114 protein-coding genes, 6 pseudogenes and 4 CRISPR repeat arrays (2 of these 124 only partly in view) are annotated in these 110,011 nt (G+C 55.1%); of the genes and pseudogenes, 70 read left to right on the top strand and 50 right to left on the bottom strand.

The window, feature by feature from the left end; genetic code table 11:
- On the bottom strand, positions 1 to 448 hold the 5' portion of the coding sequence (gene cobB, locus E3E27_RS01790; protein WP_167773236.1) for an NAD-dependent protein deacetylase. Its footprint begins 308 nt before the window's first position; the window shows 448 of its 756 coding nt (coding positions 1–448); its start codon is at positions 446 to 448; its stop codon lies beyond the left edge, outside the window.
- A gap of 146 nt (positions 449 to 594) precedes the next feature.
- On the opposite strand from cobB, the gene E3E27_RS01785 reads away from it, so the two are divergent.
- From E3E27_RS01785 to E3E27_RS01740, 10 genes are all read left to right on the top strand, one after another.
- Entirely contained in the window at positions 595 to 1,791 is a 1,197-nt protein-coding gene (locus E3E27_RS01785) for an aromatic amino acid transport family protein (protein ID WP_167773235.1), read from the top strand.
- Between the two features lie 129 nt (positions 1,792 to 1,920).
- A complete protein-coding gene (gene glyA, locus E3E27_RS01780) occupies positions 1,921 to 3,210 on the top strand; it encodes a serine hydroxymethyltransferase (RefSeq protein ID WP_167773234.1) in 1,290 nt (429 codons plus the stop codon).
- Positions 3,211 to 3,294: 84 nt separating this feature from the next.
- The gene (locus E3E27_RS01775; protein ID WP_167773233.1) at positions 3,295 to 3,732 is read left to right on the top strand and encodes an immunoglobulin-like domain-containing protein; all 438 of its coding nucleotides are present in this window, start codon (positions 3,295 to 3,297) and stop codon (positions 3,730 to 3,732) included.
- A gap of 61 nt (positions 3,733 to 3,793) precedes the next feature.
- Positions 3,794 to 4,126, top strand: a complete 333-nt coding sequence (locus tag E3E27_RS01770; protein ID WP_014789693.1) for a transcription factor S — start codon at positions 3,794 to 3,796, stop codon at positions 4,124 to 4,126.
- Positions 4,123 to 4,293 (top strand): hypothetical protein, encoded by a 171-nt coding sequence (locus E3E27_RS01765; RefSeq protein ID WP_014789692.1) that lies wholly within the window; start codon positions 4,123 to 4,125, stop codon positions 4,291 to 4,293. Before E3E27_RS01770 ends, E3E27_RS01765 begins: the two co-directional genes overlap by 4 nt.
- 2 nt (positions 4,294 to 4,295) lie before the next feature.
- Complete coding sequence (locus E3E27_RS01760; RefSeq protein WP_167773232.1) at positions 4,296 to 5,045, top strand: DNA polymerase sliding clamp; 750 nt, start codon at positions 4,296 to 4,298, stop codon at positions 5,043 to 5,045.
- Between the two features lie 29 nt (positions 5,046 to 5,074).
- On the top strand, positions 5,075 to 5,644 hold the full coding sequence (locus E3E27_RS01755) for a hypothetical protein (protein WP_167773231.1): 570 nt from the start codon (positions 5,075 to 5,077) through the stop codon (positions 5,642 to 5,644).
- Positions 5,645 to 5,649: 5 nt separating this feature from the next.
- Positions 5,650 to 7,560 (top strand): molybdopterin-dependent oxidoreductase, encoded by a 1,911-nt coding sequence (locus E3E27_RS01750; protein ID WP_167773693.1) that lies wholly within the window; start codon positions 5,650 to 5,652, stop codon positions 7,558 to 7,560.
- 224 nt (positions 7,561 to 7,784) lie between these two features.
- A complete protein-coding gene (locus E3E27_RS01745; RefSeq protein WP_014789688.1) occupies positions 7,785 to 8,432 on the top strand; it encodes a peroxiredoxin in 648 nt (215 codons plus the stop codon).
- Between the two features lie 169 nt (positions 8,433 to 8,601).
- The gene (locus tag E3E27_RS01740) at positions 8,602 to 10,194 is read left to right on the top strand and encodes a hypothetical protein (protein WP_240910639.1); all 1,593 of its coding nucleotides are present in this window, start codon (positions 8,602 to 8,604) and stop codon (positions 10,192 to 10,194) included.
- A 710-nt stretch (positions 10,195 to 10,904) separates the two neighbouring features.
- Here E3E27_RS01740 and E3E27_RS10685 read toward each other — a convergent pair.
- The 3 genes and pseudogenes from E3E27_RS10685 to E3E27_RS01725 all read right to left on the bottom strand — a co-directional run.
- A pseudogene (locus E3E27_RS10685) lies at positions 10,905 to 11,080 on the bottom strand (ABC transporter permease); the annotation flags it as partial.
- Between the two features lie 20 nt (positions 11,081 to 11,100).
- Positions 11,101 to 11,313, bottom strand: a pseudogene (locus E3E27_RS01730) (ATP-binding cassette domain-containing protein); the annotation flags it as partial.
- 103 nt (positions 11,314 to 11,416) lie between these two features.
- On the bottom strand, positions 11,417 to 13,885 hold the full coding sequence (locus E3E27_RS01725; protein WP_240910638.1) for a hypothetical protein: 2,469 nt from the start codon (positions 13,883 to 13,885) through the stop codon (positions 11,417 to 11,419).
- A 142-nt stretch (positions 13,886 to 14,027) separates the two neighbouring features.
- Between E3E27_RS01725 and E3E27_RS01720 the strand changes: the two genes are divergently transcribed.
- Positions 14,028 to 14,618: a SagB/ThcOx family dehydrogenase gene (locus tag E3E27_RS01720; RefSeq protein WP_167773690.1), complete on the top strand. Its 591-nt coding sequence runs from the start codon at positions 14,028 to 14,030 to the stop codon at positions 14,616 to 14,618.
- Here E3E27_RS01720 and E3E27_RS01715 read toward each other — a convergent pair whose 3' ends face one another.
- Both E3E27_RS01715 and E3E27_RS01710 read right to left on the bottom strand, forming a co-directional pair.
- Positions 14,619 to 14,924, bottom strand: coding sequence for a thioredoxin family protein (locus E3E27_RS01715; RefSeq protein WP_167773230.1), 306 nt, complete (start codon positions 14,922 to 14,924; stop codon positions 14,619 to 14,621).
- A gap of 30 nt (positions 14,925 to 14,954) precedes the next feature.
- Positions 14,955 to 17,354, bottom strand: a complete 2,400-nt coding sequence (locus E3E27_RS01710) for a heavy metal translocating P-type ATPase (protein ID WP_167773229.1) — start codon at positions 17,352 to 17,354, stop codon at positions 14,955 to 14,957.
- Between the two features lie 118 nt (positions 17,355 to 17,472).
- Here E3E27_RS01710 and E3E27_RS01705 point away from each other — a divergent pair, with 118 nt between their 5' ends.
- Positions 17,473 to 18,090, top strand: coding sequence for a TRASH domain-containing protein (locus E3E27_RS01705; protein ID WP_167773228.1), 618 nt, complete (start codon positions 17,473 to 17,475; stop codon positions 18,088 to 18,090).
- Here E3E27_RS01705 and E3E27_RS01700 read toward each other — a convergent pair.
- From E3E27_RS01700 to E3E27_RS01685, 4 genes are read right to left on the bottom strand one after another with little or no spacing between them, the layout of a single operon-like run.
- The gene (locus tag E3E27_RS01700) at positions 18,031 to 18,411 is read right to left on the bottom strand and encodes a hypothetical protein (protein ID WP_167773227.1); all 381 of its coding nucleotides are present in this window, start codon (positions 18,409 to 18,411) and stop codon (positions 18,031 to 18,033) included. The genes E3E27_RS01705 and E3E27_RS01700 overlap by 60 nt on opposite strands.
- 22 nt (positions 18,412 to 18,433) lie before the next feature.
- Complete coding sequence (locus E3E27_RS01695) at positions 18,434 to 18,766, bottom strand: hypothetical protein (protein ID WP_167773226.1); 333 nt, start codon at positions 18,764 to 18,766, stop codon at positions 18,434 to 18,436.
- 9 nt (positions 18,767 to 18,775) lie between these two features.
- Positions 18,776 to 19,135 carry a hypothetical protein gene (locus E3E27_RS01690; protein WP_167773225.1) on the bottom strand — a complete coding sequence of 120 codons (360 nt, stop codon included), beginning with the start codon at positions 19,133 to 19,135 and terminating at the stop codon, positions 18,776 to 18,778.
- Positions 19,136 to 19,191: 56 nt separating this feature from the next.
- Positions 19,192 to 19,548, bottom strand: coding sequence for a hypothetical protein (locus tag E3E27_RS01685; protein ID WP_167773224.1), 357 nt, complete (start codon positions 19,546 to 19,548; stop codon positions 19,192 to 19,194).
- A 147-nt stretch (positions 19,549 to 19,695) separates the two neighbouring features.
- On the opposite strand from E3E27_RS01685, the pseudogene E3E27_RS01680 reads away from it, so the two are divergent.
- A pseudogene (locus E3E27_RS01680) lies at positions 19,696 to 19,911 on the top strand (methyltransferase type 11); the annotation flags it as partial.
- Here E3E27_RS01680 and E3E27_RS10680 read toward each other — a convergent pair.
- The 4 genes and pseudogenes from E3E27_RS10680 to E3E27_RS01660 all read right to left on the bottom strand — a co-directional run bounded on the left by E3E27_RS10680 (position 19,883) and on the right by E3E27_RS01660 (position 23,562).
- Positions 19,883 to 20,068, bottom strand: a complete 186-nt coding sequence (locus E3E27_RS10680; RefSeq protein WP_371731554.1) for a class I SAM-dependent methyltransferase — start codon at positions 20,066 to 20,068, stop codon at positions 19,883 to 19,885. The pseudogene E3E27_RS01680 and the gene E3E27_RS10680 sit on opposite strands and share 29 nt — an antisense overlap.
- A 143-nt stretch (positions 20,069 to 20,211) precedes the next feature.
- Positions 20,212 to 20,418, bottom strand: a pseudogene (locus E3E27_RS10805) (methyltransferase type 11); the annotation flags it as partial.
- Positions 20,419 to 21,232: 814 nt separating this feature from the next.
- On the bottom strand, positions 21,233 to 21,466 hold the full coding sequence (locus E3E27_RS01665; protein WP_167773223.1) for an SHOCT domain-containing protein: 234 nt from the start codon (positions 21,464 to 21,466) through the stop codon (positions 21,233 to 21,235).
- 173 nt (positions 21,467 to 21,639) lie between these two features.
- Positions 21,640 to 23,562, bottom strand: a complete 1,923-nt coding sequence (locus tag E3E27_RS01660) for a heavy metal translocating P-type ATPase (protein ID WP_371731553.1) — start codon at positions 23,560 to 23,562, stop codon at positions 21,640 to 21,642.
- A 298-nt stretch (positions 23,563 to 23,860) separates the two neighbouring features.
- On the opposite strand from E3E27_RS01660, the gene E3E27_RS01655 reads away from it, so the two are divergent.
- Both E3E27_RS01655 and E3E27_RS01650 read left to right on the top strand, forming a co-directional pair.
- Entirely contained in the window at positions 23,861 to 24,478 is a 618-nt protein-coding gene (locus E3E27_RS01655; RefSeq protein ID WP_167773688.1) for an N-acetyltransferase, read from the top strand.
- Positions 24,479 to 24,621: 143 nt separating this feature from the next.
- Positions 24,622 to 26,010 (top strand): hypothetical protein, encoded by a 1,389-nt coding sequence (locus tag E3E27_RS01650; protein WP_240910635.1) that lies wholly within the window; start codon positions 24,622 to 24,624, stop codon positions 26,008 to 26,010.
- A gap of 59 nt (positions 26,011 to 26,069) precedes the next feature.
- Here the strand turns inward: E3E27_RS01650 and E3E27_RS01645 are convergent, their stop codons facing one another.
- From E3E27_RS01645 to E3E27_RS01600, 9 genes and pseudogenes are all read right to left on the bottom strand, one after another.
- A complete protein-coding gene (locus tag E3E27_RS01645; protein WP_167773222.1) occupies positions 26,070 to 28,157 on the bottom strand; it encodes a heavy metal translocating P-type ATPase in 2,088 nt (695 codons plus the stop codon).
- A complete protein-coding gene (locus E3E27_RS01640) occupies positions 28,157 to 28,513 on the bottom strand; it encodes a helix-turn-helix transcriptional regulator (protein WP_167773221.1) in 357 nt (118 codons plus the stop codon). The genes E3E27_RS01645 and E3E27_RS01640 overlap by 1 nt, the downstream gene beginning before the upstream one ends.
- A 75-nt stretch (positions 28,514 to 28,588) precedes the next feature.
- A complete protein-coding gene (locus E3E27_RS01635) occupies positions 28,589 to 29,725 on the bottom strand; it encodes an SLC13 family permease (RefSeq protein ID WP_240910634.1) in 1,137 nt (378 codons plus the stop codon).
- Positions 29,664 to 30,143 carry a hypothetical protein gene (locus E3E27_RS01630; RefSeq protein ID WP_167773220.1) on the bottom strand — a complete coding sequence of 160 codons (480 nt, stop codon included), beginning with the start codon at positions 30,141 to 30,143 and terminating at the stop codon, positions 29,664 to 29,666. Before E3E27_RS01630 ends, E3E27_RS01635 begins: the two co-directional genes overlap by 62 nt.
- Positions 30,144 to 30,214: 71 nt before the next feature.
- The gene (locus E3E27_RS01625; protein WP_167773219.1) at positions 30,215 to 31,195 is read right to left on the bottom strand and encodes a PHB depolymerase family esterase; all 981 of its coding nucleotides are present in this window, start codon (positions 31,193 to 31,195) and stop codon (positions 30,215 to 30,217) included.
- 57 nt (positions 31,196 to 31,252) lie between these two features.
- The gene (locus E3E27_RS01620; RefSeq protein WP_167773218.1) at positions 31,253 to 32,155 is read right to left on the bottom strand and encodes a DMT family transporter; all 903 of its coding nucleotides are present in this window, start codon (positions 32,153 to 32,155) and stop codon (positions 31,253 to 31,255) included.
- A gap of 437 nt (positions 32,156 to 32,592) precedes the next feature.
- A complete protein-coding gene (locus E3E27_RS01610) occupies positions 32,593 to 32,976 on the bottom strand; it encodes a DUF302 domain-containing protein (RefSeq protein WP_167773217.1) in 384 nt (127 codons plus the stop codon).
- 64 nt (positions 32,977 to 33,040) lie between these two features.
- A pseudogene (locus E3E27_RS01605) lies at positions 33,041 to 33,900 on the bottom strand (FTR1 family protein).
- A 263-nt stretch (positions 33,901 to 34,163) separates the two neighbouring features.
- A complete protein-coding gene (locus tag E3E27_RS01600) occupies positions 34,164 to 34,733 on the bottom strand; it encodes a peroxiredoxin (protein ID WP_167773216.1) in 570 nt (189 codons plus the stop codon).
- 140 nt (positions 34,734 to 34,873) lie between these two features.
- Between E3E27_RS01600 and E3E27_RS01595 the strand changes: the two genes are divergently transcribed.
- Positions 34,874 to 35,437 carry an NADPH-dependent FMN reductase gene (locus E3E27_RS01595; protein ID WP_167773215.1) on the top strand — a complete coding sequence of 188 codons (564 nt, stop codon included), beginning with the start codon at positions 34,874 to 34,876 and terminating at the stop codon, positions 35,435 to 35,437.
- Positions 35,438 to 35,509: 72 nt separating this feature from the next.
- Here the strand turns inward: E3E27_RS01595 and E3E27_RS01590 are convergent, their stop codons facing one another.
- From E3E27_RS01590 to E3E27_RS01560, 7 genes are all read right to left on the bottom strand, one after another.
- Positions 35,510 to 37,492: a hypothetical protein gene (locus tag E3E27_RS01590; protein ID WP_167773214.1), complete on the bottom strand. Its 1,983-nt coding sequence runs from the start codon at positions 37,490 to 37,492 to the stop codon at positions 35,510 to 35,512.
- A gap of 115 nt (positions 37,493 to 37,607) precedes the next feature.
- Positions 37,608 to 38,156, bottom strand: coding sequence for a DUF998 domain-containing protein (locus E3E27_RS01585; RefSeq protein WP_206204764.1), 549 nt, complete (start codon positions 38,154 to 38,156; stop codon positions 37,608 to 37,610).
- A gap of 59 nt (positions 38,157 to 38,215) precedes the next feature.
- The gene (locus E3E27_RS01580; protein ID WP_167773213.1) at positions 38,216 to 39,334 is read right to left on the bottom strand and encodes a SufD family Fe-S cluster assembly protein; all 1,119 of its coding nucleotides are present in this window, start codon (positions 39,332 to 39,334) and stop codon (positions 38,216 to 38,218) included.
- Positions 39,334 to 40,761 (bottom strand): Fe-S cluster assembly protein SufB, encoded by a 1,428-nt coding sequence (gene sufB, locus E3E27_RS01575; RefSeq protein WP_167773212.1) that lies wholly within the window; start codon positions 40,759 to 40,761, stop codon positions 39,334 to 39,336. Before sufB ends, E3E27_RS01580 begins: the two co-directional genes overlap by 1 nt.
- A complete protein-coding gene (gene sufC / locus E3E27_RS01570; protein ID WP_167773684.1) occupies positions 40,739 to 41,482 on the bottom strand; it encodes a Fe-S cluster assembly ATPase SufC in 744 nt (247 codons plus the stop codon). Before sufC ends, sufB begins: the two co-directional genes overlap by 23 nt.
- An 87-nt stretch (positions 41,483 to 41,569) precedes the next feature.
- A complete protein-coding gene (thiI, locus tag E3E27_RS01565) occupies positions 41,570 to 42,670 on the bottom strand; it encodes a tRNA uracil 4-sulfurtransferase ThiI (RefSeq protein ID WP_167773683.1) in 1,101 nt (366 codons plus the stop codon).
- A gap of 1 nt (position 42,671) precedes the next feature.
- Positions 42,672 to 43,643 carry a ThiF family adenylyltransferase gene (locus E3E27_RS01560; RefSeq protein ID WP_167773211.1) on the bottom strand — a complete coding sequence of 324 codons (972 nt, stop codon included), beginning with the start codon at positions 43,641 to 43,643 and terminating at the stop codon, positions 42,672 to 42,674.
- 134 nt (positions 43,644 to 43,777) lie between these two features.
- On the opposite strand from E3E27_RS01560, the gene E3E27_RS01555 reads away from it, so the two are divergent.
- From E3E27_RS01555 to E3E27_RS01525, 7 genes are all read left to right on the top strand, one after another.
- Complete coding sequence (locus tag E3E27_RS01555) at positions 43,778 to 44,314, top strand: nitroreductase family protein (RefSeq protein WP_167773210.1); 537 nt, start codon at positions 43,778 to 43,780, stop codon at positions 44,312 to 44,314.
- Positions 44,315 to 44,398: 84 nt separating this feature from the next.
- Positions 44,399 to 44,659 (top strand): hypothetical protein, encoded by a 261-nt coding sequence (locus tag E3E27_RS01550; protein WP_167773018.1) that lies wholly within the window; start codon positions 44,399 to 44,401, stop codon positions 44,657 to 44,659.
- Between the two features lie 18 nt (positions 44,660 to 44,677).
- The gene (locus E3E27_RS01545; RefSeq protein WP_240910633.1) at positions 44,678 to 45,007 is read left to right on the top strand and encodes a hypothetical protein; all 330 of its coding nucleotides are present in this window, start codon (positions 44,678 to 44,680) and stop codon (positions 45,005 to 45,007) included.
- 5 nt (positions 45,008 to 45,012) lie between these two features.
- A complete protein-coding gene (locus E3E27_RS01540; RefSeq protein ID WP_167773682.1) occupies positions 45,013 to 46,320 on the top strand; it encodes a cytochrome c biogenesis protein in 1,308 nt (435 codons plus the stop codon).
- 12 nt (positions 46,321 to 46,332) lie between these two features.
- Positions 46,333 to 46,686 carry a DUF302 domain-containing protein gene (locus E3E27_RS01535; protein ID WP_167773209.1) on the top strand — a complete coding sequence of 118 codons (354 nt, stop codon included), beginning with the start codon at positions 46,333 to 46,335 and terminating at the stop codon, positions 46,684 to 46,686.
- Between the two features lie 334 nt (positions 46,687 to 47,020).
- Positions 47,021 to 48,733, top strand: coding sequence for a 2-oxoacid:acceptor oxidoreductase subunit alpha (locus E3E27_RS01530; protein ID WP_167773208.1), 1,713 nt, complete (start codon positions 47,021 to 47,023; stop codon positions 48,731 to 48,733).
- Positions 48,730 to 49,617 carry a thiamine pyrophosphate-dependent enzyme gene (locus E3E27_RS01525; protein ID WP_167773207.1) on the top strand — a complete coding sequence of 296 codons (888 nt, stop codon included), beginning with the start codon at positions 48,730 to 48,732 and terminating at the stop codon, positions 49,615 to 49,617. The genes E3E27_RS01530 and E3E27_RS01525 overlap by 4 nt, the downstream gene beginning before the upstream one ends.
- A gap of 31 nt (positions 49,618 to 49,648) precedes the next feature.
- Here E3E27_RS01525 and E3E27_RS01520 read toward each other — a convergent pair whose 3' ends face one another.
- Positions 49,649 to 50,173: a ferritin gene (locus tag E3E27_RS01520; protein ID WP_167773681.1), complete on the bottom strand. Its 525-nt coding sequence runs from the start codon at positions 50,171 to 50,173 to the stop codon at positions 49,649 to 49,651.
- 158 nt (positions 50,174 to 50,331) lie between these two features.
- On the opposite strand from E3E27_RS01520, the gene E3E27_RS01515 reads away from it, so the two are divergent.
- From E3E27_RS01515 to E3E27_RS01470, 10 genes are all read left to right on the top strand, one after another.
- Positions 50,332 to 51,561, top strand: coding sequence for an FprA family A-type flavoprotein (locus E3E27_RS01515; protein WP_167773680.1), 1,230 nt, complete (start codon positions 50,332 to 50,334; stop codon positions 51,559 to 51,561).
- Entirely contained in the window at positions 51,558 to 52,169 is a 612-nt protein-coding gene (locus E3E27_RS01510) for a ferritin family protein (RefSeq protein ID WP_371731542.1), read from the top strand. The genes E3E27_RS01515 and E3E27_RS01510 overlap by 4 nt, the downstream gene beginning before the upstream one ends.
- Positions 52,170 to 52,178: 9 nt before the next feature.
- Positions 52,179 to 53,264, top strand: coding sequence for an FAD-dependent oxidoreductase (locus E3E27_RS01505; protein WP_167773206.1), 1,086 nt, complete (start codon positions 52,179 to 52,181; stop codon positions 53,262 to 53,264).
- Positions 53,265 to 53,357: 93 nt separating this feature from the next.
- Positions 53,358 to 53,873, top strand: coding sequence for a rubrerythrin family protein (locus E3E27_RS01500; RefSeq protein WP_167773205.1), 516 nt, complete (start codon positions 53,358 to 53,360; stop codon positions 53,871 to 53,873).
- A gap of 81 nt (positions 53,874 to 53,954) precedes the next feature.
- Positions 53,955 to 54,116 (top strand): rubredoxin, encoded by a 162-nt coding sequence (rd, locus tag E3E27_RS01495; RefSeq protein ID WP_167773204.1) that lies wholly within the window; start codon positions 53,955 to 53,957, stop codon positions 54,114 to 54,116.
- Positions 54,117 to 54,126: 10 nt separating this feature from the next.
- The gene (locus tag E3E27_RS01490; protein WP_014789667.1) at positions 54,127 to 54,474 is read left to right on the top strand and encodes a class II SORL domain-containing protein; all 348 of its coding nucleotides are present in this window, start codon (positions 54,127 to 54,129) and stop codon (positions 54,472 to 54,474) included.
- Between the two features lie 299 nt (positions 54,475 to 54,773).
- A complete protein-coding gene (locus tag E3E27_RS01485; RefSeq protein WP_167773203.1) occupies positions 54,774 to 55,223 on the top strand; it encodes a hypothetical protein in 450 nt (149 codons plus the stop codon).
- Between the two features lie 31 nt (positions 55,224 to 55,254).
- On the top strand, positions 55,255 to 55,614 hold the full coding sequence (locus E3E27_RS01480; protein ID WP_167773678.1) for an iron-sulfur cluster assembly protein: 360 nt from the start codon (positions 55,255 to 55,257) through the stop codon (positions 55,612 to 55,614).
- 3 nt (positions 55,615 to 55,617) lie between these two features.
- Positions 55,618 to 55,965: an iron-sulfur cluster assembly protein gene (locus E3E27_RS01475; protein WP_167773202.1), complete on the top strand. Its 348-nt coding sequence runs from the start codon at positions 55,618 to 55,620 to the stop codon at positions 55,963 to 55,965.
- A 3-nt stretch (positions 55,966 to 55,968) separates the two neighbouring features.
- A complete protein-coding gene (locus E3E27_RS01470) occupies positions 55,969 to 56,490 on the top strand; it encodes a ferritin family protein (RefSeq protein ID WP_167773201.1) in 522 nt (173 codons plus the stop codon).
- A gap of 35 nt (positions 56,491 to 56,525) precedes the next feature.
- On the opposite strand, the gene E3E27_RS01465 is transcribed toward E3E27_RS01470, so the two are convergent.
- The 3 genes from E3E27_RS01465 to E3E27_RS01455 all read right to left on the bottom strand — a co-directional run bounded on the left by E3E27_RS01465 (position 56,526) and on the right by E3E27_RS01455 (position 57,939).
- Positions 56,526 to 56,975, bottom strand: coding sequence for a ferritin family protein (locus tag E3E27_RS01465; protein WP_240910657.1), 450 nt, complete (start codon positions 56,973 to 56,975; stop codon positions 56,526 to 56,528).
- Positions 56,976 to 57,095: 120 nt separating this feature from the next.
- A complete protein-coding gene (locus tag E3E27_RS01460) occupies positions 57,096 to 57,398 on the bottom strand; it encodes a ferritin family protein (protein WP_167773200.1) in 303 nt (100 codons plus the stop codon).
- A 61-nt stretch (positions 57,399 to 57,459) separates the two neighbouring features.
- Entirely contained in the window at positions 57,460 to 57,939 is a 480-nt protein-coding gene (locus E3E27_RS01455; protein ID WP_167773199.1) for a ferritin family protein, read from the bottom strand.
- A gap of 54 nt (positions 57,940 to 57,993) precedes the next feature.
- On the opposite strand from E3E27_RS01455, the gene E3E27_RS01450 reads away from it, so the two are divergent.
- A complete protein-coding gene (locus E3E27_RS01450; protein WP_167773198.1) occupies positions 57,994 to 58,521 on the top strand; it encodes a GNAT family N-acetyltransferase in 528 nt (175 codons plus the stop codon).
- A gap of 8 nt (positions 58,522 to 58,529) precedes the next feature.
- Here the strand turns inward: E3E27_RS01450 and E3E27_RS01445 are convergent, their stop codons facing one another.
- From E3E27_RS01445 to E3E27_RS01425, 5 genes are all read right to left on the bottom strand, one after another.
- The gene (locus E3E27_RS01445) at positions 58,530 to 59,222 is read right to left on the bottom strand and encodes an ABC transporter ATP-binding protein (protein WP_206204762.1); all 693 of its coding nucleotides are present in this window, start codon (positions 59,220 to 59,222) and stop codon (positions 58,530 to 58,532) included.
- Positions 59,219 to 59,656 (bottom strand): hypothetical protein, encoded by a 438-nt coding sequence (locus tag E3E27_RS01440; RefSeq protein WP_167773197.1) that lies wholly within the window; start codon positions 59,654 to 59,656, stop codon positions 59,219 to 59,221. Before E3E27_RS01440 ends, E3E27_RS01445 begins: the two co-directional genes overlap by 4 nt.
- On the bottom strand, positions 59,653 to 60,396 hold the full coding sequence (locus E3E27_RS01435) for an ABC transporter permease (protein ID WP_167773196.1): 744 nt from the start codon (positions 60,394 to 60,396) through the stop codon (positions 59,653 to 59,655). The genes E3E27_RS01440 and E3E27_RS01435 overlap by 4 nt, the downstream gene beginning before the upstream one ends.
- Positions 60,393 to 61,430, bottom strand: coding sequence for a hypothetical protein (locus tag E3E27_RS01430; protein ID WP_167773195.1), 1,038 nt, complete (start codon positions 61,428 to 61,430; stop codon positions 60,393 to 60,395). The genes E3E27_RS01435 and E3E27_RS01430 overlap by 4 nt, the downstream gene beginning before the upstream one ends.
- Positions 61,431 to 61,622: 192 nt before the next feature.
- The gene (locus E3E27_RS01425; protein WP_167773194.1) at positions 61,623 to 62,147 is read right to left on the bottom strand and encodes a ferritin family protein; all 525 of its coding nucleotides are present in this window, start codon (positions 62,145 to 62,147) and stop codon (positions 61,623 to 61,625) included.
- A gap of 382 nt (positions 62,148 to 62,529) precedes the next feature.
- Between E3E27_RS01425 and E3E27_RS01420 the strand changes: the two genes are divergently transcribed.
- The 19 genes from E3E27_RS01420 (at position 62,530) to cas3 (ending at position 81,484) form a co-directional block, all read left to right on the top strand.
- On the top strand, positions 62,530 to 63,420 hold the full coding sequence (locus tag E3E27_RS01420; protein ID WP_167773193.1) for an ATP phosphoribosyltransferase regulatory subunit: 891 nt from the start codon (positions 62,530 to 62,532) through the stop codon (positions 63,418 to 63,420).
- Positions 63,421 to 63,444: 24 nt separating this feature from the next.
- On the top strand, positions 63,445 to 64,062 hold the full coding sequence (gene hisG, locus E3E27_RS01415; RefSeq protein ID WP_167773675.1) for an ATP phosphoribosyltransferase: 618 nt from the start codon (positions 63,445 to 63,447) through the stop codon (positions 64,060 to 64,062).
- The gene (hisD, locus tag E3E27_RS01410; RefSeq protein ID WP_167773192.1) at positions 64,052 to 65,185 is read left to right on the top strand and encodes a histidinol dehydrogenase; all 1,134 of its coding nucleotides are present in this window, start codon (positions 64,052 to 64,054) and stop codon (positions 65,183 to 65,185) included. The genes hisG and hisD overlap by 11 nt, the downstream gene beginning before the upstream one ends.
- A complete protein-coding gene (gene hisB / locus E3E27_RS01405) occupies positions 65,182 to 65,724 on the top strand; it encodes an imidazoleglycerol-phosphate dehydratase HisB (RefSeq protein ID WP_167773191.1) in 543 nt (180 codons plus the stop codon). The genes hisD and hisB overlap by 4 nt, the downstream gene beginning before the upstream one ends.
- Entirely contained in the window at positions 65,721 to 66,296 is a 576-nt protein-coding gene (gene hisH, locus E3E27_RS01400) for an imidazole glycerol phosphate synthase subunit HisH (protein ID WP_167773190.1), read from the top strand. Before hisB ends, hisH begins: the two co-directional genes overlap by 4 nt.
- Position 66,297: 1 nt before the next feature.
- Positions 66,298 to 66,996 (top strand): 1-(5-phosphoribosyl)-5-((5-phosphoribosylamino)methylideneamino)imidazole-4-carboxamide isomerase, encoded by a 699-nt coding sequence (hisA, locus tag E3E27_RS01395; RefSeq protein ID WP_167773189.1) that lies wholly within the window; start codon positions 66,298 to 66,300, stop codon positions 66,994 to 66,996.
- On the top strand, positions 66,978 to 67,736 hold the full coding sequence (hisF, locus tag E3E27_RS01390) for an imidazole glycerol phosphate synthase subunit HisF (protein WP_167773188.1): 759 nt from the start codon (positions 66,978 to 66,980) through the stop codon (positions 67,734 to 67,736). Before hisA ends, hisF begins: the two co-directional genes overlap by 19 nt.
- Before the next feature lie 9 nt (positions 67,737 to 67,745).
- Positions 67,746 to 68,369 (top strand): bifunctional phosphoribosyl-AMP cyclohydrolase/phosphoribosyl-ATP diphosphatase HisIE, encoded by a 624-nt coding sequence (gene hisIE / locus E3E27_RS01385; RefSeq protein ID WP_167773187.1) that lies wholly within the window; start codon positions 67,746 to 67,748, stop codon positions 68,367 to 68,369.
- Positions 68,366 to 69,385 carry a histidinol-phosphate transaminase gene (gene hisC / locus E3E27_RS01380; RefSeq protein ID WP_167773186.1) on the top strand — a complete coding sequence of 340 codons (1,020 nt, stop codon included), beginning with the start codon at positions 68,366 to 68,368 and terminating at the stop codon, positions 69,383 to 69,385. Before hisIE ends, hisC begins: the two co-directional genes overlap by 4 nt.
- Positions 69,376 to 70,107 carry an HAD family hydrolase gene (locus E3E27_RS01375; protein ID WP_167773185.1) on the top strand — a complete coding sequence of 244 codons (732 nt, stop codon included), beginning with the start codon at positions 69,376 to 69,378 and terminating at the stop codon, positions 70,105 to 70,107. The genes hisC and E3E27_RS01375 overlap by 10 nt, the downstream gene beginning before the upstream one ends.
- Before the next feature lie 24 nt (positions 70,108 to 70,131).
- Positions 70,132 to 71,127: a TIGR01177 family methyltransferase gene (locus tag E3E27_RS01370; RefSeq protein ID WP_167773184.1), complete on the top strand. Its 996-nt coding sequence runs from the start codon at positions 70,132 to 70,134 to the stop codon at positions 71,125 to 71,127.
- Positions 71,128 to 71,730: 603 nt separating this feature from the next.
- Positions 71,731 to 72,025: direct repeats of the CRISPR family, unit length 29 nt; unit sequence GTTTCCGTAGAACAGTGTTGTGTGGAAAG.
- A 224-nt stretch (positions 72,026 to 72,249) separates the two neighbouring features.
- A complete protein-coding gene (gene cas6, locus E3E27_RS01365; protein ID WP_167773183.1) occupies positions 72,250 to 72,963 on the top strand; it encodes a CRISPR-associated endoribonuclease Cas6 in 714 nt (237 codons plus the stop codon).
- 4 nt (positions 72,964 to 72,967) lie between these two features.
- Complete coding sequence (locus E3E27_RS01360; protein ID WP_167773182.1) at positions 72,968 to 74,344, top strand: hypothetical protein; 1,377 nt, start codon at positions 72,968 to 72,970, stop codon at positions 74,342 to 74,344.
- The gene (cas7i, locus tag E3E27_RS01355; RefSeq protein WP_167773181.1) at positions 74,341 to 75,324 is read left to right on the top strand and encodes a type I-B CRISPR-associated protein Cas7/Cst2/DevR; all 984 of its coding nucleotides are present in this window, start codon (positions 74,341 to 74,343) and stop codon (positions 75,322 to 75,324) included. Before E3E27_RS01360 ends, cas7i begins: the two co-directional genes overlap by 4 nt.
- Position 75,325: 1 nt before the next feature.
- Positions 75,326 to 76,009 (top strand): CRISPR-associated protein Cas5, encoded by a 684-nt coding sequence (gene cas5 / locus E3E27_RS01350; RefSeq protein ID WP_167773180.1) that lies wholly within the window; start codon positions 75,326 to 75,328, stop codon positions 76,007 to 76,009.
- A gap of 501 nt (positions 76,010 to 76,510) precedes the next feature.
- Positions 76,511 to 77,603: a CRISPR direct-repeat array (repeat unit 29 nt; unit sequence GTTTCCGTAGGACAGAATTGTGTGGAAAG).
- Between the two features lie 64 nt (positions 77,604 to 77,667).
- A complete protein-coding gene (cas1b, locus tag E3E27_RS01345) occupies positions 77,668 to 78,621 on the top strand; it encodes a type I-B CRISPR-associated endonuclease Cas1b (RefSeq protein WP_167773179.1) in 954 nt (317 codons plus the stop codon).
- Positions 78,621 to 78,878 carry a CRISPR-associated endonuclease Cas2 gene (gene cas2, locus E3E27_RS01340; protein ID WP_167773178.1) on the top strand — a complete coding sequence of 86 codons (258 nt, stop codon included), beginning with the start codon at positions 78,621 to 78,623 and terminating at the stop codon, positions 78,876 to 78,878. Before cas1b ends, cas2 begins: the two co-directional genes overlap by 1 nt.
- Positions 78,875 to 79,363 carry a CRISPR-associated protein Cas4 gene (cas4, locus tag E3E27_RS01335; RefSeq protein ID WP_167773177.1) on the top strand — a complete coding sequence of 163 codons (489 nt, stop codon included), beginning with the start codon at positions 78,875 to 78,877 and terminating at the stop codon, positions 79,361 to 79,363. Before cas2 ends, cas4 begins: the two co-directional genes overlap by 4 nt.
- A gap of 3 nt (positions 79,364 to 79,366) precedes the next feature.
- The gene (gene cas3 / locus E3E27_RS01330) at positions 79,367 to 81,484 is read left to right on the top strand and encodes a CRISPR-associated helicase Cas3' (RefSeq protein WP_167773176.1); all 2,118 of its coding nucleotides are present in this window, start codon (positions 79,367 to 79,369) and stop codon (positions 81,482 to 81,484) included.
- Positions 81,485 to 81,665: 181 nt separating this feature from the next.
- Here the strand turns inward: cas3 and E3E27_RS01325 are convergent, their stop codons facing one another.
- The 4 genes from E3E27_RS01325 to E3E27_RS01310 form a co-directional block, all read right to left on the bottom strand.
- Positions 81,666 to 82,307, bottom strand: coding sequence for an alanyl-tRNA editing protein (locus E3E27_RS01325; protein ID WP_167773674.1), 642 nt, complete (start codon positions 82,305 to 82,307; stop codon positions 81,666 to 81,668).
- Between the two features lie 77 nt (positions 82,308 to 82,384).
- Positions 82,385 to 83,851, bottom strand: coding sequence for an exodeoxyribonuclease VII small subunit (locus E3E27_RS01320; protein WP_167773175.1), 1,467 nt, complete (start codon positions 83,849 to 83,851; stop codon positions 82,385 to 82,387).
- Between the two features lie 120 nt (positions 83,852 to 83,971).
- Positions 83,972 to 85,246, bottom strand: a complete 1,275-nt coding sequence (locus tag E3E27_RS01315; protein ID WP_167773174.1) for a dicarboxylate/amino acid:cation symporter — start codon at positions 85,244 to 85,246, stop codon at positions 83,972 to 83,974.
- 103 nt (positions 85,247 to 85,349) lie between these two features.
- A complete protein-coding gene (locus E3E27_RS01310; protein WP_167773673.1) occupies positions 85,350 to 86,063 on the bottom strand; it encodes a biotin--[acetyl-CoA-carboxylase] ligase in 714 nt (237 codons plus the stop codon).
- A 93-nt stretch (positions 86,064 to 86,156) separates the two neighbouring features.
- On the opposite strand from E3E27_RS01310, the gene fba reads away from it, so the two are divergent.
- From fba to E3E27_RS01265, 9 genes are all read left to right on the top strand, one after another.
- Positions 86,157 to 87,002 carry a class I fructose-bisphosphate aldolase gene (gene fba / locus E3E27_RS01305; RefSeq protein WP_167773672.1) on the top strand — a complete coding sequence of 282 codons (846 nt, stop codon included), beginning with the start codon at positions 86,157 to 86,159 and terminating at the stop codon, positions 87,000 to 87,002.
- A 106-nt stretch (positions 87,003 to 87,108) separates the two neighbouring features.
- Positions 87,109 to 88,890 carry a pyruvate/oxaloacetate carboxyltransferase gene (locus tag E3E27_RS01300; protein WP_167773173.1) on the top strand — a complete coding sequence of 594 codons (1,782 nt, stop codon included), beginning with the start codon at positions 87,109 to 87,111 and terminating at the stop codon, positions 88,888 to 88,890.
- 174 nt (positions 88,891 to 89,064) lie between these two features.
- A complete protein-coding gene (locus E3E27_RS01295) occupies positions 89,065 to 90,822 on the top strand; it encodes a carbon starvation protein A (protein ID WP_167773172.1) in 1,758 nt (585 codons plus the stop codon).
- A 36-nt stretch (positions 90,823 to 90,858) separates the two neighbouring features.
- Entirely contained in the window at positions 90,859 to 91,149 is a 291-nt protein-coding gene (locus E3E27_RS01290) for a hypothetical protein (RefSeq protein WP_167773171.1), read from the top strand.
- A 9-nt stretch (positions 91,150 to 91,158) separates the two neighbouring features.
- Positions 91,159 to 92,151 carry an ArsA family ATPase gene (locus E3E27_RS01285; protein ID WP_167773170.1) on the top strand — a complete coding sequence of 331 codons (993 nt, stop codon included), beginning with the start codon at positions 91,159 to 91,161 and terminating at the stop codon, positions 92,149 to 92,151.
- Positions 92,141 to 92,428 (top strand): iron-sulfur cluster assembly protein, encoded by a 288-nt coding sequence (locus E3E27_RS01280; RefSeq protein ID WP_167773169.1) that lies wholly within the window; start codon positions 92,141 to 92,143, stop codon positions 92,426 to 92,428. Before E3E27_RS01285 ends, E3E27_RS01280 begins: the two co-directional genes overlap by 11 nt.
- A 1-nt stretch (position 92,429) precedes the next feature.
- On the top strand, positions 92,430 to 93,083 hold the full coding sequence (locus E3E27_RS01275) for a hypothetical protein (protein WP_167773168.1): 654 nt from the start codon (positions 92,430 to 92,432) through the stop codon (positions 93,081 to 93,083).
- Positions 93,084 to 93,681: 598 nt separating this feature from the next.
- Positions 93,682 to 94,377: direct repeats of the CRISPR family, unit length 29 nt; unit sequence GTTTCCGTAGGACAGAATTGTGTGGAAAG.
- An 83-nt stretch (positions 94,378 to 94,460) separates the two neighbouring features.
- Entirely contained in the window at positions 94,461 to 95,249 is a 789-nt protein-coding gene (locus E3E27_RS01270) for an alpha/beta hydrolase (RefSeq protein WP_167773167.1), read from the top strand.
- A 60-nt stretch (positions 95,250 to 95,309) separates the two neighbouring features.
- Positions 95,310 to 97,370 carry a hypothetical protein gene (locus tag E3E27_RS01265; protein ID WP_167773166.1) on the top strand — a complete coding sequence of 687 codons (2,061 nt, stop codon included), beginning with the start codon at positions 95,310 to 95,312 and terminating at the stop codon, positions 97,368 to 97,370.
- Here E3E27_RS01265 and E3E27_RS01260 read toward each other — a convergent pair.
- Positions 97,363 to 98,382 (bottom strand): adenylosuccinate synthetase, encoded by a 1,020-nt coding sequence (locus tag E3E27_RS01260; protein ID WP_167773165.1) that lies wholly within the window; start codon positions 98,380 to 98,382, stop codon positions 97,363 to 97,365. The genes E3E27_RS01265 and E3E27_RS01260 overlap by 8 nt on opposite strands.
- Positions 98,383 to 98,514: 132 nt before the next feature.
- Here E3E27_RS01260 and E3E27_RS01255 point away from each other — a divergent pair, with 132 nt between their 5' ends.
- A complete protein-coding gene (locus tag E3E27_RS01255) occupies positions 98,515 to 99,447 on the top strand; it encodes an SDR family oxidoreductase (protein ID WP_167773164.1) in 933 nt (310 codons plus the stop codon).
- On the opposite strand, the gene E3E27_RS01250 is transcribed toward E3E27_RS01255, so the two are convergent.
- Positions 99,422 to 101,161, bottom strand: coding sequence for a DUF2341 domain-containing protein (locus E3E27_RS01250; RefSeq protein WP_167773163.1), 1,740 nt, complete (start codon positions 101,159 to 101,161; stop codon positions 99,422 to 99,424). The two genes, E3E27_RS01255 and E3E27_RS01250, sit on opposite strands and share 26 nt — an antisense overlap.
- 150 nt (positions 101,162 to 101,311) lie before the next feature.
- Positions 101,312 to 101,752 carry a prefoldin subunit alpha gene (gene pfdA / locus E3E27_RS01245; protein WP_167773162.1) on the bottom strand — a complete coding sequence of 147 codons (441 nt, stop codon included), beginning with the start codon at positions 101,750 to 101,752 and terminating at the stop codon, positions 101,312 to 101,314.
- 109 nt (positions 101,753 to 101,861) lie between these two features.
- Here pfdA and E3E27_RS01240 point away from each other — a divergent pair, with 109 nt between their 5' ends.
- On the top strand, positions 101,862 to 102,746 hold the full coding sequence (locus tag E3E27_RS01240; RefSeq protein WP_167773161.1) for a hypothetical protein: 885 nt from the start codon (positions 101,862 to 101,864) through the stop codon (positions 102,744 to 102,746).
- Here E3E27_RS01240 and E3E27_RS01235 read toward each other — a convergent pair.
- Both E3E27_RS01235 and E3E27_RS01230 read right to left on the bottom strand, forming a co-directional pair.
- Positions 102,724 to 103,611: a P-loop NTPase gene (locus E3E27_RS01235; RefSeq protein WP_167773160.1), complete on the bottom strand. Its 888-nt coding sequence runs from the start codon at positions 103,609 to 103,611 to the stop codon at positions 102,724 to 102,726. The two genes, E3E27_RS01240 and E3E27_RS01235, sit on opposite strands and share 23 nt — an antisense overlap.
- The gene (locus E3E27_RS01230) at positions 103,611 to 104,480 is read right to left on the bottom strand and encodes a P-loop NTPase (protein ID WP_167773159.1); all 870 of its coding nucleotides are present in this window, start codon (positions 104,478 to 104,480) and stop codon (positions 103,611 to 103,613) included. Before E3E27_RS01230 ends, E3E27_RS01235 begins: the two co-directional genes overlap by 1 nt.
- A 72-nt stretch (positions 104,481 to 104,552) precedes the next feature.
- Here E3E27_RS01230 and E3E27_RS01225 point away from each other — a divergent pair.
- From E3E27_RS01225 to E3E27_RS01215, 3 genes and pseudogenes are all read left to right on the top strand, one after another.
- Positions 104,553 to 104,962: pseudogene (locus E3E27_RS01225) on the top strand (NifB/NifX family molybdenum-iron cluster-binding protein).
- Positions 104,963 to 104,965: 3 nt separating this feature from the next.
- Complete coding sequence (locus E3E27_RS01220; RefSeq protein ID WP_167773158.1) at positions 104,966 to 105,397, top strand: isoprenylcysteine carboxylmethyltransferase family protein; 432 nt, start codon at positions 104,966 to 104,968, stop codon at positions 105,395 to 105,397.
- A 4-nt stretch (positions 105,398 to 105,401) separates the two neighbouring features.
- Entirely contained in the window at positions 105,402 to 105,878 is a 477-nt protein-coding gene (locus E3E27_RS01215; protein ID WP_371731541.1) for a DUF2250 domain-containing protein, read from the top strand.
- 754 nt (positions 105,879 to 106,632) lie between these two features.
- Positions 106,633 to 107,341: direct repeats of the CRISPR family, unit length 28 nt; unit sequence GTTTCAGAACCACATAATGTTTGGAAAC.
- A gap of 112 nt (positions 107,342 to 107,453) precedes the next feature.
- Here the strand turns inward: E3E27_RS01215 and E3E27_RS01210 are convergent.
- Positions 107,454 to 108,194 carry a Rossmann-like domain-containing protein gene (locus E3E27_RS01210; RefSeq protein WP_167773156.1) on the bottom strand — a complete coding sequence of 247 codons (741 nt, stop codon included), beginning with the start codon at positions 108,192 to 108,194 and terminating at the stop codon, positions 107,454 to 107,456.
- A 113-nt stretch (positions 108,195 to 108,307) separates the two neighbouring features.
- On the opposite strand from E3E27_RS01210, the gene E3E27_RS01205 reads away from it, so the two are divergent.
- The 3 genes from E3E27_RS01205 to E3E27_RS01195 are packed head-to-tail and all read left to right on the top strand — an operon-like array spanning position 108,308 to position 109,691.
- Positions 108,308 to 108,931: a NifB/NifX family molybdenum-iron cluster-binding protein gene (locus E3E27_RS01205; protein WP_167773671.1), complete on the top strand. Its 624-nt coding sequence runs from the start codon at positions 108,308 to 108,310 to the stop codon at positions 108,929 to 108,931.
- Between the two features lie 31 nt (positions 108,932 to 108,962).
- Positions 108,963 to 109,184, top strand: coding sequence for a hypothetical protein (locus E3E27_RS01200; RefSeq protein WP_167773155.1), 222 nt, complete (start codon positions 108,963 to 108,965; stop codon positions 109,182 to 109,184).
- 57 nt (positions 109,185 to 109,241) lie between these two features.
- Positions 109,242 to 109,691 carry a NifB/NifX family molybdenum-iron cluster-binding protein gene (locus E3E27_RS01195; protein WP_167773154.1) on the top strand — a complete coding sequence of 150 codons (450 nt, stop codon included), beginning with the start codon at positions 109,242 to 109,244 and terminating at the stop codon, positions 109,689 to 109,691.
- Between the two features lie 214 nt (positions 109,692 to 109,905).
- On the opposite strand, the gene E3E27_RS01190 is transcribed toward E3E27_RS01195, so the two are convergent.
- A protein-coding gene (locus E3E27_RS01190; RefSeq protein WP_088864825.1) for a PPC domain-containing DNA-binding protein crosses the window boundary here: on the bottom strand, positions 109,906 to 110,011 show its 3' portion. It continues 317 nt past the right edge of the window; 106 of the gene's 423 nt are visible here — the last part of the coding sequence; the start codon falls outside the window, past its right edge; the stop codon is at positions 109,906 to 109,908.

Raw genomic sequence — 110,011 nt, 5'->3', positions numbered from 1 at the left:
TCGGGAGTTCCTTCTCGGCCAGGAACTCCTCCAGTCTCCCACTCTCCTTCAGGTTCTCGCGGTAGGAGCAGGAGGTGCACCTAACGCGGAATATGTTGCCGTGGAGCTCGATGAGGTTTTTGGTTCCGGCCTCCCTGTGGAGGTCATCGACGTTCTGGGTGATGACGGCCTTCAGAATCCCTATCTCCTCAAGCTCCGCTAAGGCGTGGTGGGCGCTGTTCGGTCTGGCTTTCCTTATCAGGTTCATTCTCCACCTGTAGAACTCCCAGACGAGGTGAGGGTCCTTCTCAAAGGCCTCTGGCGTTGCCAGCTCCTCCGGGCGATGCTTTTTCCATAGCCCGTTGAAGCCTCTGAAGGTCGGCACCCCGCTTTCCGCGCTTATTCCGGCCCCGGTGAAGGCTATGGCGAACCTCGAACGGGCGAGAAGTTTTGCCGCCTCCTCTATCATGGTTGAATCTACTCGGCGCTCCTTAAAAATCCTGCCCAGGGCTTTGGTGCCTTGCGTTGCCGGCCGAATAATCTTTGAAATTACCTTCACATTTTCGTGCGAGGGTTTAAATTGTATTCATCGGAACATTGAGCGGTGAGGAAAAAATGCCCGTGAGCGATGGGGTTCCGCGTAAAAAGGTCACCACATCACACGGCCGCTACTACGCCGAGAGGCAGGCCCTGGCGAGGAGGAAAAAGCTCCGCAGAAAGGCCGCGCTCATACAGCTCATGAGGAAGAGGAAGTGCGCGGTCGCGCTGAGAACGACAACGATAAGGGTCGAGAAGGCCAGAATCTCAAAGAACGAAGCCCTGGCAATACTGGTCGGGACGCAGATAGGTGCCGGCGTTCTTGGCCTCCCCTACGCCGCCAGCAAGGTCGGCCTCGTCCCGGCCCTCGGCGTGCTGACCGGCGTTATGCTCCTCATGCTAGCGACGGCTTTCATAGTGTTAAGGTTCAGTGCCGAGATGAACGGGGCCCAGATGAGCACGATAGCCCAGAGAACCCTTGGAAAGGCCGGCGGTTGGCTAATGTACTTGAGCATCTTCATAATGAGCTTCGGGGCGATTTTAGCTTACATAGCGGGAATGGGGAGTGTCTTCGCGAGCCTCTTTGGAGTCAGCGACACCATCGGCGCGGCGGTGTTCTGGGTCCTCGCTTCCTTCGTTGTCTACCGCGGCCTCGAGGCGAGCGGAAGGACGGAGCTGATAATGAGCTACATCATGCTCGCCCTCTTCATAGGGGTCACCCTGATGCTCGTTCCCCACGCCGAGCTTGAGAACGGCCTCTACACAGACCTCGGGGGACTGCTCAGCATAACGGGCGTCGCCATCTTCGCCCTCGGCTGCCACACGATAATTCCGGACGTCTACAAGGAGCTGGGGAGCTACGAGGAAACGAAGAAGGTGCTCGTGCTGGCCTTCCTGATTCCAACCGCAATATACGCGGTCTTCATGGCGGCGTTCCTGCTGGTCTTCGGGAGGGAAACCCCAGAGATAGCGACCCAGGGGCTTGAGCTGCTCTACGGTCACCTCGGGAGGGTGATCGGAAACCTCATACCGCTCCTCGCGATAACCACGAGCTACATAGGCATAGCCCTCGCACAGCAGAGCAACACCGAGGAGTTCGTGAAGCTGAACAGAAAAGCCGCGTGGGCTTTGACGGTGATTCCCCCTGCCGCAGTGTACCTCGCAGGTGTCAGGAACTTCGCCGACGTTTTAGCTTTTGCAGGGGACACCGGCGACATGCTGGCGTTCATAGTGCTGCCGATACTGATGTGGCTCGCGGCGAAGCTCCGCCGCTGAGCCCTCTCCTTTTTCAAAAGGGTCCACCACCGTTCCCTCTCCGTCACTGTGCTGCCCATTTCTGTACACGTGAACAAATGCGGTAAGATTTATATTTCCAGCGCTCAAATCCCCATCGAGGTGTTTCCCATGGCTGAAGGATACAGAGCATACCGCGACAGGGTTTTGAACTTTATTGAGGAGCACGAGAACTGGAGGAGCCACACGATAAACCTCATCGCGAGCGAGAACGTAACTTCTCCGACCGTCACCAGGGCGGTCGCGAGCGGCTTCATGCACAAGTACGCCGAGGGCTGGCCGAAGGCCCGCTACTACCAGGGGTGCAAGTACATTGACGAGGTCGAGCTGATTGGTGTTGAGCTCTTCACCAAGCTCTTCGGAAGCGACTTCGCCGATCTCAGGCCGATTTCCGGAACCAACGCCAACCAGGCGGTCTTCTTCGGCCTCACCCAGCCGGGAGACAAGGCAATAGTTCTTCACACCAGCCATGGAGGCCATATAAGCCACATGCCCTTCGGTGCCGCCGGAATGCGCGGCCTTGAGGTCCACACCTGGCCCTTCGACAACGAGGAGTTCAACATCGACGTTGACAAGGCCGAGAAGCTCATACGCGAGCTCGAGCCCAAGATAGTCGTCTTCGGCGGCTCGCTCTTCCCGTTCCCGCACCCGGTCAAGGAGCTCGCGCCGGTTGCGAAGGAGGTTGGAGCCTACGTCATGTACGACGGTGCCCACGTTCTTGGCCTCATAGCCGGCAAGCAGTTCCAGGACCCGCTCCGCGAGGGCGCTGACATAATCACCGCCTCCACCCACAAGACCTTCCCGGGACCGCAGGGCGGTGTCATCATCTACAGGCGCTTTGGAGAGACCGAGGAGATAGCCAAGCTCCAGTGGGCCATCTTCCCGGGAGTGCTCAGCAACCACCACCTCCACCACATGGCCGGAAAGACCCTCACCGCGGCCGAGATGCTAGAGTACGGTGAGAAGTACGCGGCCCAGGTCGTCAAGAACGCCAAGGCCCTGGCCGAGGCCCTGGCTGAGGAGGGCTTCAAGGTCATCGGTGAGGACAAGGGCTACACCGAGAGCCACCAGGTCATCGTTGACGTCAGCGACCTCCACGAGGCCGCTGGGGGCTGGGCGGCGCCACTCCTTGAGGAGGCCGGCATAATCCTCAACAAGAACCTCCTGCCCTGGGACCCGCTTGAGAAGGTCGAGAAGCCGAGCGGCCTGCGCATAGGTGTCCAGGAGATGACGAGGGTCGGAATGATGGAGGACGACATGAAGGAGATAGCGCACTTCATCAAGCGCGTCCTCATCGACAGGGAAGATCCGAAGAAGGTCGAGCGCGACGTCTTCTACTTCAGGCAGAACTTCCAGAAGGTCTACTACTCCTTCGACTACGGGCTCCCGCTCAGGGAGTGATCTTTTCTTTTCTCACTTCAACTCCGCTTGAAGCGTTGGCAACCGTTAAAAGCTCCTCAGCGTACCTTTTCCAGGTGATGCCGTGTGAGGAAGGTTCTCCCGGTCCTGCTGGTAGTCCTGCTGATTCCCCTCGGGTACTACATAGCCTCGAGCGGTGAAAGCGGGAGTGATGGAGCGCAAAACCTCCCGAACGGTGAAGGAATCGTTCTGAAGCTCGACAAGAGCAGCTACACCCCCAGCGACGTGATGACCCTCACGGTCATCAACAACGCCAACACTAACGCCACCACGAGCTACCACTTCAGCCTCTACCGCCTGGAGAACGACGAGTGGAAGGAAGTCCCGGTCGATTTGATGTTCATCGAAGTGGCTGTCGTGATAAAGCCCGGAGAGAAGTGGGAGCAGCGGGTCAAGCTCTCGGACCTGGGCCTCGAACCGGGTCATTACAGGGTAGTCAAGACGGTCATATTGGAAAACGTGACCGTCAAGGCCGGGGCTGAGTTCGACGTCGTCTCCGGCTGACCTGGCAAAACTTTTTATTCTCCTCCCACATACCCAACCCCCGGCTAAAGGGGGGAGAAAGATGAAGTTCTGTCCGAAGTGCGGCAACTTAATGCTCCCTGACAGGAAGAGGAAGGTCTGGGTCTGCCGCTCGTGTGGCCACGAGGAACCCTTTGACGAGCAGAAGGACCGGGAGAAGACCAGAATAACCCAGAAGGTCGAGCACAAACCCGACGAGGGAATCATAGTGGTCGAGCAGGACGTCAAGACCCTGCCGACGACCAAGGTCACCTGCCCGAAGTGCGGCAACGACACGGCCTACTGGTGGGAGATGCAGACGAGGGCCGGGGACGAGCCGAGCACGATATTCTACAAGTGCACCAAGTGCGGCCACGTCTGGAGGGCCTACGAGTGAGCGGGAAGGAGCTTGAGCGTGAGACCCTCAGGAAGCTCGCGGAAAAGGCCCTGAAGGAACTTGAGGAGGCCTACAGAAGGATACCCGACACCGACAACGGAAAAGCTTATTTATTCCGCGGAAAAGAGAGGGTTAGGCTGATGCTCAACATATTAAAGGAGGGGTAAAGATGCCGTTCGAGATAGTTTTTGACGGTGCCAAGGACTTTGCCGATCTTATAGCCACCGCGAGCAACCTTATCGACGAGGCGGCTTTCAAGATAACCGAGGAAGGTATAAGCATGCGCGCGATGGACCCGAGCAGGGTCGTTCTCATCGACCTAAATCTCCCGGAGAGCATCTTCTCCAAGTACGAGGTGGAGGAAGAGGAAACTATAGGAATCAACATGGACCACTTCAAGAAGATACTCAAGCGTGGCAAGAACAAGGACACGCTCATTCTCAGGAAGGGCGACGAGAACTTCCTTGAGATTACCTTCGAGGGAACGGCAAAGAGAACCTTCAAGCTCCCGCTTATCGAGGTTGAGGAGCTCGAGCTCGACCTTCCGGAGCTTCCCTTCACCGCCAAGGTCGTCGTCCTCGGAGAGGTTCTCAAGGAGGCCGTCAAGGACGCTTCCCTCGTCAGCGATGCCATAAAGTTCATAGCCACCGAGAACGAGTTCGTTATGAAGGCCGAGGGCGAAACCAACGAGGTCGAGATTAAGCTCACCCTTGAGGACGAAGGCTTGCTCGACCTTGAGGTTGAGGAGGAAACCAAGAGCGCCTACGGAATCAGCTACCTTGCGGACATGATAAAGGGCATCGGCAAAGCCGATGAGGTTATAATCCGCTTCGGCAACGAGATGCCCCTCCAGATGGAGTACCCGATAAGGGACGAGGGCAGGCTGATATTCCTCCTCGCTCCGCGCGTCGAGGACTGATTTCTTTTCCTTTTCTCTGAGGTGGTGGCATGGACATCGTCAAGCTCAGGGAACTGCTGGAGGCCGAGCTTTCATCTCCGGACCTCACGGAGCTGGACGAGGAGTTCTACCGCGAGTTCGACAGCCTGATAAAGGCCCTCAAGCTAAGCGCCGAGAGCTCCAGGGAGAGAGGTGAAGACATAGAGGAGAAGCTTTACTTGGCCCAGCTCAAAATCGCCGAGGAGCTGATGCGCGAGATTATCAAAATCAGGCTCCATAAAATCGTTGATCTGGCGGTCGAGGGAATCCCTGGCGAGCTGACGTCCGAAGAGCGGAAGGTGTTCGCGGTTCTCAGGGCCTTCGTCGAGCGCGAGGAGGTGCCGGGGGAGGTTCCGGAGGGACAGGCAGAGGTTCCGGTTGAGACGGCGGAACGTGGGCTTCCGCAGAAGAGGGTTCCAGGTGAGGCCTACATCATCAAGCTCGACCTGCCCAGAATACTCGACCCCGAGATGCGGGAGCACGGTCCCTTCAAGGCCGGCGACCTGGTGGTGCTCCCCAGGAGCATCGGCAGGGTTCTCGTCGAGAGGGACGCGGCGGAGAGGATAAAAATCGCCCCGTGATGAAGATGCCCTTCTCTGCCTGCATGCGGGACTGCTACGACACCTGTTCGATGGTGAGCGAGCTGAGGGACGGTAGGCTCATGGTTAGGGGCAACCCGGAGCACCCCGTAACGGCCGGCTTCCTCTGCCCCAAGGGCGCGCTTCTCCCCAAATGGTTTCACGCGGAGGACAGGCTCAAAGTTCCGCTCATCAGAACCGGGGAGCGCGGGAGCGGAGAGTTTAGAGAGGTTGGCTGGGAGGAAGCCATAAAACTGGTGGCGGAAAAGTTAAGGGAGACCCTAGGTGAACACGGAAGCGAGAGCGTTCTCGTTTACCAGTACGCTGGCGATAGGGGCGTTGTTAACTACGCCTTCCCGCTCAGGCTCTTCCACTACCTGAACGCCTCGACCCTCGACTATGGAATCTGCGATAGAGCTGGGCAAGAAGCACTTAAGGACGTCTATGGAACCGCCGTTGGGCTCGACCCGGAGGAACTCAAAAACCAGAGGCTAATCGTTTACTGGGGGATAAACGCCTTCTGGACGAACCTGCACGGCTTTATGCTGGCGAAGCGGCACGGACTTGAAATCTGGACGGTCGATGTTGTGAGAACCGAAACCGCCAGGCGCTCACACAGGTTTTATCAAATAAAGCCAGACACAGATGTTCTCTTTGCCCTCGCGGTTGCGAAGGTCATCATCGAGGAGGGGCTTTACGACAAAGCCTTCGTCCACGAGAACGTTTACGGCTTTGAAGAACTCAATGATTATGTAAAAACACTATCGCTTGATTATGTAAGCAGAGAAACGGGACTGGACGTTGAAACGATCGAGACCTTCGCGAGGGAATTTGCCGAGAAGAGGGGCGTAATTCACATCGGCTACGGCTTCCAGCGCTCCCTGGCTGGAGGAGAGGCCGTGAGGGCGATAGCCCTCCTTCCAGCCCTGGTCGGTCACCGCTTTGGCTTCATCTACGACATGAAGACGATAGACAAAAGCTACGCTGAAGGAAAATTCCTCAGAACGAAACCCGCCAGGAGAATCCCCCAGATGAAGCTGGCCGAGTACATCGAGCGGGGAGAGATTAAGTTCCTCTACGTCTACAACTCCAACCCCCTCACGAGCCTGCCGAACCAGAACAGGCTGAGAAGGGCCTTGATGGAGAACGACGTCTTCGTGGTTACGCATGATATATTCTTGACTGACACGGCCCTCTACTCCGACGTCGTTCTTCCGGCAAACACGTTCTTCGAGCGCCTCGATATAGCGGACAGCTACTACCACCGCTACGTGGCCCTAAATGAACCGGTTGCGAGGCTTCACGGGAAGAGCAACAGCGAGGTGACGAGGCTTCTGGCGAGGGCGCTGGACATTAAAAATCCCTACCTGTATGAGAGCGACGAGGAAGTCATTAGAAAAGTCCTCGAAATTAACGGCCTGAGCTGGGAGGAGCTGAAGGCTAAGGGTTTCGTCAAAGTTCCAGAGAGGCCGAGGAAGTGGAAAACACCGAGCGGGAAGATCGAGTTCTACTCCCAGAGAGCGATGGAGAGGGGCTTAAACCCCTTCCCCGAGTACAGGAAGTTCGAAGGAAAGTATCCGCTCAGGCTTCTCACGCCAACCTACCGAATGACGATAACGAGCCAGTACCACAACACCTACAACATGATTGACCCGAACCTCTACATCAACCCGGCCGACGCAAAGGAGAGGGGAATAGGCGACGGTGACACTGTCGAGGTCTTCAACGACTACGGCAGGATAAAAACGACGGCAAGGCTCAGCGGGGACGTTCCACCAAAGGTGGTCCTGCTCTACAAAGCATTCTGGGTAAAGCTTCTCGGCTGGAACGCCAATTTCCTGACGGCCGATGACACCGTAGAAAAGTACGGAAACGGCTCGGCGTATCATTCAACCTGGGTCGATGTCAGGAAGGTTTGAGGCAAAAATAGATTTTTTCTTCGAGATTTTTGACAAATGCTGTTAGGTCTGTTTTTCAGAGTGACAACCAATGAAGGGCATTCTTTGCAGTCCTAACGCGGGCCTCTTAAGCTGTATGGATATTCGACAAAAAATTGCCCGTTAGACGAACCGAAAGGTTTATATATTCGAACCGATGAGGTTTATAGTGAAGACGACACACAAAAAGGAAGAGGTGATGTAAGATGGTCGTCATAGGAGAAAAGTTCCCAGAGGTTGAGGTCAAGACCACCCACGGAGTGATAAAGCTCCCGGACTACTTCGCCGAGAAGGGCAAGTGGTTCATACTCTTCAGCCACCCGGCTGACTTCACCCCGGTCTGCACCACCGAGTTCTACGCGATGCAGAAGCGCGTTGAGGAGTTCAGGAAGCTCGGCGTCGAGCCCATCGGGCTCAGCGTTGATCAGGTCTTCAGCCACCTCAAGTGGATGGAGTGGATAAAGGAGAACCTCGGAGAGGAGATAACCTTCCCGGTCATAGCGGACGACCGCGGTGACCTCGCCGAGGCCCTCGGCATGATCCCGAGCGGCGCCACCATTACAGCGAGGGCGGTCTTCGTCGTCGACGACAAGGGCGTCATAAGGGCCATCGTCTACTACCCGGCCGAGGTCGGCAGGGACTGGGACGAGATACTCAGGCTCGTCAAGGCCCTCAAGACCAGCGACGAGAAGGGCGTTGCCCTGCCGCACAAGTGGCCCAACAACGAGCTCATCGGCGACCGCGCCATCGTTCCGCCCGCGGCCAGCGTTGAGGAGATCAAGGCCAGGGAAGAGGCCAAGGCCAAGGGCGAGATCGAGTGCTACGACTGGTGGTTCTGCCACAAGAAGATTTGAAGGGCTTTTGCCCTTCGTTTTCTGTTCTCTGTTTTGGATTCTATTCCGTCACGTTTAAATGTGTCTTTGTAGCTGTTTACAATTAATAAAGGTTATGCCATTTAAACTGAAACAATTTTAGTTCGGCACAACATGAAAAATTTATAAAAACTTCTGTCAATAGAAATATTTGGGCGGTGTCATGAAAAAACTTTTCGTATTGCTGTCCATAGTTCTACTATTGGGAGGTGCTGTCTCAGGGGCAGCAGTGTACAACATCCCCATAGACTCCAGGGAGTATCTTGGAGCAAAAGTTGAATACAAGCGGAGCTTCATATTCGGCCCCAGCTTTGAGATTGGGCTTCCAGAGAAGGGATATGGAATAGTTACAGCGTCCCTTTTGCTCCCCAACGGCTCTCTGATGGAGCTCGGGATCTTCTCAGGGCAGGATAAGATAAGAATAAACTACGGCCAGCTCACCAAAGCAATGAAACTCTGGGCCTCCCACCTGAAGGACGCCAAGCTTGAGCCCGGCGCGGTATCTCCTTCTCTGCTACTTGTAGGTACCCTCAGAGATGAAAACGATAACGTGAGATACTTTATAAAAGCGGTACCAATCAATGTGAAAAAAGTGCTCGACAAGAGGAGCATTCAGGTAAAACTACCCAGAGGAAGCTCCAAAACCCTTTACAACAGAGCCCGGATAGAGGATAAGCTCAAATCCATAAAACCTCAAAAGATTAAGAGCAAGGACATTCCAGCAACCACCGAAAACTGGCCACCAAACTTTGACCATGACCAGTGCTATTGGAAGTGTGATCCATGGACGGGATCCTGCTACCAGGTCTGCCTTGTATGGAAATTAGAGCAGGTCCTAGTCTCAAAGTCTAACACGGTCATACCACTCGCCGCGTTCCAAGTTACTGGAGATACCAATGCGATAAACGCGGTCACTATTACAGCAACGTACAAACAAAAAACTACTCAAAGTCTAGAACTTGTCTTTTCTGCCGCTGCCGCTGTAGAAAGGGGAGGTAGTGCTTCTTCCATGGAAGCGGAGATAATAGGGTTCTCACACACGACTAATACAAGATACCTGAATATTCCCGAATCATACGTCCGGATCTGGGGATCAAGAATTGCCAGCCCCTCTGTGATAGGAGCGGGAATTAGAGGCACTGTCATACTGGCAAAATACAGACTCTACTGGTGGGACGGTCTTGTTTACCAAAAGCTTGATGACGTTGCATATGTAATTCTTGGAAAGCCAGACGAAGGAGATATGACTCTCCAAGGATTCGTAGAGAGCGGCTGGCCGAGTCAGTATGGTGGTGTAATAAGAAAAACAATGTGGTTTGTCCATGAGTACTGGGAACCATCGACTTACGAAAAGGGTCAGGGAGGATTAGTCAAATCCGACATAAATTTTGTGTCCTCAACCGATACAGTTCCCCTCTTCTCGGCATCAGCGGTGGCACTTGGAACTCTCAGCTACAACAACCTTGAAATTGCACCCTTTGTGATGGCAATAGGAGTGGGGTTCAATACGGACAGCACACAGTTCTCGCTGATCCACCTTGACTTGCAGCTAAAAGAGGAGTATAAGAACCAGTACGTGGACGGAACGTTCTATTCAAGTAAAGTTAAGTTCCAATACAACGGTAACGAGTACAGTCTGGCGGGTATGTACGGAAACATCTATATCCACAGCAACGGAAGCTTGCCCCCATGCGATCCAAGAACAGGAATATGTCCAACTTCCAACAATTTGGGAAGACAATGATTCCCATTTATTTCTCCTTTTTCCCATAATGTTCAAAATGCTTCGTACAAAAGTGGTTCTGCCACAAGAAGCTCGAGTGAGCTTCTTCCCCCAATTTCGTTTCTCTTCTTACGCTCCACGGAACCAAACCACAAGGAAGGAACCCGTCATCGCCATTGCGTAGGCCACCGGCTTCAATGTCAGACAGCTCCCTTCAGGCACCTTTGAAAGTTCCGATGCAAATACGACGCTTATGAAAGTCAGGTATATCCCAATCCGAAACAGTGCTTTGTTCGCATTGAGTCCGCTCTTTGCCCCAAGCCCCGCGAGATAAGCGATCAACACCACCAAAGTTAATGAAATCCATTTGCTGATTCTTCCCATTGCTTCATAACAGTCGGGAACGTTGCACGTTGCTGTAAAACCGTGCGGATCTATCCACGTGCCATTAGAGGGACATTGCTTTGGTTCCTGGGAATAGGCAAGTGTGATCAGACCTGAAAAAAAGATAGTGAGAATCAGAAGTTCGATAATTTTCTCTTAAATGTCTGCATACCCCTCCCCCCAGCACTGATCGATAACAACAATGCTCTGGAAGTTCCCCGTCTAACCCTTGGCAGTATTCTCTTTATATGACTTTCCCGTAGTATTCCGTTATTCCAGCAGTAGTTTTGCTGGCTGTTTAAATCAAAAACCGAAGTAAACAAGTGAACATGAACGCTCCCTGGGCCTCAAAGTACCCTTCTCCTGAAGAGTACCACCAGCGGGACCAGCCAGGCCAGATGCACGAGCACCGCCATCGGGAAATCGCTGTAGTCGTTTAGGGCTATGCCCTCGAAGACTCTGTACCGCCAGTACGTCGGGAGAAAGGCGTGAGCTTGCTCCAGTCCGTTGAGGGGAAACACCAATTTTTCCGTAGTAGTCCTTCCCCCATTCGCGCAGGTCTTTCCCGAAGACCTTCATAGTCCCATGATAGTCCTTTATTATCTTCACAAGAATCTTGACAGTCGTGGTCTTCCCAGCCCCGTTAGGACCGAGGAACCCGTAGATTTCCCCCTCCTCAACCTCAAAGCTCAGGTTCTCAACGCCGCGCGTTTCACCGTAGTACTTCTTAACGTTCTCAACCTCTATGACGGGCATGCTTTCACCGGCTGAAGACCACGCGTCCATAGTTATGGTATCCATCACAGTAGACCGACCTCCTTCCGGCTAAGGGCAGGGCTTGAAGAGAAAAATGAAAGCCTCAGCTTCCCGCGCACTCAATGAAGGCATTCCACATCTCAAACGGCCCGAAGAGACAGCTCATGTAGCACTCACAGTTGAAGTCCACATCGGCGCATTCGAGGGCACTGCAGATGGTGCCGGGATCACCGGGGTCAATGCCATCCAGGGGGGAGAGGCAGGAATGTATATCCCCCCATCCGGGCGTAGGGAGACTATCCCTAAGGCCATCCGCGTAGCTGTTTACTCCGCCATCGCCAACAACCGAGTTCGTTTCCGGAAGCGGGGGCCAGGGGAGAGGGCAATCGAAGCGCTCTATCGCCGCCCAGACGAGGTGGAAGTAGTAGTTGAAGACGACGGCCGGTCCAAAGTCCTTGCTCTCCAGACAGCATAGCCTGCAGGATTCGCCCTCAACAACGCCCACCATTGCTGCCTTAAGCCTGCAGAGGTCGCACTGCTGGAAGTTTTCATCCTGAATCTCGGAGGAGGCCTTTGACATGGGTCCGACGGGATAGGTTCCAGGGTGCATGGAGGTAAGAGCGGCGCTTCCAATCGATGCCGAAAAGCCCGAGTAACCGGGACCGTTGCGGAGGAGTGCGTTCACCCCGGGGAAGAAGGGGACAGTCATGTCCCTGTCCTCCGCCATGGCTATCTCAAACCTGGTCTCGACGCCCCCGGATTGAAGCCTAACTTCGTGAAGCCCGTAATCAACGGGAATCTCAATCCTGCCCCTTTTGTCGGTTTTTCCAGCCTCCTCCCCGTCAAGAACAACAGTCACGTTGGCGGCGTAAAATCCGGGAGGCGTGACAACCGTCAGCGACAGGCGGAGTGGTTTTTCTCCCTCGGAACCCTCGGGCGGCGTCGGAGCCGTGAGGTAAAGTGCGAGCAGGATCAGGGCAATTGCCACCATCGCATAGCCCTTTCTCTCCTTTCTCAGGAGGAGCATCACACCAGCCGCCCCGAGCGGAAGGGCAAGTATCAGCAACGCGGCCCCCCAGGGGACTGATCCTTCCCCTTCCACGGCCGGTGTTCCTGTTTCGGAGGTGTTTTCAACGAAGAATGAGAAGTAGCCCCTGCCGTCTGTCCACACTGTTTTTCCGGACACGTTTACAGGCGCCCCCGGAACGCTGACCATCCCATAGATGACCGTTCCGCCATCAACCTTTACCGACCGGCTCCAGAGAACTTCAGGCCTTAAATCACTCACGACGGTAGTTGTGTTCAGGTAAACATCCTCACCATCGAAGTAGACCGCGGTGAGGTTGTATCTCCCCTCAAGAAAGGTTGCGTTCCATGTTATCCTGTTCCCCCACCTCACAAGCTTCTCGTTGACGTAAAGAAAAACCGGGCCGGTGAACAGTTCCTCCGGAGTTACCCATGCCATCACGGTACCGTTTTCGTAAAGAATATGAACTTTTGGCCGAAGTTCCTCCACTAGAACCAGCACACCTCCCGAGCCAACGTAACCACCGCCAAAATCATGGGTGATGTCGATTTCATAGAAGGCGATTCCGTCAAGGTCTTCCCTGCGAACGTCCACGTATTCCGGAGCTATTTCCAGCTCCTCCCGGGTGAGGTTCTCGGTGCGGGTGGGAGGTCCAAGGAACTTCTCGTCGAAGGTATACTCTTCAGGCTTCAGAACGGCCTCGAACGTCCACACTACGCTTGAAGCGTTTATCAGGGTCAGAAAACCCATTGAATCCATCAGGAGGAGTTTATTTCCAAAAGCCTTCACGTGTAGGGGCCTCTCACCGAGCTCCAAGAAGAAGAAGCTGCCGTTTTCAGAGGAGAACCGCACCAGCCCCACCGCTTCACCGTCCATTACAGCCGCGTAGAGAAAGCCGTCGTGGGCAAGGACGATACCATCGGGTATGAGCTTCGAGTAGTTGGCCGGAAACATCCACAGGAGGAAGGTCCCATTTTTCGGGTGAAGAAGGCCGATGGTCCCGTGGGGCCTCTCCTTTAGCTCGGCGGTAAAGTATACCCCCTCGGTGGTTGCATAAGTGTCGTAGACCTTCACTATTCCGGCGGAAGAAAGGTCGTAGAAAGTGAGGAGGTTCCCTTCAAGAAAGCCTATCCCGCCGCTTTCGTTCACGCTTCCAGCGTAATAGGCGCTTCCCTTCACGGCAAAGACGTGGATGAACGAAACCCTTCCGTAGTCCCAGATGTAGAGGACGTTTTTGCCCGGATCGAGAACTGCCGGCGGGCCCAAGTCTGCCGAAATGTAGACCCTATCGCTCACGGACATGCCGTTTGGAGGAAAAGGGAGCCTCCAGAATATGAAGTGCGTTTCGTTGGTTTTCAGGCCAATTCTACCGCTGTAATCAGTGAAATAAAGCCCATCCGGAGAGAGTCTCGGGTGGAGTATTGAGCCCCCCGCGTGCCACACGGCAACCTTCGAAGAGGACGCAATCGGCAGGGAAAATATCACCAGAAGGAGCACCCAGAGAAAGGCTTTCCTGCTGGCGGACATATTCTCACCATCCCGCATTTAAGACCTTTGGATTTTGAAGTTTATATGGGTTTTTATTCAACTTTTGTCAATCCTGGGACCAAAGTAAGTTTACCTGTACCAACAAAGACCACCAAAAGCCTAATGTATGAAAAAGGCATCAGAAGTTGCGGTGGTAGAAATGAGGATTGCCCTTCCGGCCCCAAAGCGCAGGGGGGAGATAAGCCTCGAAGAGGCGATAGACCTTAGGAAGAGTGTAAGACTCTACACCGACGAGCCGCTGACCCTTGAGGAGGTTTCACAGATCCTTTGGGCGGCATACGGGATTAACAGGTGGGGGAGGAGGACCTATCCGAGTGCAGGCGCCTGCTATCCATTCGAGGTTTACGTGGTTGCAGAGAACGTCCACGGCCTGGCCCCGGGCATATACCACTACCACGAGGAGGACCATTCGCTGGAGCTGATCAAAAGGGGACACTTCGGAAAGACTCTCGCGGAAGCCTGCCTAAACCAGCGGTGCGTTGCCACCGCGCCGGTGAACGTAGTCATCGTCACCCACTACGAGAGAACCACGAGGCGGTACGGCGAGAGGGGAATAAGGTACGTCCACATCGATGCCGGCCACATGGGTCAGAACATTTACCTTCAGGCAACGGCCCTCGGCCTCGGCACCGTTGTGGTTGGTGCCTTCAGGGATGAGGAGGTAAAAAGGGCAATGAACGTGCCCGGAGAACCGCTCTACGTCTTCCCCCTTGGCGTCCCCGGAGAGTAGTCAGAGCCTCCTGAGCTCCTCAAACCTTATGAGAACCTCCTCCTTTCTCCTTATGAGGTTCTGCCTCCCAGCCTCTTTTCCGTCCTTAAGGTAAATCAGCGTCGGGACGTTGAGGACATCGAAGCGGTTCACAAGGTCGTTCCATTCCTCGGCGTTGATGTGAACGATCTTTATCTCGGGAAATTCCCTGCCGAGATCCACCATGAAGCTTTCGACTATCCTGCAAGGCGGACAGCCCGGAATGGAAAACCACAGGACGGTTTTTCCAGACTCAAACTCAAACTTTCCGTCGTATTCGACTATCATATCCGCACCTCCGGGAAATAAAAATGGTTGTCAGATCCTAGCCCTCTTGAGCAGGAGCGAGTTTGTGACGACGCTGACGCTGCTTATGCTCATCGCTCCGGCCGCCCACTCCGGCTGGAACTCCACGCCGAATAGCACGAAGGCAAGCCCCGCCGCGAAGGGAATCAGCATCGTGTTGTAGAACATTGCCCAGAAGATGTTCTGCTTTATCTTCGCCAGCGTCTTCTGGCTCAGCTTTATTGCCTTGACCACGTCCCTTGGGTCGTTCTTTATGAGAACCATGTCCCCGCTCTCCATCGCTATGTCCGTCGCGTTGCCGACAGCGATCCCAACGTCCGCCTGTGCCAGGGCCGGAGCGTCGTTTATTCCGTCGCCAACGAAGATAACGACTTCACCCTTCTCCTGGAGCTTTTTGACCTCATCCGCCTTGTCCCCGGGCAGAACCTCGGCGAGGACGTGGTCTACCTTGAGCCGCCTTGCTATCGCGTTTGCAGTTCTCCTGTTGTCACCGGTTATCATGCCGACCTTCTTGCCCATCCTGTGGAGCTCCTCGATGGCTTCTTTTGCTCCTTCCTTTATCGTGTCGGCTATGCCTATTACTCCCACTATTCTGCCGTCTATGGCGACGGTTATGGCAGTCTTCGCCTCGTCCTCAAGTCTGTGGAGTGTTTCCTCAACCTCATTCACAGAGTAACCGTTCTCCACCATGAGCTTCCTGTTGCCTGCCAAGATCTCCCTTCCATCCACGACTGCTCTAACACCTTTGCCGGTTATTGCCTCGAACTCCCCCGGCTCCTCAAGCTCAAGGCCGAGTTCCTGGGCCTTCCTCACGATAGCATCTCCAAGCGGGTGTTCAGAGCGCTTCTCCGCCGAGGCAACGAGCTTTATGAGCTCCTTCTCATCCATGCCAAAGGATATAACATCAGTAACCTCGGGCTTCCCCTTTGTGAGCGTTCCTGTCTTGTCGAAGAGCACAACCGTCGCCTTCCTTGCTATCTCAAGCACTTCACCGTTCTTGATGAGTATTCCCATCTCTGCACCTTTGCCCATTCCAACCGTCAATGCTGTTGGTGTTGCAAGGCCGAAGGCACAGGGGCAGGCTATAACGAGGACGCTGAGGAGGGTTGTAAAGGCAAAAAGCAGGGGTTCGCCCGCTACAAAGTACCAGTATGCAAAGGACAGGAGTGCTATAGTGAGAACCGTGGGTATGAAGTATGCAACTATTGTATCCGCCAGCCTCTGTATCGGCGGCTTTGTATTCTGAGCTTCTTCCACGAGTCTAATTATCTGGGCCAGAACGGTGTCTCTTCCGACGCGCCTCGCCTCTATCCTGAGCACGGAGTTCTTGTTTATGGTGCCCCCGATAACCTCATCCCCGGGTTTCTTGAGGTTGGGAACGGGTTCGCCAGTTATCATTGACTCGTCAACGTAGCTCTCGCCCTCGAGCACAATACCATCGACGGGAATCCTCTCACCGGGCTTCACTATCACGACGTCCCCGACCCTGACCTCACTTATCGGAACCTCAATCTCCTCGCCGTTCCTTAGCACTGTTGCCTTCTTCGCCTGAAGACCCATGAGCTTTTTGATGGCCTCGCTGGTTCTTCCCTTGGCCCTCGTTTCAAGGTACCTGCCAAGCAGAAGGAAGGCCATCAGCAGGACGCTGGCCTCGTAGAAGTTGAAGTCCTCCGGAATGACCTCTACCGTTGCGAGGACGCTCGCCAGGTAGGCCGAACCTATGCCGAGGGAGTACATGACCTCCATGTTAAGACTCTTATGTCTCAGGGAGGCATATGCCTTACCGAATATCCCTCTTCCAGCGTAGACTATCGCGATGGTGGATAGAATGAACTGGAGGGGCATGAGGTACGGGATTTCAAAGCCGAAGCGCTCGGCCTGCATAGAGGCGAAGAGGGCTATTCCAATACCCCACGCGACGGCGAGCTTTCTCTTCATGTCGCGAAGGTGCCTCTCCCTTAGTTCTCTCTCGAGATCGCGGGTCTCCTCCCCCTCAACCCCTATGAACTGGTAGCCCACGTCCTCGATGGTCTTCCTGATGTCTTCAATGGTCACGAGGCTTGGATCGTAGCTTACCCTCGCAGTTTCAGTGCCAAGGTTTACGCTCGCCTCCAAAACACCGGGAAGGTCTTTCAACGCCTCCTCTATCGTCTTAACACACATTGCGCAGGTCATCCCGCCTATCTTTATTACAGCATCCCTTCTCTCCCTGATCACCTCATATCCCAGATCTTCGATGGTAGTTATAATCCTGTTAAGCCCGACTTCTGACTCATCGAATTTAACGTGGACGCTCTCTGAATTCAGGTTTGCAGTTGCCTCCTTCACCCCTGGAAGCTCCATCAGGGCAGTCTCTATGGTTTTAACACACATTGCGCAGGTCATACCATTTACCTTGAGCACAAGCTCCATTTTTCTCACCCTGTTACTTACTATGCATGCCAGCTTATGGGGATTATTTTTTACAATCTGAAAAGTAGAGGCGGAGAATTTTTATAGTTCGAAGATTAGATTTGAACGGTGGAACGTCATGAAGATAGACGACCTTGATTTGAAGCTCATTCACCTGCTGATGGACAATTCCCGCCTAAGCATCTCAGAGCTCGCCGAAAGGCTTGGTGTCAGCAGGCCGACGGTAAAATCGCGCCTTGAAAAGCTTGAGAAGGAAGGAGTAATTCTCGGATACACCGTAAAGCTGAATCCGGAGCTTCTCAGGGCGCACAACGTCGTTGCCCTCATAGTCAAAACTGACGAGCCTGAGAGGATGAGGGAGTTCGAGGAGATAATCGAGATAAACCGCTTCACGAGCAGAAAGTACCTCATAAAGATCGCTGTTGAGGATATGGAGGAGCTGAGAAAGGTCATAGAAGGGGCAGGGTTTGAGGTCATCGAGATAATGCCCATTCTTGAGAGCATTGAAAGAACCACTCCCCCGAAGGTCAAGATACCCTTCAAGTGCGACTACTGCGGCAAGGAGATAGTGGGAGAGCCGATAGTCTACAAGTACCACAACAGGGTTTACTTCCTCTGCTGTCCAACGTGCCTGAGGGAGTTCAAAAAGACCCGGGATAACATAGAGAAGTTCAAACTAAAGGAAGAAGACAAAGTAGAGCACGCTCACGAGCACGAGCACCACGCCCATAACTAAATCTCCCATCCCGCTTACCGAGGCAAGCCTATCAACTGCCCTCCCAAGTCTTGCGTATCTGCTTCCGTAGTGGAAGCCCAGGGTAACGAAGGCAAAGGGCAGCACCGATATTCCAATGAACACCACGAGCAGCGCCGCCCTGATTCCGGGAGGGTACTGGCCGGAGAGCAGGGAGCTCACCAGAAGATACGAGGGAAGCACACAAGACAGTGAGAGAAACGCCATCACTCCCCCTATCACAAAAGCGGCCGGTGGAGAGGTAGCCTTTTCAAGAACCTCATTGCTCTTTTCCCTCAGTGGGCTGGAGACTGGTATCTTCACGTAGCCCAGTGCGGAGAGTATTTTAGTAAACTCCCACGGTTATCCCAAAGATGACAACGAAGTATCTGAGCAGGGGTATCTTGGTGTGCAGGTTCATGAGAGCAACAGCTATTATCGAGTATCCCAGAAATGCGCCGACTGTGAATGCCAGGCCGACCCTGAGAACCTTCCTCTCGTCCGTCAGGGCTATCATCGAGAGAAGGAACACTATCATGAGGAATATGGAAGGCCGAAGGGCGTTGAGAATCCCGAGGGCTATTATTGAGAACGTTACCCCCGTGAACTCGGTCACCTGGCTCAGAGAGTCCAGCGGTATATCCGCGGCAGTCATCAGAATTGCGTCTGAAACCTGCATGGCAACCACCTAATGCTCCATCGATGGTGCCCCAAGGCGCACAATCTCCACGGATGAATGGGAGTTCATTGATATATTAACTTTGTCTCCCCTCGCGAGGCACGGGACTTCTATGGGATGGGTGTAGTTGACCTTCAGAACCTCACCGTTTGCATCTATTATCGCAATGCATGTTAGCTTTGTGTTAGTTTGATCGGGAATACAGTTTGTATCGGTCAAAACGACAGCATTGGTGGAGTTCAAAGGCCGTCCTTCAACCAGAACCCCATGAAAAGTATCACGAACCCCTTGTTCTCTTATGGAGAAGTACCCAAAGGTCAGGAGGGACACAATCAGAACCGCTGCAATGCCTGCACCAATACTTTTCATACCTTTCACCGCGGATTTGTATCATAAAAACAATGAAAGAAAACTCCGGAGAGGGCTCACTCGCCGCTCTCCTCGATCCCCATGTACTTCTCGCAGCTCTCGTGCATCTCCTGCCAGCCGTCGCCCATGTACCGGGCCATGTACTCCTCCATGACCGGCTCCATCTCCTCGTGCATCTCGGTGAAGTTGCCGCTGGCCATGTGCTCCTCCATTTCCTCGTACATCTCGTCGTCCATCATGCCGTGCATGCCGTAGCCCATCATTCCGCCGTGCATGTAGCCGCCCATCGGGCCAAAGCCCCAGCGCGTGCCGGTTCTCTCAGCTGTTTCGAATCCTCCAGTGTGGGCCATCCCGAGGGGGACGGCTATGAGCGCTCCGATGAGGAGCCCGATAAACAGGGACTTCCACTCCATTCTGCATCACCTCTTTATTTGTTTCCATCAGTACATTGCCGCCGAAGGGATAATAGGCTTATCATTGACATAATGTGAAAGGATTCCCCCAAATTTTTCAGATGCGAAAGGATAAGGCCGGTCAAATATTTTCACAAGGTTAAATTGATGAACACCCCAAAAACAGCCAGCAAGTACGATAGGTTTTCAAAGGTCTACGACCTCTTCGAGAGTCCAATGGAAAGGAGGGCGTTTTCAAAGTACCGCGCCAGGGCCCTTTCTCTGGCAGAAGAGAAAGTGCTTGAGATAGGCGTCGGAACGGGAAAAACTTCCTATTATCCCCAAAACGTCGATGTCATCGGCATAGACTCCAGCAGGGGCATATGAACTCGCTGTGGCTGTGCTTGAGAACATCGATTATAACGACCTTTCCGCCGTTGGCCAGTACTTCCTTCATGCTCCCAAGTACTGCTTCGGGCTTTAGGAAGTGGTGGAACGCTAGGGTGGAGAGCACGACGTCGAATTCTTTCGGAGCATTTATGCCGCAGTGCTCGTTGGCGATTTCAATGGATTCCCTAATTTTCTCGGCAACGCCCCAGATGGGAGTTACTCATCAAAAAGCAGCAGCTTTTCGGCCTGCCGGCTGCCTTCCGGCATATCTGTGGTTTTGTGGCTATGATAGACTTACAATATCAAGAAGAGATTCTCAACATGCTCTATCCTGAACCGGCTATCTCGATGTTTCTCTGAGTCTCCCGTATCGTGGATGCAGAAGACGAAAATACTCACAGGGGTGTAAAAGCCCTCGTCTTCAAACTCCAAATTTTGGGCGTCCATCAGAAGGAGCTTGACGTTTTTCAGGCCGAGTTTTCTTTCCCTTCTCTCGGCTTCTCCAGAAGACACTCTGAAGGACACTCACCTTGGCTTTTCGCTGGGAGAAATAAAAGAAATGGGCTCAAAGGTGTTCGGGAAGGTCGAAGTCCGGCCTCTTGGACTGCACTGTGGGGTTGACGGTGTTCTCATCGGGCTTTACCGCGCGGTGTTTGCTTAACCAGGGGCCTTTCTCTGTTCTGCCACTTCTTTTAGCTTTAAGTGAGTCTTAAAAGCCTCTTTTTGATGATGCACTCTACTATGAATAAGTTCAAGATTCTCCCCAGAAAACCATAGCGAAGTGTGTAACACACGCCCTCAACACCCAGGGTCATATTATCCACAGGAATGAAGCAGTGTTCATACCGCAATTTCTTTAAAAATGTGTCCTCCTCCTGCATCCCCCCGGAATAGAAGTAGTTTTCTTTAAAGTCAACAATCCGGTATTTTATCCACTTTTCTGTCCCCTTTTCGCGGGTGTAGTATACTAACCCTTTCTTCAATTTCCCGTCATCTTCGGATTTAAACTCATATTCCGGCCAGAATAATCTATGATTATTAATGTTGGATACGAGATAAAAACTTCCTCCACTTTCGCGTCAATAAGCACTGCTATCTTAACACAGTGAGAAAAACCTCGGGACGGTTTACACTCTAAAAACTCAACCTGTGTATTTTTAAGTCTCTTTGATAATTAAGTGAATTTTCTGCTGGTTGTATTTTTTCAAACGCATTTTTTCACCGCCCTTCATTCATCGAGCGGATTCGTCTGTATCCTGCTAAAATTAGAGAGATGGCCTAAAAAATGTAAAAATATGCAAACAAATGGAAGGAACTAACCTTCTAGAAGCTTCCTCTTTCTTCTCTCATACTCCTCGTCGTCTATCTCTCCCCTCGCGTACTTCTCATCGAGTATCTCAAGGGCACGCCTTTTCGAAGTACCGGCGCTTCCACCTGAGCCCTGCTCGACGAGCCACTTGACAAACCAGACAACGCCGGCTATTATCAGCACCCAGAACAGGAGCATGAATATTGCCCCAAAGATTCCAAAGTACCCGAATCCCATCATCTCATGCCACCCCCATTCTCCTTCTCCAGCATGGGCCAGGACCCGGCCTCCAAACTTTCGAACATCATTTTGATCTCCTCAAACACTACTCAGTGGTAAGGGATATAGGGCTTATTATTGGCAAAAAGGAAAGAAATACGCTAAGATTTTCACAAAAGATAAAGTAAGAAGCCTCAGACCTTCAAAAACCTCGCGTTGATGGCAACTATCACCGTGCTCAGGCTCATGAGCAGGGCACCGAGGGCGGGGCTCAGGAGTATCCCGTAGCCGTAGAGAACGCCCGCCGCCAGGGGAATCGCGAAGGTGTTATAGCCAGTCGCCCATGCTAAATTCTGCACCATCTTTCTGTAGGTGGCCCTAGCGAGGTGTATGGCGGTTATGACGTCTCCAGGGTCGTTCTTGACGAGGATTATGTCCGCGCTCTCTATTGCCACGTCCGTTCCAGCTCCGATGGCTATCCCAACATCGGCCTGAATCAAAGCCGGAGCGTCGTTTATGCCGTCGCCAACCATTGCAACGACGAACCCCTGTTTCTGGAGTTCCTGTATCTTTTCAGACTTCTGATGGGGCAGAACTTCGGCGAAGAAACCGTCTAGACCGAGCTCTTCAGCAACCCATTTGGCAACTTTGGCGTTGTCGCCGGTGAGCATGTAGGCCTTTATCCCCATCTCGTGGAGTTTTTCCACGGCTTCCCTCGATTCCGGCCTTATTTTATCTGCCAAAGCCAGAGCACCCACGAGCTTTCCATCGATGACCAAGAAGACGACGGTCTTCCCCTGTCCCAGAACCGCGTTGACACGTTCATCCCCCTTCCAGAGCCCGTTCTCCTTCAGGAAGCCAGGACTGACCACGAGGACTTCTTTGCCGTTAATAACTCCCCGGACGCCCTTGCCCGGAAGGACCTTCGATTCACTGACCCCATAAACCTCAAGGCTGAGCTCTTTGGCCTTTTCCACTATTCCCCGGGCTATCGGGTGGCTGGAGTGAGCTTCGAGGGCGGCGGCGTACTTCAGAATCTCCTCCTCGTTCAGCTTGCCCAGCGGGATTACCTCAGTAACCTCAAACTTACCCTCGGTCAGCGTTCCCGTCTTGTCGAAGACAACGACCTGCACGTCTTTGGCTCTCTCAAAGGCTTCCCTGTTCCTGATGAGTATGCCCTTCTTGGCCGAAATTGATGTCGAGACCGAAACTACCAGCGGGACTGCCAGGCCAAGAGCGTGGGGACACGTTATGACCATGACGGTTACCATTCTCTCAAGGGCAAAGACGAAGGGCTTGCCGAGGTAGAGCCACGCCCCGAGCGTTACCGTTCCGGCCGTTATGGCTATGAGCGTGAGGTAGAAGGCCGCCCTGTTCACCAGATCCTGCGTTCTTGAACGCGTTTCCTGCGCCTGTCTGACGAGCTCAACGACCTGCATGAGGTAGGTGTCCTTTCCGGTCTTCTCTATCCTGACCTTTATTGCTCCCTCAAGGTTTATCGAACCGCCGATGACGGCCTCGCCGGGCTTCTTGTAAACGGGCTTCGATTCACCGGTGAGCATCGCCTCGTTGACGCTCGTTTCACCCTCGACTATGACGCCATCAGAGGGCACCTTTTCGCCGGGCTTGACTAAAACTATGTCGCCCTTCTTCAGCTCGCTCACAGGGACGTCCTTTATCCCATCAGGCGTTACCAGGTGGGCATCAGTGGGCATGAGCTTTATGAGTTCCTCAAGGGCCCGCGATGCTCCAAGGACGGAGCGCATCTCTATGTAGTGCCCTATAAGCATGATGTCGATAAGCGTCGCCAGCTCCCAGTAGAAGGTTTTCCCAGAGAGGCCGAAGGTGACGGCGGCGCTGTAGAAGAAGGCAACCGTGATTGCCAGAGCTATGAGCGTCATCATTCCCGGGAGTCTCTTCCTCAGCTCGTCAGCCATCCCCTTGAGGAAGGGCCAGCCGCCGTAGAAGTACACCACCGCTGAGAGCGCAAACAGGACGTAGTGGTCGCCCGGAAAAGTCAGCTCAAAGCTGAGGAAGTTCTGTATCAGCGGCGAGAGGAGAAGTATCGGAACGGTGAGTATCGCAGAAACTGTGAACCTCCTCTTGAAGTCCTCCATCATCATTTCATGGTGCTTTGCATGAGAATGTCCCCCGTTATGGGTGGAGTGCCCTTCATGGGGGTGTTTTTTATGAGTTTTCTCCTCAGTCACGGCATTCACCTGAGCCAGTCTAAGCGTGAAACGTTAATAGACTTCTTATTTCCAAAATGGAAAATTCTCCAGGATAGGGCTTGGAAATGTAGCAAGTCCAAGCAAGGATCGTCCAACAACCCGGACCATCGAGTTTCGACGGGACGTTTCCGACCGATAAGGTTTTTACCCAATGGAAAGAACCCACAATATTGGAGTGAGAAAAATGGGTGACGTCGTTGTTGAGCCAGCCAGGGGGACACCCGAAGAGGCGGAACATTTCGCAGAGCTCATGGAAATGTCCGCCCCCGAGTATTTTCCCGATTTGCTCGGAAGAAAGTTCAAGGAGCTCTTCAGGGCACTTTTCCTCGAAGAAGAAAACCTCTTCAGCCACGAGCACGTGATTTTTGCGGTCTATGAGAACCGAATAGCTGGAATGCTCCTGGGCTACGACTGGAAGGCCAAGGAAAGGGAGGAAAAGAGAACCGGCTGGCTGATGCTGAAAGCCCTCGGCTTCGACTTTTTAAGGCAGCTTCCAGCTTTCATAAGCGCCGCTTCCGGTTCAGGAAAGCTTGAGGAAGGGGACTATTACATCAGCAACGTCGCCGTTTACCCGGAATCCAGGGGAAAGGGCATCGGAAAGGTCCTCATGCTGAAGGCCGAAGAACTCGCCGGACAAAGCGGGGCGAGGAGAGTTGCCCTTGACGTGGAGACGGACAACAATGTCGCGATATCTATCTACAAGAAGCTCGGCTACTCCGTTGAGAGGGAGCACTCAATCGAGCTCGGCGGAAAGAGATACAGGTTCTACAGGATGACAAAACCACTGGAGAAAATAGAGTAGAGACGTGGATGACCGTTATTGTTCAAGACATTACGACCGAGTGTTTCTGACTAAAGACGGCGATCTTTGACTCCTTTTATAGTAGTAACATTTATGGGCATGCCAATCCTACACTTGATGACAATGTTCAGTAAGGTGATGCCATGCGAATGAGAATTATGGCCATATCACTAATTGTAATAGTGATAATGACCACCATTGGGACGGCCGCTTCAGAGTTCCTGAGCGTGGAGCAGGTTCCAGTTCAGGGAAGCGCGAAGGCCTTCATCTTTCAGCCCTCCACCGACGGGGACGTCAAGCTTCTAAAGCAGGGCCGCATTGCCGGTACCCTCACGTTCAGGAGCGAAAACAGGGCCTGGGAAAGATTGAATACCAACAACCTGCATTCCATCCCCACCCCGCTGATCGTATACTTCACGAAGGACGGGAAGGTTGGCGTTAAGAGCATCGTCCCGGGCAGGAAGCTGGTTCTGGAGGGAATGTTTTCGATCGAGGACGTTGCCGGGCCATCGGGGCGGCCGGATCTTGACCTTCCACTGAGCGCCAGGATACGGTACAAGGTTCGCTCGCTGCTTGGAACTTCCTCATGTCCGCGGGGATACGAGGAACTGAACGCCAGGTACTGCATCATCGAAAACTGGGAGTACCTGAAGGACTCTTACTATGCCGACTCAAGGACCTTCGTTGAGTGGGTCCCGTTTATGGGACTTAAAGTCCGGACGGAAGGGGGCAAGAAAATTGAAAGAATTGGAGCATCGTGGGGAATACAGCTAACAACCTCAACGAGAGCCGTGTGGAGCCTCAGCGTTGATGGAATTCCCGTTCTCGATTTCGGCTCATCATACTCCGGTTCAACATTGAAAGTCAGCTACGCTCCTGAACCCGATGTACGGACTGAGAATGGTTACCTCGATAGATACCTCAACCTTCCGCTGAAGTACGTAGTTGCGATATATAACATTCCTGTCTATGACAAATGGAGAAAACAGTACGCAAGTATTCCAATAGCTGGAGTGTATCCTATTGAGGTCACGATGAGCGGCTTTCATGAGGTAACAGAACGTGACTTGAACAGGAATAAGATCCTTACCGACTACCTTTTGAGTTCACAATTCCCTACAGTTAATACAGGATCAAAAGTAAAAGTCTTCAGAACTACCAGTTATGGCACGTACGACAACATAGTTTTTGAATTCCGAGGTAGTTCCAACCATAAGTTCTACTCTGTTCCGTTAGGCGGCTCTGCCGCCAGCTGGCTGTGGAGCAAACTTCCAGGCGCCGGTGCACTCTCGATAACGTTCAGTTACTCCAATACATCCCAGTCCGTTGTGACGTACGGAATTAGAGTCATGAACGCCCCTCCAAACCAGCTGTATTATGCGACGGTATTAAAAAGGGACATCGAACTCACCAAGGACAACGTTGAGCTGGCGATGTACTTTACCACCATTGATGACGGCACGGATTCTATGCCGCCATGCTTTGGAAACGTGTGCCCAAGTTCCACGAACGAAAGGAAGACAGACAACTAAATCCCAATTTTGCCTCTTCATTTCTCCCGAACGCTGGAAGATAAATAAAAAAGTGATCTTCACCTCAGAATCCTCATCGCGTTGAAGACCGCTATCAAAGCCACGCCGACGTCGGCAAAGACCGCCTCCCACATCGTAGCCTCTCCGAGAATTCCGAGGCCGATAAAGGCGAGCTTAACGCCGAGGGCGAAGACTATGTTCTGCCATACTATCCGCTGGGTCTTTCTGGCTATCCTGATGCCCCGGGGGAGCTTCGAGGGCTTGTCGTCCATTATGACGATATCGGCAGTCTCTATGGCAGCATCACTTCCGAGCGCTCCCATGGCAACGCCAACGTCCGCCCTAGCCAGCACGGGAGCGTCGTTTATCCCGTCGCCGACGAAGACGACCGTTCCATCATCTTTCTCCTTCTCAAGCTCCTCTATGACCCTCACCTTGTCCTCCGGCAGAAGCTCGGCGTAGAAGCCGTCGAGGCCAAGCTGCTTCGCTATCTCCTCCGCGACTTCCCTGCTGTCGCCGGTGACCATCACGACCTTCTTGACGCCAAGGCGCTTGAGCTCTTTCACGGCCTTCGGGGCGTCATCTTTTATCTCGTCCGAGATTATTATGTACCCGGCGTACTTCCCGTCGATGACGACGTGTGCCACGGTTCCCTTAACCCTGCACGTATCGTGTTCGATGTTGAAGCGGTGTAACAGCCTGTAGTTGCCCACGAGAACCTCGATTCCGTCAATTCTCGCCCTGACGCCGTGGCCGGCTATCTCTTCGTACTCGACTATCTCTGCCTCGTTGATTTCCTTGCCGTATGCCTCGCGTATGGCCTTCGCTATCGGGTGGTTCGAGTGAGCCTCGGCAAGGGCCGCGAACCTGATGATCTCCTCCTCGCTAAATCCGTTCCTCGTTTCCACCTTCGTGACCTTGAAAACGCCCTTTGTCAGCGTGCCGGTTTTGTCGAAGGCGACGATGCTTGCGTCCTTGAGTGCATCGAGGTAGTTGGAGCCCTTGACGAGTATCCCCTCCCTGGCGGCTTTCCCAATGCCCCCGAAGTAGCCGAGCGGGATCGAGAGCACGAGGGCGCAGGGGCACGAAATCACGAGAAGGACCAGCGCCCTGTAAACCCACGTTGAAAACGGGTCTCCCGTAATCAGCGGCGGGACCGTGGCTATGAGCGCCGCTATTCCGACCACCGCTGGAGTGTAGTAGTGGGCGAAGCGCGTTATGAACTTCTCGGTCCTGGCCTTCCTGGCGCTCGCGTTTTCGACGAGTTCCAGAATTCTCGATATCGTTGACTCGCTAAGCTCCTTGGTAACCCGGACCTTGAGGACGCCGCTTAGATTGACCATGCCGGAGAGGATTTCCTCCCCTTCCCTTACCGTCCTGGGAACGCTTTCACCCGTCAGGGCGGAGGTATCAACGGTTGATTCACCCTCTATGACAACGCCATCAACGGGAACCTTTTCACCCGGCTTTACCAGGATTGTATCGCCGACCTTCAGCTCCTCCGGCTTCACCCTAACGACCTCGCCGTTCCTGAGCAGGTTAGCGTACTCGGCCTTGAGCGCAAGCAGTGCCTTTATGGAGCGCCGTGACCTGTCCACAGCTAGGTCCTGGAAGAACTCCCCTACAACGTAGAAGAGCATGACCGCCACTCCCTCCGGATACTCCATGATGGCGAAGGCTCCCAGCGTGGCCACCGCGATGAGGAAGTTCTCGTCGAAGACGTTGCCGTGCAGGGAGTTGAGCACCGCGCTTCTAAGCACCTTCCAGCCAACGAGGAGGTAGCTCGCAACGAAGACCCCGAAGACGAAGGCGTTGTCCATGCCGTAGTAATAGCGGAGTACCACCCCGATTCCAAAGAGCATGAGCGACGGGATTATGAAGTAGAGAGCCTTTTTGGGATCCTCTTCACCGTGCTCGTGGTGGTGGCCGTGGTGTGAGTGACCGTGCTCGTCCGCTTCTATGATCTCGACGTCCGGCTCGACCTTTTTGATTATCTCCTTGGCCTTCTCAACGTCGCCTTCTATAACCGCCTCCTTGGTGGCGAAGTTGACCAGTGCGAACTCAAAGCCCTCCTTTTTGAGGGCCTCCTCTATCTCGTAAGCACAGCTCGCGCAGTCGAGGCCCTCAAGGACGAGCTTTTTTGCCATCATTTCACCTCCGAAAGGTGCTCAATGGCCGTCCTCAGTATCTCCCTGATGTGCTCGTCGTCGAGGCGGTAGAAGACGTTCTTGCCGTCCTTGCGGTAGGCCACTATCTTCCTGTCCTTGAGAATGCGTAGCTGGTGGGAGATTGCCGAAACGGAAAGCTTGGTTATCGCCGAGAGGTCACAGGTGCACAGCTCCCCGGCCTCCATGAGAGCGAGGAGTATTTTGAGCCTGGTTGGATTGCCCAGCGCGTCGAAGAAGTCCGCCATTTCAAGTATGCGCTCCTCCCCGGGGAGTTTTGCCTGGGCCTCCAGGATTTTATCCAGATGCTCCTCGTAGACCTTACACACCTCAGTCATTCTCCATCACCTCTACATTTGAGCAGTTGTGCAAATGTTCTTATAAACCTTCCCATTTCGAAACCGGTCGAAAAATCAGAGCAGGATTATCAGAATCGAAACCCCGAGGGCGAGCAGAAAGTACGGAATCGAAAACCTGTGGAAGTCTGCCATACCAATTCCGGAGATGCGGAGGGCTATGAGGTTCGCAAGGGAGCCGACTATAATCCCCGTTCCCCCGATGTTCACACCGAGGGCAAGGGGGAGCCAGTCGGGTCTGGAGGTCAGGAAGACCACGGTCGCGGGAACGTTGCTGATGAGCTGGCTAAGCCCCGCAGAGGCCAGGAAGAGACCCAATCCACCCGCGGGCAGGGTTAGGCCTGAAAGCAGGCCGGCAATCTCGCTGAAGTCTATGAAAATGAACGCGAAGGTGAGAACCAGCGCCCAGTCAAAGCCGAGCAGGGCTTCCCTTCCAGCTATGAGGAGCACAAACAGGGTCAGTGGAAGCGTCCACAGCCCCCTGCCGGCCTCGGCGAGAATCACGTCCGAAACCAGAAGGCCGAGTGAAGCAACGAAGAGCCTCCTTTTAACCGCCACGGGAGGCAGCCTCCCAATGGATACAGGCCCTTCCCGTATCGTGAGTGTAAAGAGCAGCAGGACAGCGAGCCAGATGCCCACCGGGAGGAGCATCGCCCGGACAAATCCCAGAAAGGAGATGCCATAGGCGTTCCAGATTATGATGTTCTGGGGATTGCCGATTGGCGTCAGGGCAGAACCGACGTTCGCCGCTATGGCCGAAAGCGTAACGGCGCGGGCGGTGTTTATCCCGGCCAGACGGGCGGTGATGACGACGAGAGGGATGAACACGAGCATCGCGGTGTCGTTCATTATCACTGCGGAGGAGAGAGCTATGATGGGGATAAAGAGAAGCATCAGCTTCCTCTCCGAGCCGCCGGAGAGCGAGATGAGCCGTATGGAAAGGCGGGTGAAGACCCCCGACAGCTCAAGGCCCTTCGAGACCAGTATGAGCGACGTTATCAGGGCCAGGCTCCTCCAGTCCACCAGCCCCGGGGTTCTGCCGGGAAGGGTGGGGTCGTGGAGAACCAGGACTAGGTAGAGCAGTAGTAGCGCTGTAAGGAACCACTCCCGCCTGGCGAAGTCCTTCAGTCTTTCAACCGCCGTGTCTCCTAACCTCCTCTGTAAGGCCGTAGTCCGGGATGAGCTCCCTGCCATCAGCCGAGACGCGGACGTGCAGGATTATAAAGCTTTTCCATGCTATCGGCACGATCCAGCAGTTTTCCGGCCCGCGGAACTCGCACGCATCGAGAACGTGAAGCTCCTTCAGGAGTTCCTGAATCCTCTCCCTGACTTTGCCCGGGCTGACCTCCCCGCCCGAAGAAACCGCGGGCATTCCCTTAGGAGAGGGCATTCCCGTTTTGGGGTCGTAGTGAACCCTGTCAACGGCAAAGTTCAGGTACATGACCGGAACGTCAACGTGAACCTCCCCTCCAGGTGCGTGGTGAATAATCGGCGTCCCCGCGGTGAAGAAAGACAGGGCGTTCTTCGCAGTTTCTATTGCCCTCTCTGCAAGTTCGGGGGTGAGTTCCCTTCGCTCGGGTCTTCCCCTTATGGGTGGCGGTACGGGTGACATGGCGAGACCACCTCAATGAATACCTGCCTACATATTGGGTGTGAAAAAAGGCCGTATAACTTTTTGGGAGCTCAGCCGTTCCTTCGATGGGCCTTGAAGAACTCCCAGATGATTTCGCTGGCGTCCATGTCCCTGCTCGTCCTTCCAATGATGCTTCTGGGAAGATACTGGTATCCACCGGGCCACGTGTGACCTCCGCCCTCTACACCGTAAAGGACTACCTCCGCGCCGTCGGTACAGTTCGAGTACCTCTCGACCCAGACCCGCGTTCCATCTTCAGGATCGGCGTCCGGAAGGTATTCCCTCCCATGCCTCACTGTACAGCCGTTTCTGGCCGCCCAGTACTCAACGGTCTCCCCGATGGAAACAGCCTCTCCAAGTTCAACCGGCCCAAAGTGGAGCTTTCCCCCATTCCACGGAACTATGGGGTCGTCAGTTCCGAGAATCACCAGGATGGGTAGGGGTGTTTCGGATGAACAGTTCCCGTACAGGTTCTCGGACATGGAGACACCTACAACGGCCACCGCGGCCAGCCTTTCAGGAATCTCACAGGCGAGTCTGTAGGCCATCAGCCCGCCGTTTGACATCCCGGTGACGTAAACTCTGCTTCTGTTCACTCCGTACTCATTCACAAGAAAGTCGATGAGGACCGAGATGAAGGCCACATCGTCTATGTTCTCCCGCTGGGCGCGGTAACGTGAGAGGTTTCGGCCGTCGTTCCAGTGCCTTTCTATTCCGTCGGGATAAACCACGACGAAGCGATCCCTATCAGCGAGCTCGTTAAAACCGCCCCTGGTGAGGCGCTCCATGTCAAAACCCGTCCCTCCGCCGCCGTGGAGTGCTATTATAAGGGGCAGGTGCTCGTCCTCCGAGAAGTTCGCTGGGAGGTGGAGGATGAAAGTCCTCTCCAGCCCGTCCACCACAATCGAACCCCTAACATCACCCGGATATAGACGGGTTTTCCTGAGAACCCGGTTGTAGCTGAACGACGCCAGAAGGAGCAGGATGAGCACTGCAAGGAGGATTATTTCCCGCTTATGTTTTCGTTCCATCGCCGCTTCCTCATTATTCTTCTTTGGGATTAGTGCTATATGAGGCTTTGGTGGGAACTACTCCGCGGACAGCAGGTAGACGCCGGCGAGCATTAGAGCGCCGAAGAACGCTTTAATGGCGGTGAAGCTCTCACCGAGAACAAGAAAAGCGAAGAAAGCACCAATCAACGAGGACGTCGAGAAAATTGCCCCCGTTCTCATCGCCCCGATCTCCCTAAGGGCGAACAGGAACAGCACGATGGAAAAGCCGATGCTGAAGGCCCCGACCGTCAGCACATAAGGAAGGCTCCCGAGCGGAACACTCATGGGAATTCCCAGGAGAAACGCCAGGCCCAGGAGGGCGGTTCCCCCAAGCAGCCCCTTCAGGGACGTCACGAGCAGCAGATCCCGCTTGAGGCTCAGGAGCTTGCTCAGGTTGTTGTCCACAGCCCAGAAAAATCCCGCCAGAACGACCAGAATGTTGCCTATGAGGTTTTCTGCCAGCTGAACGGCCCCCAAATTTTCCGTTGAAACAACGACCGTCCCAATCAGGATGAGCAGAATGCCCGCGACGCCCCGTCTGTGTGCCTTCTCCTTGAAAACAGCTATGGCAATCAGCACGGTGAAGAGCGTTTCCGTGTTAAGGAGCAGGGAAGCGTTGACCGCGGTGGTCCTCTCAAGGCCGAACATGAAGAAAATCGGGGCCAGGAATGAGCCGAAGAGAACCACCAGCGCCAGTATCTGAAGGTCGCGTCTTGAAAATGACCCCTGTGTTTTGACCTTGAACTCGAGCCTCCTGAGGAGCCTCCCTTTAATCGGGGTGAAGCGGAGGAGCATGAGGACGACTCCCGCCGTCAGATAGATGCTCCCGGCGACCACCATCGGGTGAACATCCCTGAGGGCGATCTTGTTCAGGGTGGAGCTTACCCCAAAGAGAACCGCAGCTAAGAGGGCCCCAACATAACCGTAGTGGTGCGTCATGGTAAATAGTGGAGAGCAGAGGCTTATAAGATTAGTTCACACAAAAAGAGGAAAGATAACACCGGATCACACTTTCCGGGGATGCTTCACATCGCGGGGTAACTCGCACCTTCCGGCAGCGGGAACCCCAGCAGCCCTTATCGACTACCTCGACCTCGTAGCCGTACATCTCTATCGCCCCAATGATGTCGTCGGGATCGTCCTTTCAATGTCAAACTCCACAACGGCCTTCTTTTCCTCAAGCCTGACTTCACCCTTTGCACCGACGCTTTCTATTGCTTGGTTATCCCCATAATGCAGTGCTTGTAGATCATGTTTGGTATCTTCAAAACGACCTCTGTCATGCCATCATCGGTAGTGACTCAGCAGGAAAACTTATCGTGCTTATCATTCGCAATATGGAAAGAACGACGCGAGTAGAATTGAAAAACTGAAAGTCAGAGGGAGTCGATTACTCCCTTCACCTGCTCCTCCATCGGGCGCATCAGCTCGACGACCCTCTCGCCGGCGATCTTCCAGGCGACGCTCGGCAGGGTTACGCCAAGGTAGTTCCCATCCTCTCTGCGGTAGCCGAAGCCGGTGCAGGGAAGGAGAGCGCCGATGTTGGGGTCTATCTTGACCAGCTCCTCAACCAGCTCACTATGGCAGATGAATAGAAGGTGGTAGTCGGCGATTATCCCGTCCGCCCCCTCCGTTATGGCCACTGGGATCCTCTCTCCGATTAAAAGGAAGCCAGCTTTCTCGAGCTTCCTCTTAAAGCGCTCCCAGATGAAGTCCAGATCCTCATCAAAGCGCCTGACGTAGTAGAACTCACCCTCCACGGTTCTCACCCCAATTGAAGTTTGTTTCACCCTTTTTATTCATTACGGGGCAGAAATGGGAAAATCAGGCCGCGCTCTCCGCGGCCTTTTTCTCTCGGTTCAGCACCGGTCCCTTACCGTATGCCCTGAGCACCAGATAGAGCGCCGTTATGAGGTAGCCAAACTGTACAATCACCCTACCCCACTCCATGCTCACGGAATAGCCGAAGAGCACGGCAAAGACCGAGCCTATAGCCCCCCCTTGTGGTGCCAGATGCTACCGCTCGGAATCCCGAGGTCGTAGGCTTCAGCAGAGAACACTCCGAGGGAATAACCCTCCTCCTCTGCCCATTCTATCAGCTCGTGCGTGCCGTATCCGGCAAGTCCCGCGGCAACGAACACCAGCAGGATGGAGCTGTAGTAGAAGAACCTCCTCAGGTCTATGCGCATCCCCACGCCGTATATCAGATAAGCCAGCACGAGTGCCCCCGTCAGCCCCCCGATAAGGCCGAGGAGCGTCCCCGTCAGATTTCGGGTCATGAAGGGCGTAAGGAACAGGACTGTCTCAAGCCCCTCCCTGAAAACCACGATGAATGTGAAGCCTATTAAAGCCAATGGGGCTATCGACCTGCTTACCCTGCTCTCTATCTCCGCCCTGATGTCCTTCCCCTTTGTGGCCATCCAGTAGATCATGCTTGTGAGGACTATCACGGCGAGGTAAGAGGCCACCCCTTCAAAGAGCTCCTTCTCGGCCAAACCGCCGTAGAACTTTAGTATGCCAACTCCAAGGAGGACGCTGACGCCAACCGACAGAGCGGTGCCTATCCACACGCCCCTTATCTGGTTCGCCCTGTTTGTCCTTCGCAGGTAGGCTATTATTATCGCCACTATTATGGCCGCCTCAAGGGCCTCCCTGAAGGTTATGAGGAAAGCGCCAACGCTCATGGGTTCACCTCCGATTTTTAGGTCAATCTAAAATTCCTAGGATGGCTTATGAATCTTATTTTTGCCAAATCGAAATTTCATAAAATGGATGGAAAACATCCTATCCCCAACAGAATATGCCACGTGTCAAACCCAGAAGGTTCGAACTCAGCGCTCCCAGAAATGAAAATCGGCCGAACTACCCAAATCTGTGAAAAAGAGCCAAAATTTGAGTCCATATTGGCAAAAATGGAGTAGAAAAATTTACAGAATGGAAAGGCTCATCATATCTTTCCTACCAAGTCGAGGCTAACCTCAAGGGTCTCCTTACCGGGCTCCCAGCTCGCCGGGCAGACCTGTCCCGGGTGCTCGCGGACGTACTTTGAAGCCCTCAGCCTTCTCAGAATCTCCTTCGCGCTCCTTCCTATGCTGAGGTCATGCATCTCCATGTGGACGACCTTCCCGTCGGGGTCTATTATGAAGGTGGCCCTCCATGAAACGCCTTCATCCTCGATGTAGGTCCCGAAAAGGCGGCATATCTTTCCGGCAGGATCCGCGAGCATCGGGTACTTTATCTTCCCTATCGCGGGTGAGGTGTCGTGCCAGGCCTTGTGGACGTAGGCGGTATCGGTGGAAACGCTCAGGATTTCAGCCCCTTCTTTCTTGAACTCTTCGTAATACTCAGCCAGCTCCTCAAGCTCCGTCGGGCAGACAAAGGTAAAGTCCGCAGGGTAAAACGCCAGAACAACCCACCTGCCCCTGTAGTCCGAAAGCTTAACCTTCCCGATGTCGTCCTTCTCCGGGAAGTAGGCATCGGTCTCAAAGTCGGGAACGATTTCTCCAACCTTCACCATTCCGGTTCACCTCGAATTTAATTAGGCCACTCGAATTTATATGGGTTTGCCTAACAAAATGGGAAGTTTTGGATTCAGGAGCATTCAACTTTGAAAGGCAAATTTAAAAGGTCCCAAAGCGAACTTCTCCAGGTGATAGAATGAAGGTCAAGATAATTCTCGGAACGGCAAGGGAGGGGCGGAAGAGCGAGAAGGTAGCGAGGTACATCACCGCAAAAGCCCGGGAGCTCGGCTGGGAAGCGGAGCTGATAGACGTCAGGGATTACCTCCTAGCCTATACGCACCGCTGGAAGACAACACCGGAGACGGAGCGGTATCGGAAAAAGATTCTCGAAGCGGATGCGCTCATCATAGTCGCACCCGAGTACAACGGGAGCTATCCCGGCGAGCTTAAGATACTTCTTGACACAATATACGAGGAGTACGAAGCCCTGCCACTTGGCATTGTTACGGTATCAAGCGTTACCGGAGGGGTGAGGCTCCTGCAGGAGCTCAGGCTGGCAAGCGTGAACTACCGCATGCTCCCGGTGGGACAGGTTCTTTTCTACAACGTTGATGACCTGTTCAAGGATGGAGAGCTGAGGGACGGAAAATACAAAGAAAGGGTTGAGTGGCTTTTGGAAACCCTTGAGAAGTACGCCAGAGCTCTGAGGCCGATAAGGGATGAAGTACGAAGGGAACTTGGAGAGGAAATTGGAAAATGAAGTAAAATCCAAGGGTAGTGCCAAGAAAGGCAAAGGCAGGAAAAATTAGCCCCTGCCACATAGCCTTTTCAGTCAGTTCTCCTCCACACTTTCCGGTGCAAAGACGCCGATTCTGACGGGTTTGTCTTTAACAACGGCCATTGTCCTGAGGGAGACCTTTCCATCCTCATCGAGAACCTTGAGGGCAATTACGGATATCTCCTTACCGGTCTGGGGATTTCTACCCGTCCACACCTCAAGGAAGACACTTCCCATGTACTCTGGTGGTGTTCTGGAGTTCATCGCTGGACCAGTTACCGCCACGAGAACCTCTCCGCCCGAATCCACGACCGTCAGCTCGACGGGCGGAATGAACGGGCCCGTTCCAAAGTCCGTTATGTTGATGTACCTGAACTCGGGCAGGGGCGTCGGATCAAAGGGACCCGTGCCGAAACCTTCAAGGACGCCGCTGAGGAACGGACCGGTGCTCCCACGCTCCGCGAGGAAGGCTGTGTACTCGCCGGCTCTCATCCGGGTAATCCCCCTGACGTCATCCATTACTTCACTCCTGAGGGCGTCCTTCACCCATCCCATGCCGGCCGCTCCTCCGGCAAGCCTTCCCGTCTCGGCCCTGAAGTTTACGAGCTGTTCCGCCAGCTGTTTAAGGTCCGCCCTCTGGTTTGAAACGGGTTCAAAGGTGCTGTTGGAAGAGGGCTCGAAGATGATGGGCATCATCGTGAACTCTTCCTCGCAGACCTCCATGGGCTCCAGCGTCGTGTTGATGTTGAGCTCAAGCGGCCGGTAGCAGAACCCCCCATTCGGCGGATCCGCTTCCGCGACTATGCCGATGACCTCTTTGTCGAATCCGGGTATGCTGTAAACCCCCTTCCTGTCGGGGGTTAGAGTTCCTATCTCCTCTCCCGTCTCTGGGTCGATGAGAACCATAGCGCCGGGCATCGAATCGCTGCCGATGACCTGTATCTTTGTTCCTCCCTCAGGGACGCCGACCATCAGCATTTCGGACGTACCGAGTGGGGCCACCGCGAGCTTAAAGGTCATTCCCGTGAGGTCATTCCCTTCAAAGTAGACCTCCCCAAACGGAACCGGCTCAGGAGTAGTGTTTCCAGTGCCCGGTTCAAATATGAAGGGTGCCAATCCGGGTGAAGGACATATGAGCGGGTCCTCTGGCTCCTCCGGAATTGTGTTCATCGTGTTGCTGTCGAGGGGGAGTGGCCTGTAGCAGAAGCCCTCATCGTCAGCCATCCCAATGAGGGTGGTGTTTACAGGCGGAACCTGATAGACCCCGTTTCCATCGGGTTTGACCCGCAAAACGGTTTTCCCGGTGTTGGGATCAACGAGGCGCATGACCCCCGGCGAGTCTCCGGTGGCCTGAATCATGAAACCCTCCTTCGGGACCCCGATTCTAACAGCAATTAGCTGGCCCGCTCCAACGGTTCTTCCCCCCTCGCGGATTCTCAGGAGTGAGCCGCTTGAGCTGTGGTATATCTCAATGCTCTGGGTCTCATAGCCCCTGGTGAGCTCCATCATTCTGGCCACCATCTCTTTCCTGCCCAGGGGCGTCATCTTTCCATTCTCCACAATGAAGAGCTTCCCGTCCGCCCTGTAAAAGGCCTCTATCGGTTCACCCGTGGTGGTGTTCTCCCAGTAGGCGTTTTCAACCGCAGCTATAACCATCAGGTTTCTAAGCTCGGTCAGCTGAAGGAACTTTAAATGGGCCAGCCTTTCGAGGAGCAGGGTCTTTTCCCTGCCGGTGGAGTGCGCCGCGTCGCGCTCAAGGTTTTCAGCTTCCATCGTGAGACCGCTCAGGGTGACCGGAGTGAGTTTGCCTTCGATTTCCTTGATTTCCCTCTCGTAGGAGGCGATTGTTTTCAGAAGGTCGTCCTGATATTTCTCCTCCCCCGAGACCTGGGGCGAAGACGTGGTGGGCTGAGAAGTTTTCCCAGTTTTAGTCTGGGTCTCGGTAACGTTTCCCTGAGCTATACAGCCCGATATAAACGCACCGAGCATGACAATGCTTAAAAGCAGGGCAAGGCCTGCGAGCTTTCCAATCTTCATTTTTTACACCTTTTCCAGCCACGAAACGCTAAAAATCGAGAAAAATCGTCAAGTGACTTATACCAGGGGTTAGACGCGGAGGTTATTAACGGTTATGCTTTCAAAGTGGAAAGGATTAAGCGAAAATGCTTTCATCCCAGCGAGCAATGAGGAGCGAAAAGACCATTATCAGCGCTATCTCGTAGGTCTCTATGAGAGCTACTGAGGGCCAGTCTATGAAGGTTCCGAGGAGAGCAAAGGCAAACAAAAGGGCGGAGCCATACCTTATTCTCTTATCCTCCGTTCCGGCTCCGTATATCAGCATCCCCAGGAAGAACTGGACAAAGAAGTAGGTCGAGACAAAGACATGGGGCCTTGTCCCGCCGTGAAAGATTCCGATCAGGGCAAGAAATATCGCCGAGATGCTGATGTAGGCTCCACCAACCGTCTGGATCTTGTTCTCTGCCGCGAGGATCAGGTAGAGTGAGAATGCAAAGACAAAGATCGCCGTAACCATCAGCCCGTAGTTGTATATCCACGGCGAGGAAGCCTTTGAGGGATCACCCAGGTCGCTGAGCGCGTTATCAACGAAAGAAAACCAGGGATTCCTGCCTATGCTCCATGCCACGAAGAGCCAGTATACTATTCCGCCGGCAATCCCGGCATACCGGAGAACCTTCAGCATTGAACTCCCCACTTTAAAAATCGAGGGCATGCACTATAAGGGTATCCAAAAGAAAGGGCTCAGAGGAGCCGTTCTATGAGCTCCCCGACGTTTCCCCTGGCCTTGCCGCGGAGCCTTTCGAGGTGACTGCTCAGGGCCTCGCCGATGCCGTGGACGAAGAGGCTGAGCGCTTCGTCCCTGTAGAGGCCCCTCGATCTGAGGTAGAAGAGCGCATCCTCGTCGAACTGCCTCACCGCCGAGGAATGGAAGGCCGACTCGATTTCTCCGGTATCGACCTCAAGCATCGGCACGCTCACTCCAAGTGAGCCCTCGTCCATTATGGTTATCTGAGACACGACACCGCTCGATGAGTTCCTGGCGCTCTCAAAGACCTTGGCAACTCCCCTGTGCACGGTCCAGCCGTTTTCGTAGGAGAAACCGTGAACCCTCGTCTCGCTCGCAGTCTTTTCTCCGTACTGGAGGACGTTCGTAAGGTAGTCCACGGCTCTTCCGATGGCTATCGGCATGCCCCTGAGAACCAGCTCGCTTCCCCTGCCCTCAAGCGAGTAGTCCTCGCGGTGGTGGCTCATCTCCCCTGCGCTTACCACCGTGAAGGCCTTAACACTTGCATCCTCCCCAAGGCTCGCCCTGAGGAGATAGTGAGAAAGGCCCTTGTGCCTTCCAACGGTCAGAATCTCAAGCTCAGAGTTTTTGGCCCTAAGCTCGACCACGAGGGATTTAGCCCCTTCCTCGGCCATGTCGTAGATTATTATCGGGGCTTTAACGTTCTCAGCCTCGATGCTGACGTGGTGGCTGATGAAGGCCTTGGCGGAGAGGTGAGAGACTATAACGAGGGGCTCTATCAAGTCCCCGGTAATCCTCAGCCGATAGGCCTTCCTGAGAGCGTAGAAGTGGAAGCCCAGGATTCTCGATTCCTCCGGCTGGGAGAGGCCGAGCGTCCCCTCGCTCAGCTGGACGTTGGCGGGAAGGTTGAACTCCACTCCGCTTCCCGATAAAACGACGTTCCCCTTTATCGGGGCATTACCGGCTTCCGCCTCGATGGGAAGCCTGAGCGGTGAGTTCTCCTCGAAGAGCTTCCACTTGGTGTAGCTCTTTATGGTCGGGCTGTCCCCGTACTTCTGGTAGGTGAGCTTTTCAAGGGCTCCAGGAGTTATCGAGGGAACGTTCTCGTGAGACATTAACCAACCCCCCCAACCTCGCTGAACTCCAGCTCTATGACCTTCTTGAGAACCTCGACGTACTCGAAGGGAAGTCCTTCGAGAATTTCGCTGATGAAGCCGAGCACTATGAGGCTCTTCGCCTCTTCCTCGCTTATGCCGCGCGAGTTCATGTAGAAGAGCTTGTCCTCGCCGAGCTTTCCGGTCGTGGCCTCGTGAATTATGCTCGCGCTCGGCTCATCGCTCTGATTGTGTGGATAGGTGTAGGCCCTGCTCTCCTCGTCGAGGATTAGCGAGTCACACGAGACCGTCGCTGTGGAGTTTCCTGCCCCCTTGAGGATTCTCACGAGCCCGCGATAGATGTTTATCCCGCCGTTGGCGCTTATGCTCTTGGAGACTATCTTTGAGCTCGTGTTTGGAGCCAGATGCCAGGTTTTGGCTCCGGTGTCCTTCATGAAGGGCCCGTTGCTCAGCGAGACGACGTATTGAGCCGTCCTCGCTCCCTCGCCCTTCAGGACGCTCGACGGATAGGTGTAGGTTATCCTGCTCCCTATGCTGCCCTCTATCCACTCGACGTAAGCTCCGCTTTCTATTATCGCGCGCTTGTTGTTGAAGTTTATCACGTTCCTGCTCCAGTTCTGTATCGTGGTGAACTTGACGGTGGCGTTTTTGTGGGCGTATATCTCGACCATACCATCGTGGAAGGAGAATCCCTTGTACATCGGCGCGCTACAGCCCTCTATGAAGTGTATGTAGCTCCCCTCGTCCGCGACGAGCAGGGTGTGCTCGAACTGCCCCTCCAGGGCTGAACCTATGACGAAGAACGCCTCGACCGGGAAGGGTATCTTAACGCCCTTGGGGACGTAAACGAAAACGCCGCCGCTCCAGAGGGCGTGGTGTAAAGCTGAGAACTTGTGCTCTCCCGCCGGGAAGACCCTGCCGAAGTACTTCTTCACCAGATCAGGGTACTTCTGAACCGCTTCCTCCATAGGAAGCATGATGATTCCCATCTTCTCGAATTCGGCCTTGAGGTTGGAGTAGACGCTCTCGCTGTCGAACACCGCCGTCAGCCCGGACAGAAACTTCTTCTCTATCTCCGGGATGTTCAGCCTCTCAAACGTCCTCCTGATGTTCTCGGGCAGGTCGTCCCAGTCCTTGACCTCGTTGCCTATCTCCGGCTTGGAGTACAGGGCGAGGCTCTCAAGGTCAAGCTCTTCTATTCCCACCACCCACCTGGGCATTGGAAGCTTGTGGAACAGCTCAAGGGCCTTAAGGCGGTGCCTGAGCATCCAATCCGGCTCGTTCTTTATCCTCGAAAGCTCCTCGACCATGTCCCTCGTGAGTTCCCCCTTGAGCTCTATCTCCTTTGGATATGGAACTGCCGTTCCAAGGATTTCCTCAAGGGAACCGGCCCTGAGTATCTCCTCAAGCCTTGACTGCTGCCCCATTGTCCTCCACCGCCGCGAAGCCTTCCTCCTCAATGAGCTTTACAAGCTCCATTCCACCGGAAATCGCCAGCTTCCCGTCCTTCAGTACGTGTACCCTCTGAGGGTTTAGGTACTCAAGGATCCTGCCGTAGTGCGTGATGAGAAGAATTGAAGTTCCCTCACTGTGGAGCTTGGCTATTATCCCCGCAATGACCTTGAGGGAATCAACGTCAACACCGCTATCGGGCTCATCGAGGATAAGGAGCTTGGGCTTCACTAGGTAGGCCTGAAGCATCTCGAGCTTTTTCCTCTCGCCACCGGAAAAGCCGACGTTCAGCTCCCTGGAGAGAATTGAACTGTCAAATCCAAGCTCTTCAACCGCCTGGAAAATCCTGTCGTAGGCCTCTACCTCGTCTATGCCCCGGAGGTTCCTGAGCGCCCTCTGGAGGAAGTTGATGACCTTGACGCCCTCGACCTCAACCGGATGCTGGAAGCTGAGGAAGATGCCCTTCCTGGCCCTCTCCTCGGGCTTTGCGGTCGTTATGTCCTCGCCCTCAAAGAGTATCCTGCCCTCGCTTACCTCGTACCTCGGGTGTCCGGCTATCGTTAAAGCCAGCGTGGACTTTCCGCTGCCGTTCGGCCCCATGACGACGTGGAGCTCGCCAGAGGCGAGTTCAAAGTCCACTCCCTTCAGAATTTCCTTATCGGCAACCTTAACATGGAGATTTTCCACTTTCAGCATGAGCATCACCGCTTTCTTTTACCCGTATTTGGGTAGAAAAGCGCACTTTTAAAACCTTTCTCCACAAATTTGGGTAAAGAATTCGAGCTACTCCGATTCAGATAGCCCTTCCCTCTCCAGCACATCAAGCACCTGCTGGAACTCCTCGAGCTTTCCGCTCGTGACAACCCTGTCCGGCCGGAACGGGCAGTCGCAGTAGGGGTACTCAAGGAAAGCCTGGTACGTACCTATCCTCCTTGCTATAGCAACTATCTCCTCCTTGTCCATGCCGAGTAAGGGCCGGTGAACCGGGAAGCGGACGCTCATGGTCTCAAAGTACAGGTTTGCGAGGGTCTGCGAGGCCACCTGCCCAAGGCTGTCCCCGGTTACTATCCCGAGTGCACCCTTTTCCCTCGCTATCTCCGCTGCCCTTCTCAGCATCGCCACCTTGCAGACAACGCACGTCCACTCCTGCTTTTTCGCCTTGATGAGAGCGCTAACGTAGGGCTTCAGTACCTCAAAGTGGTTCTCAACTATCAGGTCTATCGGCTCCGGGGAGTAGTCCTCAAGTATATCAACGACCTTCTCAACCACGTTTCTCGCGTTCAGCCCCTGGTCAAAGTGCACCGCAATGACTCCTGCACCTCTCTTGAGCATGAGGAAAGCGGCAACCGGTGAGTCTATGCCCCCGCTGAGCAGGACGACGACCTTTCCCTGCGTTCCCACGGGAAGGCCTCCAACGCCCCTGAGCTTTTCGAGGAATATGTAGGCCTTCCCGGCTATTATCTCTATTCCGACGACGAGCTCAGGGTTCTTAAGGTCGACCTTCCAGCCGAAGTTCTCGACGATAAAGGCCCCAATCTCGCGGTTTATCTCCATGGAGGTCTTGAGGAAGGTCTTGTCGAGCCTCTGAGTTTCCACCTTGAAGCTCTTCGGGTTAAGACCCTTCAGGGCGTCCGTCAGGTAGGCCGGAATCTCTTCGTAGCTCATCTCCTTTGCAGGGGAGACCGAAACGACCCCGGGGACCTTGGCTATTATTTCAGCCGCCCCATCGGGAGCATCGACCAGTATCCGCCCCCTGATTATCTTCGCCCTACCTTCTACCCCCTTCCTCCTCAGCGCCGAGAGTACGTTGTCCCTCAGCTTCCTCTCGAATTCCTTCCTTTTGCCGCCCTTGATGCCCACTTCGCCGTAGCGTACGATTATCACTTCAACCACCCAGATAGCGGGCGAAGAAGTTCTTGGCTTCCTTCTCATCCTCGGCTCCTCTGATTACCATCCTGCCGGTCTTGAACACCAGTATCTCGGCGTAGTCGTCCTCGAACTGAATGAACTGGCTCGTCTTCAGGTACTCGATGCCGAGCTTCTCAAGCCGCTCCGCAAACTCGTCAAGGTTGATGTTCATCCTCTCGGGAGGGGTCACCTGTATTGAACCGTCACACATGTGCTCGACCTTTATCCGCTTTTCAAGGAAGGTGAGCTCTTTCCTCACGCAGGCGGGGCAGTCTTCCCTCCTCGGTATCTTAACCGTCTCAAAGTCCATACTCCTGAGGTCGAAGAAGAACAGCTCGCTCTCGACCTCCTCGCCGAGAAGTATCTTCGCCGCCAGTGCAACGGCAAGAGATGCCGCAAAGCTCGGTACGTAGCTCATTATACCGGCTATCGAGCAGGTCGGCAGGGGTCTCTCCGGGAGCTTGGGCATCAGACAGCGGAAACAGGCGGTTTTTCCGGGGATTACCGGCATTATGTTGCCGTAGGTTGCTAGAACACCCACGTAAATCCACGGCTTGTTGTTTTTGACTGCGTAGTCGTTTATCACCTGGCGGGTATAGATGTTGTCGGTCCCGTCGATTATGAGGTCCGCCTCGTCAAGCAGGCTTACCGTTCCGGGGTTCAGGTCTTCGAAGTGCCCTATGACACCAAACCTCTCCTTTAGCACCTCGACCTTCGGCTTTCCGACGTCCTCCGTGGTGTATATAGTCCTAGGAAGGTCGCCCTCATCGACGAAGTCCCTGTCAATGACAACTATCCTTCCCACGCCGAGCTTGTGGAGGAAGTAAACCTCCCAGCTGCCCAGTGCACCCGCCCCCACTACTGCAACAGTGCTCTCGCTCAGCTTCCTCTGTCCTTCGATTCCTATGATCGGGAAGTGCCTCGAAAAGTCCATTTTTACATCCACCATGCTCTCACCATTGGGAAGTTTTAAAGCCCTCAAAAAAGGCTTTTGAAAACCAAAAGTTCTGGACAGTTCTGGGAAATACCAAAGCTGGGAAAGGGTATTAAACGGGTTTTCAGGAAATCCTCCTCGGTGGTGGCATGGAGTTCTTCGAGGTTCTCAGAAAAAGAAGGAGCGTGAGGCGCTTTCAAGAGAGGCCGGTTCCCCGCAAACTTGTGGAAAAGCTCCTTGAGGCGGCTTTCCTGTCACCGAGTTCTTTCAACAGGAGGCCGTGGCACTTCATTGTAGTTGACGATAAAGAGAAGCTCCTGGCACTCTCAAAGGCAAAACCCGGGGCATCTGGCCTGGCAACGGTACCCCTGGCAATAGTCGTTACCGCCGACGAAAGCAGAAGCGACGTCTGGGTGGAAGACGCGAGCATAGCAGCAGAACACATACAGCTGGCGGCGTTCGACCTCGGGCTGTCATCGTTCTGGGTGCAGATAAGGAACAGAATGAACGATGAGAAGAGGACCGCGGAGGAATACGTGAGGGAGCTCCTTGGAATTCCCGAGAACTACCGAGTGGTGTGCATAATAGGCGTCGGCTACCCGGCCGAGAGGAAAGAGCCCCGCGGTGAGGAGGTCCTTGAGTGGGACAAGGTAAGCCTCAACCGCTTTGGCGAACCCTGGAAGTGATTCCATTGTGTCAACCGTTCTTCCATCGAATTTTTCACAGTGCAAAAAATAAACGCCATAAAGGTGCTGGAGTAGAAAGTTCTGGTGGAGCAGATGGAGGCTAGGGTGTGCAAATTCTGTGCCGGCGAAAGGCTTGAAGAAGTCGTTGACGTCCTCAGGAGGGCTGGCTACGAGGTGAGCGTGGAGGGATGCATAGGGCTGTGCACCAAGTACGACTGCGGAAGGATAAACGTCATCGCAGGTGAGGCTGAAATCTCGGCATCGGACATGAAGGAACTTGCAGCCCACCTCGGCACAGCGGAGGTGGGTGATGAGGGTACTGATCATAATATCAAGCCCGGATGAAAGGGCAATCCCGGCTTTATGTGGGCAGTCAACGCAATAAAGAACGGGTGGGCGGAGGACGTCGAAGTGGTGCTCTTCGGCCCCATTGAGGATGCGGTTGCAAGAGGCGATAAGCGTTTCGTCCCCTGGATAGAACGGCTCAGAGAACTGAGAAAGCTTCCGAGGGCATGCAGGAGAATAGCCGAGGAGAAAGGCTTCGAAGAGATCCTTGGAAAGAACTCCAGAGTCGGGTACGTCGGTGCGATAATTGCCGAACTTATTAGAAGAAGACTACGTTCCAATGACGTTTTAATGAAAAAAGCTTCAAGAAAAGACTTTTTAACGGCTATTCAAACATTTTTCAGGTGAAAGGGGTGCGCAGGGCGCTTTTGATGCTCGTGGTTCTATCGCTCTTCATACCACTGGCCAGCGCGGGAACCGTCAAATACGGGAACCTGTTGTTTCATGACGTCACAACCGAGAAGGAACTCCAGGAGCTGGTCTCCTCGAACGACGGGGGGTACTTCTTCATCTTCTACCACTCGGAGAGCTGTCCTGCGTGCAGCTACATGAAAACACAGGTTTTTCCCACTTCGGAGGCAGAAAAGGCCCTCCGGGAGCTTGTCCTCATCTCAGTGGACGTCTACAAGGGACGCTCCGTCACGACACTCCGCTACAGGGTCTACGACCCGGTAATAGTCATTCAGCCAGAGAACGCGGGCTACTACAAACCCAAAAGCCCGGGTGAGGAGATAAGCGTGGGCGTTCCCGGGACACCAACCATAGTGATTTTCAAGGCAGTAAACGGGACGATGGTTCTGAGGGGAGTGGCGGTAGGCGCTCTGAACCCCGGTGGCCTGGCCTACTTCTTGGAGAAGGCGACCGAGGAGAGTTCCCAAACGGCAACTCCGACAGGCGGGACCACCCGGACAGCGGACGGTTACAGTGAGGGAGAAACAAAGAACGAAGCGGGGAGCAACCTCAGCCTCGCTGTCCTGCTCCCGATATTCTCCGCGGGAATCGTCAGTGTCTTCTCACCTTGCGTTCTTCCAGTCATAGTTGGCACGCTCTCCCTCACATTCGCAAGGAGGAACGTCGAGGCGATAATAGCCGGAATGGTGGCTTCATTTGCCCTGCTCGGGGCCCTGGTGGGAAGCCTCGGCTCCTACGCTTCTCAGATACAGGGAGCGCTCTATCTAATCGGTGGAATCGGCTTCATAGTAATCGGCGCGAGCTTCGTGAGCGAGAGGGTCAGCGCAAAGCTTAAGGGACTGCTCAGATTCTCCCCCACGGATAGGATTGCACCTAAGAGAGGTACCACATATGACTTCGTCCTCGGCTCCGCCTTGGGCGCAACCTGGCTCGGCTGCATAGCACCTTACGTCGGCTTCGCGGTGATAACCGCTGCCCTGAGCGGGGACACACTGAGCGGGATCATCGTGATGGGCACATACGGCCTCGGGATGGGGCTGACTGTTTACCTCCTAACGGCATCGAAGGACCTCGGGGAGTGGGTGAACAGGAAGTTCCTCTCGAACAGGCTTTCGCTGGGTGGAAGAGGTAAAGCCAGGTGGGAAATTGTCCTCGGGGCGGTGCTCATATTCCTAGGCCTGCTGATGCTGACGGAGCTTACTCCTCTCAAGCTCTGGAGCTCGCTGTTTGAATCGCTCTCACAGCTCTAAGGAGGTGGTTTGATGTACAGGTACAGGAGAAAACTCGATCTAAGCCTCGAAGAGGCCGAGGAGAAGTTTAAGGCAAAGCTGGAGGAGAAGGGCTACAAGGTTGTTCTTGAGTTTACCCCGAGCGACGTCGTTAAGTCCAAGGTCGGCGTCGATATGGAGCCGTACAGGATTCTCTGGGTCTGCAACCCCAAGATATTCTACGAGATGACGAAGGAGGACTACGAGATAGGCTCCTTCGCGCCCTGCCCGGTGCTCTTCTACCAGGAGGACGGCGAAACCTACGTTGCCATAAACACCGCCGACGACGTGCTGGAGATAATAAAGGAGCCCCTTGAGGTCGTCAGGGGAGTTATAGAGGAACTCTAAACATTTTTATTTTATTCAAAGAGCCGCTCGTAGGCGAAGTGGCCGTATCTCCTCAGCTCGCCGCGCGTCTTGAAGGCCTCCTCTATGCATCAGAAACAGCCGCCGGCAAAGATGGCAACCTTACGTTCGTTTTCTTTTTCGTCCATTTTGCATCTCCAGCCACAGTACCTTGGAAACCTTTATATAGCTTTGCACACTAATACCTATTGGTGGTTATAAATGGACAAAAATGTCCCAAAATCTATCCGAAAGGGTTTTCGTTTTGTGCTCGAACTTCTGATGAGGCTGATGGAAACACAGACCCCCGGCAGAAGGCCCGTGGGAGTGATGTACCATGTCTGAGTTCCGTGATGAAGTCTCCATAGTTCTCGGCGGAGCGGCCGGACAGGGGATTCAAACGGTCGAGGGAATTCTGACCTACGCCCTAAAGAAGTCCGGCTACCACGTCTATGCCAACAAGGAGTACATGTCCCGGGTCAGGGGAGGGGTAAACACCACAGAGATAAGGGTTTCCTCGAGGCGCGTTAGGGCATTCGTGAGGAGGATAGACGTACTCGTCCCCTTCAAGCAGGGCGTTCTGAGCTGGGTGAAGGACAGGATCTCAGATACTACCGTCGTTCTCGGCGAGAGGGAGAACGTTGAGGAAGAGTTCGCTGAAAGGGTGAACCTCGTTGAGGTTCCCCTCACGAAGCTCGCCCTCGAAACGGGGAGCCAGCTCTACCTGAACACCACAGCGGCTGGGCTTATAGTCGGCATCTTCCACGGCGACTTCAGCGCGGTGGAGGAGTACATAAGGAAGCGCTTCGGCTCGAAGGGAGAGAACGTGGTGCGAAAAAATATCGAAGCTGCCAAGAAGGGTTATGAGCTGGGCGTCAAGCTCTGTGAGGAAGGAACGGTAAGGGTGGAAGTTGAGAGGGACGAGAAGGTCAGAGACGAGATTCTGCTGAGCGGCACGGAAGCGGTGGGAATAGGGGCCCTTGCCGGGGGCATGAACTTCCTGTCTTTCTACCCCATGAGCCCCTCCACGGGAGTTTCTACCTTCGCGGCGCAGAAGGCAGAGGAGTTCGGGATAGTCGTTGAGCAGGTGGAGGACGAGATTTCGGCGATAAACATGGCTCTCGGAGCGTGGTTCGCGGGAGCGAGGGCGATGGTGAGCACCTCCGGTGGGGGCTTCGCCCTCATGAGTGAGGCATTAAGTTTGGCCGGAATGGCCGAGAACCCAATCGTGATACACCTCGCCCAGAGGCCCGGGCCCGCAACTGGCCTCCCCACGAGAACGATGCAGGGTGACCTCAATCTGGTTCTCTACGCCGGCCACGGCGATTTCCCGAGGATAATCCTTGCCCCGGGGAGCATGGAGGAGGCCTTCTACTTAACAGCAGAGGCATTCAACCTGGCCGACCGCTACCAGGTTCCGGTGATAATCCTCACCGACCAGTACTTCGTGGACACCTACTACAACCTTCCGAAGCCCGAACTCGGGAAGGTAAAGTTCCAGAGGCACGTAGTGGAGGCCAGGCCGGATTATCGGAGGTACGAGCTGACGGAAGACGGCATTTCGCCGAGGGCCGTCCCAGGCTACGGCGAGGACGTGGTGATAGCCAACGGCAACGAGCACGACGAGTGGGGCGACATAACCGAGGACGCAGAGCTGACGATAAAGATGCAGGAGAAGAGGGCAATCAAAAAGCTCGAAGCGATAAGGAAGAACGCCCCCCTGCCGAGACTTATCGGGAGTGAGAACGCGAAATATCTCATCGTCGCGTGGGGTTCAACGCTCCACGTCGTCGAGGAAGCCCTCGAGAGGCTCGGGAGAGACGACACTGCTTTACTTCATTTCAGCTGGGTCTATCCGCTCAACCCCGAGGCGAGGAAGTTCTTTGAGGGTACAAAGGTAATAGTCGTCGAGAACAACGTTACCGGACAGTTCGCCGACCTGCTGAGAAAGGAGCTGGACGTTGAGATTCACCATAGGATCCTGAAGTACGACGGGAGGCCATTCTCGGTGGAAGAGGTTTTTGATGCCCTCAAGGGGGTGATAGAATGAACGCCCCAACCCTGCCCACGGGCAGAGAAGCCTTCGAGCCAAAGAGGCCTGGGAGCAGGGACATCGCCTGGTGTCCCGGCTGCGGCAACTTCGGCATAAGGAACATACTCATCTCAGCTTTAGCTGAACTCGGCTTGAAGCCGAATCAGGTCGCCATAATCAGCGGGATCGGACAGGCAGCGAAGATGCCCCACTACATCAACGCCAACGGCTATCACACGCTCCACGGCAGGGCGATACCAATAGCGACCGGCGTGAAGGCGGCAAATCCGGAACTGACGGTTATAGCCGAGGGCGGAGACGGCGACATGTACGCCGAAGGCGGCAACCACCTGCTCCACGCGATAAGGAGAAACCCGGACATAACGGTTCTCATCCACGACAACCAGATATACGGCCTCACGAAGGGACAGGCGTCACCGACGACGATGGTTGGAATGAAGACCCCAACCCAGCCCTGGGGAGTGTTTGAGGAACCCTTCAACCCGGTGGCTCTGGCGATAGCCATGAACGCCTCCTTCGTGGCGAGGACCTTCATGGGCTACTTCAGGGAGAGCGTCGAGATAATCAAGAGGGCGATAAGGCACAGAGGGCTGGCCATAGTTGATATCCTGCACCCCTGCGTCAGCTTCAACAGGGTGAACACCTACGCCTGGTACAGAGAGCACACCTACTGGATGGACGATCACGACCCGCACGACAGGGAGGAGGCATTTAAGCGCGCGATAGAGACCGACCCGCTACCGCTGGGGGTATTCTACATCAACGAGAAGCCGACCTTTGAGGAGAGTGTTCCTGCATACAGAACAGATAAAAGGCCCCTCTGGAAACGCGAGCCGAGGCTCGACCTCGTGGAGAGGATCTTCAGCGAAAAATCCCGGTGATTTTCTCTCTTTAATTTTCAAAAATGGAAAATCACTGGCCAGGCTGCATCAGCAAGCCCCTGAGCTTCGGCGCCCTCTGACCCAGTTCACGGTCGAGCATGAACAGCGCCTGCGGGTTGTCGCCGATTATCTTGAGCTTGTCCACGATTGCCTTGGCGGTGGCCTCCTCTTCGACCTGCTCTTCCACGAACCACTGGAGGAACTGGTATGTCGCGCGGTCTTTCTCCTCCTCGGCTATGTCCACGAGTCGGTATATCGACTCCGTAACGCCAACCTCGTGAAGGTAAACCGCCTCGAAGGCCTTGAGCGGGCTGGCAAAGTCTCCCCTGGGCTTTTCTATCCTCTCAAGCTCCGCCTTTCCGCCGCGGTCGAATATGTAGTCGTAGAACCTGAGCGCGTGGCCGAGTTCCTCTTCGGCCTGGGCCTCCATCCAGGTGGCAAAGCCGTCAAAGCCCTTCTCCTTGAAGTAGGCCGCTATGGCGAGGTAGAAGTAGGCCGAGAAAAGCTCCTTGTTGAGCTGCTCGTTCAGGGCCTTGAGCATTCTTTCGCTCAGCATTGGCATCACCGGGATTATTTGGAATTCGGGACTCTTAAGGTTATCCTCACGCCAGATTCACGTTCCCAGTGGAACCCCTCGTTACCCAATTCCGTCCTTAACTTTTTGGTCAAGAAAGGCTTTTTATGTCCTCGTACCAATTAGTTTCGGTGATAGAAATGCCAGATGTGAAAGTTAAGAAGATTCTCGATGATCCGGAGCTCTACATAATCCGGGTCGATGACGACAGGATAAGGTACTTTGAAGCCACTTGGGACATTCCCGAGGGCATAACCTACAACGCTTACCTGATGAAGCTCGACGGGGCGACGGTGCTCTTCGACCTGAGCAAGGGGGAGTACACGGAGCTCTTCATGGGGGCCCTTAAAAAGCTGGTCAATCCTGAGGAGATAACCCACGTGATTATCCACCACACCGAGCCCGACCATACTGGGGCTCTGCCGGCGTTTCTGGAGGCCAACGGCTACCGGGCAAAGCTTATAGGCACGAGTTTCGCCAAGCGTTTCCTGGAGGGATTCTACGGCGAGAAGGTCGTTGAGAACTTTTACACAATTAAAGATGGAGAGGAGATGAACATTGGCGGCAAGACCTTCCGCTTCATAACCGTCCCCTGGCTCCACTGGCCGGACACGATGATAACCTACGTGGTCGAGGACAAGCTAATCTTCTCCTGCGACGCCGGCGGCGGCTACGGAATCCCCGAGACCATCGACGACAGCGATGAGGAGGTCGTCCAACGCTATTTACCCCACGTGACGAAGTACATAGTCACCGTCATCGGCCACTACCACAAGTACATCGTCCAGAACATCAAGAAGCTCAAGAGGCTCGGCATAGTCGGTGAGGCCAGGATGATACTCCCAGGTCACGGCCTCATCTGGCGTAAGAACCCCATGAGGATATTCGAACACTACGAAGCTGTCGGCGCAGGAAAGACCACGAAGGGCAAGGTCCTTGTCATCTATGACTCCATGTACGGCTTCGTGGAGAGGAGGATGAACATCGTCCTAGACGAGCTGAGGAAGCACGGACTGAAACCGGTCGCCTACAAATTCACAGACAAGGAAGCCCCCGCCGTGAGCGATATACTCGGGGAGGTTCCCGACAGCGAGGCTATAATAATAGGTGCCTCGACCTACGAGGCTGAGATACACCCGAGGATACGCTACACTCTCTACGAGATAGTGGACAAGACCAACTACGAGAAGCCTGTCCTGATCGTCGGTGCCTTCGGCTGGGCCGGCGTCGCGGGCAAGAAGATAGAGACCCTCATCACGAGGAGCAAGTTCGACCACGTTGATACCGTCGAGAGCAGGGGAATGCCAAGGCCGGAGGACGAGGAGCGGCTTAGAGAGGGCGTTAGGAAGCTCGTGGCGTGGCTCTCATGAGGAGGCTTTTCTTTTCTCAAACCTATAATTTAAATACTTCAACGCAAAACATAAAAATGGTGATGCAGGTGGAAGATGTTCTTGATAAACTTGCCCAGCTCTCCCCCAAGGAGATACTGGGCTACGCCATTGCCTCAGAGGAAGATGCAAAACAATTTTACGAAGCTCTAGCATCAAAAAGTGGTGAAGTTCTGGGGGAGTTCTTCAGAGACCTCTCCAAGGCCGAAGAGAAGCATAAGGTAATACTGCTCAAACTGCACGAGAGCCTCTTTGGAGACACTAATTACATCGTCCCGGAGGGGATACCCTTTGCCGAGACCTCGGTCAACGTGGACACCGTAGCAAACCTCATCGAAGCAATGAGAGTCGCACTTATCAATGAAAAAACCGCCGAAAGGATATACAGCCATCTGAGCGAGATACTGCCCGAGCATAGGGGAATATTTAGCTTCCTGGCAGCACAGGAAAGGGCACACTACGCATCGATAAGGAGTCACGTCGAATACTTAGAAGACGTGACCCAGGGGCAGCCAGAGTATGTGAACGCACCGGTGGAGTTCTTCGGCGCCCAACTAGAGCTCTACCTGGGCCCACGCACAAGGAAGTGAGGTGACATTGTGGAGCTCGCTATAGTCGGCAACGGGCCGGGCGGGGTGGAGCTGGCCAAGAGCCTAGCCGGCGAATTCGATGTAACCATCGTGGAGAAGGAACACCTCCCCCACTACTCCAAGCCCATGCTGAGCCACTACATAGCCGGCTTTATTCCCGAGGAAAAGCTCTTTCCTTATCCCTCCGACTGGTACGAGAAGAAAGGGATAAACCTTCTCCTCGGAACGGAGGCAAAGCTCATTGACAGGTTCCGGAAGGTTCTCGTGACAAGTGACGGAGAATTGCCCTACGATGCCCTCGTCATAGCCACCGGAGCAAAGGCGAGGCGGCCTTCCATTCCAGGACGGGAGCACGTCCTAACGCTCAGAACCCTCGATGATGCGAGGCTGATAAGGGAGCGCCTCGAAGGGGAGGGAGAGATAACAATCCTTGGGGGAGGCTTCATAGCGCTTGAGCTCGCCGGAAACCTGGCCAAAGCTGACTACACCGTTCGGGTGGTCCACAGGGGAAGAACCCTGCTCGGTCTCGACGAAGAGCTCAGCGAGCGTATCAGGGAAGCGCTCGAAGGAGTGGGCGTTGAGTTTCACCTTGAAACCAATGCCCTTGAGGCAGAGGAAGAAGGTCTGAAAACAGACAGAGGGTACATTCCCGGAAGGCTGAAGGTCTGTGCCTTTGGAATAGTGCCAAACAAAGGGCTGGCCGTGAGAAGCGGCATACACGCCGGCAGGGGGATACTCGTGGACGAAAAGTTCAGAACCTCCTCCAAAGACGTTTACGCGATAGGAGACTGCGCCGAGCACGGCGGCGTTGTCGGAGGAACTGCCAGATCCGCGGTGGGGCAGGCAAAGGTTCTCGCCAACGTTCTGAGGGGCGCTGACGACCGCTACGACTTTTCATTCCGCTCGGCATTCTTCAAGTTCGCTGACTTCGGCGTGGCCATCATTGGGAAAACGAAAGGCCGAGGGAAGTGGCTCTACGAGAACACTAAGGTTTTCTACGAGGGAGACAGGCCCATCGGTGCCGTCGCCCTGGGTGACCTCAAGAAAGCCATGAAGCTCGAAAAGGCCATCAGGGAAAGACTGCCGATTGAATGAAGTTATAACGGGGTCAAACCTTTGGTTTGGAAAATCGTTATATACCTCAATATCAAATTTAAGTACTGCAGTGTACCTTTTGGGTGATATGGCATGGCGGTTGAAAGGAAGATGACCAGGAAGTTTTTGGAGGAAGCGTTTGCCGGCGAGAGTATGGCCCACATGAAGTACCTGATTTTCGCGGAGCAGGCCGAGAAGGAAGGCTACCCCAACATCGCAAAGCTCTTTAGAGCCATAGCCCACGCCGAGTTTGTCCACGCCAAGAACCACTTCATAGCCCTCGGCAAGCTTGGAAGTACTCCGGAGAACCTTCAGGCCGGTATAGACGGCGAGACCTACGAGGTTGAGGAGATGTATCCCGTCTTCAAGAACGCCGCCGAGTTCCAGGGCGAGAGGGAAGCTGTCAGGACAACCCACTACGCCCTGGAGGCCGAGAAGGTACACGCCGAGCTGTACGCCAAGGCCAGAGAAAAGGCCGAGAGTGGGGAGGATATCGAGATAAAGAAGGTCTACATCTGCCCTGTCTGTGGCTACACCGCGGTCGATGAGATACCCGAAAAGTGCCCGGTCTGCGGTCTGCCCGGGGATAAGTTCGTAGTCTTTGAGTAAGTTTTTCGCTTTTCCATTTCTCAAGTTTGAACCGCAAACCTTATAAGGGCGGACTAATAACATTGAGATGAGGCGATATTAATGGCCAAATGGAAATGCATAGTCTGCGGCTACATCTACGATGAAGAGGAAGGTGACGAGGACGCCGGAATAGCCCCGGGAACCAAGTTTGAAGACCTCCCCGAGGACTGGGTCTGCCCGCTCTGCGGCGCTCCCAAGGACATGTTTGAAAAGATAGAGTGAGGTGGTTGAGATGCTCAGCGGAACCATAAAGAGTGGAGACTGGAAGGGGGAGAAGCACGTCCCCGTTATAGAGTACGAGAAGGACGGCGACCTCGTGAAGGTCGAGGTCTCTGTTGGGAAGGAGATACCGCACCCGAACACGCCTGAGCACCACATTGCATGGATAGAGCTCTACTTCCACCCCGAGGGTGAGAACTTCCCGATTCTCGTCGGCAGGGTTGCCTTCACCAACCACGGCGACCCGCTGACCGAGCCGAGGGCGGTCTTCTTCTTCAGGACCCAGAAGAAGGGCAAGCTCTACGCGCTCAGCTACTGCAACATTCACGGCCTCTGGGAGAACGAGGTCGCGCTCGAGTGATTTCCCCGCCCCAACCCCCTTCTTTTATATCTTACCACTTTTATCCGGAAGGTTTATCTATGTTGGGAGCAATTTTAATGCATCACTGGATGGATGCCTAAAAGATGAGGGAACCTTGGTATGATGTAATAATGAGCGTTAGTGGGGTCTTGATTCTCGCTGGTATTGTCCTTACATGGATGGTACGCCGGAAGATAGAGCGAGTGACCGGCGAGTCGAAAACGTCCTCCCTCCTGTTGCTTATTGGGGGGCTGTTAACCTCGCTGGGCTTTTCACTCGGTGTGCTCAACGGTCGGAACATGAGCCAGGCAATGCTCACACTGATACTAATCGGTCCCGCCATGATAGGTTATGCCCTCTACGATATGGGCTTTAAGGGTGTGAGCCTGAGACTTCTCTTACAGAGCGTTGCCCTGATGCTCAGCCTACTCGGTGCAGGGCATTACTCCACGGTGACTGTTGACATAGCCTACGTGGGGCCGTTTCTGGCGGTTCTGCTTCTGATGAACGCCCAGATAATGGTAACCGAAGGGAACAGAAGATGGCTCCTGGTGGCCGCTTCCTGGATGATCGTGATCTTCTCGTGGACCCGCTACTGGCTGGACGATACCTCCGGGCTGGTCAAAGCGCTTATAGTTGCCCCCTACTTCCTATCGGTCCTTATGTGGGTTGCCGTTCTGGTATCAATGTACATTTCAGTTTCTCCGGACTACCTTCCCATACCCAAAACCGGCCAGGAAGGCTTATAACCGGACACTCGAACCCCTGCTGGTGAGAAGAATGAAGGTTTACATGCCGAACCGCGAGTGGCCGGAACACTACAGGGCCGTTCTGGACGAGCTGGCCAAGATAACCGACCCCGTAACAGGGGGAGACATTCTGGACTCGGGCGTCGTTGCCGGCCTTGAGGTGGCGGGGGATACGCTGAAGGTCTGGCTCAACTTCGAGAGCCACGCCGAGTACAACCTGACGGGGGCGAGCGCGATAGCGTACTCCAAGATTATCGGCGATATCATCGAGCGCTTTGCCTTGGTGAAGTTCCAGAACGTCTACGTCTACGACCTCAAAAACAACCCCGTCGGGGTTTTTGAGAACAAGAAGGGCTACACAATCGAGGACATAAGTCAGGAGAAGGTCTGAGCCGTGGGGCTCTTTGACTTTCTCAAACCCCAAAAAACACCAAAACGAGGTCCGAGGAACCTTCCACCGGAAGTTTCCGAAGTTGTTAAAATCCTGGAAAAGGTAAAGGACCCCGAAACGGGGCTGAACATCGTGGAAGAGGGTCTTCTCTACGGTTTAACGGTGAAAGAAAACACCGTTGAGGTTTTTCTTTTAATGGCCCGTGCAACACCGGAGTGCCATGCATGCCAGATGCTGGCCATCAACGTTCAAAGCAAGATTTTGGACGGCATAGTTTCCGTTCTAAGGCGGGAAGGGTTTAATAAGATAAAGGTCTACAATGAACTTGGACTGTTGCTTGCGGAGGGATGATGTATGGTTCCAGAGCTTGAAGAGGGGCTCCCTCTTGAAAGAGTTAAGGAGTTCTCCCTTGAGGAGCTCCTTGGCATGGCCATCAAAGCCGAGATAGGTGCCAGAAGGTTCTACGAGAGCCTCGCGGAGAGGGTAGAAATTGAGGCCCTGAAAGAGAAGATAGAGTGGTTAGCAGGGGAGGAAGCCAAACACGAGACACTGCTCAGGAAGATGTACGGGGCCATGTTCCCGGGAAAGGAGATTGTTTACCCCCGGGAGCACATAGGGCCCGAGCTGAAGCCGGTGGCGAGAGAGCTGAGCGGTGTTCAGGACATCATAGACCTGATACGATGGGCGATGAAGGCGGAGGAGATAGCGGCACGTTTCTACGAGAAACTTGAAGAAATGGTCGATTCGGAGGACAGGAAGAGGCTTATGCGCTATCTCAGCGACATGGAGAAGGGCCACTACTACACTCTCAGAGCGGAGTACGAGCTTCTCCTTGACTGGGAGATGTACAGCCAGATGATGCACGTCGGGCCATGAGTGAAAGAACAAAGAAGGGACAAGTCGTCCCTATTTCATTCTTTGTACTTCGCTATGAGCTCTGCCAGAATTCTGTGGTGCTCTTTTTCATTTTCGACCAGCGCCTCAGCAAGTCCCTTAAACAAGGGGTGTGTCATCTTCTCAGCCATCTTCTGATAGGTTTCTATCATGTCCTCCTCAATCTCAAGGTGCATCTCGGCGAAGCGCCTGACCAGGGCCCTCTGCTCGGGTACGAGCTCGACCTCCCTGACCTCGGATATCGGCCCTTCCCCGGCGAGCTTCTCCAGTTCCTTCTGGGCATCGAGGATGGCCTTCATCAGGTGTTTGTGGATTATCGTATCAACGGCTATCCTGCCAATGACCTCCTCAACCGTGGTGTACCTTAGACCCTGTCCCCTGATGAGGCCAAGACCATCAGTGTAGCTTGCAGCGGCCTTCTTTTCTGTCTCGTAGGCCTTCTTAACAAGGGGTTCAACCATGCACATCACCAGAACTATATGAACATCGAACCTTAATAACGCTTTTCATTGAGCGTAACAGTGTATCAAACTACTGCTTAGTGCACGAGAATCGAAGGAAAGGGATGGAAAAGAGGAAGGAAACGGTCATAGTTCGACCTTTATTCCCGTCTCCTCCTCAACCTCGTCAAAACCTTCCTTCATGTACCTGCCGAGCTCTTCATCAACTTCAAGGAGCGCCGCCAGAAACTCCCCAACGTGCTCCCTCTCCTCGTTGGCGACGTCGTGGAATATGTGCTTTATCCTCTCGTCCTCTATGTGCTCCGCCAGTTGCTCGTAGAAGCTTATGGCATCGAGCTCGGCCTCAATTGCCCAGCGGAGGGCCTGGGCGATTTCCCTCTTCGAGAGGGGCCTATCCTTGGGCAGTTCAAATGGGTATTTTGCAAGCATAGGGCACCACCACATTCACTCTCAAATAGCTGGAATAAAAGAAAACACCTCTCGCAGGGCTTCAGTCCACCTCCAGGCTGAAGTCCTGGTAGTTCATCCATATGCCGGTCTTCATGACCGAGTCATACTGGGCCTTCAGGAGCTCGTAGTGAGATTTCTCAACCCTGGCGAGCTCCTCGAAGACCCTCCTGACGGGCTCGTGCTCCGACTCTTTAGCCGCTTTCTCGTAGAACTCCCAGGTTCTCTTCTCCTGCTCCATTCCTATCCTGACGGCATCGACCTCGCTCAGGTTTTCGTTTTCGACCTCAACGAGAAGCTCCTTAAGGAGCTCGCGGTTCACCGCGGGGAGCTCGCACTTTTCTATGAGAACCTCGAGGAACTTCTCCTCAAAGAGATCCCAGTGGCCGGCCTCCTCCATAGCAAGGAAGAGGAACATTCTCTTTGCCTTTTCATCGCCCGCCTTCCTGGCTAACCGCAGGTAGAATTTCAGCTCGGCCTTCTCGACCTCAAGGGCGAGGGCCAAAGCTTCGAGTTCGTTCACAGTATCACCGGAAAAATTTATGACATCAACCCTAATAACCTTTGGGGGTCAAAGATGAGGATTGAGAGGGTAGAGAATCCGCTCGAGCTGAAGGGGGAGCTGGTTCGCTTTGTCCACAGGGTTTATCGGGGAACGAACGGTGCCTACCCGGCGCTTGAATGGGTGGAGGAGAAGCCGGCTCCAGATGACTTCGAGGGATTTAGGGAAGTTTACGAGCCCTTCCTCGAGTTCAGGCTGGGGAAAGAGTTTGATGAACTCTACGTGCTGAGGGACGATGATGGAGCAATCGCCGGAACCGTGGCGCTGGTCTACAACCTCGAAGGCAAGGCCCTCTGGTGGGTGCCGGAGGAGATAAAGGGGGAGAAAACCGGGCTCATCGAGTTCTTCATGGTCGATCCAGAGTACAGGGGCCGGGGCTACGGCTCAAAGCTCCTGGAGTTCGCTATAGAGAGACTTAGGGAGCTCGGCAGGGAAGCGTACGTCATAACATTTCCCGAGCTTGAGGCTTATTCATATTATATAAAAAAGGGCTTCGTCAAGGTGATGGACTACCGTGAGTTCGTGGTGTTGAGAAAAACATAGCTGGGGGACTAGCTCCCTTCCGGAGGCCGGAACATGGCCCCAATTTCCCCACGAATCTCCTGGAACCGTCCCTTCAGGTAAACCTTTCCGCCGCTGATGACCACCCCGTAGTCGGCAAGCGCCTCAAATGGCTCCCATACGTGGCTTATGATGACGAAACTCCTGCCCCGTTCTTTCCATCTTTTGATTATGCCGACGATCTCAGGGACGCTCTCAAAGTCAAGGTTGGCCAGCGGCTCGTCGAGGAACACAACCTCGGGTTCCCCCACGAAGGCCTGCGCGAGGGAAAGGCGCTTCAGCATTCCGGAGGAGTAGCCGTCTATCCTCCTGTCGAGGGCTTCCTCAATGCCGAAGAGCCTGGCGGCCTTTTCGACATCACCCGGATTCGCGCCCCGCACTCGAGCAATGAACTCCAGCCACTCCCTCCCCGTGGTGAGCTTGGGAAACCTGCCGGGATCGAAGGCCACGCCGATGCCCCTCCTGGCCTCGGGGTGCCGCCAGGGGTCCTTTCCGAGGAGCCTCACGGTTCCCTTCGTTGGCCTGTATAGGCCGAGCGAGACCTTCATGAAGGTGCTCTTCCCGCCGCCGTTGGGGCCGAGTATCAGGGTCAGACCTTCCGGTATTTCCACCGTAATCCCCTGGAGGGCCTTTATCGGTCCGAAGTACTTGTGGAGGTTCTGGGCCTCGATTATCGCCTTCATTTCCTGACACCCCCGATGAGCGTCAGCGCCAGAAGCCCGCCGAAGGCCGCCGAAGCCCACAGATGGGCCGACTTCTGCTCCCCGGGGAACCCGACATCGACGGGGGTTATCGTTATGGTGATGCCCTGAGTGGAGTTTCCGCTGAACTCGTAGAAGCCGGGGTGGGGGAAGACCAGCGCGAAGGCCCTGTTGCCCTCCATCTCCCCGGTGAATATTACCTCCCCGGTCTGGACGTCCTTCACCCGGAACTCCCCCGTCCCCACGGCGTAGAGCTTCACCGAGGCCATTGAGGATACGTACACCGCACTCCTTTCCCGCCCCGACACGAAGGCTGTCTTGTAGTGAACGTCGCTCGGTTTGAGGTTCGACTGCAGGGCCAGGGAGATCAGCGAGACGAGCATGAGGGTAAGGAGGAGCGCCCGGAAGAGCCTCATCTCACGTCCCTCCAGTTGCCTATCAGCAGGTAGAGAACCAGGAACACCAGCGCCGGAAGAAGGGTCAGTTTAAGAAAACCCCAGGAGAACACTGGGTCGCTCCGGATCGAGATTGCGGCCGGCCTGTAGTTTACGAGGACGTTCCGCCAAGGCACCGGCCCGTACCACGTCGTCCCCAGGAAGAGGGGGAGGTAGAGGGCCACGAAACCCCCAAAGATCGAGACGTAGGCGTTCGGCGAGAGCACGGCCACGAGGGCCGCGAGGGAGACCATGAAGAGCAGCACCATGAGATAGAACCACGCCACCGGGACCGCGTGGGTCACAAGGACACCGGCAACTGCATCGGGCGTGGCCGAGAAGTGGAGGGCAAAGACGAGGAGGTGAACGGCAAACACGAAGAGGAAGAGCGCAAGGAGCGCCGCTAGGAACTTGGCCAGCAGTACCTCAACCCTGGAAAGGGGGAGGGAGTAGACCGAAAGGGCAACGCCCTCGTCCCTCTCCAGCCTCACGGCCAGCGTTATGATGAAGGGAACCAGTATCGCCAGGAGCAGGTAAACGTCGCCGGTGAAGGCCTCCCTAAAGATTGAACCCAGTATCTCAACCCCGTACGGCCCTCCCCTGGAACCGGCGCTCCAGGTGAGGTAGTACCTCTTCATCACCGTCCCGATGAGAACCGCCCCGGCGGAGACGAGGGCAAGGTTTAGGGGGGAGCGGAGCTCCCAGCGGAGGATTTCCTTCACCGCCTCCACCTCCACAGGAGGAGCGCGCCGAGAACCACCGCAACACCAACGACGGCAAAGAGGGCGGTTCTGGACGGGCCTTCCTCCGGAAGCTCCTCGGCCCGGGTGAAGTCTATGTTCGTCCCCGCCAGGACGAGGCCGAAGGGCGGCATCTTGTTGCTCTCCTTGATTTCCCTCTCGTGCTCCCTGGCAAACTCTGTGTCCTGGATCACGGCGTTGCTTATGCCAAGGGCCTCCCACAGTGGGCTGAAGGGCGTAAAGAAGGCTATCGCCAGGCCGCTTGAACCATCGTAGAGGATAACGTCCTTCCCCGAGATCCCTGGAAGGCTCATCATGTTCGTATGGGCCATGTAAACCGGGGCGTTGAAGTCGCCGTAGTAGGTCATCGCCGTCGAGTTTATCATTCTGACCGTTTCAATTTTCAGTCCGGGAAGTATCTCAAGCCCGGTCACGTTGGCAGGGTTCTCGACCCAGAGGAAGTTCCCACCGGCCAGCGTGTCGTTCACGTAGATCTCTCCCGTTGTCAGGTCGATCTCAACGACCCCGGCCCTGCTGAAGTTCTCGGGCGTGTAGGATCTGTTGAACAGCCTCCCCTTCCCGTCTTCGACCACCAAACCAACCACGCGCCGTGCCGTCCGCTCGTAATAGCTGTTCTCACACACCGTCACGTTGCCCCCCGTGACTGGCACCTCCAGGCAGTCTCCACCGGTGAAGTTGTAGCGCCCCTGGTACTCCCGGAGAAGGGCCATCGCCTCACCCTCACCCAGGGTGGAATACTCCTCCCGGGTGCAGTTGAATCCGAGGAGCAGGAGGGACACCCTGGCTTTATCGTCGGAGACCTTGAGGGCGCGCCACGTGAACTCGACGTGGGGACAGTAGTAGGTGACGTTCCCGGCTGAAGTGCTCATGCCGATTGACAGCTGGCCCCTGGCGACGTACCTGGCGTAGACCCCCTCTCCAAACCAGTAGGGTGTTGCCGAAGTAGGGGGCACCAGCAGGAGAAGGAGGGCCAGAACCGGCACCAACCGTTTCATGGTATCTCCCCCAGGGCATGAAAACCGTTCTGGATACATCGCCCCCCCCAACGGGGTTCTGCACTCAATGTTACATTGATGTTGCTTATTAATCTTTCGGTGTTCTGAAGTTTCTCGCAAACAACCCTGTAGAACAATGCAAGACATCTAAGAGCACGAAGGGCTCCAAAATGGAGAAGAGTAATAGAAAGGTCAGAAGTTGAAGTTTATATCCTTCATCAGCTGGTCGTAGAACTCCTCGCGGTAGATGTCCGGGTAGCGGGTTATGTACTCGTACTGCTTCCTCAGAATGTTGTAGTGGTTGCGTTCCATGTCCGCGAGCATCTCAAGGACGAGGCGCGTGTTCTCGGTGGCGGCGTAGCCGGCCAACTCGTGGTAGAGCTTCTCGCTGACCAGTTCCGCCTTCATGGCTATCTCGTAAATCTCGTCGATGTTTAGGTCTGGCTTCTTTATGACCTCGCCCATATTCTCGGCGATGGCTTTGAACTCACCCATCACATCTATCTCAATCTTCTTCGGCTCGGTCCTGCCGCCGATGAACTTCTCGGCCATCTTCTCTATTATCTCGCGGTGCCTGTCCTCCTCCCTCGCCAGAAACAGCAGTTCGTCCCGAATAATGTCGCTCTTGACGACAGAAGCGAGCTTCTCGTAGGCCTCCTTGGCCCTTATCTCGGCGTTCATTGCAATCTCAAAAACTTCCCTGTCGGTTATCTCCATCAAGAATCACCACTACATTATAATCCAAAGAGACTATTAATCTTCTGGTTACACAAGCCGAATGTTTCAATGGGCAAAAATGGACACCATCTTCTGTCGTCGGCATAACGACAAATATTTCATGAGAAGTTGATTGAATGACAGCAAATCTAGGGATAGTATTTTAAACCCCTTCAACCTACGGGGGGCACCAATGGGGGGAAAGAAGATGTCCCGGAAAAAGGCGACGGTTGGAACGTATTTCAAGGAGCCAAATATGAGGTGCCTCAGCGTACCGGCCCTTCCGGTGAGCTACCGCCATCATTGACTCTTCTGGAACTTCGTTAGGCCCAGATAGTTCTGAAACTGCTGATTTTGTGAACAAAACTCGGGAGGGGTTAGTGTGAGAAAGGGCTTGCTGGCCGAGTCAGAGAAACTGTCGGAGATTAGCAGGTATCTGAGACGAACCTTTGAGCTGTGGGGCTACCGCGAGGTTTTCCTCCCGGCTATTGAGGAGTACAGCGAGAACCTGAGGAAGGGGACAAAGTTCGCCTACAACAACGGGTTCTACGTCATAAAACCCGACATAACCTCGCAGATACTGGAGAACATCAAGGAGCCGCCCGAGAAGCTCAAGCTCTATTACATCAGCGAGGTTCTTGACGGAGGGATTAGGGGACAGTGGCAGGCTGGAGTGGAGTACATCGGCGGGGACGTCACGAAAATGGCTGCGGAGGTGCTCCTCACGGTCATAACCTCCCTCGAAGCCCTGGGGATAGAGGAGTTCTACATAGACATCGGAAGTCTGAAGGTCTGGGAAAAGGCCACCGAAGACGTGAAGGAGTTCCGGAAGGAAATCTACAGGGCGCTCGTGAGGAGGAACTTTGAGATAATAGAGCGCCTCCCGATAAGCGTGGAAAAGAAGGAAGAGCTCTGGAGGCTCTTCAACTTCTGGGGGAAGGAGAGCGGCTATAGAAAACTCGACAGAATAGTCGAGGCGGTTGATGACGAAAGGCTGTTCATAGACTTCGGCACAGTCAGGCCTCTCCCCTACTACCGGGACGTACTCTTCGAGGTATACTCTCCGGAACTCGGGAAACCCCTCGGAGGAGGCGGGGAGTACACCTTCAAGGGGAAGCCCGCCTTCGGCTTTGCCTTTGATATGGGGGCGCTTTCGAAGCTCTTCAGAAAGAGGGGGGACAGGAACCGGAAAAAGCTGAGAGGGGAACTCAGGGAAGTCTTTACCGAGGCAAAAAGGCTCGTGAGAATGGGCATTCCGGTGGAGGTGGAGTGAATGAAGCGCTCCAACGGCTCCCCAATAAGGTTCGTCTTCCCCAAGGGGCGGCTTCTTTCCGGCTCTCTCGAAATCCTCCAGAGGGCTGGAATCGAGCTGAGACCCCCGGCAGAGAGGAGGCTCATCGAAAGAATCGGCAGCTATGAGGTTCTCCTTGCAAGGGCCTTTGACGTTCCCGTTTACGTGGAGTACGGAATCGACGTCGGCATCTCCGGGAGCGATGTGGTGGAGGAGCGCGGAAGCGACGTCCTCATACCCCTTGAACTGCCCTTCGGAAAGTGCAGGTTGAGCCTGGCCATGCCGGCTGAGAGCACCGTCAAGCCCGAGGATATGGACGGCTACCGGATAGCCACCAAGTATCCAGGGATAACGAGGCGGTTCTTTGAGGGGCTCGACGTCGAGGTGGAAATCCTGAAGCTCCACGGGAGCATCGAGCTAGCCCCGAAGATAGGGATAGCCGACGCCATCGTGGACATAGTCGAGACCGGAAACACGCTGAGGGCAAACGGTCTGGTCGAGGTGGAGAAGATAATGGACGTCTCCGCCCTGCTACTCGTCAACAGGATAGCCCAGAAAACGAAGTTCGAGGAGATAAACGAACTCGTGTGGAAGGTTAAGGAGGTGATTGGAGATGGATTTTGAGCTTGAGAGATACGTCGCCGGAATACTGCGGGATATTCGGGAGAGAGGTAATGATGCCGTAAAGGAGTACTCCCTCAGGTTCGACGGCTACGCCGGCCCGTTCCGTGTGACCGAGGAGGAGTTCGAGGAGGCCGCGCGAAGCATTCCCAGGAGGGACAGGGAGATAATCCTCCGCACCGTTGAACGCCTGTGGGAGTACCACGAGAGGCAGATGGAAAGGGAACGGCTCTTCATCAAAAACGGCTCCCTCTACGGGATAATCTACCGCCCGATAGGGAGGATAGGAATCTACGTACCCGGCGGAAAACCGCTACCCTCAACGCTGATGATGGTGGCAGTTCCAGCAAAAATCGCGGGCGTTAAGGAGATAGCGGTCACAATCCCGCCAAAGGACGGAAAGGTGAACCCCTACGTCCTCTACGTTGCAAAACTGCTCGGCATCACCGAGGTCTACAAGCTCGGTGGAATCCAGGCGATAGGCGTGATGGCCTATGGAATTGGCATGAAGAAGGTGGACAAAATATTCGGCCCCGGAAACAGGTTCGTCAACGAGGCCAAGAGGCAGGTTTTCGGGGTCGTTGGCATAGACAGCCTCGCCGGGCCGTCGGAGATAGCGGTGATAGCGGACGAAACAGCAGAGAAAGAGTACGTCTTAGCGGATTTGCTCAGCCAGCTGGAGCACGGGAAGGACAGCAGGGCCTGGCTCCTCACGACCTCAGGGGAACTCGCGGAGTTCTGCTCCCGGGAGGGGGTAGAGGTCGTCCTCTGCGAGAACCTTGAGGAGTGCGTTAGGAGGGCCAACGAGATAGCGCCGGAGCACCTAGAGATAATCACGGAGAGACCGATGGAGCTCGTTGACCTCATTGAGAACGCCGGGGCGATTTACCTGGGCCCCTACACGCCGGTTCCAGCCGCTGATTACTTCCTCGGCGTCAACCACGTCCTGCCAACCGGGGGAGCGGCGAAGTTCAGCGGCGTCTTAACTGTGAGGGACTTCCTCAAGCCGATAAGCCTCGCAAGCGTTAGCAGGGAGGAGTTCCTCGCGGAGAGGGAGCTGGGTCTTCGCTTGGCCGAGATAGAGGGCATGAACTACCACAGGAGGAGCATGGAGGTGAGGAGATGAGGCGCAAAACCAAAGAGACCGACGTAACGGTCGAGCTTGATTCGAAAGGGGGCATCGAGACGGGCGACAGGGTGCTCGACCACCTCCTCACCGCCCTCTTCTTCTACATGGGGCGAGAGGCGAAAGTAGAGGCCACCTACGACCTCAGGCACCACCTGTGGGAGGACGTCGGGATAACCCTCGGAGAGGAGCTTCGCTCAAAGCTCCCGGGGAAGTTCGCCCGCTTCGGGAGCGCGGTGATGCCGATGGACGACGCGCTCGTGGTGGTGGCGGTGGACATCTCGGGGAGGCCATACGTGAACCTTGAACTGTCCTTCGAGGAGGAAGAGGAGGGGTTTGAGAAAGCCCTTGTGAGGGAGTTCCTGTGGGGGCTGGCGCGGTCGCTGAAGGCAACGGTCCACGTGAAAACGCTGAGCGGGGTCAATGCCCACCACGTCATCGAGGCGGCATTCAAGGGACTCGGCGTCGCCCTCGGGAAGGCAGTCCGGGAGAGCGGGAAGCTTGAGAGCACGAAGGGCCTGCTGGAGGTGCGAGGGTGATAGCGATAGTTGACCTCGGCATAGGGAACCTCGCCAACGTGAGGAAGGCCCTCGGCGGGAAGATAACCGGCGACCCCTACGAGATAGAGAGGGCTGAGAAGATAGTCCTGCCCGGCGTTGGAAACTTCGGGGCCGTGATGGACAGGCTTGAACCCCTCAGGGGCCTCATACTCGACGCCATAAACGACGGGAAGCCCTTCCTGGGGATATGCCTCGGCCTTCAGTTGCTCTTCGAGGGGAGCGAGGAAAGCCCGGGGAAGCCCGGTCTGGGGGTCTTCAGAGGGAACGTGGTGAGGTTTCGGGGCGTCAGAACACCTCACATCGGCTGGAACCAGCTCTGGAAGAAAGGGGACTGCCCCCTCTTTGAGGGAATTGAAGATGGAGCGTACTTCTACTTCGTCCACTCCTACCACGCGGTCCCGGAGGAGGACATCGTTGCGGGCGTCACCGACTACGGGCCGGTGCTCTTTGCCTCGGCCCTCTGCAGAGAGAACATCTACGCCGTCCAGTTCCACCCGGAGAAGAGCGGGAGAAACGGGCTTACCGTGATGAGGAACTTCGGGGGGCTTTAGAATGGAGGTTTATCCCGCGATAGACCTGATGGGCGGAAAAGCGGTGAGGCTCTACAGAGGGAGGAGGGAGGAAGTCAGGGTCTACGGCGAGCCAGTTGAGATAGCGGAGCGGTTCGCCGAGCTCGTGGACAAAATCCACATAGTCGACCTGGACGGGGCCTTTGAAGGCTTTCCCCGAAACCTCGACGTTGTCAGGGAGATAATCGAGGAGACCGGGCTGAGGGTTCAGCTCGGTGGGGGCCTCAGGAGCTATGAAGCCATCGCCAAGGCCTACGAAATCGGCGTGGAGAACGCCATACTCGGAACGAAGGCCCTCGACTTGCGTTTCCTTGAGAGGATAACCGAGGAGTTTGAAGGCATAACGGTCAGCCTCGACTCGCGGAACGGAAGGGTAGCCGTGAGGGGCTGGCTTGAGAGTGGAATGGAAGTCAAAGAAGCCTACGAAACGCTGAAACCCTACGTGGACCGCTTTATTTACACCTCCGTTGAGAGGGACGGCACGCTGACGGGAATAGAGGAAATCGAGAGGTTCTGGCAAAGCGGGGAGTTCATCTACGCCGGGGGAGTTTCGAGCGCCGAAGACGTGAGAAAGCTTGCGAAAATCGGCTTTTCGGGGGTCGTGGTCGGAAAGGCCCTGTACGAGAGAAAGCTCGCCCTTGAGGAGCTTCTGGAGGTGGCAAAATGCTGGCCAAGCGAATAATAGCGGCCCTGGACATAAAGGACGGAAGGGTCGTCAAGGGGATAAAGTTCAGGAACATACGCGACGCCGGCGACCCGGTCGAGCTGGCGAAACGCTACGAGGCGGAGGGAATAGACGAGATAGTCTTCCTCGATATAACGGCGTCGTACGAAAGGAGAAAAATCCTGCTCGGGCTGGTCGAGAGGATAGCCGGGGAGATATACGTCCCCTTCACGGTCGGCGGCGGCATAAGGGCTGTTGAGGAGGCGAGGGAGATAATCAAGCGGGGGGCGGATAAGGTTTTCATCAACACGGCGGCGGTTGAAAGGCCGGAACTGGTGAGGGAGATTGCCGAGATAGTCGGCACCGCCAACCTCGTGGTGGCAATCGACGCCAGGTGGAACGGCTCCTTCTGGGAGGTCTACACCCACGGCGGAAGGAAGCCGAGGGGAATTGATGCGGTCGAGTGGGCGAGAAGGGTTGAGGGGCTGGGCGCGGGCGAGATACTGCTCACGAGCATGGACACCGACGGAACGAAGGAGGGCTTCGACATAGCCCTGACGAGGGCCGTCGCGGAGGCGGTTGATATACCGGTCATAGCCTCTGGCGGAGCTGGAAAACCGGAGCACTTCTACGAGGCCTTTAAGGCTGGGGCTGAAGCGGCTCTTGCGGCTTCAATCTTCCACTACGGGGAATACACCGTCGGCGAGCTGAAGGGGTACCTAGCCGAGAGGGGAGTCCCCGTGAGGCTGGACTACTGAGGTGGTAGCATGGAGGAGCTAATCGAGAAGGTTGACTGGGAGAAGAACAACGGTATCGTCCCCGTTGTGGTTCAGGACACGAAGGGGGAAGTCCTAACGCTCGCGTACATGGACAGGGAAGCCCTCAGGAAAACCCTTGAGACCGGCTACGCCCACTACTACTCCCGCTCGCAGGGAAGAATCCGCATGAAGGGCGAGGTGAGCGGGAACGTCCAGAGGGTGAAGGAAGTCCGGATAGACTGCGACAGCGATGCCCTGCTCCTGATAGTCGAGCAGAGAGGTGCCGCATGTCACACGGGAAACTACTCCTGCTTCTACCGTAAGCTCGGCGAGCCGGAGAGGGTTCTCCCAGTGGACTACTCCCTGACAATCCTGCGGGAGCTTGAAGAGCTGATAAAGGCGCGGAAACAAAAGCCCGTCGAAGGCTCCTACACCTCAAGGCTGTTCGAGGAAGGACGGGAGAGGATATACAAGAAGTTCGGCGAGGAAGCTATTGAGGTTCTCGTTGCCGAAACGAAAGACCGGCTGATCTACGAGACGGCCGACATGCTCTACCACCTGCTTGTTTTGCTGGTTTACAACGACGTTGCCCTCGGTGAGGTGATGGCAGAGCTGAGGAGGCGGAGGGGATGAGGATTAGAGAGCTCGTGAAGTCGTTCGAGCCGTACCGCGTTGAAGAAGGGGACTACCCCGTAAGGCTCGACAAGAACGAGAGCCCCTACGACCTTCCCAACTGGGTGAAGGAGGAAATCTTTGAGGAGCTGAGGGAGCTTTCCTTCAACCGCTACCCGCACATAACCTCGATGCCCGCCAGGGAGGCCATAGCGGACTTTTACGGCCTCTCGCCGGAGAACGTTGCGGTCGGAAACGGGGGGGACGAGCTGATAAGCTATCTCGTCAGGCTCTTCGAGGGAGGCTATGTAGTCACGACACCGCCGACCTTCAGCATGTACTACTTCTACGCAAAGCTGAACGGAATTCCCGTCCTGGAGGTGCCCCTGAGGGAGGACTTCACGATAGACGGCGACGCCATAGCGGAAAAGGCCGGAAATGCGAGTGTTGTCTTCATAGCCTCGCCCAACAATCCCACAGGCAACCTCCAGCCGGAGGAGGAGATAGTGAAAGTCCTCGACACGGGGACGGCGGTGGTTCTCGATGAGGCCTACGCGGAGTTCGCCGGAAAAACCCTCTGGAGGCTCATCGAGGAGTACCCCAACCTGATTGTGCTTAGAACCTTCTCCAAGGCCTTCAGCCTGGCCGGGGTGAGGGCGGGCTATCTTCTAGCGAACGGGGAAACCGTTGATGCCCTCTACCGGGTGAAGTCGCCCTTCAGCGTCGGGGTAATGACCATGGCGGCGGTGAAGGTCGTGCTCAGGCACTACGACCTCGTTGAGAGGCGCGTGGCGAAGATCATCGAGGAGAGGGAGCGGATAAGGAGGGCCTTCCGGGAGTTCACGTATCCAAGCGACGCGAACTTTCTCCTGATGAGACTGAACGCCTACGAGTTCCTTCTGGGGAAGGGCATAGCCGTCAGAAAGCTCGCGGGGAGGCTCGACGGCCACATACGGGTCACCGTCGGAAGGAAATGGGAGAACCGGAAGCTGATCGAAGCCCTCAGGGAGTTTCTGGAGGTGAGGGAATGTGGGTAGTTTTCGACGTTGACGGCGTGCTGATAGACGTGGGGGAAAGCTACGATGTCGCGACCAGGCTCACGGCGGAGTACTTCCTCAGGCTGTTCGGGGTCGAGAGGGAGATAAAACTCGAGTGGGTCCGGGAGCTCAGGAGGAAGGGCTCCTTCGGAGACGATTTCAAGGTCAGCGAGGCCCTGATACTCTTCGCCCTTTCAGGAAGGGCCGAAGAGCTCATCGAGGAGTTCCCGGAGGGGGGAACGATAGAGTGGGTTCGGGAGAGATTCGGGTTCCAGGTCTTCGGCGGGAGCATCGAGCGGGTCTTCAACACCTTCTACCTAGGGAGGGAGTATCCGGGGAGGCTCTTTGACTTCCCGGGGCTGTGGAAACGGGAGAGGCCGATTGTGAGAAGAAACCTCTTGGAGGAAGCGTCGGCCCGCTTCAAACTCGGGGTCGTCACCGGAAGGAGCGCCCTTGAGATGAAGCTGGCGGAGCGGGTAATCGGCTTCCGCTTTGAGAACGTCGTTACAAGGGAGAGCTATCTCAAACCGGACCCCCGGGCACTGTGGGAGCTCGTGAAGGGCGAAAGGGGAGTTTACGTGGGGGATACAGTCAACGACGGTCTTTTCATAGAGAACTACCGGAGGAGATACGGAAGAGAATTCGGCTTCGTCATGGTGGGGCGGGACGTGAGGGACGTGAACGAGTTCCTGGAGGAACTGCTGGAGGGGGAACAAACTTAAAAACCCCACCGAAAAGCTCCAACCATGCTCTACCTTGAGATACTCGGAAATCTGCCCGAGATGGCAAGGGACGAGGTAAAGGCCATGCTGGAGCTGGCCGGCGGAGAGATAGTTAATCAGGATTATCTTTTCCTCAAGATAAACGCCGATGAGGGGGCTTTTCCCTACCTTGACCGCCTTGGTCTAGCCCATGAATACGGCATACTTATGGTGGAGGCCGACTCGGTGGAGGAGCTTCTAGATAAGGCCAGGGAGGTCGAGTGGCCAATAAGAGGAACCTTCAAGGTGGACACCGAGACGATGGCCAACTGCCGGCACAGCGTTCTTGACCTACCCAGAAAGCTCGGCGCGGTGATACACGCCCAGGGGTTCAAGGTGAACCTCTCAAGGCCCGACACGCTCGTGAGGGTCTACTGCGGCGAGAGGCTTTACGCGGGGATAAGGCTCAGGTTTTTCGATCCCAAGGACTTTGAAAAGAGGAAGGCCCATCACAGGCCCTTCTTCAGGCCGATCTCGCTCCACCCGAGGGTTTCCAGGGCGCTGGTGAACCTCACTAAGGCGAGGAGGGAACTCCTCGACCCCATGATGGGCGCCGGTGGTATTTTGATGGAGGCTGGCCTTCTCGGCCTGAAGGTCTACGGGGTTGATATAAGGCCGGAGATGGTGGAAGGCGCGGAGATGAACCTGCGGCACTACGGGATAAGGGACTACGTCCTGAAGCTCGGCGACGCAACGAGGCTGGGGGAGCTGTTCGATAAAAATTTCGAGGCGGTAGCAACCGACCCACCCTACGGAACGTCAGCGACCCTCGCGGGCAGGAAGAGGGACGAGCTTTACCAGAAGGTGCTGGAGAGCATCTATGAAGTGCTCGAAGACGGCGGAAGGCTGGCGATAGCGTTTCCAGCGGACTTCGACGGAAAGGCCGAGGCCGAGAGGATAGGCTTCAAAACGCTCGGCAGATACTACCAGAGGGTGCACAAGAGCCTGGAGAGGTACTTCTACGTCTTCGAGAAGGAGTGAAATGGGATTTCGTTCTTTGATGTTTCGTGAGGGGTCTTCTGATGGCCATATCGTGAAGCAAATGATACCACCACTCAAGTGCAGAAGTCTGGCGAGACGTTGCCCGTAGCATGCCGAGGAGATTTGGCACCGACCGATTTTCCTTTCTAAAAATAAAGCTCTGTTCACCCTTATCCCATAGAGGACGGAATTTGAAGGGCTCTCCCCAAGAATCCAAGCTCCCCAAGCAGAATACCTTCTGTGATTATCCCTGGAGTGGTAAGTCCCATACAGATGCATACGTTTTCCAAAGCGCCGGGAACAACGCCTCTTCAGCACGACAGGAGGATTTCGGGACAGATTAGATAGTAAAGGAGCCCTGCTTCTGGCTTTAATGGCTCTTGGAGGCGTTAACAGATGACAATTCCAAAACAGAAGGTTTCGATTTTCCCATCGTGTGAGACATTGGCCGAAAATGCCGAACCAGTGAAAAGAAAAATGGAGGTCTCTCCGCAGTTTTTGTGCCGGCTTTATAAATAGAATGCGGTGACACGAGTTTTTAGAACAAGGTTTAAATAGCGGTGAAGAAAAAACTTAAAATCGAGAACCCGGGGAATTCCCGGAGCGTTTCCGTAGAACAGTGTTGTGTGGAAAGAACCGCCTTGGTAGTGTTAGCGATGCCGATACGGCGAGTTTCCGTAGAACAGTGTTGTGTGGAAAGAGGCCGCTTATGCTAAGGGTGTAGGTCGTAGTATCGGGTGTTTCCGTAGAACAGTGTTGTGTGGAAAGTTCTGCTAAGCTGATTGGGATGAGCACTTCGGCGAGTTTCCGTAGAACAGTGTTGTGTGGAAAGATCAGGAACAGGCCTGCCAGGAACATGAAAAACAGGCGTTTCCGTAGAACAGAGCTGTATGGAAAGTAGTGTTACTCGTAACCAGCGTGTGGATTGTTGAGGTTCCGCCCCGGTTCCCTAAAGCTAGCGCGCGGAAGCCGGCTCTCACGCCGGGTTGGCATTACTGACATTTTCTTCATGTTTTATGTTTAGTACCGCGACCGGTATGGGAGTGAAACTTACAAGCGGTTCAAAATCTTTATAAGTGCCAGTGTTGTTTATCACTCTGTTAGCGTTCCAGGGTGTGCATAATGCGGCTGAAAATAACCCTCGAGGGCAACAATGGGGTGCCATATCAGCCCAACAAGCACGCTGTCCAGGGGTTCATCTACAACATGTTGAAGGACACGGAGTATGGAAAACGCCACGACGAGCCGAGGTTTAAGTTCTTCACGTTCTCGGACTTCTTCAGGGACAGGGAGGGGAGGCTGACCTTCCTCGTGTCTTCTCCGGAGAGGGGCTTCATAGAGACACTTTACTCGAACATCAGGGGTAGGGACCACATCTACATCGGCAAGCACCAGCTGGCGCTGGTCGAGATCAAGAAGTTCAAAGTGCCCCTCCGGAGGAGATTTCAAACGGGCTCCCCGGTGGTAATCTACCGCAACGCCCAGGAGAACGAGTACTTCAAGTTCCACGCCCACCACGATTTGCGTTTCTTTGTGGAACGCCTTAAGGACAACGCGGAAAGGAAGTACAACGCGTTCTACGGCGAGGACTTTGCCCTCGACGGCCCCTTGTTCGACAGGATAATTCCAAAGCTCAGGAACAACGGGAAGCTCGACGTTTACGTCAAGGTCGTTAAGAACGGTGTCCCCTTCCCGGTAATCGGCTCCAACTGGGAGCTCCTTGAAAAGGAAAGAATAGGGCCGCACGAGAGAAAGTTTTACCGCTTCCTCATGGACGCCGGACTGGGGGAGAAGAACAGCCTCGGCTTCGGGTTTTTGAACCCTGTCAAGGGGTGATTAAATGCTCGACGCGTACCTCAAAAACGGGGAGCTGTTTCTGAGGGAGGAGGAAATCCAGGAGATAAACGAGGAGACCGTCAAAGAGCACTACCTCCTCCCATTGCGGGAGATGGTCGTCAATCTCGTCCCCGTGGATTCCGAGAGCGACGCCATAGCGGTCCTCCGAGCCTTCGGCTTCAGCCTCCCAAAGAGCGACAGCAAGGTCAAGATACTTCAGGCCCTGACCGGGGAGAAGGCATCATCGGGAGTGTGCTCCATCTGTGGGCGGAAGACCAAGGTTGTGAGCAACAAATCCTACATATTCCCCTTTGAGAGAAAGGTCGATTCGGTGGTGAACGAGGGCAACAGGCTCCACTTCTGCATGGAACACGCTTTCAAGCTCTACTCGGCAATGGCGTACCTATACACTGTGCCAATACGGAAGTCACAGACCGGGGACTGGCTCGCCCTCCGGTTCTTCTTCGACGCCCCCGAGGAGCAACTCCTTGAGATGAACAGGGTGTTCCACGATTTCTGGGCCGATAGGCTCGAAATAGAGGAAAAGAGGGGCAAGAGAACCGCCTATTCCGTGAAAGTTAGGCTGGAGCTGAGCAAGTATCACCCGAACGAGGCGTTCTTCGCGATCCTCCACAGCTTCGTCAAGCACCTGCGCGATGTGGATATGCTGGAGGAGACCGAGAAGCTGGCGGAATCGGTGGACGTACACGTGTTCCACGGCGCCGGCCAGTTCTACGGGTACCGCACGCTTAGGGGTTCGACCTTCGAGAGGCTCATCAGGTTCGTTGACTCGATCCAGAGGACAGGAAGGGCCACCAGATGGGGGGACAGGCACCTTCAGAGCCTGGACTCCGCGGTGGTTATGTTCTACGAGTCACTCGGGATACCCCGCGGGAAGAGGGACAGGTCAAAGGACTACCTGGAGAGGGAGCGGTTCTTTGAGGGCCTGCTCTCCGGCAACTTCGATTTCGTTCTTTTGAACCGGATATTCATGGAGAGGGTCAGGCACGATTTGCCCCTCCCGCCGTATTACTACACCTGGGCACACTCCTATCTGGAGGCCTTTGGGGGTGGTGTTGTGGACCTCAAGACGTTTGAGCAGGTGAACGGGCTGGGCTACAGCCTCGGGAAGAAGATGAAGGGGACAAACCTCGAGCGCTATCAGTGGGAGCTCTTCAGGGCCAGGGGCTTCGAGGAGTTCCTCAACAAGCTCGTCGAACTCCAGGCCAAGCTGGAGGAAAGCCTCGACCTGAGGCCAATTTACGAAAACGAAAGGGAGTGGAAGGTCGTGAAGGCCATACTCCTGAACGGCATGCTCAACGCCCTTCACGGGGCCGATAGAAAATCTGCCCCCGACAACTCGAAGGAGGGTGGGGAATGAAGGCGATGGAAGTTGTTACCCTGACCAAGGTTGAGGGAGCGAACTTAAACTCGAACGGGACGGAGGGGGTCATATCTGTCCTCAAGAAGGTCCGCGATCCGGTTGATGGAAAGGAGTACGTAAGGGTGAGCGGTCAGAGCGTTAAGTACCACCTGAGACAACTCCTCAAAGAGCTCGGCTGGGAGCTGAGCCAGGTCGTGCCGAAGAGCGAAGGTGGCCAGAAGGTAATAGTGTCGCTCGGAGAGCCCCAGAAATACATAGATGACGACGTCTTCGGTTACATGATAGCCAAGAAGGTCGATGGGAAGAACGCCACGCTTAGGAGAACCGCGGTCGTTAGAACCAACGGCATGATATCGCTCTTCCCCTACCAGGAGGACAGGGACTTCGGGGTCCGCTACGACCCGAGCGGGGACAACCACAACATATACGAGACCGAGATAACCACGAACATCATGCGCGGCAACTTCTTCATTGAGCTGGACAGGCTGGGCGTTTTCAAGGAAGGCCTTGAGGTTCCAAAGCTTGATGGCCTTGAGGCAAAGAAGGTCAAGGACGCCACCGGCAAAGAGGTGGCCCTCTACGTTTTACCGAAGGAGGAGCGCGAGAGGAGATTGAGGGCCCTCCTTAAGGCTATAATGATGTATCACGGCGGGGCGAAGCTCAGCAACTTCTTTACGAAGGTCTACCCCGAGATCATGGTGGTAGCCCTGCTGAAGCACAAGATACCCGTCATCGGCGATGCACTGCGCGTCAAGGAGGGCTACGTTGATGGAAAGCTCGTCCTCGACGTGGAGAGGCTGAGGGAGACGGTTGAGACCTTCCAGGACAACATCGAGAGGCTCTACATCGGACTCTTCGAGAGCCGCTTCGCCAACGTGGACGAGCTGAGGAAAGCTTTCGAGGGAATTGACAGCGTGGAAATACTGAGCATGAAGGACCTCATGGGCAGGATTGAAAACATAGCACTCGGTGAGTGACGTGCTCGGCCTGGTGGTTGATGTCAGGCCCCTGCAGGCCCACTTCAGGATACCCTACAACTCCCTCCTGCTGGACAGCTACCCCTTCCCGCCGAGGACAACGGCCATAGGAATGCTCGCCGGGGCAATGGGCCTCCCGGAGGAGGGCTTCAGGAGACTGCTCGGGGAGCTACGCTACGGCGTCATCATCGAAGACCCCGGTTCGAGGGCTGAAGAGACAGCGGTGATATTCAAGAGCCAGAGCTCGCCCCTGTATCCAATAACGAAGGTGCTCCTCCACAGGCCCCGGTACAGGTTATTCTTCGCCGGCGACGAGGAGACTATCGAGAGGGCACACGATGCCCTGCTCGACCCGGTCTTCGTTCCCTATCTCGGCGACAGCGAGAGCCTGTTCTATCCAGCGGGCGGGGAGTACGTCAGGCTGGTCGAAGTCAAAGAAGGCAAGGAAACAATCCTGAGGAGCCTCGTGCCAGCGGACGAGTACGAGAGGGGCGCGAGGTTTACCGTCCTCAAAAGGAACAACCTCTTCCCGAGGGATTACAGGATGCCGGTCGGGTTCACCTACCGCGGAAAAACCAGGAGGGCAGTCTACAGGAACGTGGTGGCCTTCGCAGGAGGTTTCGTCGAGCTGGCCAACCCGGTGGACGTTCTGCTCTTCGACGGGGAGCCGGTCTTCACGTTCTGAGTAACACCGCTCCAGGATTTCTCTTTTTCTACCGGTTTTTACAACTGAAAACGCGATGACAACGATTTGATTTTGGAAAGTGTGGCTAACTAGCCTTTATCACCTCCAAAATCCCCAAAACGGGTATTTGAAACCTGTGTGAGAAATTTATCGAAAGGTTTTACACATGTGAAACAAAATCGGAATCCGGGGAAAGGTGTAGCTCCAGACGGCAAAGGGGCCACAAAGAGCGGAGTTTAGATGGTAAAGCGGATTCAGAGCGGGGCCAAATCCAATTCTACTGGAGAATACCGGATTAACTCAGATAAAAAGGTTTTCGATTTTTTAATCAGGGATAAAAAGTCCAAAGATCCTTCTGTATGGGAAACGGGAGCTTTAACGCCTTTTTCATTTCGTGTGTCGGATTTATAAACCAACTGCGTTGCCACAGGTTTCCAAGACAAAGTTTAAATAGGAGTTGAAAAACCAGATATTTTGAGGATCCGGGAAAGTTGCCCGAGGGTTTCCGTAGGACAGAATTGTGTGGAAAGTAGTTTGTTGCTCCAGTCCTTCATGTATCGCCGAGCGTTTCCGTAGGACAGAATTGTGTGGAAAGAACTCAAAAATATGAACCCGCGCTCTGCAATCGTGAGTTTCCGTAGGACAGAATTGTGTGGAAAGAAGACACGGTTTCCAAGGTCTGGGATACGGTGAAGACCGTTTCCGTAGGACAGAATTGTGTGGAAAGGGGGTGTTACGCGGGTCCTTCCCAATGGGACCCGGCTGTTTCCGTAGGACAGAATTGTGTGGAAAGACGGGTCAGGCTCTGACAGGCGTCACGGTGAGCGAGAAGTTTCCGTAGGACAGAATTGTGTGGAAAGATGTAACTCCGAATCCTCCTACGAGCCCTCTGCGGGCGTTTCCGTAGGACAGAATTGTGTGGAAAGTCATCTCAACAAAACTAACATCACCCTCATATACAACTGTTTCCGTAGGACAGAATTGTGTGGAAAGCGGGTCTTCTCAGCCCACTCAAGGTCGCGGAAGTCTAGAGTTTCCGTAGGACAGAATTGTGTGGAAAGTCGTTGTTCACACCCTCGGCCTTTGCTTTGAGGGCCTGTTTCCGTAGGACAGAATTGTGTGGAAAGAAGAAAAAGCGCGAGCTCAACGAGGAAATCCTCAAAGAGTTTCCGTAGGACAGAATTGTGTGGAAAGAACACTACTGTCACGCGCCTCACGCCTGACTGACGTGGTTTCCGTAGGACAGAATTGTGTGGAAAGATGTAGATGCTGATGCTCCTAATGTGGACGTATGAGAGTTTCCGTAGGACAGAATTGTGTGGAAAGAACGTCTTCATAAACTCCTCGATCGTATCAGTCAAAGTTTCCGTAGGACAGAATTGTGTGGAAAGATCCTAACCTCATTATCCCCAACAGTCCAGGCACTGGGTGTTTCCGTAGGACAGAATTGTGTGGAAAGACAAGATTCGCCTTGCTGCGGTGATTCAGAACCTCAGTGTTTCCGTAGGACAGAATTGTGTGGAAAGTCGATGAGTATGAGCTGTTGCGGTTGCTTTTGAAATACAGTTTCCGTAGGACAGAATTGTGCTAGGCCTCTCGGCGTTTTCTTTTCTTTTGCTACGTGCCCAACGGCCCGAACAGCGCCTGTGGGTGATCCCATGAAGCGTCCGGTTTACATAACCCAGATGGGCGTCCTTGAAAGGAGGGGCAACACGCTCTTCATCGAAAACGAGAACGGAAAGAGGGCCATACCCATAAACTCCACCAGCGAGATACACTGCTTCAAGCCCGTCAGCCTGACGAGCGGGGCGATAAAGCTTCTCTCCGAAAAGAACGTCCCGGTTCACTTCTACAACAAGTACGGCTACTACCGGGGTTCATACATGCCGGTTGAGGGACAGGTGAGCGGTACGGTTGTGGTGAAGCAGGCGGAGCACTACCTCGATACCGAGAAGAGGCTCTACATAGCGCGACAGTTCCTCGAGGGGATAAAGGCCTCGATGATTGCCTTCCTCAGCTCCCGGCGGGCGGAGCGGAGCACGATAGAGGGAACGGAGGTTGAAGGGGACAGCCCCGCGGAACTGATGGGCGTCGAGAGTCGGCTCTGGAAGGAGTTCTATTCGACCTATGCTACCCTGCTCAAGCACTTCGAATTCGACGAAAGGAACCGACGGCCACCCAGGGACGAGGTGAACGCCCTCATAAGCCTCGGCAACTCCGTTCTCTACACCGTCGCCCTCTCCGAGATAAGAAAAACCTACCTCCACCCGGCCATCAGCTACCTCCACGAACCCCTTGAGAGGCGCTATTCTCTGGCCCTCGACCTCGCGGACATCTTCAAGCCGATAACGGTCTTCCGCGTCATACTCCGGCTCGTCAACAGGAGGCAGATACGGGAGGAACACTTCAGCAGGGACGTCGGCGTGATGCTGAACCGTGAGGGCCTGAAGGTCTTTCTGGGCGAGCTGAACAGCGAGCTTGACAGGAAAGTCCTCCACCCGAGGTTCAAAAGGAAGGTGTCCGTACGCTACATGGTACGGCTCGAGGGCTACTCACTCGTCAAGCACCTCCTCGGGGACAGGAGGTATCAATCCCTGCGGGCGTGGTGGTGATGTACGTAATAGTAGTCTACGACGTTGACGTGAAGAGGGTCGCGAGGGTTCACCGCTTTCTGAGGACCCACCTCCACTGGCGCCAGAACAGCGTCTTCGAAGGTGAGGTGAGCAGAGCCCAGCTCTACGAGATAAAGAGAACGCTCGAGGACATCGTGGAGAACGGTGACTCCGTGCTAATCTACGAGCTTCCCAACGGCAGGTTCAACCTCCACGTCATCGGTGTGGACAAAAGCCCCGCGGGGGAGATAATTTGAGGATCACGGGGGTTATGGTTCAGTACTACTTCACCTGCGAGCGGGAGCTGTGGTTCTTCTCAAGGGGGCTTCAGTTCGACTTTGAGAACGAGGACATACTTATCGGCAGGCTCATTCACGGGGAGTCGTACGAGAGGGGCTGGAAGGAGGTTATTCTGGGCGACGTCAAGCTCGACGTCGTCATCGAGGGGGACGGCGTTGAGGTGGTTGAGGTCAAGAAGAGCTCAAAGCTCGAAGAACCAGCGAGGTGGCAGTTGAAGTATTATCTCTACCTGCTGAAGAAAGCCGGAACGGAGGCCAGGGGGGTTATAGCGTATCCCCGGGAGGGAAAACGGGAGGAAGTGGTGTTATCGGAGGAGGACGTCGCCATCATCGAGGGGGCCATCTCGGACATCGAAAGGATTATAGCCCTTGAGACCCCTCCAAGGGCAGAGAGGAAACCGTACTGCAGAAGATGCGCCTACAGGGACTTCTGCTGGGTGTGAGTGATGGAGTGGAATGAGCTGGTTGAACTCATGAAAAGGAAGATGGCAAAACCCAACCGGAGCCTTTACGAGCATTCCACGGGCGTTGAGAGGATTGCGCGCGAGCTCCTCCGGAGGATACCGCACGATGAGGCGCTCGATGATTGTCTCACCCGGCACGCGTTCCTGCACGACGTCGGAAAGCTCGACGACAGGTTCCAGGCGAAGCTTGAGGGGAAACTACGAAGGGCACCGCCCCACGCTTACCTCGGGATTGAACTCGCCTCCCGCTTTCTTGACTGTCCCGAGCCATGCAGGACGGTGGCGCTGGCCTCGATCCTGACGCACCACTCCGACCTCCACTCAGCGCTCTACAGAGATGAGATACACGGAGGGGTCGGTCTTGTAGTTGATGACGTTCCCATCTCCAGCCCGGCCGATACGGCTAAGGACGTCCGGAACTGGCTCGTAGCGGGAAGGCTGGCGAGGAAGTACGGCTTTACCGGACCAGAGGGAGAGGTGAGGCTGAGGTCCCTCTACACGCTCTTCAACGGCCTCCTGAGGGTTTCGGACTGGCTCGACAGCGCGGGCCTCTCGGCTGACTCGTACCACCTCAGGAGCGGGAGCGAAGTGCGGAAGAGGGTGGTTGAGTACCTGTCCTCCAGGGGTTTCTCCCTCAGGCCATACCAGAGGGAGGTTCTGGGGAAGGGGGGCGGCTACTTCAGGCTTCCCACAGGCGACGGGAAAACCGAGACGAGCCTGCTGGCAACGCCCGACGATTCCGCGAAGGTCGTCTACTCCCTTCCCACGATAACCACGACGGAGGCCATGAGGAAACGTTTCGAGGCAGTTTTTGGGGCCGACAGGGTTTCCTTTGCCCACGGCATGCTGTTCCTCAGCCTCTACCATCGGGGTGCACTTGAGGAGAGGCTCCTCCACCGCTACGCCATGAGGCCCGTCTTCGTTTCGACCATCGATCAGATCCTCCTGGCGTTCCTGAACTACCCGCGATTTTCCGTCAGGGAGTTCGCGCTCAGGGGAGCGCACTGGATAATCGACGAGATCCACGCGTACACGCCCTTCACGCTCTCCCTTATCCTCGATGGCATCGAGTATGCCCTCAAGTATCTGGGCACCAAAGTTACGGTAATGTCCGCCACCTTGCCCGCCCCGCTGAAGGAGGAACTCGAAAAGCGGGGTCTGAAGGAACTCCTGCCTGAGGAACGGGTGGCTTCAAGGTACCGTTCACGCAGGAGGGTTAGGATAAAGGTTGGGGAGGGGAGCCTTTTCAACGCCGTCGATGAAATCTGCCGGGAGAATGGAAAGGTTCTGGTCGTTGCCAACACCGTTGGCAGGGCAAGGAGGCTTTATGAGGAGTTGAGGAAAAGGAGAGATGACGTTTACCTCTTCCACTCGCGCTTCATAAACAGGGATAGGAGGCGGAAGATGGAACTGGTGGAGTCCATCGGGAGTGGAATCCTCGTGGCGACGCAGGTTGTGGAGGTTTCGCTTGACATAGACTACGACATCATGTACACTGAGGTAGCTCCTATAGACGCGTTGATACAGCGCCTTGGCAGGGTGAACCGGAGGGGAAGAAAGGAGGGAGTTGCCTATATCTTCGAGCCGGAGGGGAGCAAAAAACACCTTCCCTACAACGAGAAGGCGTTCGACGAGTCCCTCAACCTTGTGGGGGAGCTAGAAGGTGCGGAAAGCGAGCTTGAGCTTCTGAGACTGAACGACCGCTTTTACAGCTCGATATGGGACGAGTACGAGAGGGAGCTTAAGAAAAGGTTCCTCTGGAGGAGCAGGGACGGGTTAAGGAGGATAACAAAGTGGTCGAAGGGCGAGAAGCTACTCTCCACGCGGGACACGTTCATCAGCCTGCCGGCGGTTCCAAGGCCGTACCTGGAGAAGGCGCTGGAACTCGCCTCCAGCTGGGAGGACATGACCGAGAGGGAGCGTCTAGACGCGGCGGTTTATGTCATAGAGCACACACTCAACGTCCCCATCTGGATACTGAACAGGGCAAGAACCCACAGCGGAGACCTTTACGACAGGTTCGGGGTCTTTGGGATAGAGATGGACTACGATCCGGAGGTCGGCCTTAAGGAGGAAAAGACGGGACTGATCATGTTCTAGACTGCAGAGCCTCTAAAGCCACCACGTACGACTCCAAAGCGGTTCCAAAGGTCATTGCCTTTCCAGTATTTTGAACGTTTTCTTTTTTATCTGCTCTGGGGAACCAACCGCTGGCTTAAGTCTTAGTGCCCCTGTATGCAAGTTTGATCAAGGTGCCCCGGTGCAGGATAAAAAAGAAAGCTCAATCCTCAAGCCATATCTCCAGCCTCTGCTTTCCCCTTCCAAGGCTGGAGCGCTTGAACTTCTTGAGGTGGCCTATCTCCATTATGTCCCTCACGTGCGTCCCACCGCAGGGAATGATTTCGAAGTCCCTTATCTGGGTGTAGCGGGTCTCTCCTTCCCACCATATCCTCACTTCTCCTCCCTCGTCGACGAGCCGGTTGAAGGTCTCTATAATCTGCTCCTTCCACTGGTTCACGTTCTCGGGGTAAAGTATGTCGTATCTGCCCTTCTCGACGCTCATTCCGCTTCCGTAGAGCTTCCACTCGCCCGGCAGGACGAGGTTCAGCACGTGCTCAAGCAGGTGCATCGCGCTGTGAATTCTCATGAGCCTGTACCTGTAGTCCCAGTCTATCTTCAGCTCGACCTCATCGTTAGGCTTGAACCTCTCGGGTTCAGCCACCACGTGCCAGACGTTGCCTGCATCGTCCTTGTAGACATCGAGAACATCAACGCCGTTTATCGTCCCCCTGTCGTGGGGCTGGCCGCCGCCGGTCGGGTAGAAGATGGTCTGGTCAAGGAGGAGGGCGTTGTCCCTCACTTCCAGAACCTTGGCACTGGCCTCCCTCAGGTAGGCATCCTCGTAGTAGAGCTTCCTCGTCATTGAGACCACCACATAAAAGTGGGAGCGCTCCTTTAAATGGGTATCGAAACGGGGAAGGAAATGGGAGAAAAGGAAGCTCAGCGCTTCTTCCAGAAGGCTATCGCCAGGGCTATGATGAGCACCGCGGCTATGGCTGCGACCATCTTCTGTGTGTCACTCATTCCTCCGTTCGCCCCTTCGGCCGGCAGGGTGTACCTTACGGTGGCGCTGGTGTAGTTGGCGAGGAGGGCCTTAACGTCCTCCGGCTGGGCGCCGTAGCGTATGTAAACGTTCGAGGTGATTTTTAGGGTGTTGCCTTCCCTAACCACGGTCATGGTAAAGCGGTTGCCCTTCAGCTCGCGGCTTATGTTGGAGGGTATCTCCAGGAAGTCGCCGCCGTCCGAGAGGTTGAGGGTGAGGTAGAGGGTGTTGTTCACCTCGTACTCGCTCCTTGAAGTCAGGCTATCGGCCATTCCGAGGGTGGGGTCGAAGGTGTAGACGTAGGAGCCGTTCTCGTACCGGGTGAAGTTCCTAAGGGTGTACTCGGCGTCGATGACGAGGGGCGCCGTGGTCTCGTTGAGCCCGAGAATGGTGACCTTGCCCCCGTCCACTATGGCACCCTGGTAGCCGAGGGCCAGGGAGTAGGTCCTCAGTATGTACTCCGTCACGTTCTGGACGCCGTAGGAGACTATCTCCGCCTTCCTGGCGATGACGTCCCTGAGGGGTTCAACGTACTCGTCCTTCATGTGAAGCCTTACGGTGCCGTTGGCGTAGATGTCGAGGGTGACGTACTCGTTGGTTATGCTCTTCTCGTAGTGCTCGACTCCCTCGTAGGGGGTCTTGTAGCGAATGTAATAGTCGTTGTAGTCACCAAAGAGCGCCTTGTAGCCGTCGGGGGTTAGCCAGGGCTCGAGGTAGATGTAGGAGCGCACGACGACGGTGTTTCCATCGGCACTCGACTCGACCGCAAAGCGGCTCTGGTTGTACTGCTTGACGAAGGGCTTGGGGTAGCTGAGCAGAGTCGCATTGGGCGGGAGGACAACTATGAAGGTGTTGTTGGCCTCTATGCCGAAGGGGAAGCCGGTGTCGGGAACCATCATCGAGCCGTAGCCCCTCGTGGGGTCCACCCAGAGCTCCCAGTAGTGGTCGTAGGAGTAGTACTTGGCGTAGTCCAGGGCTATCGCGTTGAAGACGAGGGTTATGTTGTTGCCCTCCTCTATGCCGTAGGACTTCATGCTCTCGTTCACAAGCTTGACCCCGGCCTGGGTGAGGCCCTGAATGTACCTGGCGAGCTGCTCCTGCTCGAACTTCTTTATGGCTTCCTCTAGCGTCATGTTGCCGTTCTGGGTCTCGTTGAGTATGCTCTCTATCTGCTTGTCTATTTCCTCCTTCGGCCCCAGCCAGACGCTGGTCATGGTTATGTTGGCGCTGCCGTTGGGCAGGAGGACTATCTTGAAGGTGAAGTCCTGCTTGTAAACCTGAACCTCCTCGGCCGAAACAAAGCCCGGGCCAACGAAGGACGCCAGGAGAATCGTGGCGAAAATGACCGCAAGGACTCTTTTCATTACACATTACCTCCATTCTACCTGTGCTGGTAGTTAGCGCCACCTTGGGGTATTTAACTTTATCCCAGAGAGGCCAGAAGAGAGCCAGCCAACACAGGGAAAAATTAGAGGACAGAGAGTTCAGCTCGTCCACTTGGAAAAGTCCAGTTCTCCTTCCGTCTTGGCAACAATGGTCGTTCCTGCCAGGTCGCCGGTGACGTTCACCATCGTCCTGCCCATGTCAAGGATTGCGTCGATTCCGAGTATCATGGCATATGCCAGGGCAACAGGACTTCCAGCCGTGAGGTCGAGACCGACGCTCTGGAGAACCATGGCGAGCATTATGGCTCCCGCACCCGGAACACCAGCGGTTCCGATCGAGGCCAGAACCGCCGTGAGAACGACCACGAGCTGCTGCTCGAGCGTCAGCGGCTGGCCTATTGCGTTCGCAACGAAGAGCACGGTGACACCCTGGTAGAGCGCGGTTCCGTCCATGTTTATCGTCGCACCGAGGGGCAGCGTGAAGGAGAATATTCCCTTCCCAACGCCCATCTCTTCCTCGGCAACGTGCATCGTAACCGGTAGCGTTCCGCTGGAACTCCGGGTAACAAAAGCAGTAATCATGGCGTCCTTGGCCTTCTTGAGGAACTTAAGCGGGTCGATGCCGAAGACCTTGAGCAGGACGCCGTAGACGAGGAGAATCTGGAGGATCAGACCGAGGTAAACCGCTACGACGACCTTGACAAGCGGTCCGGCGACGTTCGGGCCGAACTGGCCGATGACGTAGTAAATCAGGGCAAAGACACCTATTGGAGCGTACTGCATGACGCCGGCGACTATCTTGTACATCGCCTCGGCGGAGGCGTCCATAGCTCTGAAAAGCGTCTCGGCTGAGCTCCTGATCCTTTCATCTTCACTGTTCACGAGGTAGCTGATAGCTATTCCAAAGACTATGGCGAAGAATATAGTGGGCAGGACCTGGCCGCTTGAAAGTGCTGCGAAGGGGTTAGTTGGGACGATGTTTAGGAGTGTCTGGACGAGAGACGGGGCCTCCGCCCCTATGGCCTTTCCAGCGTCGGTTCCAAGGTGTATCCCGGTTCCAGGTTTAAAGATGTTGCCCATCAGCAGTCCAAAGAACACCGCAAAGGCCGAGGTCACTAGGTAGTAGAAGATTATCTTGACGCCAACCCTTCCGAGCCGCGCTGGGTTGATGCTGGCGGCGCCGACTACCAGTGAGAACAGTATTATGGGCATCACTAGCATCTTCAGGAGTCTCACAAAGAGGTCTCCGAGCGGTTTTAAGGTTGCTGAATACCCTGGGAGCAGTATACCAAAGATAACACCCAGTACGAGCCCAGCGAGGATCTTGTGGAGCACGGGGATTTCAAGATATGCTCTTAGTGCACCCCTTCCCATTGGTTTCACCCCTCCAAGAATGACATCGAAATAGCTTCAATAGCGACATTATATTAACTTTTGCCAAAGAAGATTGGAGAAGTGACAAAAAATTGTGGAGAAGTTAGAGAAATCTGAGAGAAACGTCGCCGTGAAGCACCCGCACTCTACCCCCCGGCGTTTCGAGAACCAGCGCACCGTCCACATCTATGTCCACAGCCCTGCCAACGAGTTCTGCTTTATCATCGATTATCCTGACTTCCTTCCCAAGGATAATACTCCTCTCCTTCAGCGCGGATACTATCTCACCGTCTCGTCCATTGAGAAAGAGTCCGTACCAGTGATCGAGATTCCCAACGAGGGTGTGGAAGACCTCTGACAGGGAAACCTCGCGGCCAAGGATCTCCCTCATCGAGGTCGCCATTTTCCTGAGCTCCTCGGGGATGGCGTTGTTCACGTTGAGGCCGATTCCCAGTATACTGTACTCCCCGGCCTTTCCCTCGGTCAGTATTCCAGATATCTTCCTGCCCCCCGCCCACACATCGTTGGGCCACTTTATCCCGGACTCTATTCCAAAGTCCGCGAGCGTATCGACGACCGCCAGCGCCCCGACGAAGACGAGCCGCGGATCCACTCTGGGAGGCTTGAGAACGACGCTGAGCCACAGGCCGCCCTCGGGGGAGGTCCAGTTCCTTCCCCTCCTGCCCCTCCCAGCGGTCTGCCGCTTCGCCACGACAACCGTTCCCTCCGGGACATTCTGGGCAATTCGCTTCGCGTACTCGTTGGTGGAGTCAACCTCGTCCAGGGTTATGAGCTTTCTTCCGATGATGCGTTCCATTTCCACCACCAAAGCGATTTCCATGGACTCCTTAAACAACCTTCGCCCAAAAACCTTAAATCCTCAAAGAATATATCACTCCCGGTGATTAGTATGGACGCGTACCAGAGCGTTGGGGTAAGGAGGAGAATGAGGCGCTTCTTCCGGAGGGACGGAAGGGCACTTATCTTTGCGATGGACCACGGCTTTGAGCACGGGCCGACGGACTTCGAGGAGCACTGGGAGCACGTTAATCCGAAGATTATCATAAAAAAGGTCGTCAGAGCCGGAATCGACGGCGTCATGATGCTTCCGGGCCTCGCGAGAATGGCGGGCGATGAGGTGAAGCCCAACGTCGGTCTGATGATCAAGCTCACCAGCAAGACCAACCTCCGTCCCAAGGACGACCAGCTCCTCCAGAGCCAGCTCGGCTATGTCGAGGACGCGATAAAGCTGGGCGCCGATGCGGTAGCGGCGACCGTTTACTGGGGTTCCCCACAGGAAGACGTCATGATGCGCCAGTTCGCCGAGATAGCGAGCTACGCCCACGACCTGGGCTTCCCGGTCGTCCAGTTCGCCTACCCGCGCGGACCGTACATAAACGAGAAGTACGGCAGGAAAGAGGACTACCGCGTCGTCATGTACGGCGCGAGGGCGGCCGTCGAGAGCGGGGCAGACATGATAAAGACCTACTGGACCGGCTCGAGGGAGACCTTCGCCAAGGTCGTTGATGCCGCCGCCGGCGTTCCGGTTCTCCTCAGCGGAGGGGCGAAGACCGAAAACCCAGTTGACTTCCTCAACCTCGTCTGGGAGGTCATAGAGGCCGGTGGCGCCGGGGCGGTCGTTGGCAGGAACATCTTCCAGCGCGAGAACCCGGAGCCCTTCATAAAGGCCCTCCTCCGCGTCGTCCACCGCAACGAGGACCCGGAGGAAGCGGCGAAAGCCGAGGGGCTTCTCTGATTTCAGTTATTTCGACTTTTGCCGATGTTCTTTTCTCCTTTCGCCGCAATCCTTTTAAGGCCAGGGCTTTGTACCGTCTCACAACGGAACCGAAGGGGTGACCAACATGGCCAGGGTTGAAATCATAGACACCACCTTCCGGGACGCCCACCAGTCCCTCATAGCGACGAGAATGACAACCGACGACATGCTGGCGATAGCCGAGAAGATGGACAGGATCGGCTTCTACTCCATGGAGGTCTGGGGAGGGGCCACCTTTGACGTCTGCATACGCTACCTCAACGAGGACCCCTGGGAGCGGTTGAGGCTCCTCAGGGAGCACATCAGGAAGACCAAGCTTCAGATGCTCCTCCGCGGCCAGAACGTCGTGGGTTACAGGCACTATCCAGATGACGTGGTCGAGAAGTTCGTCGAGCTGGCCCACAGGAACGGGATCGACATCTTCCGCGTCTTTGATGCACTCAACGACGTCAGGAACATGGAGGTTGCGATAAGGAAGGCCAAGGAAGTTGGGGCGGAGGTTCAGGGAGCCATCGCTTACACCACCGGAAAGATCTTCACGCTCGAGTACTACCTGGGAAAGGTCGAGGAGCTGTTGGCTCTCGACGTCGATGTAATCACGATCAAGGACATGGCGGCCCTGCTCACCCCCAGGAGGGCCTATGAACTGGTCAGGGAGATAAAAGAGCGCTATGGCGTCCCCGTCAATGTCCACACCCACTCGACCACTGGAATGGCGGTCGCGACCTACCTCAAGGCAGTCGAAGCTGGAGCGGACTACATAGACACCGCGATAAGCCCGCTCGCCTTCGGAACGGCCCAGCCGGGCATACAGACCATCTGGCACGCCCTGCCGGAAGCGGTTGGGAGTCACCTTGACAGGGATCTGATACACGAGGTCTCGCGCTACCTGAAGAAACTGCTGGAAGAGAAGTACTCCGGTCTGCTCCACAAGGAGACACTGATGGTGAACCCCTACGTGCTCAAGTACCAGGTCCCCGGGGGCATGTACTCCAACCTAATCTCCCAGCTGAAGGAGATGAAAGCTCTAGACCGGCTTCAGGAGGTTCTCGAGGAGATTCCGCGCGTCAGGGAGGACCTCGGGTGGCCGCCACTGGTGACGCCGACCAGCCAGATAGTCGGGACGCAGGCGGTTCTGAACGTCCTCTTCGGCAGGTACAAGAGGATAACGGAGGAGGTCAAGAACTACATAAGGGGCCTCTACGGCAGGCCGCCGGGAGAGATAAACCCCGAACTCAGGAGGCGCGTCCTCGGCGACGAGGAGCCGATAACCGAAAGGCCCGGAAGCCTGCTCAGGCCCGGGCTGGAGGAGTGCAGGAGAAAGCTTGAGGAGCTCGGCTACCTGGAGAGAGAGGAGGACGTTCTGACATACTGCCTCTTCCCGCAGGTGGCGCTTGAGTTCTTCAGGGCCAGAAGGGAGGGCAAGAGAAAGCCGAGACTCCCGAAGACGGTTCAGAGGTTCAAGCTCTACGTGAACGGCGTCGAGTTCGAGGTCGGCGTTGAGGGAGTTGACCTGAGCGCGCTCAGATACCTGCCCCAGGTGGCCGGGGTTCCGACTCCACCCAGCGCTCCGAAAACAGCACCTGCTCCTGCGCCCGTTGCTGCCCCCGCTCCTGCTCCGGTTGCTCCAGCAGCAGCGCCCGCCCTGGCCAGTGAGGGTGCCGTAACGGCTCCAATGCCGGGCAAGATTCTTAGAATACTCGTCAAGGAGGGCGAGCAGGTCAAGACCGGCCAGGGGTTGGTCGTCCTCGAGGCAATGAAGATGGAGAACGAGATTCCCGCTCCAAAGAACGGAGTGGTCAAGAAGATCCTCGTCAAGGAAGGCGACACCGTCGACACCGGACAAGCACTAATAGAGCTTGAATGAAGCCTTCTCCCAGCTTCTTTTCTTTCTATCACCCTCTTAAAATACTTTCACTGGGAATCCGGACGTGATTTCTAACGGTTAGTTCAAAAACGGAATACCTTCAGTTTTTTGCCGAAAAGCATTTATACTCCAGAAGTGTACATCACAGTGCAGAATATATATGGAGGTGCAACAATGAACTCTGCTGTAATAGTTCTTCTGGCCGGTGCAATATACCTGGCCATGTACTTCAGCTATGGCAAGAGCCTTCAGAGCAAGGTTGTAAAGGCAGACCCTAACAGACCGACGCCTGCCCACAGGCTCTACGACGGAGTTGACTACGTTCCAGCGCACCCACTGGTCCTCTACGGCCACCACTTTGCATCGATAGCGGGAGCAGGGCCTATAGTTGGTCCGGCAATTGCAATGGCATGGGGTTGGCTGCCTGGACTGCTGTGGGTCTGGTTTGGAAACGTCTTCATCGGTGCCGTCCACGACTATCTCGCACTGATGTCCTCTGTCCGCTACGATGGCAAGTCGGTCCAGTGGATTGCAGGAAAGCTCATGAGCAGGAAGACGGGCGTAGCCTTCGAGGTCTACATCTGGTTCGCCCTGCTGCTGGTCGTCGCGGCTTTCGTCGCGGTAACAGCCAAGCTCCTGACCGTGACACCCCAGGCGGCAACCGCAACACTGCTCTTCCTGCTCGTCGCGGTGATACTGGGTTACCTGATGTACAAGGTCAGGCTGGACTTCAAGCTGGCAACGATAATAGGCATCGTCCTCCTCATCGCAGCAGTGTGGATCGGTCTCAAGTACCCGCTGGTCTTCGTGGACGGCCAGACCGACACGACCTCCGCAGCCTACACGACCGCCTACCACTACTGGAACATAATCCTCATGATTTACATCATAATCGCGGCCTCGCTCCCGGTGTGGATACTCCTCCAGCCCAGGGACTATCTCAACGCATATATCCTCTGGTTCGGCCTCATCTTCGGTGGAATAGCGTTCATCTTCCTTGCCAAGGACTTCACTGCTCCAGCGTACACCACCTGGAGTGCCTACGTGGTCACGGGTATAGGAGAGGGCGGTAGTAGTGTTCCCGTGGCATCGCCCTTCTGGCCAACGATACCTCTCATAATCGCCTGTGGCTCGCTCAGCGGATTCCACTCCCTCGTCGGCTCTGGAACCACCAGCAAGCAGCTCGACAACGAGATACACGGCCTCATGGTTGGCTACGGCGGAATGTTCACTGAAGGGTTCCTTTCAACGATCGTCATAACCGCCATAGCCGTCTACGGAGTCCAGCTCACGGGACTTCAGCCGGAGCAGTGGGCCACCGAGTACATAACCAAGGGAGGCCTTGGAACCTTCCTCGGCGGCTACGCCAAGGCCGTCAGCGAGTTCTACGGCGTGAGCGAGACCTTCGGAAAGACCTTCGCGACACTGTGGGTTTCGGCCTTTACGCTGACCTCGCTCGACACGGCCACGAGGCTCGGCCGCTTTGCCTGGCAGGAGCTTTTCAGCATGGTCACTGACACGAGCAAGGGAATCGCAAAGATCCTCACCAACAAGTGGGTGGCCTCGATAATAATAGCGGGCATTGGGACCTACCTCGCCTGGGGAGCCGGCTACAAGGTCATCTGGCCGGCGTTCAGCGCGATGAACCAGATGCTCGCGAGCATAGCCATGATGACGGCAGCGCTGTGGGTAGCCAAGGTTCAGCAGGCAGGCAAGTGGAGCTGGGCGGTGATTATTCCGGCGCTGTTTCTCTGGATCACCGTGACGGCGGCGATAATCTGGTACCTCATCTACGTGCCGATGGTCGGCCAGTACCTCATAGCCGTCAAGGGTGCGCTCGTGGTCAGCCTGTTCCTCAACCTGCTCCTCGCCTGGGACTTCTGGGTGGCTTGGAAGAGGCCGAGCGAGGAGTACGCCGCGAGCGCGGCCTGACGTCTTTTCCTTATTTTTGATTCTCAGGTGGTGAGAATGAAGGACAAAGAAAAAGACCCGCTGGATAACGTTAGAGCCTTCTTAAAGGGTTTTTTCGGGGCATTCAAACAGAACTCAACCGAGTACCTCGAATTCGAGCTGAGAGAGCTTGAGAACGTCTTCGCGCTCACGCTCATGGGGGCTTTCGTTGGAATCCCCAGCCCGCCGACGACGCTCGTGATAAGAGTGCTCCCCCATATGACGCGCGAGCTGTACGTAATGCAGCGCAGGGCGGTGGATATGGACGACGTGCTCGGCGAGCTGGCCGGAATGTTTGAAATCACGTGAGGTGGTCCCATGAGGGAGTTCTTCCTGCCCAAAAAGGGCTACCGCGTCGTCTTTTTCATAGGTAAGGGTGGAGTTGGTAAAACTACCAGTTCGGCTGCGGCCGCTACGGCGCTCGCGGAGAGGGGCTACCGGACGCTGGTAGTGTCGCTCGACCCGGCCCACAACCTCGGTGACGTGCTGATGGTAAAGCTCAAGGACAAACCGAAGAAGATAGCCGAGAACCTCTACGCGGCGGAGCTTGACATGGAGAAGCTGATAAAGACCTACCTCAAGCACCTGGAGGAGAGCATGAAGCACACGTACCGCTACCTCACCGTCATAAACCTGGAGAAGTACTTCGAGGTTCTGAGCTACTCCCCGGGAATCGAGGAGTACGCCACGCTGGAGGCGGTGAGGGAGATACTGGTGAAGGGCGACGAGTGGGACGTGATAATCTTCGATACCCCGCCGACCGGATTAACCCTCCGCGTCCTGGCCCTGCCAAGGATATCACTCATCTGGGCCGACAAGCTCATCGAGATAAGGAAGGCAATACTCGAGAGGCGCGCGGCGATAGCCAACATTCACGGGGAGCAGGAGTTCGTGGTAGGGGACGAGAGGGTGAAGCTCCCAACGAAGGAGGAAGAAGACGCGGTTATGAGGGAGCTAAAGAAGTACCGCGAGGAGGTGGCCTTCGTAGAGGGTGTGATAACCGACCCCGAGAAAACGAGCGTTGTGGCCGTTATGAACCCGGAGATGCTTCCCCTCTATGAAACCGAAAGGGCCAGGGAGAGCCTCAGGAAGTTCCGCGTGCCCTTCAACATGATAGTTATGAACAAGGTTCTCGAGCTGAAAGGAGAGATCCCGGAGCTGAGGGCCAAGCTGGAAACCCAGGAAATGGTTCTAAGGGAGGTCGGGCGGAAGTTCCCCGGGGTGGAGATGGTGAAGATACCGGTATTCGCCGAGGAGCCCAGGGGGCTGGAGCGGCTCAGGGAACTGGGGGGAATTATAGTTGAAGGCTAAAGCGCTCCACGAGAGGCTTAAAAGGGTGAAGGAACCCATAACAGAGGTGGATATAGTGAGCCTCGGGCTCGTCGAGGCCGTCACCGCCGATGAGGAGGGCGTCAGGGTATACCTCCGGCTCTCCGAGGGCGTGGAGCACCCGTTTCAGAACGCCCTCAGCTGGCCCGTTCGCTGGCGGATCGTGAGGGACGTCGCCGCTGCCCTCGATGATGTCGCCGGTCTCGAGATACTCGACGCACGAACCCTCGAAAGATATTACCCGCTGGAGGAGGATTGAGATGGACAATCAGGTACTGTTCGCTGCGATATTCCTTATTGCGGGCATCTCCGCCCTTCAGTTCTACAGGGGGCGGAAGCTGAACCTCATGCTGATGGAACACTACATAAAAGCGATAAAGGAAGTAGTGAAGCCAGAGGACGAGCTGTACACGTGGCTCGGCGGTTACATAGGCTTCCGCGCGGAGTATAAAATCAACAGGAGCAACGTCAGGAAGATGGAGTTCACCCTCACGCTCCTGCCCAGGCACAGCCTCCTCTACTTCCCGATAGCACTGATAACGAGCCGGCACGACAAGCTGTACATCGTCATCAAGCCGTTCTCGGACATACGGAGGGAGGCCCATCTGATACAGAAGGGATACTACAGAATGAGGCCGGGCATAGAGAACGAGGACCTCCTCCAGAAGGAGATAATCGAGGTCGCCGGAAGGCAGTACGAGGCCCTCTACGAGAAGAGGCGCGACGTGGAGAACCTGAAGGCCCTCATCGAAAGCCTCTCCAATCCCCGCAACGTCAAACACGTCTCGCTGACTCCGAAGACCAACGTGTTCTACGTGCTCATGAAGCCCGAGCCTGACACTATAGGAGAGGACGTCGAGAGAATCGTCCGGTTCGCAAACGAGAGGCTCAAGGAGAGCCCCTTCTCGTCTTAACTTTTTTAGAAGCCTCGTGAAACTGCCCTCTTTGAGCGAACCCACCATTGACCCCTCTTCCCAACCCCCAAAGACGAAAAGAGACCACCCGAAGGACGTAGCACCGAACCGATTGAAACGCTGTTAAATCAGTTTGAACCGCCGATTGGCTTTCAGTCTTGTTTGTTCCCTATATCCAATCCCATAACTCTCCATCTATCGCCAAGAGGCCCACCAAATCCGTTCTTGATTCTTGATGAGAACGACGTCGAAGGGTTTTGCGAGTGTAAAATTAAATCGTGCTTTGAGTGCTCTGGAGGGTTTGTGTGTGGTTTAAAGCATTTTTATGGGAGTTTGAATGGTCAATCGGGTTTAACGCGGGGTTTTATTCTCCCTGCTCTTGTTTTAACCCGTTGAAACTCCTGAAAGCGGTTTCGATTTTTTCTTTTTGCTTTTGGATCATTGTAAGGCTCTCTTCGGGTGAAAGCAGTCCTTTCGACGTTTCCCTATTCCTGTGCCGACTTTATAAATAGAATGCGGTGACACGAGTTTTTAGAACAAGGTTTAAATAGCGGTGAAGAAAAAACTTAAAATCGAGAACCCGGGGAATTCCCGGAGCGTTTCCGTAGGACAGAATTGTGTGGAAAGATGTCCATGACCTTGAGGAAATGCCTGCCCTCCGCCAGGGTTTCCGTAGGACAGAATTGTGTGGAAAGTGTTGAATGAGGACTTTAAGAGGGAACTCATAGAAGCGTTTCCGTAGGACAGAATTGTGTGGAAAGTCTGGAGAGGCCTTAAATTCCGACTAAAGCTGTATCTCTGTTTCCGTAGGACAGAATTGTGTGGAAAGCAGTGCGGCCGTTCGGTGCCTTCGGCCAGTCCAATGCGTTTCCGTAGGACAGAATTGTGTGGAAAGACTCGTTCCGCCCGTTCACGGCGTTCCAAGAGAAGATGTTTCCGTAGGACAGAATTGTGTGGAAAGCTCAAGGAGCTTTACAACACCACCGAGAACAACGTCGGTTTCCGTAGGACAGAATTGTGTGGAAAGAGTTAGAATTCCTCGAAAAGTCCAGGACGTTTATATATGTTTCCGTAGGACAGAATTGTGTGGAAAGATGATATCCATCAACTCACTATACCTAACAGCACCCAAGTTTCCGTAGGACAGAATTGTGTGGAAAGGAAGAGGCTCACTTCGGGCGAAAGCGGGGGCGAGCGAGGTTTCCGTAGGACAGAATTGTGTGGAAAGGGAGTCGTCGCGACGATCGCCCAGCTAGGGCCAGACGGTTTCCGTAGAAGTGGTGCACGGTTGTCGCGCTGTGTATACTCCCAAAAACCTTTTCTGAGAAACTGCACATTGTGGGAATGACTTCCAGCGACCCTATCCGGGTGATCTAAATGGAGGTTTACAAGGCCAAATTCGGCGAAGCAAAGCTCGGCTGGGTCGTTCTGGTTCATGGCCTCGGCGAGCACAGCGGAAGGTATGGAAGACTGATTAAGGAACTCAACTATGCCGGCTTTGGAGTTTACACCTTCGACTGGCCCGGCCACGGGAAGAGCCCGGGCAAGAGAGGGCACACGAGCGTCGAGGAGGCGATGGAAATAATCGACTCGATAATCGAGGAGATCGGGGAGAAGCCCTTCCTCTTCGGCCACAGCCTCGGTGGTCTAACTGTCATCAGGTACGCTGAGACGCGGCCCGATAAAATACGGGGATTAATAGCTTCCTCGCCTGCCCTCGCCAAGAGCCCGGAAACGCCGGGCTTCATGGTGGCCCTCGCGAAGTTCCTTGGAAAGATCGCCCCTGGTGTTGTTCTCTCCAACGGCATAAAGCCGGAACTCCTCTCAAGGAACAGGGACGCCGTGAGGAGGTACGTTGAAGACCCACTCGTCCACGACAGGATTTCGGCCAAGCTGGGAAGGAGCATCTTCGTGAACATGGAGCTGGCCCACAGGGAGGCGGACAAGATAAAAGCCCCGGTCCTCCTCCTGGTCGGCACTGGCGATGTAATAACCCCGCCTGAAGGCTCACGCAGACTCTTCGAGGAGCTGGCCGTCGAGGACAAAACCCTGAGGGAGTTCGAGGGGGCGTACCACGAGATATTTGAAGACCCCGAGTGGGCCGAGGAGTTCCACGAAACAATTGTTAGATGGCTGGTTGAAAAATCGTACTCTTCGGCTCAATAACGAGGTTTTACCTCCAGCAAACTATTTATCCTCCCCATTTTTATCCCTTAGGGGGATAACATGAGGTGGGATCCATCAATAATCCTTCTGGCACCCGACGATTTTCTGGTGGAGGGTTTGGCAGAACTGCTCAGGAAAGCCGGATACGCGGAAGTCGGCAGGGAGTACAAGAAAAAGGGAGACGCCAGGCTAATCACGGTCATTGGAGAGAGGGAAAACCCGTTCCAGGGCCCGGAAAGGCTCGCGGTTTCTCTACTCCGGGGGAAGGCCAGGAGCGAGTGGCTCAAGTCGGTATTAAAGAAGTATGGCCGCGCGATTCTCATAGTACTCGGCGGGGACTGGCCAGGGCTGGAACAGGAGGGGGTAAAGGTATTGGGCCCCGAGTGGCTGGCAGAGGCCTTCAACAGGTACTCCATAGAACCTCCTCGGACGCTTCTCGAAAAGCTAATTGGGGAGGAAGAAAGCAGGGAGGGAGTGGAGTTCAGGGAGTTCGTCCTCGACGGGCCGCTCGTGGAGCCCCTCGACACCAAAAACCTCGTGGAAGAGGCCAGGAAGGTGGCCGCGTACAAGTACGGCGTTTCACCGGAGGCCTCGAAGGTCAAGGCGCTGAGACTCAAGCTCAGGCCCGTTTACATCGTCTCATGGAGCAGGGAAAGCGACAGTGGAAAGGCCCTCGTGGACGGGGACAGGGTGGTAATGAAGGCGGAGGGGGAGCTGAAGGGCCTGGCTATGAAGGTTCTCCTGGAGGACGTTGCGACGGTCCAGGCCACCGAGGTAGAGATCAAAGAAGCGCCCGGTCCGGAGAGGTTTGTCATCGAAGAGGCGGTCAGGAAGGAATGGCTCGACCTGAAGGTCGTCCAGACGAGGAAGGCCTACGTTCCGGAGGGCGCGGAGCTGGTCTTTGAGGCAGGCAGAAACGAGATCAGGGTTCATTTTGACTTCAACGAGGGGCGCGTCTGGGCCGAGGCGGAGCCTCTTCCCGATGAGGTTCTCCTGGAGCTCGCCGGAAAGGCCGTCTTTGATGCCACAGGGGAGGAGCCCAACGTCATTGAAGCAACGAAAAGGAGCCGTTTCACGGTTCTCAGAGGAAAAACCAGGCGGTACCTCTTTGAGGTGGAGATCAACTCCTACAGCGGCGAGGTGAAAAGGGTCTCTCCCGTCCTGAGCGAGGAAGCAGTGCTGGAAATCCTGCTCGGCAAGTACCCAGACGGCAGGATCATAGGAATCGAGAGGAAGCCCGAGAGAATCGTGGTGGATCTGATAGCTGAGGGATCCGTTAAAGTCCTCTCCCTCGAACCCAGGACTGGGGAGGTTCTGGAGGAGAGGAGCCTAAGCTCGCCGGTGGAGGTTCTTCGGAAGGCCCTCGGAAGCGTTCCGGCATTGGATAGCCTTGAGCTCAAGTCCTGCAGGGTGACAAACCACCAGATCGTCAGAGCGGAGTTTGAGGGGAGGGGTATAAAGGCGAGCATAACGTACGACGGGTCCAGCGGCGAGATCATCGAGAAGAACGTTACCATAGAGCGTGACCTGGCAGTGGAACTGGCCCTGGAGCGCTATCCAGGATTCAAGGCTGTTTTCGTTGAGGAGTCGGGGGAGGGGTTCAGCATAACCCTCGAGAACGAAAGGCAGGTAGTGAGGCTCCTCGTGTCGAGGGAAGGTAATTTGGAGGAAATGGACAGGTTCGTAAAGGGAAGCGTCGTCGAGGAGATAGCCCTTGAGAGAATAGCCGATGTCGAGCCAAACCCGTCGGTGGAGGGGCTGAGGCTCTCGGACCACTGGGAGGTCGAGTTCACCGGTTCGAAGACCTTCGGAAAGCTGGTGATCCACAGGAAAACTGGGGAGGTTCTTTCCTTCGAGTACCAGTACATAGAGAGCGCCATAGCGAAGGCATTCGAGAGGTTCGTGGGGGAGAACTACGGGGACAGCGTCTCAATAGAATGGGTCGCCCACAACATCGAGGAGGGCTACGCGAGCATAAAAGGGGTCGGAGGAAAGGGAACGTACTTCGCCAAGTTCAACACCCTGACCGGCGAGCTGTTGGAGCACGACTTCGTCCCTGCTGGAGGACTGACGTCAAAGCTCAGACTGGCCCAGGTGGAGGGCAAGTACACGGTTAAATGACTTCCCTCCTGTCTATTATGTGCTCCAACTCCGGCCCGGTCTTTATGAGCGCTACCGGGACACCTATGCGCTCTTCAATTTCTTCAACGAACTCCCTTGCCTTTCTCGGTAGCTTATCGTAGTCGGTGACGCCGAAGGCTTCTCTGTCGTACTTGTCGAGCATCGTTAAAGCGAGCATCGTGGCGCCGTTGAGCCTCGCGGAGTAGCGGGCGAACTCGAAGTCGAACCAGCCGACCCTTCTCCTCCTCCCAGTTACGGTGCCGTACTCGACGAGACCGAGCCTTTCAGCCTCTTCTTCGCTCATCTCGGTCGGGAAAGGCCCAGCGCCGACCCTCGTCGGGAAGCTCTTGAAGACGACTATGACGTCATCGACCCTCGTTGGGCCTATTCCAACGTCGCTCGCTATGGCGGAAGCGGTGGTGTCCTTCGATGTGACGTAGGGATAGGTGCCGTAGTAGAGGCTCAGCCCGAAGCCCTGCGTTCCCTCAACGAGGACGAGTTTGCCCTCGTCGAGCGCGTCGTTGACCTCAGCGGCGACATCGGTTAGATAGGGTTCAAGTTCCTTGACTTCTCTGGCCAGTTTCGCCTTCCTCATCACCCTCTCCGCGTTTGCAGGGCCGCAACCGCTTCCCGTGGTGCCTATCTTCCCGTGGAGGTGGCTGTTGCTCCTGTCAAATTTCTTGTGCCTCCCCTCGATTATCGCACAGCGGTAGTCGATTCCAACCCTTTCAGCGACGTTGAAGTCCTTAAGGTGCTCAAGCTCGTGGAAGAAAACCTCGGGGTCCACCAAAACGCCCGCCCCGACGAGAAGCCTCGCTTTGGTCTGCACAAAACCCGTTGGGAGCTGTCTAACCGCGTACCTTTTGCCGTTTACGAAGACGCTGTGGCCCGCGTTCGTCCCGACACCGCCGCGCGCTATTACCTCAGGCCCGTCCTTCAAGGCAAGGTACGCTATGATGGAACCCTTGCCCTCGTCTCCCCATTGACCGCCAACAACGATGTAGCTCGGCATGGCTCCTTACCCATGTTTAAGTCAAGAGGGGGCTTATAATGGTTTCGAATTAGGCATTAATCTGTTAAACAATGCCGGGGCAGTCCGGCAAAAGGTTAAAACCCGCGGCAAACACTACCTAAGGGGGTAGCGATGAGGAACAAGCTGGTGGTCGTTACCGGGGGAGCGGGATTCATAGGCTCCCACATCGCTTGGGAGCTGGTGAAGGACAACGAGGTAATCGTCATCGACAACCTCTATACCGGAAAGGAGGAGAACGTCCCTCCTGGGGCGAAGCTAGTTAAGGCGGACATAAGGGACTACGAAGCGATAGCCGAGCTAATAGGCCAGGCGGACTACGTCTTCCACGAGGCGGCCCAGGTGAGCGTCGTCGAGAGCATTCGCGACCCGGTTTTCACAGAGGAGGTCAACGTGGTTGGCACGCTCAATATCTTGAGGGCACTCCTCGAGGGGCACGGGAAGCTGATTTTTGCCTCCTCTGCGGCGGTTTACGGCGACAATCCTAATTTACCACTGAAGGAATCCGAGAGGCCGAAACCGCTCTCGCCCTACGGCGTGACGAAGGCGACCGCCGAGGAGTACCTCCGCGTTTACCACGAGCTCTACGGCCTTCCAGTTGTCGCGCTCCGCTACTTCAACGTCTTTGGTCCAAGGCAGAGTGCCAACCAGTACGCGGGAGTGATAAGTATATTCATCAGCCGCGCTTTGAAAAACGAGCCGCTCGTTATCTTCGGCGACGGCAAGCAGACGAGGGATTTCATCTACGTGAAGGACGTGGTTAAAGCAAACCTCCTCGTCGCTGAGAGCAGGAAAGCGAACGGAAAGGTCTTCAACGTTGCCACTGGAAGGCAAACGAGCATTCTGGAGCTCGCGATGAAGGTGATCGAGATAACTGGCGCGACAAGCTCGATAATATTTGATAAGCCGCGGCCCGGCGACATAAGACACAGCTTAGCGGATATAAGCGAGATAAGGGAGCTCGGCTTCGAGCCGGAGTGGAGCCTTGAGGAAGGGCTGAAAAAGACGGTGGAGTGGTACGCTAAGGACCGTCGGCAACGGGAGTGAGGTTGGAAACCAGCTTCTTTATTCTTTCTTCAGTACCGTTGCCCACCCGAATTAACGGAGTATTGTTCGAGGGCACTTCAGGGGAAATCGGGAACCTGAGCGGGACGCTCTTTCCAGCCAGCAGGGCATCGTTTAACCCTGGAATCGAGAGTGGTGCGAGTGCTCCGGCAGGTGAAGTGGTCACCGAAGAGGAAGCGGTTGCGGTGGCTGGGGGCTGTGGGTGGAAGACAAGCTTGTAGTACCAGTATCCAACCGAGACAGAGGGCTCTGGATCAACGTAGTTCCTGACAATTACCCAGTAATACCTGCTTGGTATGTTGCTGTAATCACTCCACTGACCGAAGCCGATCCTGCCATCTCCGGTTACAGTCACGGCGTAGCTTGACATCTGGGTGTACGTGCTGACGTTGCCCCAGTTGCCGTCCGGGTTCTTCTGGTAGAAGTTAAGCTGACCATTGTAGAGGGTCATGGTGATGTATATGCCAGTGTTCCACGAGTACTGGCTGTTCGTCCTCGAAGCGTCCCAGTACCCGGTCACGTCGGGGTCGCCGGGGAGCGTGAAGGTCAGCAGCCCCTTGGCCTCACTATCGAAGATAGTGCCCCAGGAAATGACATTCCTGTATCTACCGCCGGCTCCCTCCGCGTAGGCCGTGTTGTCTGGAGCTATATAACCCATGAAGAAAGGCCCCAGAGAGTAGTACAGGGTATTGGTGTTGGGGGCGTTGTTGAACCTGGTGCCGTCGTCGTAGATAAGGTAGGCCCCAATGTGAACGGCGTAGTGCGTGCCGAAGGCCTTCTTGGTCCACACCCACTGGTTGCTGGATAGTTCTAGGTAGCCGTTCGTCACCGTGACCGGGACGTTGCTTTCCCATGCGGTGGTATTGAAGGTGTTGAAATCATCAACGAAAAGGAAGGTCCTGTATAGATTATGGTAGCTAGAATAAGGGTTGGGCCACACGCCGTAGTTGAGGCAAAGGGTACGGGAGGAGCTAGCGGCTAGCTCGGGGAGCTTTACCCACAGGTAGGCTATCCTGTTGTTGGTGTCCAGGCGCTGGATCCAGAAATACAGAGGGTTGCCGGCGTCATCGGTGAAGTACAGGTTGGTTGCGTTGATGACGTTCCAATCAACGCTCCATGTCTCGCTGTTCCTATTGGCACTATCGTCCAAGACGACCAGAACGCTGTAGTTGTAGAGGGTCTGCCCGCTGTTTTCCTTGACGGTTATCGGGGTGCAGAAGACGGTGGTGTTTGCGATCCCAACCCCCAGCTCCCTGCTCGTGACCAGTATATTACCAGAGGTGAACGTTGTCTGATAGTTGGGAGTCATAACGGTCACGACGGCCCTGACGACATCGGCTCTGCTGGCCCCGTTTGGATTGATGAGGGAGTAATTCAGAACACTTCCAGCAGTTAAATCCGAAGTGAGAACGATGGAGTAGTTGTATGCAACGGTGTTGTTGTTGGCGTCTCGAAGAGAAACATAGATCTGCGTTCCCGCGGGGAGATCTTCCGAGAAAACTAGCTCACCGGAGGTTAATCCCGTGCTAAACCATATCGACCCCTGGAGAACGGGGGAAACAAGCCTCTGAGAGCCTGCACCGATCTCCTGAACGTTCACGTTAATGCTGGGTACGGCTAACCCAAAGGTCCCCGCGAGAAGTAACAGAAGGATAGGCAACGTTATCAGCTTCAGCTTTAGTTTCGTTTCTTTCATGTCAAACGTGATGTTACGACACGCGGAATTTAAAGGTATCTCAAGTTTATGGAACACGTTACCGGACCAAACAGCACTAAATAGCCGGCCTTCCAGTAATTAATGCAACATAATGTGCAAAATTTTAAAATCCGAGAGAATCGAAGCGGGTCATCTCTTCACGCTGAAGCCCATGGCCTGCCTCTGCTGTATCTCCTGCGCCTTCTTGGCGAGCTCTCCGAGCTGGCCCTCGAGCTTCCTAAGCGCCTCCTGGGTCTTCGCTATCGCCTCGTCGTACTCTTTTATGCGCTCTTCGAGGTACCTCACCGCGTCGTCGAGGTTCTTTTCGATGGCGTAGCCTGCCCCAACGCTGACTATCGCGTTCTCCTTGTCGTCTATGTGGGCCTTCAGGAAGGAGCCCGCGCCAACCGGCACCAGGATCTCCGGCTTTTCCTCCTCGGCCTTCTTGAGTTCCTCCAGCGTCTCCTTGACCGCCTGGAACTCGTTCCTCCCGAGGGTGAGCAGTTCGAGGTTCTGAGCTAAGAGCTGCGCCTGCGCCTGAAGGAGCTGGTACTCGTAAGCGAGCCTTTCCATCTCGTTGGTCTCGGCCATTTCACACCACCGGAGGGACTACTCCTGGGGGCTTTTAAGGTTTGGGTCCGGATTACCTAAGAAACGAAAAAGTTATTTAATCTAACACCAAAGAAAAAGCGGTGATGGAATGAACCTGGGGAGGATCCTTCTCGCCGCGATGATTATAGTGGCGGTAATCGGAACCGCTTACTCCATAAGTGAATATCTAAGCGAGAACGGAGACTGCAAGCTGGGAATGTCGGAGCCACCCAAGACCAACTACCACGTCAGCTACCAGATCTGCCCGTACGTGCAAAACGGTACCATAAAGGGTTACGCTGAAGAGGTTTACAGCCCGAGGAGCCTCGGTAACATTCTCGTTAAAGCGTTCAACGATTCCCTCGACCCCAACTATCCCCTCGCCGTCGTGAGATATCTGGCTGAACAGGGGAAGCTCAGGGCGTACTCGGAGTACTTTTACTTGGAGTTCGACGAGAACGGCAGCCGCGAGTCCAGCGTCCGCTCTGAGTGGGTTCCAACGGAAAGCCCCGACGACCGCTTCATCGTCTACCCACCCCGGGACATGTTCCTTGACAACGATACCTTCGACTTCCTCGGAGGGTGGGTTTACTCCGAGATGGACGGCAGGGGTGTTCTCGTGGTCTACTACCTCGCCAACCCCGAGACCGTTAAGGGTATCGATGACGTCACCGTAATCTACCCACCCTCCTGGGGCATTGAAAGCTCCACATCTACCCTCCTCTGGCAGTGCTGGCCAGAAAGCGGAACGATAATGACCTGCAACGAAACCGACGAGAACTCCAAGCACTCCTCATTCCCCAAAGCATACGGTGGCCTGGACTCCGCGGGCTTCAACGCCACCTGGCCGTACGGGGCTTTTGCGCTGGCCTTCAACACGACCTACGGGGGAGATGATAGACCACCGCTGTGCGTCAGGTTCGGGCTGGAAACAATATGGGGGAAAAGGAAAGCCCCGATGAACTGCGAGGTCAGCGGAGTATCTCTTCCCTGACCCTCTCCGCTATCTCCCTCATCGCATCAGCCGCCTTTGAGTCGGGGAAGGCCTCGACGAAGGGCTTGAGCATGCTCATGCTCCTCGGAATGGCCCTGTCGTAGGGTATCTCGCCGAGTATCGGGATCCCCTCCGTTTCGGCCCACTCCCTCAGGGCGGTGAAGCCGGGGTTGAGGTCGGCCTTGTTGATGATGAGGTAAGCCGGCTGCCTGAAGTGCTGGACCACCTTGTATGCGCGCTGAACGTCGCTTAGTGAAGCGGGGGTCGGCTCGGCAACGAGTATCGTTAGATCGGCCCCGCCTATGCTCGCTATGACCTGACAGCCTATTCCAGCGGCGCTGTCCACTATCATGTGCTCCAGGCCAAGCTCACCCATGAGCTTTTTCGCCCACTCCTTCTCCTCTGTGACCAGCTTTCCGCTGTTGGGCCTGCCGACGTCGAGCTGGGCCGAGATCAGCGGGAAGCCGTAGCGGGTGGTTGTCTTCCTCACAACGCCGGAGCGGACCTCCTCCAGCGTTATCGTCCCCGGAACCGGGCAGACCAGGCCGCAGACGTTGCAGCCCTCGCAGGTCAGCTCGCTCACCACGTAGTCGCCGTCGATGACCTTGATGCAGTCGTAGGGGCAGCGCTCCTGGCAGATGCCGCACCTTATGCAGCTCTCTGTGTTTATCCTCGCCACCTTTGCGCCTATCAGCTCCTTTTCCTCCTCCCAGCGCTCGACGCCGAGGAGCAGGTCGAGGTTCGGCGCGTCGGCATCGGCATCAACGGCAACGAAACGGTACTCGTCCCTCAGCAGGTAGAGGAGAGAAGCTGTGACGGTGCTCTTTCCAACGCCCCCCTTGCCGCTCGCTATAACCAGTTGCATCACTCACCACCTCCGAGGAACTCGACGACCCTGGAAGCGATCTCCCTGAAAATCCCTGCCTCGGGATAGTCGCTCAGGACTATTGGCTTCCCCTCAACGTAGCTCCTTATGACGTTCTCGCTGTAGGGGATCTCGGCTATCACTTCCGCCCCGTACCTCTCCGCTATCTCGCGCACCCTGCCCACGTCGCCGAGGTCGGAGCGGTTCACCACGACCATCGCGGGAATGTCCATCAGCTTGGCCAGCCTGAGTATCAGCTCGCCGTCGTGGATTCCGAGGGGCGTCGGCTCCGTGACGGCTATGATGAGTCTTGAGTCCTCAAGGGCCTTCGACACCGTGTTGCTCGTTCCGGCCGCGGTGTCCACCAGGAGAAGCTCCTTCCCGAGAGTCTGTGCCCGTTTCTTCGCCCTTGAAACGATGGGCATTGCCCTCTCCTCTCCTTCGAGGAGCTTGCCCGTGACGAGCGGGAAGCCGTAGGGCGTCTCGGTAAGGTATGTGTGCCCCATCAGCTTTTTACCCGGCAGAATCGCCCCTGGAACCGGGCAGACTATCTCACAGGCGGCGCAGCCGGAGCAGAGGTTGGGCATCAGGAAGGGCGTTCCGTCGCGCATGGTGATTATCGCGTGCTCCTCGCAGACCTCCGCGCACTTCCTGCACCGGGTGCACTTCGAATAGTCAAACCTGGGCATGAACAGCTCCACCGGCTCCTCGTTGGCCAGCTCCACGCCGAGGAGGAGGTGGTCGTTGGGGGCCTCAACGTCGAGATCGGCCAGGGCCAGATCGTAGTGCTCTCCAAGTGCTATCGCGAGGTTTATCGCGACCGTTGACTTTCCGGTTCCTCCCTTCCCACCGCTCACCGCTATCTGCAAGCTCTCACCTCCAGAATTAGGCCAGCCTAAAAGCTTTTAAGCTTTGTGCATACGCTCAAAACGGTGATGCTCATGAGGTGCCTGAAGGTTGCCTTTGGAATGGAGAACGACGAGAAGCTCATAGATGCACACTACGGCGACTCCGAGTTCTTCGCGATCTACGAGGTCTGCGAGGACGGAAGTGTTAAGTTGCTTGAAAAGAGGCACAACAGGGCCAGGGACGTTGAAGAGGAGCACGACGAGGGACACGGGGATCCGAGGAAGTTTAAAGCAGTTGTCAGCCAGCTCCTGGACGTTGACGTTCTGGCCGCCTTCAGAATGGGGCCGAACTTCTTGCGCATCAGAGACAAGACCAACAAGGTGGCCTTCTTCACGAGGACGAGGGATTTAAAGGTGCCCTTCAGAGGCTCATCGAGAACTTCGACGAACTGTGGGAGCAGGTACAGGCGAAGAAGGCCGAGAAGCCGCCGATAGAGGAGTGAGCGATGAGGTTCTGGGGGATTGAGCCGAGGGTCTTCCTAATTACAGGCCCTTACGCCCTCTTCGCTTTTTACCTCAACTCAAGGCTCCCCCAGTCCTTTCTCCAGCTTCCAGGTGTGGGGGTTGTCCTTTTGAGCGTTGGGATAGTCCTCTGGCTCCTCTGCTACCTCCAGGTCTCAAGGGCTTACTCCGAGGGGAGGCTCCTCACAGCGGGCTGCTACTCCAGGGTCAGGCACCCGATATACTCCATATGGGGCTTCCTTATCCTCCCGGGCTTCTCGCTCGTCATCGGCGGCTTCATGCTTGCCCTGCCCCTGCTCTACTGGCCCGCGGTGGTGGGGTTTATAGGCGAGGAGGAGAAAGTCCTGGAGGAGAGGTTCGGGGATGAGTGGAGACAGTACGCCGAGAGAACGCCCAGGTTCTTACCGAGGCTTTGAGCTCTTGCCAGTTCACCTCTACGTCCTGTCCCATCTGAAGAGGGCGGGCGTTGACTACGCGAAGATGATGGCCAAGGTTAGCCGCCTCCCCCTGGAGCTAATCAACGACGCCGTCGGCGACCTCCTCGAACTCGGCCTGATAGAGCGCGACCCCGGAAGCGCGATAAAGCGGAGCAAGGCGCGCTTCAAGAAGGCCTTCGAGGTTCACAAGCACCACACCTACTACCGCCTCTCCTGCGAGGGAGAACTGATGGTTCGTTCTATTGATGGGAGCTGGCTAAAGAAGTACTTCAACTCCCTCCTCTCCGACGGCTGGAGGATTGTTAGAGCGCTCGCGGAGTCCAAGAACATACGGGAGGCCAGCCGGAAGGCTAGGATAGACGACGAAACCGCCGAGGAGCTGAAGGTTCTCCACTTCATCACGGAAAAGGGGAGGAAGACCGAGTTCTTCAAGAGACTGTGGGAGTTCCTGAGGGTATAACCCCGCCCCCCCACTTGGTTGAACATTTTTGTACATCGTTACACGGGGTCTTTTGAGTTTTTTCCTTCTTTTTTGAATCTAAGGCTTTACTTTTTTGTTTCAAGTGAATGAACGCCGAGAAAACTTTCAAACCCCAAATAAAACTATCAAATAGCTTCCATAACTTTGAAAGCGCTGACAAAACAAGCATACTCTAAGCTTATTCAGACGTTTTGAGAATTCTCCTCGGAGATAGGTGGAGCGATTTCTCCCCTGAACGCTTTTTTCAGTCAAAAAAGCCGTAAAACAGCTTTTCGCCTTTTTACGTTACATAAAAGTAAAACCATGCACGCATTTGAAAACGGAGCGTTATAACCACTCTAAACTCCTGGAAAAGCTCTAAAAACTCACCTACAGCTGTGAGGAGCATTTTCTACTATTTTTCAGACGGGCCTCAAATGGGGTCTTCTGCGCTCTTTGTCTGGCTTTTGGGGGCTTCGCGCAGGAGTCTGGTGGAGTGGTTTCCGCTGGTTAGCCTTTGTTCTCCCTGGGGAGGGATTGGCCTGTCCCGCTGGTCCTCTCCCTGGCGTTATCTCCTCCCCTGGTTTGTTGGGGCTTTTTCTTTCTTTTTCGGTTTTCTTACTATTTTGATGGTTTGTGTTAGGAGCGTTTGGGGTTTTTGTTCTGGCGCTGTTTTCTGAACTTCTGGTAACCGCAAAATTTATATAAGAGTTTGGCGTTACTCCATTTGCCCGAAGGGGCAAAAAAGTTAACCGTTTCAGAACCACATAATGTTTGGAAACTGTATTCTTTTGCGTGGATCCACCAAAAGCGTATGAGCTCAAGTTTCAGAACCACATAATGTTTGGAAACTCCGTTGTTTTTCACCATACCTTTCAACTTCTATTGACACCATCTTGTTTCAGAACCACATAATGTTTGGAAACGACCTCGAGCGCCTCTCCGAGGTGTTTTACCCCGAGCACCCAACAAGTTTCAGAACCACATAATGTTTGGAAACACTGGAAAGCCATCGAGCAATGTTTTGCTGTCATTTACCAGGTTTCAGAACCACATAATGTTTGGAAACCCAAAGCTTGTGGGATCTACTGAAATGAACGGCAGGTTGTAAAGAGAGTACACTTGAACAGTCCAGTTTCAGAACCACATAATGTTTGGAAACGAGCTGGACGAGTCTTGGAATAACTTGCTCTGGCAGGAGGTTTCAGAACCACATAATGTTTGGAAACATCGTCTGGGTAGTACCTCGGCTCAATGAAGTACTTCTCCATGAGGGCGTTTCAGAACCACATAATGTTTGGAAACTTGCCAGAGATGTGAGAGTAAGCCTCGGTAACCGGCCACGGAGCGAGCTGGAACATGAGGTTTCAGAATCACATAATGTTTGGAAACAGTCATTGAATGAGCTTCAAGTAACTCATCGCCTCTTCTTTTAGTTTCAGAACCACATAATGTTTGGAAGTTCCTATTTGCTTTTCTTGCCTAATCTCTGGGCTCTTCCTCTGCCCTGAAGGAATGGAGTTTCAAAAGAAAAATTGGGTTCTCCCATATTATTTATTTATAAAAACGAAGAGCTCACCCCACTTCCACGACGTACTTCCTGTTCCCCTCCTCAAAGCCCCTGAATGAGCCGAGTTTGAGCCCCAGCAGGGCCTTTTCAAGGTCAACGACCTTCATCGAGGCCAGGTGTGTAACGCCGCTCCCCCTTAAGAACTCCGGGAGGAGCTGGCCGGTGGGGCCCGTCAGGACGAAGAGCCTAGCCTTCTTCGCCCTGTCCAGGAGCATGTCTATTGTTCCGTTCACGAGACAGCTCGCGCTCGCTATCACCGCGTCCATCTCGGGGAGGAGGTGGTACTCAAGGGCGTCGCTGTAGGTGTCCCTGTCCCAGAGCTTGGCGTTCCTCTCGAAGACGTACACCCTGTGCCCCTTCTCGCGGAGCTCCCTTACCAGGGGAGGCATGTTCCCAATCATCGCTATATTACCCGCGTTCTCGGGAATAAGGTCGAGCACGTCGACCCACTCCGCACCGCTGAGGTCTATGTAATACTGCGAAACCGCGTTTATCGCGGCTAAACCGAGGGTTCGCTCGATCACGTTCAGGCTGTCGGCCCTTTCTATGAAAGCCTCAAGCGACGGCTCGCTTATTGAGCTGGTGTAGCGCTGGACCTCCTCGGGCAGGGTCATCGCAACCCCCAATGCTTTTCCCTCCGATCCCTGGGCGAGAACCCACGTGTAGGGCAGGGCGAAGCCAAAATCGACCAGCTTAAGGCCCCCGGCGAGCTTGAGCGCCTCCCTTTTTACCCTCCTCAGGAGCATATCACCACCACCCTCCCCTGCACTCAACCCCTTATTAACGGACCGTTAGGGAAACCGAAAACTTTAAATGCTGTGCATATGCACAAAATAACAGAAGGAAGGAGGTGGTGGACATGAGGATCGCGATACCCACCAACGGTGGAGGGCTTGAAGACACCGTTGCCCCGGTCTTTGCCAGGGCGCCGGCTTTCCTCATAGCGGACGTTGACGAAAACGGCAATGTCACCAACAGCAGGGTAATCCAGAACGGTGCCGCGATGGCTGGTGGCGGAGCCGGACCGATGGCGGTTCAGACCCTCATCAACGAGGGCGTTGAGGCGATAATAGCGCCGCAGGTCGGCCCGAACGCGCTCGGTGCGATACAGGCTGCAGGCATAAAGCTCTACCAGGTCGCCCCGGGAACACCAGTTGAGGAGGCCATAAAGGCTGTCACCAGTGGAAACGTTGGGCAGTTCACGACCCCAGTGCCGCCCGCTCCAGCAACTGCAACAGCTCCCGCACCGGCCTACGGACCGTATCCAGCGACACCGGCTTACCCGGCCTACGGATACGGCTTCGGCCCAGGGTGGGGCAGAGGCTGGGGCCGCGGTAGCGGCTGGGGAAGAGGTATGGGTAGAGGCAGAGGAAAAGGCTGGGGCAGAGGTGGAAGAGGCTGGGGAGCGAGGTTCGGCTACTGCCCATGGACTGGCCAGCCAAGCAGGAGAACATGGCTTTCCAGGTTCTTTGGCTGGTGGTGAACCTTTAACTTTTCTTTTCGGAGGGTAGAGAATGCCACGCGGAATGGGAAGGGGCTACAGCAGGTACAACCGAGGCTCCCCGTTCTTCGGGAGTTATGGCCTTCTGGATCTGCTAATCCTGATTGGAATCCTATACTTCCTCTTCAAGCTGTTCCTCGTTGCCCTGCCCTACGCCCTGGGTCTGGTGCTCCTTCTGGCCCTCAGGTTGTTCCTGAGAAGGGATCCCAGGTTCGGCTTCTGCGGCCCTTTTTGAGCTTATGCAAACTTTTTTAAGTTCGGTTCTCCTAATTTTTCGTGGAGGTGATGTGCAATGAGGATTATAGTTTCGACCATAAACGGCGGTCTCAACGACAGGGTTAACCAGGCCTTCGGAAGAACCCCCACTTTCACAATAGTTGACGTCGAGAACGGCGAGATAACCAGCATTCAGGTCGTTCCGAACCCCGGTTACAGCCAGCCGAGGGGAGCGGGCGTTACCGCGGCCCAGTTCGCCATAGATCAGGGGGCCGAGGCGGTTATAGCAGGCCAGTTCGGCCCCAACTCCTACGGGGTTCTTCAGGCGGCGGGGATAAGAATGTACTCTGCCCCAGCGACCATGACGGTCAGGGAGGCCATTGAGGCTCTCCTCAGAGGCGAGCTCCAGCCTGGGATTCAAGGCGGAACCGGAGGAATGGGCGGAGGTATGGGACGCGGAAGGGGTATGGGTCGTGGAATGGGAAAAGGTAGGGACGGAGGATACGGCCGTGGTGGCAGCTGGTGAGTTTTCCTCCTTTTTAGTCTTTTACACACTTTCAAAATTTGAGCCTTCAAATGGCTGATTCTGACTCACGAGGAGGGAAGCCCTGCCCGGGTTTGTGTTCAGGTTCCAACGTCACACTTTGATCTCGCTGGGTTCATCGGGATTTTTGCGATACTGACCTGGCACTACATGCTGATGTGGATGAAGTTTTTTCAAAGATAAATAAAGACAAAAATCAAAGTTCCACCGCGTCCCATAGGCTCAGGCCGTTTTCCCGAGGCTTTCTCTCAAGGAGCTCACCCAGAAGCTCCTGCATGAACACCTCGGCCACGAAAACCTCA

Origin of the sequence: Thermococcus sp. MV11, assembly GCF_012027285.1 — an archaeon.
GTDB classification, from domain to species: domain Archaea; phylum Methanobacteriota_B; class Thermococci; order Thermococcales; family Thermococcaceae; genus Thermococcus; species Thermococcus cleftensis.
Note: the sequence above shows the minus strand (reverse complement) of the source record. Positions and strands in the feature narration are given on the sequence as shown.

Excerpts from the sequence above, each read along its gene's own strand:
- E3E27_RS01580 (WP_167773213.1), bottom strand. The coding sequence starts at position 39,334 with ATGTCTCACGAGAACGTTCCCTCGATAACTCCTGGAGCCCTTGAAAAG.
- E3E27_RS01690 (WP_167773225.1), bottom strand. The coding sequence starts at position 19,135 with ATGAAAAGTATTGGTGCAGGCATTGCAGCGGTTCTGATTGTGTCCCTC.
- E3E27_RS01645 (WP_167773222.1), bottom strand. The coding sequence starts at position 28,157 with ATGGCAAAAAAGCTCGTCCTTGAGGGCCTCGACTGCGCGAGCTGTGCT.
- rd (WP_167773204.1), top strand. The coding sequence starts at position 53,955 with ATGGCCAAATGGAAATGCATAGTCTGCGGCTACATCTACGATGAAGAG.
- E3E27_RS01315 (WP_167773174.1), bottom strand. The coding sequence starts at position 85,246 with ATGGGAAGGGGTGCACTAAGAGCATATCTTGAAATCCCCGTGCTCCAC.
- E3E27_RS01450 (WP_167773198.1), top strand. The coding sequence starts at position 57,994 with ATGAGGATTGAGAGGGTAGAGAATCCGCTCGAGCTGAAGGGGGAGCTG.
- E3E27_RS01320 (WP_167773175.1), bottom strand. The coding sequence starts at position 83,851 with ATGAAAAGAGTCCTTGCGGTCATTTTCGCCACGATTCTCCTGGCGTCC.
- E3E27_RS01440 (WP_167773197.1), bottom strand. The coding sequence starts at position 59,656 with ATGAGGCTCTTCCGGGCGCTCCTCCTTACCCTCATGCTCGTCTCGCTG.
- hisC (WP_167773186.1), top strand. The coding sequence starts at position 68,366 with ATGAGGATTAGAGAGCTCGTGAAGTCGTTCGAGCCGTACCGCGTTGAA.
- E3E27_RS01720 (WP_167773690.1), top strand. The coding sequence starts at position 14,028 with ATGAGGATTGCCCTTCCGGCCCCAAAGCGCAGGGGGGAGATAAGCCTC.
- E3E27_RS01260 (WP_167773165.1), bottom strand. The coding sequence starts at position 98,382 with ATGCCGAGCTACATCGTTGTTGGCGGTCAATGGGGAGACGAGGGCAAG.
- E3E27_RS01600 (WP_167773216.1), bottom strand. The coding sequence starts at position 34,733 with ATGGTGAAGGTTGGAGAAATCGTTCCCGACTTTGAGACCGATGCCTAC.
- hisF (WP_167773188.1), top strand. The coding sequence starts at position 66,978 with ATGCTGGCCAAGCGAATAATAGCGGCCCTGGACATAAAGGACGGAAGG.
- cas2 (WP_167773178.1), top strand. The coding sequence starts at position 78,621 with ATGTACGTAATAGTAGTCTACGACGTTGACGTGAAGAGGGTCGCGAGG.
- E3E27_RS01560 (WP_167773211.1), bottom strand. The coding sequence starts at position 43,643 with ATGGTGGATGTAAAAATGGACTTTTCGAGGCACTTCCCGATCATAGGA.
- E3E27_RS01640 (WP_167773221.1), bottom strand. The coding sequence starts at position 28,513 with ATGACTGAGGTGTGTAAGGTCTACGAGGAGCATCTGGATAAAATCCTG.
- E3E27_RS01750 (WP_167773693.1), top strand. The coding sequence starts at position 5,650 with ATGCCCTTCTCTGCCTGCATGCGGGACTGCTACGACACCTGTTCGATG.
- E3E27_RS01425 (WP_167773194.1), bottom strand. The coding sequence starts at position 62,147 with ATGGAGATAACCGACAGGGAAGTTTTTGAGATTGCAATGAACGCCGAG.
- E3E27_RS01705 (WP_167773228.1), top strand. The coding sequence starts at position 17,473 with ATGAAGATAGACGACCTTGATTTGAAGCTCATTCACCTGCTGATGGAC.
- E3E27_RS01625 (WP_167773219.1), bottom strand. The coding sequence starts at position 31,195 with ATGGAACGAAAACATAAGCGGGAAATAATCCTCCTTGCAGTGCTCATC.
- E3E27_RS01655 (WP_167773688.1), top strand. The coding sequence starts at position 23,861 with ATGGGTGACGTCGTTGTTGAGCCAGCCAGGGGGACACCCGAAGAGGCG.
- E3E27_RS01555 (WP_167773210.1), top strand. The coding sequence starts at position 43,778 with ATGGAGTTCTTCGAGGTTCTCAGAAAAAGAAGGAGCGTGAGGCGCTTT.
- E3E27_RS01250 (WP_167773163.1), bottom strand. The coding sequence starts at position 101,161 with ATGAAAGAAACGAAACTAAAGCTGAAGCTGATAACGTTGCCTATCCTT.
- E3E27_RS01255 (WP_167773164.1), top strand. The coding sequence starts at position 98,515 with ATGAGGAACAAGCTGGTGGTCGTTACCGGGGGAGCGGGATTCATAGGC.
- E3E27_RS01285 (WP_167773170.1), top strand. The coding sequence starts at position 91,159 with ATGAGGGAGTTCTTCCTGCCCAAAAAGGGCTACCGCGTCGTCTTTTTC.
- E3E27_RS01650 (WP_240910635.1), top strand. The coding sequence starts at position 24,622 with ATGCGAATGAGAATTATGGCCATATCACTAATTGTAATAGTGATAATG.
- E3E27_RS01695 (WP_167773226.1), bottom strand. The coding sequence starts at position 18,766 with ATGCAGGTTTCAGACGCAATTCTGATGACTGCCGCGGATATACCGCTG.
- E3E27_RS01465 (WP_240910657.1), bottom strand. The coding sequence starts at position 56,975 with ATGTGCATGGTTGAACCCCTTGTTAAGAAGGCCTACGAGACAGAAAAG.
- E3E27_RS01195 (WP_167773154.1), top strand. The coding sequence starts at position 109,242 with ATGAGGATTATAGTTTCGACCATAAACGGCGGTCTCAACGACAGGGTT.
- E3E27_RS01295 (WP_167773172.1), top strand. The coding sequence starts at position 89,065 with ATGAACTCTGCTGTAATAGTTCTTCTGGCCGGTGCAATATACCTGGCC.
- cas1b (WP_167773179.1), top strand. The coding sequence starts at position 77,668 with ATGAAGCGTCCGGTTTACATAACCCAGATGGGCGTCCTTGAAAGGAGG.
- E3E27_RS01235 (WP_167773160.1), bottom strand. The coding sequence starts at position 103,611 with ATGCAACTGGTTATAGCGAGCGGCAAGGGGGGCGTTGGAAAGAGCACC.
- E3E27_RS01460 (WP_167773200.1), bottom strand. The coding sequence starts at position 57,398 with ATGCTTGCAAAATACCCATTTGAACTGCCCAAGGATAGGCCCCTCTCG.
- E3E27_RS01660 (WP_371731553.1), bottom strand. The coding sequence starts at position 23,562 with ATGGAGGACTTCAAGAGGAGGTTCACAGTTTCTGCGATACTCACCGTT.
- E3E27_RS01205 (WP_167773671.1), top strand. The coding sequence starts at position 108,308 with ATGAGGATCGCGATACCCACCAACGGTGGAGGGCTTGAAGACACCGTT.
- sufC (WP_167773684.1), bottom strand. The coding sequence starts at position 41,482 with ATGCTGAAAGTGGAAAATCTCCATGTTAAGGTTGCCGATAAGGAAATT.
- E3E27_RS01595 (WP_167773215.1), top strand. The coding sequence starts at position 34,874 with ATGAAGGTCAAGATAATTCTCGGAACGGCAAGGGAGGGGCGGAAGAGC.
- E3E27_RS01545 (WP_240910633.1), top strand. The coding sequence starts at position 44,678 with ATGTGGGCAGTCAACGCAATAAAGAACGGGTGGGCGGAGGACGTCGAA.
- E3E27_RS01590 (WP_167773214.1), bottom strand. The coding sequence starts at position 37,492 with ATGAAGATTGGAAAGCTCGCAGGCCTTGCCCTGCTTTTAAGCATTGTC.
- E3E27_RS01745 (WP_014789688.1), top strand. The coding sequence starts at position 7,785 with ATGGTCGTCATAGGAGAAAAGTTCCCAGAGGTTGAGGTCAAGACCACC.
- E3E27_RS01240 (WP_167773161.1), top strand. The coding sequence starts at position 101,862 with ATGAACCTGGGGAGGATCCTTCTCGCCGCGATGATTATAGTGGCGGTA.
- E3E27_RS01490 (WP_014789667.1), top strand. The coding sequence starts at position 54,127 with ATGCTCAGCGGAACCATAAAGAGTGGAGACTGGAAGGGGGAGAAGCAC.
- E3E27_RS01375 (WP_167773185.1), top strand. The coding sequence starts at position 69,376 with ATGTGGGTAGTTTTCGACGTTGACGGCGTGCTGATAGACGTGGGGGAA.
- E3E27_RS01220 (WP_167773158.1), top strand. The coding sequence starts at position 104,966 with ATGAGGTTCTGGGGGATTGAGCCGAGGGTCTTCCTAATTACAGGCCCT.
- E3E27_RS01535 (WP_167773209.1), top strand. The coding sequence starts at position 46,333 with ATGTACAGGTACAGGAGAAAACTCGATCTAAGCCTCGAAGAGGCCGAG.
- E3E27_RS01210 (WP_167773156.1), bottom strand. The coding sequence starts at position 108,194 with ATGCTCCTGAGGAGGGTAAAAAGGGAGGCGCTCAAGCTCGCCGGGGGC.
- sufB (WP_167773212.1), bottom strand. The coding sequence starts at position 40,761 with ATGGGGCAGCAGTCAAGGCTTGAGGAGATACTCAGGGCCGGTTCCCTT.
- E3E27_RS01325 (WP_167773674.1), bottom strand. The coding sequence starts at position 82,307 with ATGACGAGGAAGCTCTACTACGAGGATGCCTACCTGAGGGAGGCCAGT.
- E3E27_RS01275 (WP_167773168.1), top strand. The coding sequence starts at position 92,430 with ATGGACAATCAGGTACTGTTCGCTGCGATATTCCTTATTGCGGGCATC.
- E3E27_RS01770 (WP_014789693.1), top strand. The coding sequence starts at position 3,794 with ATGAAGTTCTGTCCGAAGTGCGGCAACTTAATGCTCCCTGACAGGAAG.
- E3E27_RS01310 (WP_167773673.1), bottom strand. The coding sequence starts at position 86,063 with ATGGAACGCATCATCGGAAGAAAGCTCATAACCCTGGACGAGGTTGAC.
- E3E27_RS01430 (WP_167773195.1), bottom strand. The coding sequence starts at position 61,430 with ATGAAACGGTTGGTGCCGGTTCTGGCCCTCCTTCTCCTGCTGGTGCCC.
- E3E27_RS01530 (WP_167773208.1), top strand. The coding sequence starts at position 47,021 with ATGTCTGAGTTCCGTGATGAAGTCTCCATAGTTCTCGGCGGAGCGGCC.
- E3E27_RS01500 (WP_167773205.1), top strand. The coding sequence starts at position 53,358 with ATGGCGGTTGAAAGGAAGATGACCAGGAAGTTTTTGGAGGAAGCGTTT.
- hisD (WP_167773192.1), top strand. The coding sequence starts at position 64,052 with ATGGATTTTGAGCTTGAGAGATACGTCGCCGGAATACTGCGGGATATT.
- hisB (WP_167773191.1), top strand. The coding sequence starts at position 65,182 with ATGAGGCGCAAAACCAAAGAGACCGACGTAACGGTCGAGCTTGATTCG.
- E3E27_RS01485 (WP_167773203.1), top strand. The coding sequence starts at position 54,774 with ATGAGCCAGGCAATGCTCACACTGATACTAATCGGTCCCGCCATGATA.
- fba (WP_167773672.1), top strand. The coding sequence starts at position 86,157 with ATGGACGCGTACCAGAGCGTTGGGGTAAGGAGGAGAATGAGGCGCTTC.
- E3E27_RS01200 (WP_167773155.1), top strand. The coding sequence starts at position 108,963 with ATGCCACGCGGAATGGGAAGGGGCTACAGCAGGTACAACCGAGGCTCC.
- cas3 (WP_167773176.1), top strand. The coding sequence starts at position 79,367 with ATGGAGTGGAATGAGCTGGTTGAACTCATGAAAAGGAAGATGGCAAAA.
- pfdA (WP_167773162.1), bottom strand. The coding sequence starts at position 101,752 with ATGGCCGAGACCAACGAGATGGAAAGGCTCGCTTACGAGTACCAGCTC.
- E3E27_RS01515 (WP_167773680.1), top strand. The coding sequence starts at position 50,332 with ATGCCAGATGTGAAAGTTAAGAAGATTCTCGATGATCCGGAGCTCTAC.
- E3E27_RS01370 (WP_167773184.1), top strand. The coding sequence starts at position 70,132 with ATGCTCTACCTTGAGATACTCGGAAATCTGCCCGAGATGGCAAGGGAC.
- E3E27_RS01520 (WP_167773681.1), bottom strand. The coding sequence starts at position 50,173 with ATGCTGAGCGAAAGAATGCTCAAGGCCCTGAACGAGCAGCTCAACAAG.
- E3E27_RS01445 (WP_206204762.1), bottom strand. The coding sequence starts at position 59,222 with ATGAAGGCGATAATCGAGGCCCAGAACCTCCACAAGTACTTCGGACCG.
- E3E27_RS01630 (WP_167773220.1), bottom strand. The coding sequence starts at position 30,143 with ATGTCACCCGTACCGCCACCCATAAGGGGAAGACCCGAGCGAAGGGAA.
- E3E27_RS01290 (WP_167773171.1), top strand. The coding sequence starts at position 90,859 with ATGAAGGACAAAGAAAAAGACCCGCTGGATAACGTTAGAGCCTTCTTA.
- E3E27_RS01665 (WP_167773223.1), bottom strand. The coding sequence starts at position 21,466 with ATGATGGGATTCGGGTACTTTGGAATCTTTGGGGCAATATTCATGCTC.
- E3E27_RS01470 (WP_167773201.1), top strand. The coding sequence starts at position 55,969 with ATGGTTCCAGAGCTTGAAGAGGGGCTCCCTCTTGAAAGAGTTAAGGAG.
- E3E27_RS01360 (WP_167773182.1), top strand. The coding sequence starts at position 72,968 with ATGCTCGACGCGTACCTCAAAAACGGGGAGCTGTTTCTGAGGGAGGAG.
- E3E27_RS01715 (WP_167773230.1), bottom strand. The coding sequence starts at position 14,924 with ATGATAGTCGAATACGACGGAAAGTTTGAGTTTGAGTCTGGAAAAACC.
- E3E27_RS01265 (WP_167773166.1), top strand. The coding sequence starts at position 95,310 with ATGAGGTGGGATCCATCAATAATCCTTCTGGCACCCGACGATTTTCTG.
- E3E27_RS01270 (WP_167773167.1), top strand. The coding sequence starts at position 94,461 with ATGGAGGTTTACAAGGCCAAATTCGGCGAAGCAAAGCTCGGCTGGGTC.
- cas7i (WP_167773181.1), top strand. The coding sequence starts at position 74,341 with ATGAAGGCGATGGAAGTTGTTACCCTGACCAAGGTTGAGGGAGCGAAC.
- E3E27_RS01760 (WP_167773232.1), top strand. The coding sequence starts at position 4,296 with ATGCCGTTCGAGATAGTTTTTGACGGTGCCAAGGACTTTGCCGATCTT.
- glyA (WP_167773234.1), top strand. The coding sequence starts at position 1,921 with ATGGCTGAAGGATACAGAGCATACCGCGACAGGGTTTTGAACTTTATT.
- hisA (WP_167773189.1), top strand. The coding sequence starts at position 66,298 with ATGGAGGTTTATCCCGCGATAGACCTGATGGGCGGAAAAGCGGTGAGG.
- E3E27_RS01585 (WP_206204764.1), bottom strand. The coding sequence starts at position 38,156 with ATGCTGAAGGTTCTCCGGTATGCCGGGATTGCCGGCGGAATAGTATAC.
- E3E27_RS01635 (WP_240910634.1), bottom strand. The coding sequence starts at position 29,725 with ATGGCAGGGAGCTCATCCCGGACTACGGCCTTACAGAGGAGGTTAGGA.
- E3E27_RS01525 (WP_167773207.1), top strand. The coding sequence starts at position 48,730 with ATGAACGCCCCAACCCTGCCCACGGGCAGAGAAGCCTTCGAGCCAAAG.
- E3E27_RS01685 (WP_167773224.1), bottom strand. The coding sequence starts at position 19,548 with ATGGAGTGGAAGTCCCTGTTTATCGGGCTCCTCATCGGAGCGCTCATA.
- E3E27_RS01710 (WP_167773229.1), bottom strand. The coding sequence starts at position 17,354 with ATGGAGCTTGTGCTCAAGGTAAATGGTATGACCTGCGCAATGTGTGTT.
- E3E27_RS01300 (WP_167773173.1), top strand. The coding sequence starts at position 87,109 with ATGGCCAGGGTTGAAATCATAGACACCACCTTCCGGGACGCCCACCAG.
- E3E27_RS01620 (WP_167773218.1), bottom strand. The coding sequence starts at position 32,155 with ATGACGCACCACTACGGTTATGTTGGGGCCCTCTTAGCTGCGGTTCTC.
- E3E27_RS01785 (WP_167773235.1), top strand. The coding sequence starts at position 595 with ATGCCCGTGAGCGATGGGGTTCCGCGTAAAAAGGTCACCACATCACAC.
- hisIE (WP_167773187.1), top strand. The coding sequence starts at position 67,746 with ATGGAGGAGCTAATCGAGAAGGTTGACTGGGAGAAGAACAACGGTATC.
- E3E27_RS01480 (WP_167773678.1), top strand. The coding sequence starts at position 55,255 with ATGAAGGTTTACATGCCGAACCGCGAGTGGCCGGAACACTACAGGGCC.
- cas6 (WP_167773183.1), top strand. The coding sequence starts at position 72,250 with ATGCGGCTGAAAATAACCCTCGAGGGCAACAATGGGGTGCCATATCAG.
- E3E27_RS01755 (WP_167773231.1), top strand. The coding sequence starts at position 5,075 with ATGGACATCGTCAAGCTCAGGGAACTGCTGGAGGCCGAGCTTTCATCT.
- E3E27_RS01510 (WP_371731542.1), top strand. The coding sequence starts at position 51,558 with ATGAGGAGGCTTTTCTTTTCTCAAACCTATAATTTAAATACTTCAACG.
- E3E27_RS01725 (WP_240910638.1), bottom strand. The coding sequence starts at position 13,885 with ATGCGGGATGGTGAGAATATGTCCGCCAGCAGGAAAGCCTTTCTCTGG.